General features: G+C 57.4%; 90 protein-coding genes, 3 tRNA genes and 1 pseudogene (1 of these 94 cut by a window edge). 33 read left to right on the top strand and 61 right to left on the bottom strand.

Features of this window, described 5'->3' with window-relative positions; translation table 11 throughout:
* Positions 1-295: 295 nt before the first annotated feature.
* The 31 genes and pseudogenes from FKM52_RS04440 to FKM52_RS04290 all read right to left on the bottom strand — a co-directional run bounded on the left by FKM52_RS04440 (position 296) and on the right by FKM52_RS04290 (position 35,399).
* Positions 296-1,312 carry a hypothetical protein gene (locus FKM52_RS04440; RefSeq protein WP_141174979.1) on the bottom strand — a complete coding sequence of 339 codons (1,017 nt, stop codon included), beginning with the start codon at positions 1,310-1,312 and terminating at the stop codon, positions 296-298.
* Between the two features lie 169 nt (positions 1,313-1,481).
* Positions 1,482-1,955 carry a hypothetical protein gene (locus FKM52_RS04435; protein ID WP_141174978.1) on the bottom strand — a complete coding sequence of 158 codons (474 nt, stop codon included), beginning with the start codon at positions 1,953-1,955 and terminating at the stop codon, positions 1,482-1,484.
* A 423-nt stretch (positions 1,956-2,378) separates the two neighbouring features.
* Positions 2,379-3,800, bottom strand: coding sequence for a serine/threonine protein kinase (locus FKM52_RS04430; RefSeq protein ID WP_141174977.1), 1,422 nt, complete (start codon positions 3,798-3,800; stop codon positions 2,379-2,381).
* A gap of 27 nt (positions 3,801-3,827) precedes the next feature.
* Positions 3,828-6,443 carry a type VI secretion system ATPase TssH gene (gene tssH / locus FKM52_RS04425; protein WP_141174976.1) on the bottom strand — a complete coding sequence of 872 codons (2,616 nt, stop codon included), beginning with the start codon at positions 6,441-6,443 and terminating at the stop codon, positions 3,828-3,830.
* 454 nt (positions 6,444-6,897) lie between these two features.
* Entirely contained in the window at positions 6,898-7,932 is a 1,035-nt protein-coding gene (tssG, locus tag FKM52_RS04420; protein WP_141174975.1) for a type VI secretion system baseplate subunit TssG, read from the bottom strand.
* The gene (gene tssF, locus FKM52_RS04415; RefSeq protein ID WP_141174974.1) at positions 7,929-9,806 is read right to left on the bottom strand and encodes a type VI secretion system baseplate subunit TssF; all 1,878 of its coding nucleotides are present in this window, start codon (positions 9,804-9,806) and stop codon (positions 7,929-7,931) included. Before tssF ends, tssG begins: the two co-directional genes overlap by 4 nt.
* A 2-nt stretch (positions 9,807-9,808) precedes the next feature.
* Positions 9,809-10,387 (bottom strand): type VI secretion system baseplate subunit TssE, encoded by a 579-nt coding sequence (gene tssE / locus FKM52_RS04410; protein WP_141174973.1) that lies wholly within the window; start codon positions 10,385-10,387, stop codon positions 9,809-9,811.
* Positions 10,380-11,210, bottom strand: a complete 831-nt coding sequence (locus FKM52_RS04405; protein ID WP_141174972.1) for a type VI secretion system accessory protein TagJ — start codon at positions 11,208-11,210, stop codon at positions 10,380-10,382. The genes tssE and FKM52_RS04405 overlap by 8 nt, the downstream gene beginning before the upstream one ends.
* A gap of 19 nt (positions 11,211-11,229) precedes the next feature.
* Complete coding sequence (locus FKM52_RS04400) at positions 11,230-12,171, bottom strand: hypothetical protein (RefSeq protein ID WP_141174971.1); 942 nt, start codon at positions 12,169-12,171, stop codon at positions 11,230-11,232.
* Positions 12,172-12,191: 20 nt separating this feature from the next.
* Positions 12,192-12,986, bottom strand: a complete 795-nt coding sequence (locus tag FKM52_RS04395) for a PP2C family protein-serine/threonine phosphatase (protein WP_141175209.1) — start codon at positions 12,984-12,986, stop codon at positions 12,192-12,194.
* A complete protein-coding gene (gene tagH / locus FKM52_RS04390) occupies positions 12,986-15,265 on the bottom strand; it encodes a type VI secretion system-associated FHA domain protein TagH (protein ID WP_246085494.1) in 2,280 nt (759 codons plus the stop codon). Before tagH ends, FKM52_RS04395 begins: the two co-directional genes overlap by 1 nt.
* Positions 15,266-15,496: 231 nt before the next feature.
* Positions 15,497-15,784, bottom strand: a complete 288-nt coding sequence (locus tag FKM52_RS04385) for a hypothetical protein (protein WP_141174970.1) — start codon at positions 15,782-15,784, stop codon at positions 15,497-15,499.
* Between the two features lie 148 nt (positions 15,785-15,932).
* Positions 15,933-16,703: a lysozyme inhibitor LprI family protein gene (locus FKM52_RS04380; RefSeq protein ID WP_141174969.1), complete on the bottom strand. Its 771-nt coding sequence runs from the start codon at positions 16,701-16,703 to the stop codon at positions 15,933-15,935.
* Positions 16,704-16,867: 164 nt separating this feature from the next.
* Complete coding sequence (locus tag FKM52_RS04375) at positions 16,868-17,905, bottom strand: IS630 family transposase (protein WP_141174968.1); 1,038 nt, start codon at positions 17,903-17,905, stop codon at positions 16,868-16,870.
* 123 nt (positions 17,906-18,028) lie between these two features.
* On the bottom strand, positions 18,029-18,691 hold the full coding sequence (locus FKM52_RS04370) for a hypothetical protein (RefSeq protein WP_141174967.1): 663 nt from the start codon (positions 18,689-18,691) through the stop codon (positions 18,029-18,031).
* A gap of 11 nt (positions 18,692-18,702) precedes the next feature.
* Entirely contained in the window at positions 18,703-19,146 is a 444-nt protein-coding gene (locus FKM52_RS04365; protein WP_141174966.1) for a DUF5675 family protein, read from the bottom strand.
* 382 nt (positions 19,147-19,528) lie between these two features.
* Positions 19,529-19,822 (bottom strand): T6SS effector amidase Tae4 family protein, encoded by a 294-nt coding sequence (locus tag FKM52_RS04360; RefSeq protein ID WP_484212029.1) that lies wholly within the window; start codon positions 19,820-19,822, stop codon positions 19,529-19,531.
* A gap of 177 nt (positions 19,823-19,999) precedes the next feature.
* Positions 20,000-20,482 (bottom strand): Hcp family type VI secretion system effector, encoded by a 483-nt coding sequence (locus tag FKM52_RS04355; protein ID WP_141174964.1) that lies wholly within the window; start codon positions 20,480-20,482, stop codon positions 20,000-20,002.
* Between the two features lie 681 nt (positions 20,483-21,163).
* Positions 21,164-21,559: a lysozyme inhibitor LprI family protein gene (locus tag FKM52_RS04350; protein ID WP_141174963.1), complete on the bottom strand. Its 396-nt coding sequence runs from the start codon at positions 21,557-21,559 to the stop codon at positions 21,164-21,166.
* Between the two features lie 151 nt (positions 21,560-21,710).
* Positions 21,711-23,228, bottom strand: coding sequence for a type VI secretion system contractile sheath large subunit (gene tssC / locus FKM52_RS04345; protein WP_141174962.1), 1,518 nt, complete (start codon positions 23,226-23,228; stop codon positions 21,711-21,713).
* A 2-nt stretch (positions 23,229-23,230) separates the two neighbouring features.
* Positions 23,231-23,758, bottom strand: a complete 528-nt coding sequence (gene tssB, locus FKM52_RS04340) for a type VI secretion system contractile sheath small subunit (RefSeq protein WP_141174961.1) — start codon at positions 23,756-23,758, stop codon at positions 23,231-23,233.
* An 81-nt stretch (positions 23,759-23,839) separates the two neighbouring features.
* Positions 23,840-24,865: pseudogene (gene tssA / locus FKM52_RS04335) on the bottom strand (type VI secretion system protein TssA).
* A 17-nt stretch (positions 24,866-24,882) separates the two neighbouring features.
* Complete coding sequence (tagF, locus tag FKM52_RS04330) at positions 24,883-25,593, bottom strand: type VI secretion system-associated protein TagF (RefSeq protein WP_141174960.1); 711 nt, start codon at positions 25,591-25,593, stop codon at positions 24,883-24,885.
* A 17-nt stretch (positions 25,594-25,610) separates the two neighbouring features.
* Positions 25,611-29,249: a type VI secretion system membrane subunit TssM gene (gene tssM / locus FKM52_RS04325; RefSeq protein WP_141174959.1), complete on the bottom strand. Its 3,639-nt coding sequence runs from the start codon at positions 29,247-29,249 to the stop codon at positions 25,611-25,613.
* 3 nt (positions 29,250-29,252) lie between these two features.
* Complete coding sequence (locus FKM52_RS04320; RefSeq protein ID WP_141174958.1) at positions 29,253-30,491, bottom strand: DotU family type VI secretion system protein; 1,239 nt, start codon at positions 30,489-30,491, stop codon at positions 29,253-29,255.
* Between the two features lie 23 nt (positions 30,492-30,514).
* Complete coding sequence (gene tssK / locus FKM52_RS04315; RefSeq protein WP_141174957.1) at positions 30,515-31,858, bottom strand: type VI secretion system baseplate subunit TssK; 1,344 nt, start codon at positions 31,856-31,858, stop codon at positions 30,515-30,517.
* A gap of 12 nt (positions 31,859-31,870) precedes the next feature.
* The gene (tssJ, locus tag FKM52_RS04310) at positions 31,871-32,395 is read right to left on the bottom strand and encodes a type VI secretion system lipoprotein TssJ (protein WP_377092459.1); all 525 of its coding nucleotides are present in this window, start codon (positions 32,393-32,395) and stop codon (positions 31,871-31,873) included.
* 26 nt (positions 32,396-32,421) lie between these two features.
* The gene (locus FKM52_RS04305; RefSeq protein ID WP_181407893.1) at positions 32,422-32,931 is read right to left on the bottom strand and encodes an SH3 domain-containing protein; all 510 of its coding nucleotides are present in this window, start codon (positions 32,929-32,931) and stop codon (positions 32,422-32,424) included.
* Positions 32,932-33,849: 918 nt separating this feature from the next.
* Positions 33,850-34,530 carry a pyrimidine 5'-nucleotidase gene (yjjG, locus tag FKM52_RS04300; protein ID WP_141174954.1) on the bottom strand — a complete coding sequence of 227 codons (681 nt, stop codon included), beginning with the start codon at positions 34,528-34,530 and terminating at the stop codon, positions 33,850-33,852.
* A gap of 46 nt (positions 34,531-34,576) precedes the next feature.
* Positions 34,577-35,017 carry a ribosomal protein S18-alanine N-acetyltransferase gene (rimI, locus tag FKM52_RS04295; RefSeq protein ID WP_141174953.1) on the bottom strand — a complete coding sequence of 147 codons (441 nt, stop codon included), beginning with the start codon at positions 35,015-35,017 and terminating at the stop codon, positions 34,577-34,579.
* Positions 34,977-35,399, bottom strand: coding sequence for a DNA polymerase III subunit psi (locus FKM52_RS04290; protein ID WP_141174952.1), 423 nt, complete (start codon positions 35,397-35,399; stop codon positions 34,977-34,979). Before FKM52_RS04290 ends, rimI begins: the two co-directional genes overlap by 41 nt.
* Before the next feature lie 187 nt (positions 35,400-35,586).
* On the opposite strand from FKM52_RS04290, the gene rsmC reads away from it, so the two are divergent.
* From rsmC to FKM52_RS04270, 4 genes are all read left to right on the top strand, one after another.
* The gene (gene rsmC / locus FKM52_RS04285; RefSeq protein WP_141174951.1) at positions 35,587-36,618 is read left to right on the top strand and encodes a 16S rRNA (guanine(1207)-N(2))-methyltransferase RsmC; all 1,032 of its coding nucleotides are present in this window, start codon (positions 35,587-35,589) and stop codon (positions 36,616-36,618) included.
* A 152-nt stretch (positions 36,619-36,770) separates the two neighbouring features.
* Positions 36,771-36,857: transfer RNA gene (locus tag FKM52_RS04280), tRNA-Leu, on the top strand.
* A 34-nt stretch (positions 36,858-36,891) separates the two neighbouring features.
* Positions 36,892-36,978: transfer RNA gene (locus tag FKM52_RS04275), tRNA-Leu, on the top strand.
* Between the two features lie 26 nt (positions 36,979-37,004).
* Positions 37,005-37,091, top strand: a tRNA-Leu gene (locus FKM52_RS04270).
* A gap of 150 nt (positions 37,092-37,241) precedes the next feature.
* Here the strand turns inward: FKM52_RS04270 and FKM52_RS04265 are convergent.
* Positions 37,242-37,526, bottom strand: a complete 285-nt coding sequence (locus FKM52_RS04265; protein ID WP_141174950.1) for a DUF1435 family protein — start codon at positions 37,524-37,526, stop codon at positions 37,242-37,244.
* A 229-nt stretch (positions 37,527-37,755) separates the two neighbouring features.
* Between FKM52_RS04265 and FKM52_RS04260 the strand changes: the two genes are divergently transcribed.
* The 5 genes from FKM52_RS04260 (at position 37,756) to FKM52_RS04240 (ending at position 42,581) form a co-directional block, all read left to right on the top strand.
* The gene (locus tag FKM52_RS04260) at positions 37,756-38,856 is read left to right on the top strand and encodes a GGDEF domain-containing protein (RefSeq protein ID WP_141174949.1); all 1,101 of its coding nucleotides are present in this window, start codon (positions 37,756-37,758) and stop codon (positions 38,854-38,856) included.
* Between the two features lie 365 nt (positions 38,857-39,221).
* The gene (gene fhuF, locus FKM52_RS04255) at positions 39,222-40,016 is read left to right on the top strand and encodes a siderophore-iron reductase FhuF (RefSeq protein WP_141174948.1); all 795 of its coding nucleotides are present in this window, start codon (positions 39,222-39,224) and stop codon (positions 40,014-40,016) included.
* 101 nt (positions 40,017-40,117) lie between these two features.
* Positions 40,118-40,576 (top strand): YbaK/EbsC family protein, encoded by a 459-nt coding sequence (locus FKM52_RS04250; RefSeq protein WP_141174947.1) that lies wholly within the window; start codon positions 40,118-40,120, stop codon positions 40,574-40,576.
* A gap of 110 nt (positions 40,577-40,686) precedes the next feature.
* Entirely contained in the window at positions 40,687-41,112 is a 426-nt protein-coding gene (locus FKM52_RS04245; protein ID WP_141174946.1) for a DUF2946 family protein, read from the top strand.
* Between the two features lie 62 nt (positions 41,113-41,174).
* A complete protein-coding gene (locus FKM52_RS04240) occupies positions 41,175-42,581 on the top strand; it encodes a PepSY-associated TM helix domain-containing protein (protein WP_141174945.1) in 1,407 nt (468 codons plus the stop codon).
* A 367-nt stretch (positions 42,582-42,948) separates the two neighbouring features.
* Here FKM52_RS04240 and FKM52_RS04235 read toward each other — a convergent pair whose 3' ends face one another.
* Entirely contained in the window at positions 42,949-44,493 is a 1,545-nt protein-coding gene (locus tag FKM52_RS04235; protein ID WP_141174944.1) for a methyl-accepting chemotaxis protein, read from the bottom strand.
* A 133-nt stretch (positions 44,494-44,626) separates the two neighbouring features.
* Positions 44,627-45,559, bottom strand: coding sequence for a LysR family transcriptional regulator (locus FKM52_RS04230; protein WP_141174943.1), 933 nt, complete (start codon positions 45,557-45,559; stop codon positions 44,627-44,629).
* A gap of 115 nt (positions 45,560-45,674) precedes the next feature.
* Here FKM52_RS04230 and FKM52_RS04225 point away from each other — a divergent pair, with 115 nt between their 5' ends.
* The 4 genes from FKM52_RS04225 to FKM52_RS04210 all read left to right on the top strand — a co-directional run bounded on the left by FKM52_RS04225 (position 45,675) and on the right by FKM52_RS04210 (position 52,894).
* Positions 45,675-46,064 (top strand): tautomerase family protein, encoded by a 390-nt coding sequence (locus FKM52_RS04225; RefSeq protein WP_141174942.1) that lies wholly within the window; start codon positions 45,675-45,677, stop codon positions 46,062-46,064.
* A 157-nt stretch (positions 46,065-46,221) separates the two neighbouring features.
* A complete protein-coding gene (locus FKM52_RS04220; protein WP_244316873.1) occupies positions 46,222-48,000 on the top strand; it encodes a glycerol-3-phosphate dehydrogenase/oxidase in 1,779 nt (592 codons plus the stop codon).
* A 268-nt stretch (positions 48,001-48,268) separates the two neighbouring features.
* Positions 48,269-50,563 (top strand): phosphatidylglycerol--membrane-oligosaccharide glycerophosphotransferase, encoded by a 2,295-nt coding sequence (opgB, locus tag FKM52_RS04215; protein ID WP_141174941.1) that lies wholly within the window; start codon positions 48,269-48,271, stop codon positions 50,561-50,563.
* A 519-nt stretch (positions 50,564-51,082) separates the two neighbouring features.
* Positions 51,083-52,894, top strand: coding sequence for an FAD-binding protein (locus FKM52_RS04210; protein ID WP_141174940.1), 1,812 nt, complete (start codon positions 51,083-51,085; stop codon positions 52,892-52,894).
* A 265-nt stretch (positions 52,895-53,159) separates the two neighbouring features.
* On the opposite strand, the gene FKM52_RS21890 is transcribed toward FKM52_RS04210, so the two are convergent.
* Positions 53,160-53,657 carry an RcnB family protein gene (locus FKM52_RS21890; protein WP_244316874.1) on the bottom strand — a complete coding sequence of 166 codons (498 nt, stop codon included), beginning with the start codon at positions 53,655-53,657 and terminating at the stop codon, positions 53,160-53,162.
* A 252-nt stretch (positions 53,658-53,909) separates the two neighbouring features.
* Between FKM52_RS21890 and FKM52_RS04200 the strand changes: the two genes are divergently transcribed.
* Positions 53,910-54,344 carry a DcrB-related protein gene (locus tag FKM52_RS04200; RefSeq protein ID WP_141174939.1) on the top strand — a complete coding sequence of 145 codons (435 nt, stop codon included), beginning with the start codon at positions 53,910-53,912 and terminating at the stop codon, positions 54,342-54,344.
* Positions 54,345-54,441: 97 nt separating this feature from the next.
* On the opposite strand, the gene FKM52_RS04195 is transcribed toward FKM52_RS04200, so the two are convergent.
* From FKM52_RS04195 to ascF, 14 genes are all read right to left on the bottom strand, one after another.
* A complete protein-coding gene (locus tag FKM52_RS04195; protein ID WP_141174938.1) occupies positions 54,442-55,209 on the bottom strand; it encodes a class I SAM-dependent methyltransferase in 768 nt (255 codons plus the stop codon).
* 103 nt (positions 55,210-55,312) lie between these two features.
* The gene (locus FKM52_RS04190) at positions 55,313-56,323 is read right to left on the bottom strand and encodes an SIS domain-containing protein (protein ID WP_141174937.1); all 1,011 of its coding nucleotides are present in this window, start codon (positions 56,321-56,323) and stop codon (positions 55,313-55,315) included.
* Positions 56,324-56,341: 18 nt separating this feature from the next.
* Positions 56,342-57,403 (bottom strand): SIS domain-containing protein, encoded by a 1,062-nt coding sequence (locus tag FKM52_RS04185; protein ID WP_141174936.1) that lies wholly within the window; start codon positions 57,401-57,403, stop codon positions 56,342-56,344.
* 10 nt (positions 57,404-57,413) lie between these two features.
* The gene (locus FKM52_RS04180) at positions 57,414-58,241 is read right to left on the bottom strand and encodes a PTS system mannose/fructose/sorbose family transporter subunit IID (protein WP_141175206.1); all 828 of its coding nucleotides are present in this window, start codon (positions 58,239-58,241) and stop codon (positions 57,414-57,416) included.
* On the bottom strand, positions 58,231-59,007 hold the full coding sequence (locus tag FKM52_RS04175; protein ID WP_141174935.1) for a PTS mannose/fructose/sorbose/N-acetylgalactosamine transporter subunit IIC: 777 nt from the start codon (positions 59,005-59,007) through the stop codon (positions 58,231-58,233). The genes FKM52_RS04180 and FKM52_RS04175 overlap by 11 nt, the downstream gene beginning before the upstream one ends.
* A gap of 15 nt (positions 59,008-59,022) precedes the next feature.
* On the bottom strand, positions 59,023-59,493 hold the full coding sequence (locus tag FKM52_RS04170; protein WP_141174934.1) for a PTS sugar transporter subunit IIB: 471 nt from the start codon (positions 59,491-59,493) through the stop codon (positions 59,023-59,025).
* Between the two features lie 15 nt (positions 59,494-59,508).
* Positions 59,509-59,931, bottom strand: coding sequence for a PTS sugar transporter subunit IIA (locus FKM52_RS04165; RefSeq protein WP_141174933.1), 423 nt, complete (start codon positions 59,929-59,931; stop codon positions 59,509-59,511).
* A 90-nt stretch (positions 59,932-60,021) separates the two neighbouring features.
* Complete coding sequence (locus FKM52_RS04160; protein WP_141174932.1) at positions 60,022-62,787, bottom strand: sigma-54-dependent transcriptional regulator; 2,766 nt, start codon at positions 62,785-62,787, stop codon at positions 60,022-60,024.
* A gap of 74 nt (positions 62,788-62,861) precedes the next feature.
* Entirely contained in the window at positions 62,862-63,314 is a 453-nt protein-coding gene (locus FKM52_RS04155) for a hypothetical protein (protein WP_141174931.1), read from the bottom strand.
* Positions 63,314-64,021 carry a hypothetical protein gene (locus FKM52_RS04150; RefSeq protein ID WP_141174930.1) on the bottom strand — a complete coding sequence of 236 codons (708 nt, stop codon included), beginning with the start codon at positions 64,019-64,021 and terminating at the stop codon, positions 63,314-63,316. Before FKM52_RS04150 ends, FKM52_RS04155 begins: the two co-directional genes overlap by 1 nt.
* Before the next feature lie 415 nt (positions 64,022-64,436).
* Positions 64,437-65,105, bottom strand: coding sequence for a hypothetical protein (locus tag FKM52_RS04145; protein ID WP_141174929.1), 669 nt, complete (start codon positions 65,103-65,105; stop codon positions 64,437-64,439).
* A gap of 189 nt (positions 65,106-65,294) precedes the next feature.
* On the bottom strand, positions 65,295-68,402 hold the full coding sequence (locus FKM52_RS04140; protein WP_141174928.1) for an autotransporter outer membrane beta-barrel domain-containing protein: 3,108 nt from the start codon (positions 68,400-68,402) through the stop codon (positions 65,295-65,297).
* A 455-nt stretch (positions 68,403-68,857) separates the two neighbouring features.
* Entirely contained in the window at positions 68,858-70,285 is a 1,428-nt protein-coding gene (locus FKM52_RS04135) for a 6-phospho-beta-glucosidase (RefSeq protein ID WP_141174927.1), read from the bottom strand.
* Positions 70,286-70,297: 12 nt separating this feature from the next.
* Entirely contained in the window at positions 70,298-71,749 is a 1,452-nt protein-coding gene (gene ascF / locus FKM52_RS04130) for a PTS cellobiose/arbutin/salicin transporter subunit IIBC (protein ID WP_141174926.1), read from the bottom strand.
* A 1,824-nt stretch (positions 71,750-73,573) separates the two neighbouring features.
* Here ascF and FKM52_RS04125 point away from each other — a divergent pair.
* Positions 73,574-74,593, top strand: coding sequence for a LacI family DNA-binding transcriptional regulator (locus FKM52_RS04125; RefSeq protein ID WP_141174925.1), 1,020 nt, complete (start codon positions 73,574-73,576; stop codon positions 74,591-74,593).
* Between the two features lie 135 nt (positions 74,594-74,728).
* Entirely contained in the window at positions 74,729-75,301 is a 573-nt protein-coding gene (locus FKM52_RS04120; RefSeq protein ID WP_141174924.1) for a sterol desaturase family protein, read from the top strand.
* Here the strand turns inward: FKM52_RS04120 and crtB are convergent.
* The 9 genes from crtB to ygfT all read right to left on the bottom strand — a co-directional run bounded on the left by crtB (position 75,210) and on the right by ygfT (position 85,478).
* On the bottom strand, positions 75,210-76,166 hold the full coding sequence (crtB, locus tag FKM52_RS04115; RefSeq protein ID WP_141174923.1) for a 15-cis-phytoene synthase CrtB: 957 nt from the start codon (positions 76,164-76,166) through the stop codon (positions 75,210-75,212). The genes FKM52_RS04120 and crtB overlap by 92 nt on opposite strands.
* Positions 76,163-77,644 (bottom strand): phytoene desaturase, encoded by a 1,482-nt coding sequence (locus FKM52_RS04110; RefSeq protein ID WP_141174922.1) that lies wholly within the window; start codon positions 77,642-77,644, stop codon positions 76,163-76,165. The genes crtB and FKM52_RS04110 overlap by 4 nt, the downstream gene beginning before the upstream one ends.
* Positions 77,637-78,815: a lycopene beta-cyclase CrtY gene (gene crtY, locus FKM52_RS04105; RefSeq protein WP_141175205.1), complete on the bottom strand. Its 1,179-nt coding sequence runs from the start codon at positions 78,813-78,815 to the stop codon at positions 77,637-77,639. Before crtY ends, FKM52_RS04110 begins: the two co-directional genes overlap by 8 nt.
* The gene (locus FKM52_RS04100) at positions 78,815-80,083 is read right to left on the bottom strand and encodes a glycosyltransferase (RefSeq protein WP_141174921.1); all 1,269 of its coding nucleotides are present in this window, start codon (positions 80,081-80,083) and stop codon (positions 78,815-78,817) included. Before FKM52_RS04100 ends, crtY begins: the two co-directional genes overlap by 1 nt.
* Positions 80,080-81,117, bottom strand: a complete 1,038-nt coding sequence (gene fni / locus FKM52_RS04095; RefSeq protein ID WP_141174920.1) for a type 2 isopentenyl-diphosphate Delta-isomerase — start codon at positions 81,115-81,117, stop codon at positions 80,080-80,082. The genes FKM52_RS04100 and fni overlap by 4 nt, the downstream gene beginning before the upstream one ends.
* A complete protein-coding gene (locus FKM52_RS04090) occupies positions 81,118-82,065 on the bottom strand; it encodes a polyprenyl synthetase family protein (protein WP_141175204.1) in 948 nt (315 codons plus the stop codon).
* A gap of 236 nt (positions 82,066-82,301) precedes the next feature.
* Positions 82,302-82,853, bottom strand: a complete 552-nt coding sequence (locus FKM52_RS04085) for a YtfJ family protein (protein WP_141174919.1) — start codon at positions 82,851-82,853, stop codon at positions 82,302-82,304.
* Positions 82,854-83,013: 160 nt separating this feature from the next.
* On the bottom strand, positions 83,014-83,514 hold the full coding sequence (locus FKM52_RS04080; protein WP_141174918.1) for a 4Fe-4S dicluster domain-containing protein: 501 nt from the start codon (positions 83,512-83,514) through the stop codon (positions 83,014-83,016).
* The gene (gene ygfT / locus FKM52_RS04075) at positions 83,511-85,478 is read right to left on the bottom strand and encodes a formate-dependent uric acid utilization protein YgfT (protein WP_141174917.1); all 1,968 of its coding nucleotides are present in this window, start codon (positions 85,476-85,478) and stop codon (positions 83,511-83,513) included. Before ygfT ends, FKM52_RS04080 begins: the two co-directional genes overlap by 4 nt.
* A 420-nt stretch (positions 85,479-85,898) precedes the next feature.
* On the opposite strand from ygfT, the gene FKM52_RS04070 reads away from it, so the two are divergent.
* Genes FKM52_RS04070 through FKM52_RS04060 form a run of 3 tightly spaced genes read left to right on the top strand, consistent with a single transcriptional unit; the run spans position 85,899 to position 90,208 of the window.
* Positions 85,899-89,120, top strand: coding sequence for a molybdopterin cofactor-binding domain-containing protein (locus tag FKM52_RS04070; RefSeq protein ID WP_141174916.1), 3,222 nt, complete (start codon positions 85,899-85,901; stop codon positions 89,118-89,120).
* A gap of 13 nt (positions 89,121-89,133) precedes the next feature.
* A complete protein-coding gene (locus FKM52_RS04065; RefSeq protein ID WP_141174915.1) occupies positions 89,134-89,595 on the top strand; it encodes a (2Fe-2S)-binding protein in 462 nt (153 codons plus the stop codon).
* Between the two features lie 22 nt (positions 89,596-89,617).
* Positions 89,618-90,208, top strand: coding sequence for an NTP transferase domain-containing protein (locus tag FKM52_RS04060; RefSeq protein ID WP_141174914.1), 591 nt, complete (start codon positions 89,618-89,620; stop codon positions 90,206-90,208).
* On the opposite strand, the gene FKM52_RS04055 is transcribed toward FKM52_RS04060, so the two are convergent.
* Positions 90,186-92,036 (bottom strand): sigma 54-interacting transcriptional regulator, encoded by a 1,851-nt coding sequence (locus FKM52_RS04055; RefSeq protein WP_342777789.1) that lies wholly within the window; start codon positions 92,034-92,036, stop codon positions 90,186-90,188. The two genes, FKM52_RS04060 and FKM52_RS04055, sit on opposite strands and share 23 nt — an antisense overlap.
* A 224-nt stretch (positions 92,037-92,260) precedes the next feature.
* On the opposite strand from FKM52_RS04055, the gene ygeW reads away from it, so the two are divergent.
* The 5 genes from ygeW (at position 92,261) to arcC (ending at position 98,332) form a co-directional block, all read left to right on the top strand.
* A complete protein-coding gene (gene ygeW / locus FKM52_RS04050; protein WP_141174913.1) occupies positions 92,261-93,451 on the top strand; it encodes a knotted carbamoyltransferase YgeW in 1,191 nt (396 codons plus the stop codon).
* 76 nt (positions 93,452-93,527) lie between these two features.
* Positions 93,528-94,727 (top strand): diaminopropionate ammonia-lyase, encoded by a 1,200-nt coding sequence (gene dpaL, locus FKM52_RS04045; protein WP_141174912.1) that lies wholly within the window; start codon positions 93,528-93,530, stop codon positions 94,725-94,727.
* Positions 94,728-94,744: 17 nt separating this feature from the next.
* Positions 94,745-95,962 carry a YgeY family selenium metabolism-linked hydrolase gene (locus FKM52_RS04040; RefSeq protein ID WP_141174911.1) on the top strand — a complete coding sequence of 406 codons (1,218 nt, stop codon included), beginning with the start codon at positions 94,745-94,747 and terminating at the stop codon, positions 95,960-95,962.
* Positions 95,963-96,005: 43 nt separating this feature from the next.
* Positions 96,006-97,406, top strand: coding sequence for a dihydropyrimidinase (hydA, locus tag FKM52_RS04035; protein WP_141174910.1), 1,401 nt, complete (start codon positions 96,006-96,008; stop codon positions 97,404-97,406).
* A complete protein-coding gene (arcC, locus tag FKM52_RS04030) occupies positions 97,403-98,332 on the top strand; it encodes a carbamate kinase (RefSeq protein ID WP_141174909.1) in 930 nt (309 codons plus the stop codon). The genes hydA and arcC overlap by 4 nt, the downstream gene beginning before the upstream one ends.
* A gap of 7 nt (positions 98,333-98,339) precedes the next feature.
* On the opposite strand, the gene FKM52_RS04025 is transcribed toward arcC, so the two are convergent.
* Positions 98,340-99,173, bottom strand: coding sequence for an XdhC family protein (locus tag FKM52_RS04025; RefSeq protein ID WP_141174908.1), 834 nt, complete (start codon positions 99,171-99,173; stop codon positions 98,340-98,342).
* A gap of 319 nt (positions 99,174-99,492) precedes the next feature.
* On the opposite strand from FKM52_RS04025, the gene ygfK reads away from it, so the two are divergent.
* The 5 genes from ygfK to fdhF all read left to right on the top strand — a co-directional run bounded on the left by ygfK (position 99,493) and on the right by fdhF (position 108,161).
* Positions 99,493-102,597 (top strand): putative selenate reductase subunit YgfK, encoded by a 3,105-nt coding sequence (gene ygfK, locus FKM52_RS04020; protein WP_141174907.1) that lies wholly within the window; start codon positions 99,493-99,495, stop codon positions 102,595-102,597.
* 2 nt (positions 102,598-102,599) lie between these two features.
* A complete protein-coding gene (ssnA, locus tag FKM52_RS04015; protein ID WP_141174906.1) occupies positions 102,600-103,925 on the top strand; it encodes a putative aminohydrolase SsnA in 1,326 nt (441 codons plus the stop codon).
* Between the two features lie 368 nt (positions 103,926-104,293).
* Positions 104,294-105,763, top strand: coding sequence for a nucleobase:cation symporter-2 family protein (locus FKM52_RS04010; RefSeq protein ID WP_141174905.1), 1,470 nt, complete (start codon positions 104,294-104,296; stop codon positions 105,761-105,763).
* A gap of 4 nt (positions 105,764-105,767) precedes the next feature.
* On the top strand, positions 105,768-105,902 hold the full coding sequence (locus tag FKM52_RS22070) for a hypothetical protein (protein ID WP_281284965.1): 135 nt from the start codon (positions 105,768-105,770) through the stop codon (positions 105,900-105,902).
* 99 nt (positions 105,903-106,001) lie between these two features.
* Positions 106,002-108,161, top strand: a complete 2,160-nt coding sequence (fdhF, locus tag FKM52_RS04005; protein WP_141174904.1) for a formate dehydrogenase subunit alpha — start codon at positions 106,002-106,004, stop codon at positions 108,159-108,161.
* A gap of 128 nt (positions 108,162-108,289) precedes the next feature.
* Here the strand turns inward: fdhF and FKM52_RS04000 are convergent, their stop codons facing one another.
* Positions 108,290-109,717: a sigma-54 interaction domain-containing protein gene (locus FKM52_RS04000; protein WP_141174903.1), complete on the bottom strand. Its 1,428-nt coding sequence runs from the start codon at positions 109,715-109,717 to the stop codon at positions 108,290-108,292.
* 212 nt (positions 109,718-109,929) lie between these two features.
* Here FKM52_RS04000 and dokD point away from each other — a divergent pair, with 212 nt between their 5' ends.
* From dokD to FKM52_RS03980, 4 genes are all read left to right on the top strand, one after another.
* Complete coding sequence (dokD, locus tag FKM52_RS03995) at positions 109,930-111,327, top strand: ornithine/lysine decarboxylase DokD (RefSeq protein ID WP_141174902.1); 1,398 nt, start codon at positions 109,930-109,932, stop codon at positions 111,325-111,327.
* 109 nt (positions 111,328-111,436) lie between these two features.
* Entirely contained in the window at positions 111,437-112,858 is a 1,422-nt protein-coding gene (locus FKM52_RS03990; protein WP_141174901.1) for an APC family permease, read from the top strand.
* Between the two features lies 1 nt (position 112,859).
* The gene (locus FKM52_RS03985; protein WP_141174900.1) at positions 112,860-113,963 is read left to right on the top strand and encodes an alanine/ornithine racemase family PLP-dependent enzyme; all 1,104 of its coding nucleotides are present in this window, start codon (positions 112,860-112,862) and stop codon (positions 113,961-113,963) included.
* Positions 113,964-114,020: 57 nt separating this feature from the next.
* Positions 114,021-115,343 carry the 5' portion of an amino acid permease gene (locus FKM52_RS03980; protein WP_141174899.1) on the top strand. Its footprint extends 66 nt past the window's final position, so the window shows 1,323 of its 1,389 coding nt (coding positions 1-1,323); the start codon lies at positions 114,021-114,023; the stop codon falls past the right edge of the window.

Below are 115,343 nucleotides of genomic sequence, written 5' to 3'. Positions count from 1 at the left end.
CGACAAAGGGGCGACACAGCCGTTAATTCACCGGGGCCTGCGACATTGCCGGGCCAGAAACCGGAACCATGCAGTTTACCTGACGCGCGCGCGGCACGAAGATAAAAGCTGCCGAAAAGCATCATGGTCTACATTGGCGCCGGCCTCGTATAACAATGTTGATAAGTCAGGTAACAGGCCGCATAGCTTACCCTAAGTACATAAAAAAAGCAGGCTGAAATCACCGCGCCCGTCCTGTTTCCTGCGCGGCAAAACGTTGCCTGAAAAAGGGTTCAGATCGCCGGGCCGGCAGATTTTATGGCTGAGCTTGCGGACGCTGCTGCAGCTGGCTCAGCACAATCTGGCTGACCACGCCATCGCTGAGACGAACAGAGAGCGTCTTCTCCGCCAGACGCCAGCTAAGCCAGCTTTCACCGCCGCGCTCACTCGCCTCGCCAGGGCCATAGCTGCGCAGCATTTCCGCCGCCGGGGCGCCGATATGGATGCCGCGCTGCGTCGTTAGCGAACCATCAAGCAGGGCGATCTGCATGATATAGCGATCGTCGGCGCTGCGCTGTAGCCGATCCCAGTTTTCATTGGCGGCCGTCAGCGTCAGCGCGTCATAGCGATGCTGAACATAACGGTAGGCGGGCGCGCCGTTTTGTCCGCTCGCTAACGCCTGACGCGCACGCTCCGGCGGCAGGCTCATCATAACGTCCTCATTCCACGGCTGCCCCAGCGTCAGCGTGACGCCAGCGACCTGAACGGTGAAATCTTCCATTGTCAGAGCGGCGACGGCTGGTTTTTCTTCCAGCGGATAAAAATCTTCAGGCTCTACGCCCGCGTCGGTTTGCAGCGCATCATCCGCCTTATGCGCCCTGAAGAAAAACAGATGCGGCGCGGTTTCCGGATCGCCGCCGCATGCGGGATGATTACGATTTTCCCGCACGTCGATCAGATACCAGGCCGGATCGTCATTATCAGCAACGATGCTCATACTCAGACATTCGCTGGGCAGCGGAGTAAGCTGGCGCTGACGAATCGCTTTCAGGATCGCGGCGATAATTTCATTCTGCCTGCTATCTTCATCTTCCGGCTGCTGCGATGACGGCAGCGCAGCATGATTTGCCGACGGCGGCGGCGCGACGCTATCTGCTAACGCGCCGTCAGCTTCTTCATGCAGGGAATGATTAACCGGCGATAAAACCGTAAATTCTTCTGCGGGCGGCGTTAAAGGCGCACGATAAATATCGGGCAGTTCAGCGGCTATCGCATAGCCGCAACCGGCCAATACCGTGATTAACAGCAGTCGGGATAAAAGTGAAAAAAACATTGCTGGGCTCGTCAAAATCTTAGCGCACCGGCGCTAAAGCTAAAGTTATCGTTGTTATGGCGGCAAACCAGCGGAGATTTAACACCGGACGGCGGGAAAGAGTCAAAGGGGATTATTGAAAGGCTGCAGTCGCTGCGCCCTTGCGATCGGCTCACGGCGCAGAAACGGACTATTTTCCGCGAATAATAACCCGGCTCAGGCAATCTGGCTTATTCGCTTTAAAACTAAAGGTAATGGTCTGTTTGTCTTTATCCGCTGGCGTGGTATAGCTGGTCATCTCATTTTCAGAACGCCCGCGCGGCACCCCGGTTAACCCAAGCTGCGGATAGTGCTGTTTAATCGTATCAAGTGAAAAGCATTCGCCGCGCCATGAAAAACTCAAAAAGGGCTTTACTCCATCTGGCGCTTTGCTTAAGCGCAGATCGAAATGTTCAGCTTTTCCGCTGTCGTGCAGGTTAAGCGTTTTCGCCTGATAAAAATTGACCTCCGGGTTCTCTTTTACCAGCGTAAACCCTAAGGAGCTTTGCGTAACGTTATTAACGGTCATCTGTTTAACCGATGCGCTGATATCGTTAATAAAGTCCCACAGCGCGGTCGTTGTCATATTCGCCTTACCGTTTGCCGCCAGCATAAAAAACATCATTCCCGCGCCAACGTATTTATTTCCCTGTAATATTCGCATCCTACCATTTCCCATAATCGTTCTCGTAATACTGGCCGAGCGTTGATGTTATTTCTCCCCTGCCGCACCCCCTTTCAATATCCGATCTTGCCTGACTCCCGCTTATATCGCCATCCTGAAAAGTATTATAAATCGTGTTTCGGGCATCGCGACGGCGGCCCGGCCTGCAATACCGATACCCGTTCCTCCAGCCATCACTGGCTGACGCCCTGTTCGCAGGTAATCCCGCCGCTGCCGGTGAGCCGCTCCTCCCCCCGCACCTGATACACCGCCAGCATCCGCGCCGTCAGCTCCTGAAAGACAGGCCCAGCGCGGCCGGGCCTTCGCAAGATACAGCGGAAATAACGTTAAATTTTTCGTTCGCAAGCGGGCCTGGCCGTTCTTTTAGCTCTGAGGATTGATCAGCCAGACCCCTTTCCGTTCGATGCTGATTTTTTGCTGGCGGATCTGTTCGCGTCCGCTGATGGTGAAATCATACTCTCCCGGCGGCAGCTGCAGCGAAGCGAAGCCGTTCGGCGCCGGCTCCAGCGCCTGCGGGCTGCCGTTCAGCGCAAGTTTTTCACCGTGGCGCAGCTTGATATAGATCTGCGCGACAGGCTCCGGCGGCGCTGGTCGCTGCGCCGCCGCCTGCCCCGTCGTCGGCGTGGCGCCGCGATCCGCGTCCTGGGCCGGCGCAACGCCCGTAGCCGGCGGCTGAGCGGCGATCTGCGTTTCGGACGGCGCATCGCCGCCGCTGCCGAGCAGTACGCCGACCACGATGCCTAACAGCACGCCAGCGGCAGCCAGCCCCGGCCACATATAGCGCTTCAGCAGCGCGACGGCCGTAGCTGTCGGCTCTTCCGGCGCCACCGTTGCCAGCATGGTGCCCGGCTTTTCGCTATTGGCGTTCAGGATATCGTTCAGTTCATCAGCCGACAGCGCCATCAGCGCGGCAAAAGCGTCGATTGACTGCGGACGATCCGCCGGATTCAGCGCCAGCGCCCGATCGATAGCGTGCAGCAGCGGCAGCGAGAAGCCATCCGGACGCAGTTCGGACAGCGGCCTGTAGTTATCCTCAATGCTGCGCACCACGCTCACCGGCGGCGGCGCGCCGACGATCAGCGTATGCAGCACCGCGCCCAGCGCATAGATATCGGTCCAGGGCCCCTGTTCGCTCTCGTTGTTGTCGCTGTACTGCTCGATCGGCGCAAAACCGGGGCGCAGCATAGTCTCCGATTCATCGGAGAGGTTGCCGATGGTCTTCCGCGCCGAGCCGAAATCAAGCAGCACCGGCACCTTATTTTCCTGAATCTGGATATTATCCAGCGAGATATCGCGGTGCAGATACCCTTCCTGATGGATGATGTTAATAGCGCCAAACAGCGGCGGCAACAGGCGACGAATCCACGCCTCATTAATCAGATCGGGGCGCGCGGCGGCAAGACGCGACAGCGTGGTGCCGCTGTAAAATACCGTTCCCATATAGGCGGTATCGTTTTGCACCCAGAAACGCAAAACGTGCAGCAGATTAGGATGGTTAAATCGCGCCAGCAGGCGCGCCTCCTGAATGAAGCTGTTGAGGCCGGCGTGAAACGTCTTGCTGAAGCGCTCGCTGCGCAGCACCAGATTCAGATCGTCGCCGCGCACCGCCAGCGACGCGGGCATAAACTCTTTAATAGCGATGGTGCGTTCCAGCTGATGATCCCAGGCGCGATAAACGATGCCAAAGCCGCCGCCGCCAATAACATCTTTAATTTCAAACTCATTAAAACGGTATCCAGGCGGCAATGCGTTGGGCACCGTCCGCTTGTTATCGTGTTCCGACATAATAGACAACTCTCTGATTACTAAAACTTACGCCTCGAACTGACACTGAAACTCACCCCGATCAAAGCTGACGTGCAGCTGGCGATAGCGCTGATCGCGGGCGCTGGCCGTGAGCAGCATCTGACTCATTTGCGGCAGCAGAGTATTAGTCAGGATGGCGTCAACCATACGTCCGCCCGATTCCACTTCGGTACAGCGCTGCACAACCTGGCTAATCACGCTGTCATCGATTTGCGAAACGATGCCGTGATTCTCTTCCAGCCGACGCTGGATGCGTTTGAGCTGCAGGCGAACAATTTCGGCCAGCATCGCATCGCTTAACGGATAGTACGGCACCACCAGCAGACGTCCGAGCAGAGCGGGCGGGAAGACCTCCAGCAGCGGCCCGCGCAGCGCGGCAGCCAGCGCGTCCGGCTCCGGCAGCAGTTCAGGATCGGCGCACATCGCGCTAATCAGCTGCGTGCCGACATTCGAGGTCAGAATAATAACGGTATTGCGGAAATCGATGCGCCGCCCCTCGCCATCCTCCATCCAGCCTTTATCAAATACCTGGAAGAAAATTTCATGCACGTCCGGGTGCGCTTTCTCAATTTCATCCAGCAGCACCACGCTGTAAGGGCGACGTCGTACCGCCTCGGTCAGCACCCCGCCCTCGCCGTAGCCGACGTAGCCTGGAGGCGCTCCTTTCAGGGTGGAAACGGTATGCGCCTCCTGGAATTCGCTCATATTAATGGTGATAACATTCTGCTCGCCGCCGTACAGCGATTCGGCCAGCGCCAGCGCGGTTTCGGTTTTACCCACGCCGGAAGGACCGCACAGCATAAAGACGCCGACCGGCTTATTCGGATCGTCGAGCCGCGCGCGTGACGTCCGCACCCGCTTCGCAATCAGATCGAGACCGTGCCGCTGGCCGATAACGCGCTCGTTTAACGTATCGGCCAGCTTCAGTACCGCATCGATCTCATTTTTCACCATGCGGCCCAGCGGAATGCCGGTCCAGTCGGAAACCACCGCCGCTACCACATTGCTGTCTACGGCGGCGAACAGCAGCGGCATATCGCCCTGCAGCTCGTGCAGCGCCTGTTGCTTCTGCGCCAGCTCCTGCTGCAGCGCCGTCGGATCGGCGCCTTCTGCGCCGGCGCAGAGCTGCGCGCGCAGATCGATAACCGCGTCTACCAGCTCACGTTCCTGCACCCAGCGCGCCTCCAGCGCCTCGCGCTCCGCCGCCAGCTGCGCCAGCTGCGTATCCAGTTGAGCAAGCCGCTCGCTATCGCCGGCGGTCAGCTTCGCCTCACGTCCGGCAATGTCGCGCTCGATTTCCAGCGCGGCGATGCGATGAAGACAATCTTCCAGCTGCGGCGGCTGCGCGCCCTGGCTGACGGCGACGCGGGCGCAGGCGGTATCCAGCAGCGCCACCGCCTTATCGGGCAGCTGGCGCGCCGGAATGTAGCGATGGGAGAGTTTCACCGCCGCGCTGACCGCCTCATCCAGCAGCAGCACGCGGTGATGGCCCTCCAGCGTGCTGACGGTGCTGCGCAGCATCAGCAGCGCTTTCTCTTCATCCGGCTCATACACCTGTACCGTCTGGAAACGGCGGGTCAGCGCCGGATCTTTCTCGATATACTTTTTATATTCCGCCCAGGTGGTGGCGCCGATAGTGCGCAGCTGGCCACGCGCCAGCGCCGGCTTCAGCAGGTTGGCGGCATCGCCGGTGCCCTGCTGGCCGCCGGCGCCGACCAGCGTATGAATTTCATCAATAAACAGTACGATGGGTATCGGGCTGGACTGCACTTCATTAATCAGCGCCTGCAAACGCGCCTCAAACTCGCCTTTCATGCCGGCGCCCGCCTGCAACATGCCGATATCAAGCAGCCAGAGCTGAACATCCTGCAACGGCGGCGGCACCTCGCCCGCAGCGATACGCAGCGCCAGCCCCTCCACCACCGCGGTTTTACCCACGCCCGCCTCGCCGGTTAACAGCGGGTTGTTCTGTCGACGGCGCATTAATATATCCACCATCTGCCGGATCTCCTCATCGCGTCCGGCAACGGGATCGATTTTGCCTGCGCGCGCGCGCGCCGTCAGATCCTGCGCATACTGCGCCAGCGTGCTCTTCTGCTGCGGCGCGGCGTTCAGATTTTCCGGCTGAGCGGCGGCCTGCTGCGCCTCTTTGCTGTTGGCGAAAATCGTTTCAAACTCTTCAACCAGCAGATCGGCGCTCAGACGGCTAAACTGCGACGAAATACTTTTCAGTACGTTAGCAAGGTTGAACGTTTTCAGGATGCCGATCAGCAGATGACCGCCGCGAATCTGCGTTACGCCAAACTTCAGCGATCCATAAACCCAGGCGCGTTCTACCGCATTATCGATATGCTCAGAGAGATCGGAAACCGCGCTGGCGCCGCGCGGCAGGCGATCGAGCGCCGCCACGATATCGCGCGTCAGCGTATTTTCATCCAGTGAATAGTGGCGGATCAGCTGCTGCAAATCGCCATCCTGATGCTGCATCAGCTGATGCAGCCAGTGAACCAGCTCCACATAGGGGTTACCGCGCAGCTTGCAAAAGGCGGTCGCGCTCTCCAGCGAAGTAAAAAGTAGGGGGTTTAGTTTGCCGAATAGTACGGCGCGGCTTATTTCCGACATAATATCCTCTGAGAAATGAGTGGTGTGAAATTCTTTAAAATATTTAGCGCTGCGTAGCGAAAGCTATTGTCATGGTTTTATTTTAATTTCCGACCGGCAGGCGAAAACAGCAGGCCGATATATAGCAGTGCGCCAGTAAAAAAATAACTTTCCGTGACGAAATATTAAAATCCCCCAGATAACGCCATAAATGACGCCGGCAGATTAATAGCGGCAAGCCAGCAATTTTACCGGCGTCATCAGCATCGCCGGCCTTTATTTATCAGGCTGTTTGTTGACAGCTATTTTATTCGTCAGACTGTTTGACGGCGGCCAGAAACCGGCAGGCCAGAAAAATATTATTTATCGATGCGGGCGAGCGATAAGCGGCCAGCGCCTTATTCCCTGCCGGTGAGGGTTAACCGCCGTCATTTTCGCTGTATGAAGCTTAACGTTATAAATATGCTTTCTTCCGTTATGCTTCAGGGTTAAATACCAGATCGCCGCGCGCCTGCGGCGTCGGCTGATAGCCAATCCAGCTGCTGTAGCCCAGGCGCGCCTGGCCGCCGAGCGTCGCGCCGCTGACCTCCTCGCCCGCCAGCAGCAAACGCGCCTCCCAGACATACTCCACGCCCAGATACTGACGTACCCAGTCGCGCAGCTCTCTGGCATGCCGCTCGCCGGGCAGAAACGCGTTGTAACGCTCCAGCGACAGCGGGCCAATCTCGATACGCAGCTTATGCTGTACGTCGCGCACAGCTATGCCCAGAAAGGTAGTTTCGCCAAGGCGCGGCATCTGACGCCCGGTCGCCAGCCGGGCGCGCTCGCGCACGTCGAGCGTCAGCCACTGCGCGACATTCTGCTCAATGCGTACCGGCACGCCGAAATAGTGCCGCAGCACCTTCTCCAGCCCCTCCGCATCGCGGCCGTGGCGGCTGAGATGTCCCGCCAGCATCAGGCGGGCATGCTCGCTCAGGCAGCCTTTGGTGCGTTGGGCGGGCTGCCCCATGCCGATCAGACAGGCGAGCCAGCTGTCAAAGCGCTGCCCGTCGGCGCGATCGAGCGAAACCGTCGGCTGCGCATCGGCCCAGGCGCGATAAAACAGCAGCGTCAGCCGGTGATGAAACAGATCGGCAAAGGCCGTCAGGCTGCTGTCCTGATAGTGATACACCCGCTCGCGCGCATACTCGGTCATGTGGATCGGCAGCGGACCGTTGGGGCCAAACAGGCCGAAGCTCAGAATCGATACATCGTGCAGCGGGCTGCCTTCACGCGCGCTAACTGCGGCAAGCGTGGAGGGCGCGAAGGCCAGCGAGGGCGTCTGCCCGATACGCAGCGGCTCGTGGCGCGGCTGCGGCGCGCGTCCCAGCGGATATTTTTCCCCGCCCTGCGCGTCAATACGCCGCAGTAGCTGAAAGAGATCGTAGCGCCAGGGCGCCCGTATCAGCCCGTCCCAAAAGCCATCCGGCAGGCGCTGTAAAATTCGCACCCGATCGTTAGCCTGACTCATATCAACGCCCTTTTACCCATGCGCGGCGGCCAGTATCCCACTTCGCCGCGCTGTTGGCTGGTCAGCGTCATTTCGCTAAAGCTGTTGATGGCAACCAGCCGCGAAAAGAGCCGCTCCAGTACGCTGCCGAACAGCCACGGGCTGCTGCCGGAAAAAGCCTGTTCGTCTACCTGCAGATCGATGCCGATGCCGCGCGCGAAGACAATCGGGCCAGGCTCCGGCACGCGGCGATGTACCGGGCGCAGCTGACAGTGTCGGATGCCGTCAATCTGTCGCGCGATAGACGCCTCCGCCAGATTAGCGTACAGCCCCAGCATCTGACGCAGCGCGGCGGCCCCTTCGCCATCGTCGCTGTCCATCAGGCTGAGGTAGTTCATCTGCAGATGGCTGATTAGGCGCCAGGTCGTCAGCCCCTCCGCCAGCGCCGGACGCGGCGGCGTCGGTCCTTTACGTATCGTCAGCCCGGAGGCGGGCACCGAATCGGGCAGCTTAAAGCCCTGACAATCCTGCTGAAGCAGCATCAGCGGCAGATCGCGGCTGGTACAAAGCACTTCCGCCGTGATGTAACGCAGCTCCTCATGCCAGGGCGAATGCAGCTCATCCACCAGCGACAGAAAAACTTCGGAGCCGATATAGCCGGTACGCGCGCCGTAGCGCTGCGCATGTTCCGACAGCGTGCGCTGCTCGCGCCGCAGGGAGAAGTAGGCGCCGTAATCGCCGCTGTCATGACTGTAGGTACTCCAGAAGGGGCGGAACACCTGCTCTTCACGCTGCCCTTCGCCTGAGCCATACAGCTTTTGCACCGAGTAGACTTCATAATCGAGCGGACGAATATTATCGACCACCAGATGATATTCATGCTGGCTTTCGCTGAGTTTCTGGCGCTCCGCCACGCGCGGAAACAGGTTGATCACCGGCGTGCAGTGCAGCGCCAGATGGCTACTGTCGACTACGCGCTCCAGCGCGCTGTCGGTTTTATCCAGCAGCAGTACGATCTCAAACTCGCGATCGCCTTCCGCCGCCAGGCGCAGCAGCGGGCGCAGCTGGCCGATGCTGATAAACTGAAAGCGCGCCGGGAAAGCGAAATACTCATGCAGCAGGCGATAGCCGTCAAAATTACGCAAATCGTTCGGCAGCAGCGCCTGCTCCGGCTCAAAACCCTCCTGCCGCAGGGCGTCGTCGCGCAGCAGCTGACGGCGCGGCGATTTGCCCACCGTCTGACAGAAGAGGCCGACGGTGTGCTGCATAATCAGCTCCAGCAGCTTAAGCGCTTCGATATCGGGGCCGCTGAGGAAAAATTCCAGCCGATCGAAATCAACGTGATCGAGCGTGGTGGCATTTTCACAGCGCAGCCGTATACGCAGCGCGCTGACCGCGCCGCGCTGGCTAAGCCCCATCTGCCCCAGCGGAATATCCGCCGGTACGCCGCCCAGCTCGACCTGAGCGATATGCAGCGGCAGCAGCGTAACCTCATGCGCCGTCGCGTAGCTGCAGACCACGCCGTTTTTCTTCAGCAGCTGGCTGTCCAGCATGGTGCCGCGCGCCACGCGAAACCCGCGATTAATATCCCCTTTGCTGCCGTCGGGATGCAGCTCGGCGATGGCCATCGACGGCGTGGGCGCCAGATAGCCAGGCGCGATCATTTCCAGTAAGCGTTGGGAAAAGCGGGGAAATTCGGCATCCATTTTCAGCTGAACGCGCGAGGTAAGAAAAGCGAAGCCTTCCATCATACGTTCAACGTACGGATCGGTAACCTCAATGCCCTGCATGCCAAGACGCCCGGCCACTTTCGGGTAGCGCTCCGCAAATTCCGCTCCCAGCTCACGCAGGTACGCCAGTTCGCGGTTGTAGTATTCGAGCAGTTTACTTTCCATGCTTAACCTACATCTTTCAGCTCAAAATAGCCGTTTTCCAGATCCACATCGGTGCGGAACAGAAACTCCAGCGGGTAAGGCACGCACCACAGCCGGCCTTTAATTTCAATCGACAGCACATTATGCAGATCGAGTGATTTGGTATCGGAGATACAGCGCACCTGCAGGCCCTGCGGCAAAATGCGCGGCTCAAAATTAACGATAGCCTCAGTCAGCTTGCTCTGTACGTCGTTCCATTCAATATCGGACATCCGCTGCCCTGCCAGCGGCGAGACGCCGAAATTCAGCACCGAGCGGCGCACTTCGGCGAACGCCTGCAGATCGTGCTGCGCCTCGTTGTTAATGGTGTTAAACAGCCACTGCAGATCGCGCAGCACGTGGCGCCGCAGCGTACTGTGCGAAATCAGCCGCTGGTTGGCGCTCTCCTGGCGCTTATCCGGTTCATGATCCGTCAGGCGATCCAGCAGCGACGGCTGCAGCTTATCGCGCGCGTTAAGGCCGCTTTGATCCTTGCGATGACGGTAGCCGCCGCGCAGCAGTTCGCCGCTGTCGCCGGGCTGGCGTTTAGCCTCGTTACGCATCGGCCATATCGCTGGCGACGAACGTCAGCGTCTCCAGGCCCAGCAGCGGGAACTCATCCTTATCGTTCAGCAAAACTTTCTGCCCCTGCCCGCTGTAGTGCCGCTGCGCCGCATCCAGCGGCTGCCATTCGGTCAGGCACGCCAGCCGCAGCGCGTCTTTCGTCCCCGCCGCAAAGGGGTAGCGCACCGGCAGCTGACAAACCTGCTCGTTGCCATCCACCAGCCGCACCAGCGTATGCCGCCATACCAGATCGGTTACGCTGACCGGCGCCTGAAAGCGCATCTCAACGATAGCGCTGAACGGCACCCAGAAGTAATGGCCGTTAACCACCATTTCGCAGATTGGGCCAAGACGGCTATCGCCATCCGCCAGCCAGGCGAAAGGCTGCGCCTGCTCCTCATCCTGCATCAGCGCGCTGCCGGGATTCAGCGCCGCCGCCTCCAGCGCGGCGTTGCGCAACGACTCAGCCTGCGCCCGTTCGCCATGAAGATCGGCCTGCAGCGCCGCAAGCAGCTGCTCCGCCCAGCCCCAGGCATCGCCCGGCATGCGCGGCTGCGCCTGACCGGCGAAAACCGCCGCGCGCTGCAGCTCGCCGCCGATAGCCTGTTCCAGCAGCGTGACGGTGGGCTGCGCCTGCGGCTTCAGCGCCAGCCAGGGCTTCAGCTGCGTCAGCGCGCGCGTCCAGTTTCCCGCCAGGCAGAGCAGCTGCACAAAGGCGGCGCGCAGATCGGCATCGCCCGGCGCCGCCTTGATTTGCGCCTCGACGTGCGCCAGCGTCTCATCCAGCGACCTTCCCGCCAGCAGTTGATTTAAAGAGTTCATCGCATTTTCTCCCGGTAAATTATCTGATGGTGCGCCAGGCGCCCGCCGCCGGATCTTTCAGCTGCGGATGCAGTTCATCCACCAGCAGCAGGGTTAACGGCGCGTCGCTGAGATAACCGATCCAGACTTTACGCACCTCGCTCAGGCGCGCCTTCAGCGCGCTTTCGTCGTTCTCCTCTTCCGGGCTGATCTGCACCGCCACCGCGCCGGTCGCCTGCCAGCTGTTAAGGCTGGAAGACCACGGCAGAATCATCCAGCTCTGCGGCGAACGCTCATCCGCCAGCACCATGCGCTCGTTATTAACGGTGATAATCTGCAGCGCATGTCTGTCGCTGTTCGCCACCAGACCAATAACCGGGAAGCCTTCAAGGAAGGTGACGGGCTGATTTTTCTCCACGCCGTGTTCAAGCCGCGTAAGCTGGCTTTGTCCGCTCAGCCAGCCATCGGCGTTGCAGGTTAATTGCTCGGTTTCCGGAATAAACAGCGCGGCGGTACGATCCTCCTCGCGCCACCAGGTACGGAAATAGCAGCCGTCCAGCAGACTAAACTGCAGCCAGGGCGTGCTATCCGCCAGCGGCGACAGCTCTTCGGGGCGAATTACCGGCGTTTCCGCCGTTACTCTGACGCGCCAGCCTCTGGCCTTTTCCGCGGTGCCTGTCGCCAGCTTTCTGCCCAGCGCGTCTTCCGTGTGCCAGTTCAGCCTTTGCAGCCGGCTGCAGTCGCGCATCATCAGCGCGCCGACCTTCGGCAGAAAATCATTCAGCACGGTCGGCGACTTATCGCCTTTTAATACGATGCGCAGCGGCACCTGACGCGCGCACCAGTACTGCGTGCTTTGTCCTTTAACGTTATCGATCCACACATCAAGTTTTTTGCTACGGGAAGAGGCGATGTTGTAGTTTTGCGCCCAGGCGCCGAAGGCCAGCAGCAGTGTTAACACGCCGGTTAACCAGTATTTCATAACGTTCCTTTGTCTAATTATTAATCACGCAGGGGAATAAACTGCGCCGCTTCAGAAAGGGAGTGCAACAGCGTGGTGTCCTGCGGCGAGCCGATCCAAACGGCCAGGGCGCTGTAGTTGTCCTGATCTCCCCCCTGCTGTTCCTCATTGTTTTTTATTGCCTGGTGCATCAACGTCAGCCACTCTTCCGGCGTTTTCACCATATGCAGCGACTGCTGCATCTGCTGCGGCGAAACGCCGTGCCAGAAGCCGTCGGTACAGAGCAAAAACGCGTCGCCATCCTCAAGCGGCACGATATCGCTGTAGCTGGCGTCGCGTTCCTCATCGCCCATACCCAGCGCAAAATAGAGCAAATTGCTGTTGATGCCTTCGGTTTGATGTCCGGCATCCTTCATCTGCTGAAGCAGACTGTGATCGGTGGTGACGTAATAGAGATAGCCGCGCCGGAACAGGTAGAGGCGGCTGTCGCCGGCGTGCGCCCAGCAGGCCAGCTGATAGTCGCGATCGATAAACAGGCTGACCAGCGTGGTGCCCATACGGCTGTAATCGCGATCTTTTTTCTGCCGCTGACGAATTGCCCGGTTGGCGTTGTTGATATACAGCCGAACCTGCTGCGCATCGAGATGCTCCGCGCCGTCAAACTGCTCAATAATGGTGTTGCGCGCCAGCTCCGCGGCCAGATCGCCGCCGGGAAAACCGGCGACGCCGTCGCAGACCACAAAACAGGCGGAGCGATCGCCCACGATATCGCCGGTCTGATCCTGATTGCTCTCGCGGGTTCCCTGATTCGACATTGAGGCAAGGGTGATATTCATCATTCGTCCGTGGAGGTCTGTGAGTCTTTGTACTGGTTAACTTCCATGTCGTAAGCGTGCAAAAAGGCTTCGCCAAACAGCGTGTGGAAGTCATCTTCAATTTCGCCAGCCGTTTCGTTATAGCGACGGGTAAAGTATTCCCACAGCGCCGCCTTACGACTGCTGCGCAGCGCCAGGCGCGAGGTGACGCCTTCCTGCCGCGCTTCCTCTTCCAGCTGCTGCGGATTAAAGGATTGCAGCATCGCGGCGATAATGGCGCGAATGCCGGCGATCATTCCCAGCTGGTGCGCCTGTAAATCAACCAGCGCATCGCGCACCGCCTGCTTCGGCGGCATAAAGCCCGGCATTCGGCTGCCGAACATCTGCATCAGCACGGTTTTTCCCGACGGCAGCAGCTTGAACGGGTTATTCGCGTCATCGAGAATAACGGTCATATCCGCTTTAACGCCGCGCTTGAGGATCGATCGCGACGACAGCAGCGCCACCGTTCCCTGCGAGAACATGCCGAGCATCTCTCCCAGCTGCTGCATATTTTCCCCATCGAAATGCGGCGTAGGCTGCATATCATTCAGTCCCATACCGTCCAGCAGCGCCTGCAGCAGCTCGCCCTGCAACCTTTCGCCGCTGGCGGAGGCGGGCTGCGGCTGTTTACTGGAGGTAGAAACCGGATCGATGCGCAAGCGCCCTTTCGGCGGCGGCGCCGCGCTGCGCTGTACCGCCTGCGGCGTCGGCAGCGTAATGCCGCTGTAGTCCGGGGCTTCAGACGCTGGCGGCGGGGATGGCTCAAACAACGGCGCAGTATCAGGCTCTGACGGCGGCGCGGCAGATGGCGCACCCGGCGGCGATTGACGCAGCGCGCCGGCGGCTCTGGCAGGCGGCTCGTCAAGGAACAGCGGCGAACCGCTGATATCGCTCAGATTGCTGAACAGATCCGTTTCGGCAACCGAAGCGCCCGACGCGACGCCCGGCGTTTCCTCCGGCGGCGGCATGGCGCCCGACGTCTCCTCAGGCGGCGGCATATAGATAACGGACGGCGCCGCACTCATTTCCGGGGAGTCGTGCGGCGCATCGTCATCCGGATGCGACAGCGGCACCGCCCCGCTCATCATCAGGCCGAGCGGATCGTCGCCGTTGATCTGCGCCGATGCGGCTGCGCCGTCGCCAAACAGCGCCAGCGGATCGCTATCGTCCGGTTTAGCCTCCGGCTGCGACATTTTTTCAGCCGGGGACTGCATTAAAGTGCTGGGCGTGCTGTCGTTAAAAATGCTGTCCGATTGAAACAGTTCATCTTTTTCGAACAGCGAATCGGGCGTCTGGTTACGTCGATCGAGGCTGAGAGATTCAACGGCGCCAAACTGCGCCAGCGGATTTTCCGGGTTGCGGTTTTCCGCCTGCGGCGCAGTCAGCGGGTGCGCATCGCCCAGCGCCGCCGTTGCCGCCGACGAACTGGCGGAGATGCTGTCGGAAATAGAAAACTCTTTTGCCAGGCTATCCCAGATTTCGCTGGGCACGGCCGCCGTGTCGCCTGCTGGTATCGCTGACGAAACGGGTTCCGGCTGAGGCATAATCGGCGCCGCGCCAGCCGCAGGGGCGATAATTTCGTCCGTCAGGCCGGCTAGCGGATCGCTAACCGACGCTGCCGAATGAGCTAAAGGTTCGGCGGCCTGCGCCGTCGGACGAACTGCCGATGCGCCCGGCTGCGCCGGCACAGGGCGAGCCAGAGGATCGGCGGCCTGCTCCATCGGACGAACCGCCGATGCGCCCGGCTGTGGCTGCGCCGGGCGAGCCAGAGGATCGGCGACCTGCTCCATCGGACGAACCGCCGATGCGCCCGGCTGCGCCTGCGCCGGGCGAGCCAGAGGATCGACGGCCTGCTCCATCGGACGAACAGCCGATGCGGCCGGCTGCGGCGGCACAGAGCGAGCCAGAGGATCGGCGGCCTGCGCGGCCGGCTGCTGCGCGCTGGCAGGATCGCTAACCTGGAGGCGATATTCATCAATCCCCAAAATATCGCCATCCTGTAATTCAACCACCCGGCCACGCTCCAACGGAATATCATTCAGCTCAACGCGCGTCACGTTGCCACGGTTGGTAATCCGACATTCGCCATCGGCGCTAACGTGCACAATCGCCTGCAGACGAGATATCGTGCGATCGTTATCAGGCAGCACCAGATTGTTATCTACTCCACGGCCAATAGTGCCGCCCGGCGGTGAAAAATCACAGCTGCTTTGCGGCGGCTGATGCCCCGGTTTAATCGTTATAATCGTAAAGCGCATATCAGTTTCCTGCGTTTGAGATATTGGCGTTCAAACCGCGCGGGTCTTAATAAAACCAGCGGGGTTTGAATAGCATTATGGAAAGCATGGTGTTGATGTTAGAAATAGAGCGTCATTAGTCAGGCAACTATAAATATATTTTTTTAATTTATAATCTGCAAAAATAACCACCCTCAGGTGAATTCATTTTTACTGCCCATTTTAATGGGTGATTACTTATAATCATTCCTGCTAAAATAAGGCATAAACCATTATAACTAAGAGAGCCAGCAAAAAATAAATAACTCGCCATTTACAGCTCTTATCAAAGATAAATAGTATTATCTGGGATAACATCAACATTAAAAACAGCAAGTAATTAATAATATTGCTGTTTTTGGAGTTATCTATAACTGAGCCATAAACCATAAAAGAATCTATCTCGCTTATCCATGTGTATTTATCTACAGATAACAAAGAAAGCGCTACCAGACCAATGGCATAGAAAAGCAACAAAAATATCCTATAACCTCCTTTCATCTTAATCCCCTGAGATTCCAAATTATTTCGGGAGCTAAATACAGATAATTACAGACGTTATATGGCTTTTAGTTATTTAATTAAATTTCACTTTCTGGCATAAAATCTTGACAGGTAGCTCAATCTAAAAATATAAATCCGTCACCTGCTAATTAGCTTGTGCCATTAAATTACTGACGCGAGCAACCATCTTCTCTTCAATACAGCGTCGATCATTTTTGCATTGATTTTTCTCAGCAAGCCACTCACGCTGTTCTTTGTTAAGAGCTGATAATGATTCAGTAACGTCAACACCGATATTTTTTATCTGGAATTCCACTATCTCATAGGCAGCAGCAACACTACGATCCCAGGCAGCTAAACCAGAGGATTTACAGATAGTTTTTGCAGTAATGTTTTCTGCATCCTGGCAGTTGAAAGAAGGCTCTACGGGTATACCAGGCAATAGCTTTTGTAATTTCAGCAATGAATTATCATCCCAGTTGGTAAGCATTGTATGTTTATCCAGCATTACCAGCCAATTGCCTGTCTTTTCTCCTGAAGGATCAACGATACCGCTGGAGCAGTTAATCAAAAAAGGTATAACACTACTGTTTCCCTGCTCCTCTAATAAATAATCTTTTGCTAAATTTGCTCGTTCTTCATCGCCGGTAGTCAAAGCCAGCAGTTTATTGAGCGAGGTTTTAGGCTGCGGGATTAATACCGGGCGCTCGCAGCCAGGATCGCTTAGGTATTTACCCGCGATTTTTTCATGCGTAAAGGTTAGCGTTCGCCCAATCAGCATGGGATCTTCGGCTGAAACAGATGATCGACTTGTACGTTGAGTATCAATGTGTACGCTTTGAACCTGCCATTCACCGACAAAATTATCAATGTATATTTCCGCTGCTTGTATTGAGGCAGCATAAATAAACGACATTAAAACTAAACATTTAGTATTAAAACAACTTAGCTTACTCGGCATAAATAGTCTTTTTGGTAAAAAAACAAATCATAGTAATCTGTTAAGTATTTTTTGATTTTCTCTGAATTTTAGAGCGACTGGTCAAAATGCGTGTAATACGATCTAAATAACTTCGCATATTACCGCTCTACTTTAGCCAGACCATAGTGATTGCCGGGGAACGGAGAGGCAACTCTCATAAACTGATTTACCTGTTCCAGTAACTGCCACATATATCGGCACTGATAATTTCGCGTTACGGTTTCATGTAACGATAACCACAACCGCTCTATCGGATTTAACCATGGTGGATAGACTGGCAGGAACAGCAACCGGAACTTCGTGTTCTTTTCCAGCCAGCGTCCCACTTTGCGGCTTTTATGAATGATGTAGTTATCAAGTATCAGCGTGATGGTTTTTGCTCGTCGGTATGTACGCCGTAATGTTTCTAACAGACTGATAAATAAATCAGAACTTTTACTGCTGCCAATCACATAGGGGGGTTTCCCTGTGCCTGAATGTAGTGCACCTGCCAGATAATGCTTTTGGTTCTGCCCCGGCGTGGCGATACGTTTTTGTTGTCCTCTGGACATCCAGTCCGCTCCAACTTTTGGATTCAGGTCGATATCGACTTCATCCTTATAAAATACAGGATGTTCTGCCTGTTCCCGGAGCAGTGCCTGCCTGAGGGCAAGACGTTTTTCCTCATAGTGTGGGTCTTTAATTTTCAGCGTTGGTGCGGCTCTGCGCCAGACAATCCCCGCCTGTTTCAGATATCGGTGTAACGTGGAACTATGCAGAGTCACGTTAAAAAGCCGGTTGACGATGAGCGTCAGCAGTTCCGTACTCCAGTGGGAGCGCAGCCAGCCAAAATCCTGCGGAGAACGTCGTACCAGAAGAGGCAGAATGTTCAGGATATCTCCGACCGGCCATCGTGCGGCACGTCCGGGTCTGAGACTTTTGAGTCTTTCAACGCCATATAAAGTAAACCAGTTTATCCATCTGCCGATGGATGAGCGTGCGGCACAGAGCATTTTAGCAACATCAGTGACGGTCATTCCCTGATGTAACATCAGCATAGCAGTCAGTCTGCGGGCATGGTTTTTATCATGCGTTTTATGGATAGTTTTCTGCATCCGGCGTCGTTCGGTACGGGATGTTGGTGCTATGATCGGCATCGCTCAGTCGCTCAGTCGCTCAGTCGCTCAGTCCGGCTGGTGATTTGTGATGTTTGACGATTTTTCAGATCGCACAATCCGGACTGAGTTCCCTTCCGATGATCTACTATTTTGCGAAGTTATTTAGTTAACGGGTTGCAGGTTATCCAACTCAATATAGCCTTTCGGGTATCCCAAAGGCGGCACTTTACTCTCATCATAAACTGCGACCAGCACCCAGTCAGCATTGATTTTTTGTATCTGGGCCAGCGATTTATTACTGGGAACCAATACAGTCTTTTTTGCGTTCTTATTAGGGGCGTTTTTAAGATAAACTCCTTTAACACGAGGCTTTAACGTGTATGTAATTAGGTAGGGGTATGACTGGCAGCCTGCCAGCTCCTCTAACTTATCAATACTGATATCCTTTGCACTGTTATTGCGCTTAGAAAAAGACATCATTGTACCATCGTAAAAGCGCATATCGCACTCCTCGCGCTCCTTCAAATCTTTTACCGTAATAACGCCGTGATACTCCACATGCCCTTGCTGACTGGTTAAGAAATCAGGGTAATCCTGTTCCAGTAACTTAATGACCAGCTTATTGTCAGCGACGTTGATTATTTTTACATCAGCACCAGCGTTCTCCAACTGAAAGAATCTGTATTTAAGTTGTGGCTCATTTACATCTTCATTCCATACGGGGAGCCAATATGCCTGCAATACCCCATCAAAACTACTTTTTTGTGCCAGTGTCGGCATACTGCTTAATAATATAAAAAAATATAAAGCAAGCTTCCTAAACATACTCCTCCCCCTTATTTACAGTCTGAATAACAGGATTTGATGTTAATACTGAAGTTATCAATCCCCTCTTTGAGGATATACTCTTTTAGCTCTTTTAGTTTCTGAACGCTGCCCCCAACAAAATCAATTCCCTTTGAGGAACCAATCAGCAGGCAACCATCCGTATTGCGGGGATAGTTCCCATTATGAATTAATATATAGCGGGATTGGGGAACGGTAGCATTAAAAACCTGTGGCACGGGATTATATGGCTTTACTGTAGGAATATTACTATTATGCCATTTAATATAGTAGCTACCTTCCGGTATTCTTTTCCTTTTCCCTGATTCCATCGTATCCGGCCCGGGTCTTTCTAAAAAATAACCTTTTATTTTACTACCTGACACTTCATAAGTGCTTATTGTGGATTCAGCCGTCTGCCATATCCTGGTAAGCGTAATTACATGTTTTGCCATAATAGAAAATCCTCGTTACTATGTTATTTTCCTTTAAAAAATATATAGGTCAATATGCGTTTTTTATCCTCTTTCCTGTCAGGTAATAACGCATCGCTTTTTTTGAAGCATTGTGTTCAACATCGCTGGCGTTACCGAAGATACGACAAAGCAGCGAAAATTTCCAATAACACATCTTCTGTAACTGAGAAAAGCCAACCTAACTGTAATCTGAAATATACTCTTCAAGTTCTAAATAGCTGCGCCGAATACCGCTACACCTGTCATTTATGAACATCGAACAAGCACTTTAGAGCATAACGTGACAAGCCTGATGTAGCGCCGCATGGCAGAGAAAATGTCCCGCGCTTTTGTCTCACAAGGGATAGCCGAAAGTGGAGCACTATTTCGCACAGCTATTTAGATCACTCCAATCATTTGTTGAAAAAATCATTATTCCATTAATCCCCTTAAAATCTTCAACCCTGGGATTTTTCACCACCTTATCAGGCTCTCCATACATGCTGTGCATATATTTTAGTAAATCTTTTACACGATATATATACCAGTTTTTATCTTTCCCTGAAACAGTAGCCCAAGATCCTCCAGAAATCTTCGCTCCTGTATAATTAAGAACATAACTCATTCTAATTGCACAAGCGCTGGTAAAACTATGCTTAGGGTCTGTTACACCGATATCGATATTAACACCTACATTCCCACCGATTTTTTCACCTACCTTAGCAACGTTTATATTGATTTCACTAAAACGTTGCCATGCTGTAAGAAGTTTGGCCTACTCATTACTGAACTCCTTTATAATTTACTGCATAAGCATAATAGGTTGCCCGCTCGATAAGAGCGGGCAACAATATTACATTTCTTTATTCTCTTTAATATTCCAGCCTGCACTGCTTTCAGCACCTTTACCACCGGAGGCAGTTTGTTCCCAATACTGCTGTTTCACACGAGAAGCCTGGAACGTGTAATTAACACCGACCGTATCACCGTTATCTGCACCGGTATACTCGATATTTGTAACCAATACATCTTCAAGTGTAATACGCGCGTATTCTACCTGTTGACCACCAGCTTTACATACTGATACTTCAACTTTAGTAAGATGTTTTCCGCTAGAACAATGCCTTAAAATTGCAGTGGTTGATTTATCAATTAGAGCAGTAACTTGTAAATCCTTAAAGTTCACTTTCCCTGCACCGCCGCCGCCGCCGACAGCCATATTACCTGGCTGAGCAGCGCCCCAGGAAAAAGAATTGATATCTGTCCATCCTTTATGGTTAGAATCTTGAGATTCACCATTAACGCCATCAACTTTCATGAACATATCAATAGCCATAAAACTTCACTCCTTTTGCAAAGTATTTATTTAGTTAATATATAAACATGGCAATTAAAAATGCATTTTTAAAAATACATTCGCATTTGCCTGGTTTCCGCACAGAAATAAAACCCCATGCAAAATCTTTAATTAAATAATTTAGTTTTGTGTGTATAACATGCAATGAATCTATATTTTATAATTATTGATCATTTTCAAATATGCTTAGGGTAATACATAAAAAAACAATACTATACTTTTAACTGAAATCTCTTTAATAAATAAGGTCAAAATATATACTTTATTTGCCTCATGTAACTATAGTAACTCAATGAAAATAAATTTTATGGACTCAGTATTTATAATCGTCATTATTATTTTATTACATGCAATTTTTAATTTTTCTTTAGATATATACTCTGTTTTTAGCTATGGTGAATTTGGTCCCAATGAATTCTTTACATAGTTAATGTAACTATTATTTATAGTAACAATTATCCTAATGGTTAAATTTTCATGCAGGAAGATAAATTTAAAAATCAGTTCTACATTATCTTCTGTTTCATGTTCAATACAGGCAAAAGCGATTAAAATTCAGATAATTGCTCTCCATATAAATTTAGAAATAAAAAATTAAAACAACATGGATTATTTTATAATTCGCACATGAACTATTGGAACAGGTAAATATCAATCCAATTATTGATAAGGCATATTATTTAACTGATAAATTCTCTCTTTATTTAATTTCTCTACGCAGCCCTTATTGATTTCCTTATAAGCAACTGATTGTACATCCGCGAGAAATGCCTCTGTTTTACATTGTCTATCCCGATACTTTAACCATGCTGTTTGAGAATCGTGAAGTAATAACAAATGTTCTGCCAGCAAATCTTTATCTACCTCCAAAGAAACGGTAATTCTTTCCCTTGCCTGTTCATAGGCCTGATGTAGCTCTGTCTCAGCAACCTTTGCCGCCTGAATTTTGCAGCTTACGTCAGCATTGTTTCCCCCGGTCTGGCATTGATTAGCACTGAAAGCGCTTAAAGAAACCAATAAAAGAGAGCTAAATAGCATGGTTAATATTTTCTTCATGTTATTTATCTAATTTAATAGGGTATTATTCATTAACCGACTGATAAAAAGCCGGATTACAGAAAACAGTCTGGTGACGTTATTTTCAGGTTTATATGAAAACCTGCAAATCACAAATTTTAGCGCCGGGCGTTGCCGCCCGGCCTTTTAGTTACGCATCGTTGGTTTTTAGTGAAGGCAGTTTAGAAACCAGGCGCAGCGAAACGGTTAGCCCTTCCAGCTGATAATGCGGGCGCAGGAAGAATTTCGCAGCGTAGTAGCCAGGATTATCCTCGATTTCCGTGACCATCACTTCCGCCGAAGCCAGCGGCTTACGCGCTTTGCTTTCCTGTGAAGAGTTGGCCGGATCGCCATCCACATAATTCATTACCCAGTCGTTCAGCCAGCGCTCCATATCTTCGCGTTCGCGGAAAGAACCAATTTTATCGCGTACGATGCACTTCAGATAATGGGCGAAGCGGCAACAGGCAAACAGATACGGCAGACGAGCGGCAAGGCGCGCATTGGCGGTAGCATCAGCGTCGTGATACTCAGCCGGTTTCTGCAATGACTGCGCGCCGATAAAGGCGGCAAAGTCTGAGTTTTTGCGGTGCACCAGCGGCATAAAGCCATTTTTCGCCAGCTCGGCTTCGCGCCGATCGCTGATGGCGATTTCCGTCGGGCACTTCATATCCACGCCGCCGTCGTCGCTGGGAAAGGTGTGACACGGCAGGTTTTCCACCGCGCCGCCCGATTCCACGCCGCGAATAGAGGTACACCAGCCGAACTCTTTAAACGAGCGGTTGATATTGGCCGCCATCGCGTAAGCGGCGTTGGTCCAGGTGTAGTTGCTGTGGTTCGCGCCCTCGGTTTCCTCTTCAAAATCGAAGCTGTCCACCGGATTGGTGCGAATGCCATACGGCAGACGCGACAGGAAGCGCGGCATAACCAGCCCCAGATAGCGCGCATCTTCCGATTCGCGCAGGCTGCGCCAGGCGGCATATTCAGTGTTCTGGAAAATCTTGGTCAGATCGCGCGGATTCGCCAGCTCCTGCCAGGTTTCCATTTGCATCACGCTCGGCGCAGAGCCGGTAATAAACGGGCAGTGCGCCGCCGCGCCAATGCGCGCCATCTCGCCCAGCAGCTCCACATCCGGCGGGCTGTGATCAAAATAGTAATCGCCCACCAGGCAGCCAAACGGCTCGCCGCCGAACTGACCGTACTCTTCTTCATAGATTTTTTTGAAGATCGGGCTTTGATCCCAGCCGACGCCCTTATAGCGTTTCAGCGTGCGTCCCAGCTCCTGCTTGGAGATGCTCATAAAGCGGATTTTCAGCATCTCATCGGTTTCGGTGTTATTTACCAGATAGCTCAGCCCGCGCCACGCGCCTTCCAGCTTCTGAAAATCATCATGGTGAATAATCTGATTAACCTGGCGCGATAGTTTTTCATCTATCTCCGCGATCAGCGCCTGAATAGTGCGGTACGCGTCGTTAGAAACGGTGACGCTGTTTTCCAGCGCCTGCTGCGCCAGCGTTTTTACCGCGCTTTCTACCGCAGCGCGCGCCTGATCGCTTTTCGGACGAAACTCTTTATTCAGCAGCGCGCTAAACTCATCCTGACTCCAGGTTTGCTGCTGCGGCTGTTGCTGCTGCTGCTGCTGCTGTCGTTGCTGTGATGATTTGCTCATAATTATTCCTCATCACCTTTTGCTGCATCATCCTTCTTCGCCAGATGTCCCAGCGACTTCAGCAGCGTCGGATCCTGCAAAATTTTTGCGATCAGCTCTTCCGCCCCGTTTTTCCCATCCATATAGGTCAGCAGGTTGGAAAGCTGGGTGCGCGCTTCCAGCATTTTATTTAACGGCTCAACCTTACGCGCAACCGCGTCCGGCGAAAAATCTTCCATGCTTTCAAAGGTCAGATCGATATTCAGCCGCCCTTCACCGGTCAGAGTGTTGTCTGTCTGAAAAGCGACGCGCGGCTTCAGCGCCTTCATACGCTCATCAAAGTTATCGATATCAATTTCAAGGAATTTGCGTTCATCAACGCCCGGCTGCGGATCAACCGGTTTACCCACCAGATCGGCCATCACGCCCATAATGAACGGCAGCTGGATCTTGCGCTCTGCGCCGTAAATCTCCACGTCGTACTCAATCTGTACGCGCGGAGCGCGGTTGCGGGCGATAAATTTCTGCCCGCTGGATTTTGCTAATGCCATGATGCTCTCCATCGGATTTGCGCGGTAAAAAGTTAGCAGCAGGCGCGCTTGCCAGGCTGCCGTAGAGGAGCGGCGGCCTGCTTACTCGCGGCGGCCAAACAAATTTTCCAGCTGCTGCACGCCGTCGGGCGCCAGGTCGCGGATCATTTCCATAAAATCGAGTTCGATCACCCGTTGAAGGCGTTCAATCATCAGCGGGGCCGGATGGCTCGGCTCCTAGCGGGAAAAATAGTGCTTCACTTTTTCCAGCATCAGCTGCGCCTCGGATCGCGAGTTAATTTCACAGCTGCGCCAGTCGGTAGTCGTCTGCCGCGGCGGCGCGGCCGGCGCGCTCGCTTTCGCCTCAGCCGGCGCTGACGCCTCGCCGCCGGATACGGTCGCCAGCAGCGCGCCCAAATCTGTGGTCTGGCACGCCTGCGCCACCAGATCGATGGTTCTCTGCAGCTGCCCCATCTCCGGCACGCCGCTTTCGCCAAGGTGCTCCGTCAGGGTTTCGCGAATAGTTTGCAAACGCTCACTTATCTGTAATACCGCTTCGATGCCAGGCTGATCGCCACGAGCCAGCTCATCGCTCAGCCTGGGGCGCCCGCCGGGATAATCGGCAACTTCAACTTTGCTGCCGTCCAGCAGCGAACAGGCGTCGCGCAGGGAAATTTGATCGACCGCGCTACGTAAAAGCGGGGCCTGGCGCAGCGCCGAGGTCAGCGCCGATTTATCGCCCAGCGCCGCCAGCGCGTTGATGCGGTAGAAGGGATCGCGTTCGCCATACTCTTCCAGCAGCGGCCAAAGCGGCTCCCAGTAAAGCAGCAGCGCCTGCTCGATCAGCTTTAGCCCGCTGGCATAGCCCGGCAGCCCTTTCATCTGCGTCCAGGCGTGAGTAAGCGCTAACATCACGCGCAAATCCTTGGTGCGCGACAGCAGATCGGTCGCCAGCCGCTCGACTTTGTTCCAGTCGGCCGGCTCGGCGGGAATGATGGTTTCGCCGAACTGCTGCTCCGCTTTACCTTCGCATGCCTGCAGCATCGCCATGTAATCGGCGTCATATTCCAGATTTTCCCCGCACGGCTTATCGCTGCTTACCGGGGCCAATAGCGCATCGATATCCATTGCGTCCTCAATATCGGTTAATCAAACATAGGCGGATAGAGTCCGTGCCGGCCCGGCCTGGCGCCGCCGGCGGGATCGAACAACAGCGAAAACAGCTGACTGGTGAAGTTGCCGCTGTGCAGATGGGTATAAAGCGGATAGCCATCAGCCTGGTTGGTCCACCAGAAGCTGGTATAGCGCTGCGGATCGAAACGCTCCGCCACCAGCGGCCAGTTCAGATTGGTGATGTTGTCGCCATAGCCGATAACTTCCAGAATATCGGATCGCTGCTGTATGGCCGGCTCCGGCGGGGCCGGAATCGCCAGCAGCGCGCCATCAAGATCGGCGGCGGAATAGCCGCCGTGCACCGCCAGCAATAGCGTGCGTCCCAGCTGCTGATACCAGTCGCCCGCCTGCGCCAAACGTCCGTTTGTCCATTCGGCCGGCGTGAAACTGTACAGCGCGCACACCGGATATTGCCGCCCTACGCTGTCGCGCGCCGGCAGCAGGCAGCCCATCTGCACCAGCTGGCTGCCCAGCATCGGCGGCACGACAAAATTCCATACCGGCGCCTTAGCGAAACGCTGCGCCTCGTCAGAGCGCTGCTCTTCATTTTTCTGCCAGTTCATCAACCCCACCTGAAACCAGTGGGTCCACTGACGGGACAGCGCTTCAGGAAAACGGCGCTGTAAAAAGTCACCGGCGCTGGGCAATTTCCCATACCAGCCGATCGCAGGTGAGTGGCTCATGATCTATTTCCTTGCGTTCATGGACAGGAGAAGCCGGGAAGCTGAAACGGATTGCGTATGCTGTTCGGCGTAAACTCCAGCGTGACAAGATGTCCATCGACGTTAAACGTCGCCTGGCGGCTCAGGCTGTTGCTGCCCGCGGAAAGCGCGGCGCGGTCGAAAAAGCGGTTAAGCGCCCAGGCGCCGTTGGTTACCAGCGTGGAGGTGGTGCCATCCACCAGCCCCAGCTGCATTCGCACCTGGCGCGTACTGCCGCTGCCGGGCCAGCTCATTAGCTGCACCGCCTGCGGGCCGTGACTGTAGCGCAGCAGCTGCCCGTCCACGTCCAGCGTCAGATTGAGAATATCGTTGTCCATGCGCACGGTGCGGATGGTGACGCGAAATGATGGCGTGTTCGCGCCGTTGGCGAAAAAGGCGTCGCGGATGCTCTGCGCCTGCTGGAAAGGCCGCAGCAGCGCCTCGCCGCCGGGCAGGCTCTTGCCGTCGATACCGGGCATAAAGCGCCAGCTGGAGCGGGTAGTATCCACTTTCATCGCCAGGTTATCGCGAAAGAAAGAGTCCATCAGGCCGGTGCCCGGCGCAAACATGCGCGCCAGATCGTCCGGCGTCACTTCACTTCGTCCACGGCGGGAGAGCGGATAGCGCCCGGCGATCGCCTGGCGGCAAAAGGTGCCGACTTCCACGTTGATGCGCTTGCGGACATTTTCCATATCGCGTCGCTGGGCATCGCTGCTGGCGCCTACCGCCATATGGGTGAACATATTTTGCAGCGAGCCGGGCAGCCGTCCGGCGCTGGCCTGCAAACGGCTAATCGCCTCGCCGGAAGGCGGCGGCATTCCACTGTTGGCGGCGTCCTGTACCGCCGTCAGATAGCGATACAGCTCATCAAGCTGCTTAATAAAGTCATCAAAGGCGATGGTTTTGCCGCCCTGCTCCAGCGGCTGCGCCAGCTCGATTACCGACGCATAGTGCTCGGTTACGCGCTGTTCCGGCGTCTGCTCCGCGCGCGCGGCGGCATGCGTTGGCCGCTGCGAGCGGAACAGCGCCTCCAGCGTGCGGGTAGCGTTGCTGACCTGATCGCTCGCTGACGGCTTATCGTTTTCCGACGGCAGCGGCTCCAGCATCAGGTAGCGGCTGAGGTTAATCACCAGCTTGCGCAGCGGCGAGCTGCTGCTGGAGAGCAGGCGGGCGCTGTTGATGCGCTGTGACAGATCGGCGCTGCTGCTGAGTTCAATATCGCTTAGCAGCGCATCCCACTGGCGCATAAAATCGTTCATATAAAGCTGGCGTACCGCCTTGTCCGTTTGCGGTTTGTCCTCATCAACCGGGGCGCTGCCCAGCACCCAGATATCATCTTTATGCAGCGCGGCGGCTACCTTGTTGATGTTTTTGTCGAAGTGCTCCCAGTAGCCTGCCGGCGTATAAAGCCCCGGAATGCCTTCGCCGATCGGCTTACCGCTTTTGCGAGTAAACACTAACTCACTCTGAGGGCCGCCCATATCGGCAAGCGAAACCGGTTTCAGGCGCTCGTCCTGTAGCAGCAGGCGTCTGAGGCGGCCATAAACCCGCCCGGAAAGCGGCATTTTATTGATCAGCGCCTGCTCGCGCTTTACCAGCGCGTCATCTTTGGCATAGGGCGAAGCCTGGATCTGCGTTTCCAGCAGCTGCGCCAGATGTCGTTCCAGCTGGCTAAGCTGGGAATGAGTAATGTTCTGCGGCAGGTTGCGCCGCACGTTAAGCATCACCCAGGCGTGCAGGAATTTGCCGTCATAATGCTGCGGCTGGTAGAGCATCTGGTAAGCCTTCAGCGCCTCATAGCTGTAATCCGCATCGCTGCCGTTATCGTGGCGCAGCCAGTTGGTAATCAGCTGCGCCACCTGCGGCAGCAGCAGCTGCTTCAGCGACTTTTGATACAGCGACTGGGTCGCGTCGCTGACCTCTACGCCGCGATAAAGCCCCATCCGGCGCGTCATCGGCGGGTCGTTCAGGTCAAAATCGCTGCTTTCCGGCAGTTTGAGCACGCTGTTCAGGAACGGCAGCAGCGTGAAGAGATCGCCTTCGCCGCGCGACTGCAGCTGTTTACTCTGCGCCACCACCTCCGGCACCCTGGCCTGTACTTCGCGCAGGTAGCTTTTGTTGTTGCCGTAGCTGGTAAACCACAGCAGGGACACGCACACCAGCAGCGCCAGCAGCAGCGCATAGCCCGACCAGATCACCGCGCGGTTGCGCAGCTCCCACCAGCGGTTGCTGCCGGCCAGCCCCGCTTCCTGGAATATCACGTTGGTCAGCACTTCGCGCAGGAAGAAGCTCTGGCCCTTCGCTGCCGGAATCGGCGCTTCTTTATCAACGCTGTTCCAGGCGCCGCTGGTGCCCGGCTCCGCTTCGTTGCGCTGCGCGCCGTTTCGCGGCAGATGCAGCGCGCGGCTCAGTTCGCCCATCACGCGATCGAAGGGCAAACCTTCCTGGGTGCCGCTGGTGAAGTAGATGCCGCGCGGCGAGAACTGCGTTTCAAAATTAGAGCGGGCGAAAACGGTGCTGAGATATTCCGTCAACAGCGGACGCAGCGCGGCGAACTCCTGCGGAAACAGGTAGCTTTCCGCGCGCGCCTGCGCATCGCTTTCCATAATCAGAGTATCCGCCAGGCCGGCGTCCAGACGCTGTTGCAGCAGCGCATACTCCTGGGTAAACGCGCCGATCAGGTCGAAATCGGCCAGCTTCGCCTGCTCCCACGGGAAGGTGAAACCCCAAATCTGATCGCGCTGCGCCTTATCCAGCCGCGAAAACCACGGGCGAAAACCTTTCAGCAGATCCGCTTTGGTAACCAGCACATAGACCGGGAAACGGATGCCGAGCTGCTCATGCAGCTCCATCAGGCGCTGGCGCAGGTTAATCGCCTGCTGCTGCGCCTCCTGCGGCGTTTGCGTTAACAGATCGGAGATACTGATGGTCGCCATTACGCCGTTAATCGGCTGACGACCGCGATACTTGCGCAGCAGATCGACAAACTTTTGCCATTCGCTGGCGTCGTGCGCCTGCTGGCTCTCCTGGGTAGTGTAACGGCCGGCGGTATCCAGCAGCACCGCCTCATTGGTAAACCACCAGTCGCAGTTGCGCGTGCCGCCGATACCGCGCAGCGCGGTTTTGCCAAAGCGATCCGCCAGCGGAAACTGCAGGCCGGAATTAGCCAGCGCGGTAGTTTTGCCCGCGCCCGGCGCGCCGATAATCACATACCACGGCAGCTGATAGAGATACTGGCGGCTGAAGCGCTGCGCCCAGAAGGGGGTGCGGCCTCCGGCGCGATTGAAGTGCGCCTTACGCAGCAGCTGCGACGCCTCATCAAAGCGTTCAGCCAGCACCTGCTCTTCATCGGGCAGCCGCTTGCGATCGCTCTCCCCTGCCTGTTCTGCGTTGCTCAGGCTGCCCATCAATTTACGGTTGATCCAGGCGTTGTACAGCCGCGGCAGCAGATTGCTCAGGCCCCACACCAGATAGATGACGATAATACTAATCAGGCGGTTGCGCTCCGACTCCAGCGGGCGCGAATCGCCGATAGCGATCAGCGGGCCAATCGTCCAGATAATAAAGCAGATGGCAGAGATGCCAACGAAGCCCCACATCAACCGGCTGGTGATAAAAGAAATCAGTAATTTCAGCATCGGTCAGTTCCCTTGCGGCAATCCATTCAGCTCCGCGCGCGTATTGGCTGGCGAAACTAACAGTGTGATCTCCACCCGACGATTGCGGGCGCGGTTCTCCGGCGTAGTGTTCGGCGCCAGCGGGTTGGTTTCGCCGCGCCCTTCCGCCTTGACGCGCTCCGGCTGCGACAGATGTTTTTGCAGCATCATGCGCACCGACTGCGCGCGCGCCAGCGACAGCTCATAGTTAGAGGCGAAGCGGGCGCTGCGGATCGGTACGTTATCGCTGTAGCCGATCACCAGAATTTTGCCGCTGACGTTATCCATCGCCTGCGCGATACGATCGATCACCGGTTCATAAGGCTCGCGCACGGCGGTAGAGGCGGAAGCGAACAGCCCGTCGCCCTTCAGCGTCACCACGCTTCGATCCGCCTCGTCGCGCACCGCCACCAGCCCTTCGGCGATTTCCGGCTGCAGAAAGGCGCGCAGGTTCAGCACCGCGGGCGCGCGCGGCGCCGGATTACGAATTTTCACTTCCGGCAGCGGCGTTTGATAAACCGAGGCGAGCACCGGGCTGGTGTAATCGCCCAGCCGCCAGTTGAGCAGGATATAAAGCAGACAGGCGAGAAAACCGGCCAGCGCGGCGCAGGCCCAGAGCGGCACCATCGGGCGCCACATCTTGCGCGTCACCGGCTGATCGACCGGATGAGGCGACAGGGGCGGCGGATAGCCGCCGCGCACGCCGCGGATCATCTGCAGCAGGCGCTGGCGGATGGTTTCCAGCTGCGAGCGCCCGTTGTCCATGACCCGATAGCGCCCCTCAAAGCCCAGCAGCAGGCAGTAGTTGATCAGCTCCAGCAGAAAGATATGCTCACGCGGGTTTTGCGACAGCTTCGCCAGCAGCTGAAAAAACTTCTCGCCGCCCCAGGTTTCATTATGAAAAGTAACCAGCAGGCCGTTGCCGGGCCAGACGCCGCGGCTTCCCCAGGGCGTCAGCGCCGCCGCCTCGTCCAGCGCGGTACAGAGACAGTAGCGGGCGCCGACGATAACCTCATACGCCAGGCCGGCGCGCTGGCTGTTTTTTTCAAAATGCCGCACCTCATCGATCAGGCGCTGGCGCAGCGCCGCGGGATCGTCGTGCGATACGGAGTGGCGAATCTGCGGTATCGCATTCAGCAAAGGGTTAGCGGCGGCGACCAGCGGATTATTGCTGCTGGCGCCGGAAAAGACGGCATCGCTGCCGGTGGCATGTCGTTCCTGCATGGTGAGCGCTCATTCCTAACGTTTCAGACGGAGTGGCTACGAATAGCCCAGAATTCCATATCCAGACCGGGAAACTCACCGGCCAGATGAAGCGCAAACGCGCCTGACCTTTCCATCTCTTTCCATAACTCCCCGCCCTTCTCCAGCTCGAAATAGTTGTAGCCGGCGTGCCAGGGGATCTGCGGCGGCGCGGTAGGCATGGCGCGCAGCACCATGCCCGGCAGCTGCAGCTGCACCAGATCGCGGATTTTCGTCACCGGCGCGACTTTCATCTGCGCCGGGAAGTGCGTTTGCAGCGCCTCGCCCGGCACGTTGGCGCGTACCGCCAGCACAAAGCCGAACTCGCGCACCATCGATGCTTCAGGCACGGTAGCCACATTCAGCCCGTGCGAGCGCTCCGTCAGCGGCAGCTGAATCGCGCTCTCTTCCATTACCAGCGACAGCCCCTGGCGCAGCATCAGCATCAGCTTACTGAAGCCAGGCGCGATATCATCGTGGTCGTAGCGCGGCAGCGCCGCGTCAGGCGTACGCTGCGGCGTCCAGGTGAAAAGCTCGGTGGCGAACGCCAGCCAGTCGCTGAACAGCCGTTCGGGATGCAGCAGCGGCATATTCTTCAGGTGCGCAACCCGGCCGAGGTGGTGATTGATTAACGCCAGCAGCATGAAATCGACCATTTCAGCGGTATTGAAGCGTCCCGGCTGCTGCAAACGCTGGGCGATCTGCTGGCTGCGCTGCGCCAGCAGCCCGTGAATATCGTTCAGATAGTCAAACAGCTGGGGATGATTGATGGCGTTAAGCATCGGCGGAATATAGCTGCCGTCGAGCCGCAGCTGTTTGTCGCTGCGTTTTTCTATCACGCGCGCCACGCCGACCGCGGTCCATTCGGCGGTCAGCTCGCTCTCCAGCATCAGCCGCAGGCGCATTTTGCCGAACTGCACCACCGCTGGCCCGACAGAGACGGCGTTGCAATCATCCACCTCCCGCTCAAAGCTGAGATAGCGCGCCAGCGAATCCGCCGCTTCGCTAAAGATCACCTCTTCACGTCCGCCGCGCCGCGCCGGCAGCGCCAGCACGACTTTGACATTGCTCTGGTTATCGGCGATTTCCAGCGGCGCGGGCGCCTGGCGCGCATCATGAAAGGCGAAGTGGGTGCCGTCCGGCAGCAGGCCGCTGGCGCTGCTAAGGGCGATTTTGCCCTGGCGCAGCATCGCCTCGTCGAACTCCAGATCGGTAAACCCCCACAGCCAGCTGCGCTGGGCGAAGCCCCAGTCGCGCAGGATGCTTTGCAGGTAGCTTTCCGCCTGCTGAAAGTGATGGGGGCGCAGGAACATGCCTTCGCTCCAGACCACCTTTTCTGCTTTGTTCATAATGGCTTTCCGTTATTCAGGCAGTAATTCTTGTTTGCCTGCGACGCGCACGCCGTATTGGTCAGCGACGATGCGGGCCTGCAGGGTATCTGATTTTTTCTGCCAGCCTTCGACAGGAGAGGCGTCGCCCGGCGACGGCAGCGCTAAAGAGAGCCGCCACTTTTTACCGTTCAGCGCCTGATATTCGGCCATAACGCCGATATAGCGCGCTTCAGGCATCAGCTGCCCGCTAAGCGTTTTTTTCAGCTGGCCGGGCATCAGGAAGAACTGCTCGCTATTAAGCAGATTGCTGCCGAGCACGGCGGCGGCGTTGTTCTGCAGCGAATAAAAATCGGCTGACATAAAATCAGCATCTGATTTCAGCACCAGCACCCTGAGTTTCAGCGGCGCGGAGTCATTAACCGGCGGCAGCGCCTGCACGAACAGGGCGTAACGGGAGGGATCGCCGCCGAAAAAAAAGCTGCAGCCGGCCAGTAAGGTAAGCGCGGCGAAGCAGAGCGCCGGTTTAGCCAGGCGCGAGAAGAAGGTTGTTTTCATCATGGCTTACCATTACCGACGCGCGGTTAGTCAATAATCCAGGTGCCGCTGCTGCTGTTCTGGCACGCCCTGCTGTTGCCATCAACCGCAATGCAGTTATTTTTCTTTGCCGGCGCGGGGTTGCGCGCGCGCGTGCGTGCGCGGCGCTGATCCGCCTTTATAGTTTTTTCATACAGCGCGCTTTTTACTACCGCGCGCAGCGGCACATAGCCCAGCAGCTGCTCCTTATCCTGTTCCGCCACGGCAAGCCAGTTATTCTCTACCGCGCCCAGCACCTTATAGCTCTGAGCATTCTCCAGGTAGCGCACCAGATTGCCGCCGAAATCAGGACGGCTCATTACCGAGGCGTTATACAGCGCGCGATATTCCTCGTTGATGGGCGTAAAGGTTTTTGGCGGCGTGATGGCGTAACGATGGGTCAGCTTCACGCCATCAACCGTGCTGGTAACGATCGTATCGTCAGTGAGAGGCGGCGTCGTTTTACAGCCCGTAACGCTCAGTGCCAAAAGCAGAGTTAATGCTATTTGAATTTTCACCATGATCCTCATGAACTTGTCTCTATTAATTAACAAAACCCGACTGGATAAACCTGTAAAAAAGGACGTAAGGGTGCCGTAAGCCGGCGGACGCTGAAAAATAACAGCCAATGCCAACAGGGCCATTTTAAAAAATGGTAAAAGACAAATTAGCTACGATAACCAAATTAGAACTGACAAATATTTCTGTCTGATATGAAGGGGGGCTTAGCTTAGCAAAAAGTTACTTTGCTCAACATATTTCAAGGAAGGGCCAGCAAAGACGCCGTATTCGTCATCCTGACCGTGAGGTTCAATGAATATTCCTCAACCATTAATTAACATCCTTGATGGTATTTACGGCATTCACTGGTGAAAAACGTTAACGTAATTTGTTAGCGAGCATGATGAAGATATGCCCGCCGCCCCAGAAGATTGTTGGTAAAGAAAAAATAAATTATCTTATAATTCAGTTATTATTTAATTTTTACTTAATGCAATAGCTACCGCACGAGATTGTCCGTTGCATCCCGTATTTCATCTTTTTCGCTATTGATGTTTCTGTTTCGCGCAAGTTTACATAGTCTTTGCGAGAATTCAACGGGGTGTGTGAGACGCGAATTACATTAGTAATTCTTAATTTAGACATCCGTCACAAAATACGAATGTTCTTAATATTTTCGCAGGGAATAATCCTATAAAACATCAGAAAAGTTTCACTTATTTACCGTTTTGCTGGATTTATGACGCGATAAAATAAAATTTAACGGTGAATTTTTTTTTATCGTTGGATCTGAAAGAAACTAACTGAGATGGAAAGAGCTGCCGCCAAAATGGCTTTTTAGCAGCGAGTACCACTATAAAAGCCAGAGATAATAAAAAAGCGGCCAGATGGCCGCCTTATTAGTAGATAATCCCAAATTATGCCGATTTTAAAACTTAAGAAATAAGAATGAATTGCAGTTCACACAGCGAACTCACCTGCCAGTCCGCTACGATTGCGGCCGGCCTCTGCCGTCCATCGGCATTGAGCCAGCAGGTTTTCAGCCCGGCATTGATGCCGCCCAGGATATCTGAATCGGGATTGTCGCCCACCATCAAAACGCGCTCGCGCGGCGGGTTGCCCATTTTTTCCAGCGCATAGTCGAAAATCGCCGGATGGGGTTTGGCATAGCCGACCTGCTCCGAGATCACCAGCAGATCGAAATAGTCACGAAAGCCGGTGCGCTGCAAACGCACCTGCTGCAACGCCGTAAAACCGTTGGTAATAATGCCCATCTTAACCTTGCCTTGCAGCGCGTTCAGCAGGTTTACCGCCCCTTCCAGCGGTACGCAAACTTCGCCCATCGCGGAAAGGAAGCCGCTGTTCAGCTCGCCGGGCGTTACCTGAAGCTTTTCCGCCCAGCCGGTAAAGCGCTGATGCTGCAGCTGCAACGCGGTAATCGCGCCGTTCTGATAGTCTACCCACAGCGGCTTATTAATCGCCTGGTACTCATCATAATCGTCGTTGCTGAACTCAACGTTATAATCTTTAAACAGCCGCTGTAGTCCGGCAAACGCATCAAAGTGAAACAGCGTGTCGTCAGCGTCAAAAAGGATCCAGTCCCAGTTTTGTAGCATAGCCCTCTCCTGTTACGGCACATCAGGTCGCTCCCGACGCCAGCCTCTACAGGCTGAGCGCCATAATCAGAGCATCTTCCCTGCCGTGAGGTGCCGGGTAATAATTGCGGCGCACCGATACTTCGTTAAAGCCGGTCTGTTCATAGAGCGCGATCGCCGCCCGGTTAGAAGCGCGTACCTCCAGCCACAGGGTAAAAATATCGCGCTGCTGGAGCTGCTCAATCAGATGGTGCAGCAGAGCTTTGCCCAGGCCGCGACGCTGGCACGCGGGATCGACGGCGATATTAAACAGCGTCGCCTCATCCAGTACCCATTGGGTAATGGCAAACGCTGCCATGCGGCCATCGGCATCCAGACGGTAGTTAAGGTAGCGTTCGCCCTGATTACTGGCGAAAGTCGCCTCCGTCCACGGGTAAGCGTGGCTGCGCCGCTCAATGGCGAGCGCTTCAGGAAGATCGTTCGGCGTGAGTAAAGAAATCGACATCATATTCACAAATTTGCTGCCAGAGCGCGCGTTTCGCCCCGGCGTCATAATAGAGCGCCTCAAGCGGCGGCGTGGAAAGGTGCGGACCCGGCAGCGCTACCGGCGCATCGGTGCCAAGACGCCAGCTGGCGCAGGCGCGATCCTCAGGCAGCATGGCGAGCTGTTCCGGCGTTACGCTCAGCGTCTGCTGCGGCGTAATCGCCAGCGCGCGCAGCACGTCGCTGACCAGCGGGTCCCCAGGGCCGGGGGGAATATCCGCCACAATAAGCAGGCGGGTATCCGGCGGCAGCGTAATGGCAATCTCGCCCTTTAACGCGCGCGGACGCCGCAGCTTATATTGCGTAATGCCCATTTGCTGTAGTAGCCAGTCACGTCTGGATGACATAGAAATTCCCGTTACGCTCTGCCGCGCTGTAACTTAAATAATGCGGGCCGCAGAAAGCGCCGCCGATGCAGGCCTCAATGTTAACATTTCTGCAACCTTAACAATGACGCGCATATGCTAGCAAACTCATCGAACAAGCGCTAACAAACCACTATACTCTGCGCTCTGATTTCTGAGGAGCTATCTGATGTCTGCTTTTACCCCGGCGAGTGAAGTGATCCTGCGCCACAGTGATGAATGGCAAACGCGCCGCGTGCTGTTTGCCGGTGATTTGCAGGATGACCTGCCTGCCCAGCTGGAAACCGGTCTGAGCCGCGTTCACACACAATATTATCATCACTGGCAATCATTAAGCCGCAGCATGGGCGACCGCGCGCAGTTTGGCCTGATCGCCACGCCGGAAACGGTAGCAGAGTGCGATACCCTGATCTATTACTGGCCGAAGAGCAAGCCGGAGGCGCAGTTTCAGCTGCAAAACCTGCTGTCGCTGCTGCCGGTCGGCAGCGATATTTTCGTGATCGGCGAAAACCGTAGCGGCGTGCGCAGCGCCGAAGGAATGCTGGAAGAATGGGCGAAGCTGGACAAAATTGACAGCGCGCGCCGCTGCGGCCTCTATCACGGGCGACTGACGCAGCAGCCCGCCTTTGACGCCGACGCCTTCTGGGATGAATACACCATCGAAGACTGCACCATCAAAACGCTGCCGGGCGTGTTCAGCCGCGACGGGCTGGATAGCGGCAGCGCCCTGCTGCTTTCCACCTTTACGCCGCATACCAAAGGTAAAGTGCTGGATATCGGCTGCGGCGCGGGCGTGCTGGCCACGCTGCTGGCCCGCCATTCGCCGAAGGTGCGCCTGTGGCTTGCTGACGTCGACGCCGCCGCGCTGGCCGCCAGCAAAGCGACGCTGGCCGCAAACCAGCTGGAAGGCGAAGTGTTCGCCAGCAACGTCTATTCCGACGTGAGCGGGCGCTACGATATGATCATTTCCAACCCACCGTTCCATGAAGGAATGCAGACCAGCCTTGAAGCGGCGCGCACGTTGATCCGCGGCGCGGCCCAGCATCTTAACAACGGCGGCGAGCTGCGGCTGGTGGCAAACGCCTTCCTGCCCTACGCTCAGGCGCTGGATGAAACTTTCGGCGAGCATGAAGTGCTGGCGCAAACCGGACGTTTTAAAGTTTACCGCGCCGTATGGGGACGCGCCGCCCGCGCCCGCTAAGCCCGACAGCGGCGTTCAATGCGTGATTTTCCGGGGGATATGCTGTTTTTTACAGCAAACGCGACAGAGTGAAGAAATATCTGTTGACGTCCCCGGTAAAAATCTCCAAAATCCGCCTCCGTGGTTACAGTGCTGCAGAGCATTGTTGGAACGCGAAGGTGGCGGAATTGGTAGACGCGCTAGCTTCAGGTGTTAGTGTCTTAACGGACGTGAGGGTTCAAGTCCCTCTCTTCGCACCAAAGACCACGAAAATTCATATCGCACAGCATCTGCGCGAAGGTGGCGGAATTGGTAGACGCGCTAGCTTCAGGTGTTAGTGTCTTTACGGACGTGAGGGTTCAAGTCCCTCTCTTCGCACCAGTGTGGTGATATGAAGACAATGTTACGCGAAGGTGGCGGAATTGGTAGACGCGCTAGCTTCAGGTGTTAGTGTCTTAACGGACGTGAGGGTTCAAGTCCCTCTCTTCGCACCAATATTGTCGCCCTGTTCCCTTCTCTCCTGTACTCTCCACTAAGTTCATTTCGCACGCCTTACGGCACATCGTTTTGCTTTACAGCCTTGTAAACCCTTTGCGTTAACCGCTGCGCGTCAGCTCTCATCGTCAGGCATTAGCCAGGCTGGCTCACAGCCCGCCGCTGTTCACCGAGATCGCCGCTATAGCGCCTGCCAGCGCAATACAGGAAGGCAGCAGCAGATAGCGACGCAGACGATGATGAAACAGCATTACCGCAGTTGAGAGCAGCGCCGCAACCAGCAGCCAACGCCACTGGCTGAAAGAGAGATTGACGGAGGCCACTACCGGCATCAGCGCGCCAGGCAGAATAATGCCCCATGCGCCCTGCAGCCGTTTTCCCATCGCCCAGCTCACGCCCCATAGCCCGCAGGCCGCCATAATCGCCATCAACATCACAGCCTTCCGTTAAATGATAATGATTACCAATATCATATGATAATTTTTATCATTTTGCACCCATTTGTGTTGAAACTTTGTACACAAAGATGACAGACCAGTTATAAAGTGATAGATTGCCAGGATTATTCTTAATTAATAATAACTGCTCAAAATCATTGCCAGCGTAATCTTTTACGCTGACAGTGGCGCTTTGATTTTTCAGGGCCGTTTCGGGTGCATAAAAATGAAATTACAAACCTATGAAGCTTTGCTTCACAGCAAATATCGCCTGTCGTTGATTCTGTTTCTTTTTTTAAACCTCGCGACGGCGCTTTTTTTTATGTTGCCGATAAATAAAGGAGAAAATCTTTCATTTTCTCTGCCGGCCACCCTTATCGTGGCATTAAGTATATTGCTGTTAGCTTTTTTCCTGGCGCAGCCTGATACTAAAAAGCCGTTATTATCCCTGACGTCATTTATTATGGGCCTGCTATGGGCATGGCTGATTGTGCATAAGAGCGCGCTGGTGTTCTATTTTGACGGCGGCTTTTTGCTGGTCAGCCTGATGACCATCTTTTTTATCAGCGCTATCTCGCTGAACGAACACCTGCTGGCCTTTTGCCTGCATATCGCGCCGCCTTCGCTGGCGGTACTGACGCTCGATCGCGGCCAGCATTCGCTGACGCTGCTGTTTACCATTGCGCTGCCGCTGATCGGCTTCACGCTGCAAAGCCTGATGCAACGCCGCAGCGATCGCTTTACGCGTCGATTGCTGTTTCAGCTGTATGAAGAAAAGCAGAGCTGGAGCGATCTGAGCATGCTCGATCCGCTCACCGGCCTGTATAACCGACGCGGCCTGCAAAGCCGGCTGGAAAGCCTGCCGGATCACCATGCCGGCAGCCATTTTATGGTGCTGCTGGATATCGATAACTTCAAAGCCTATAACGATAACTACGGCCATGCGATGGGCGATCAGGCGCTGGCGCGGGTCTCCGCAGCGATACGCGATGCGGTACGCTCGCGCGACGTCGTCACCCGCTACGGCGGCGAAGAGTTTCTGGTGCTGCTGACCAACGTTAACGCGGCTATTGCTCTGCGGCTGGCCGAACGGATACGCCAGCATGTGCTGGACCTGGAAATCGCCCATCGCTTTAATCATCGGGTTTCCACACACGTCACCATCAGTGCGGGAATTGCGCCAATAATTGAACGGGACGCCGCACAGGCGATCGCCAATGCCGATCGGGCATTATATGTGGCAAAAAACCGCGGCAGAAATACCATTCTTTGCTGGGATGAAATTTACGATAAACAACCTTTCTCTCGCCCCGACGAAGCGATTTAAAAAGTTAATAATTTATTTAATATGGTAATCAGGCGCGATTATTTATTTACCCTAAGGCAAATTAGCTTTATTACACCGTTCCGCTTGCTGCGCAATAAATAACGGCGGCAGCGAATAAACACGCAGCAAAATAAAAACCGCCGCTGAACATGGTAAATGGTCGGCCTCCCGCTTTGTTAACGGGCCGCGCTGGCCGAAAGAAAAAGCTTAATCCTGAAAATTTAGCGGGTTATTTGATTTTACGTGCCGCTATCGTATCGCTTTTGCACGCCGGCTTGCCAGCGCCTGGCTTCCTGGATACAATCAAGAACGATTATCATTTGTCTTCTTATCTACATTCGGTAGCGTTCACAACAGGAAGCCCTATGGCCATTGCGACACGTCAGGCTTATCAATCTGGTTCGTCCCCGGTTATTTTTATGCAGCGCGACAGCTCGCTTAGCAGCGCGTTGCATACCCTGTTCCGTGAGCATCGCGCCTGGTTTCTTGATTTTCTTACGCTGGACGAAGCCGCGCCCGCCGACACGCTGACCCAGCCGCAATGGTCGCAGAGCGCGCACTTTACGCGCCTGCTGGCAAGCTACGGCGATGAGATCTACCGTAACCATGCGGATATGACGCGTGAAGATAAGCCGCTGCAATCGCTATGGGCGCAGTGGTACTTCGGCCTGATCGTGCCGCCGCTGATGCTGGCGCTGGTGATGGAGACGCGCGCGATCGACTGTTCGCTACAGCATTTCCACCTGCAGTTCCATGAGAGCGGACGTCCGGCGAAATTCTGGATCGAGGTGCGGGAAGATGAAGAGGCCCGTTACCTGAATGCGCATCAGCGTATCGATCGTCTGATTCAGCGCCACCTGATCCCGGCGGTAGAGGGCATCGCCCAGCACGGCGGGATTAACGCTAAGCTGATCTGGAATAACAACGGTTACCTGATGCACTGGTTCCTGGGCGAAATGAAAAGCTGGGTGGATGAAGCTACCCTGCTGGCGCTGGAACACGCGCTGTTCTTCTCGCGTCATTTGCTGGACGGCAGCGATAACCCGCTCTACCGCACCGTAATTCCGCGCGATGGCGGAATGCAGCGCCGCAGCTGCTGTCAGCGCTATCGCCTGCCTGCGGTGGAGCGCTGCGGCGACTGTACCCTGAAGCCGGTCTGAGCGTTTTCCTTCCTTCACGGCGGCGTTTTACCGCCGTCTGACATTTACAGATTCCGCCGGTTGTGGCAGCTTTGTCAGCTTCGTTTACTGTGGAGAGCAGCATGAGCCTGGAGTCTGTACGGCAGTTTTTTGCCGAGCGCGCCCCTGAAATCGCCATTATCGAGCTGGACAAGAGCACGGCCACCGTTGAGCTTGCCGCCAAAGCGCATGGCGTTGTACCGGGACAAATAGCCAAAACCCTGTCGCTGAAGGTTAAAGAGCAGGTCATCCTGATCGTGACCGGCGGCGATCTGCGCCTCGACAATCGCAAATTAAAAGAGACGCTGGGCGCAAAGGCGCGCATGTTGACTACCGATGAGGTACTGAACTGGACCGGGCATCCTCCCGGCGGCGTTTGCCCGTTTGGCCTTGAGCATCCGCTGCCGGTATATTGCGATATCTCCCTGAAGCGCTTTAGCGAGGTGCTGCCGGCGGCGGGCGCTATCCATAGCGCGGTACGCATTTCGCCAGAGCAAATGGCGGCGCTTACCGATGCGCAGTGGGTTGACGTCTGCCAGTAAAAAGCGAAGGCACGCAGCAGCAGATAACCCCCCGGCCTTAATGTAAAAAAATTATTTCTATTTCTGTGCATCGCGTACAATTGCGCAGTTATTTTTTTACAGGGCTTTCCGTGTCGCTGATTCATTTCGCTGTCGCCCGCCGCCGCCTGCCCGCCGGGCTGGCGCTGCTGGCGCTGCTGCTGCTGTTTATCGCCCCGGTGATTTCTAAATCGCTGATGATGCAGCGTGGCGCTATGTCGACGATGATGCATGATGCCGCGTCAGCGCCGGCCGCTCATCACCACGGCGCTATATCAGCGATGGCGGAAACCGCCGCAGCTCCGCAAAGCCTCTTTCCACATCATCCTGTATCGCTGATGGATGACAGCGCCTGCGGCTACTGCGCCCTGCTGATTCACCTGCCGCTGGATTCCTGCAGGCCGTCTGCGCTCTGGGCGCTGTTACGGGCCGCAATTCCCTCCGCTCCGCTCCGGCTACAGCCGTTTATCGCCAGCTGGATCCCCATTTGGTTCCGTCCGCGCGGGCCGCCGGTCTAACGCGCTTCCGCTCGTTGATCCCTGCCATTTTTTAATGCCCGTTCACGGGTAAAGGAACCATTATGTCGGAAAAAATCGTGCCGTCGGCACCGGCACAGGCTGAAAAAGCGCAGAGCGCGCAGGCATTCCTGCAGCTGATGCGCCGTTTACATTTCACCGTTGGTCTGTTTATCGGCCCCTTTATTTTTATCGCCGCGCTGACCGGCACGCTCTATGTGATAACGCCGCAGCTGGAAAATTACCTCTACGCCGGGGCGCTGACCAGCGGCGCCGGCGGCCCGCCCCATCCGCTTTCAGCGCAGGTTGATGCCGCGCTGAACTACGCGGGCAGGGAGAAGCAGATCATCGCGGTGCGTCCTGCGCCTGCGCCGGGCGATACCACGCGGGTGATGCTGCGTTTTGCGGGCAGCGCGCCCTCGGAAAGCCGGGCGGTTTTCATCGATCCGGTAACGCTGGCGGTGCGCGGCGACCTGACGGTATACGGCACCAGCGGTATTCTGCCGCTGCGCACCACGCTTGATTATCTGCATCGCAGCCTGCTGTCAGGCGAGATTGGCCGCAACTACAGCGAACTGGCTGCCAGCTGGCTGTGGGTCGCGGCGCTGGGCGGCCTGCTGCTGTGGGCGGCGCAGCGCACGCCGCGCCAGGCAAAAACCGATCGCGCTTCGCCTACCCGACGTTTGTTGAAGATGCGTGCGCTGCACGGCACCCTGGGCGTTGTGCTGCTAATCGGCCTGCTGTTTTTCTCGACCACCGGCCTGACCTGGTCACGCTGGGCGGGCGACAACATCAACGCGCTGCGCGCGCACTACGGCTGGCTGACGCCCGCGCTGAATACCCGGCTTGACGCCGGCGCCGCGCCGGTGGTGATGGATCAACATGCCGAACATCATGGGGAGATGACGCCCCATGCGCCGGGCGCGCCGCCGAGTGCCGCACAGTTTGACGGCGTGCTCGCCGCCGCGCGCGCCAGCGGCATTGATGCCGCCAGGCTGGAAATCCGCCCCGCAGCGCAAACCGATCGCGCCTGGATCGTCAGTGAAATCGATCGGCGCTGGCCGACGCAGGCAGATAGCGTGGCGGTGAATCCGCACACTTTTCGCGTTACGGATAAAGTGGAGTTTGCTCAGTTCGGACTGCTGGCGAAGCTGACGCGCTGGGGCATCGACGCGCATATGGGCATTCTGTTTGGCCTGGCAAACCAGCTGGTGCTGGCGCTGTTCGGCATTGCGCTGTGCGTACTGATCGCGCTGGGCTATCGCCTCTGGTGGCTGCGCCGTCCGCCACAGCCGCGCCATCATCCGGCGGATACGCTGATTTGGGCCTGGCGGCGTATCAGTCTCAGCCTGCGCTTTCTGCTTGCCGTAACGGCGGTGGCGCTGGCCTTTAGCCTGCCGCTGATGGGCATCAGCCTGGCGTTTTTTTTGTTTCTGGATGCCTGGCGCTGGCAACAGGCGCGGCGGGCGTAAAGCTGCGTTCAATTCAGCAACGCTGGCGCCGTCGCGCTTCGGGTTATCGTTAAGCAGAGACCATAGCAGCGCACCCTGTGACCGTTGTACCGCGGCGTCACAATAAGCCGCCGCGCCTGTCGCTGCTATGGTTTTGCGGCTATGCCGGTTCGGAAGAGTCGTTTCGCCATGTGCGCCAGCGCGTCGCAGGCGGCCCATCAGCTGATTGAGCTAAGCGAGCGCGGCGCCGCATGGCATTATGAAGAAGCTGACGGCGCGTGAACCGCGCCGTCAGGGCCGGCTGGGGCAAAAACACGCCAGCCGCCGCTACTGAAGTACGGTGGTTTATCACCGCCCGTTTCTGTAAGCAAACCTTCGAAGCGGAGGCTTAACGAAACACCTCCAGCGCATCCACCAGCAGGCGCGCCTGGTTTTTCATCCGCGTGGATGCCTGCGCGCCCTCCTCAACCAGCGAGGCGTTTTGGTGCGTGATGCGATCCAAATCTTCTACCGCCTTGCCAACTTCGTTCAGGCCCGCCTCCTGTTCGCGCGTGGCGGTGCTGATCTGCTGTAGCATCTCCGTCACGTTCTGCACCTTCTCTACGATATCGCTAATCGTCTGCCCCGCCTGATGCACCTGACCGGCGCCCGACTCCACCTTCAGCACGCTGGCCTCAATCAGCTGACGAATATCGCTGGCGGCGCTGGCGCTACGCTTCGCCAGATTACGCACCTCGCCCGCCACTACCGCAAACCCTTTGCCCTGATCGCCGGCGCGGGCGGCTTCAACCGCCGCATTCAGCGCCAGAATATTGGTCTGGAAAGCGATACTGTCGATTAGCCCGGTAATAGAGGCGATCTGCTTCGAACTTTCAGCAATATCATCCATGGTGCCGACAACCTGCTGCATCACCTCGCCGCCGCGCGCCGCCGCGTTGCTGGCGGTAATCGACCATTCGTTAGCCTGTTCGGTGCTTTGCGCGTTAACGTTAACGGCGGCAGTCATCTGATGCATCGCCGCCGCCGTTTGCTGCACGCTGGCCGCCGTCTGCTCGGTGTGGTCGGAAATTTTTTCATTGCCCATCGCCAGCTCGTCGCTGGCCTGATGCACGTTCATAACCTGATCGCGCACGTCCTGCACCAGCCAGCGGAACATCAGCCCAAGCTGGTTAACCGCCCGCAGCGTCATGCCCACTTCATCTACCCGATCGAGGTGCTCAGCCTTATGGGAAGCGCCGCTCGCCACGTCCAGCGCCTGCTTGTACACCTTTTCCATCGGGCGAGAAATCTGTTGTTCCAGCCAGCCGCAGGTAAGCAGCGCCACCAGCAGCGAAAGGCCGCCGAATATAGCCAGCGGCATTCCCTGCATTCCTGCCGTCAGCGCGCTGGCGCCGATCCCCAGCCAGCAAAAGCTGACGTCGCTGCGAATACGCCAGCGCAGCGGCATCGTTTTTGACCAGGAGAGCGGTCTGAGCCAGCCGCTACGCAACAGCAACCCCTGATGCAGCCGCCAGCCGCGCAGCGTACCCTCGCGCATCTGCTGATATAGCGTTTGCGCCGCGGCGATTTCCTCATCCTCCGGCTTGATGCGTACCGACATATAGCTGGTAATCTTGCCGTTGCGGATCATCGGCATTACGTTCGCCCGAACCCAGTAATGATCGCCATTTTTACGCCGATTTTTTACCAGCCCGGTCCAGGGCCGCCCCATTTTTAACGTCGCCCATAAATCAGCGAAGGCGGCTTTCGGCATATCGGGATGGCGCACAAGGTTATGCGGCTGCCCGCTTAATTCAGCGCGATCGTAGCCGCTGACTTCAACAAAGTCCTGGTTTGCGTAGGTGATATAGCTGTTTTCATCGGTGGTGCTCATCAGCGTGCTATCTTCATCAAACTGATAAGCCTGTTGGGTGACGTACTGCTGGTTGCTCATTAGACGGCCCTGTCCTTTATTATTGAAAATTCGTTACTTTTGCACGAGCTTATTAAGGCTAATCGGCAGCGGCGTTGTAAAACTTTAATAAAATCATCAATAATTTGCTTAAAATGTGAGCCAGACGATATTTTTAAGGCGCCCTATTTTTCAGTTGAAAATGCTGTCGCAGCCAGCGGCTGAGTTCCGTTACCGCCCGCGGCACGCGCGCGGCCCACGGGCGCACGATCCAGATATGGTCGGCGAAAGCGCCGTTAATGCGCCACTGCGGCAGCAGCTGACGCAGCCTTCCCTCCTCCAGCGCCTGGCGCGCGCTGAAATCGGGCAGCATCGCAATACCCAGGCCATCCAGCGCCGCGTCGCGAATTGATTCGCTGTTGTTGGTAGCGAATGGGCCGCTGACGTTGACCACAATCTCCTGCTGCGGCTGCGCCGCATCGCTAAAGCGCCAGCGCGGCGGTTCGGTGCCGCGCGGATAGTAAAGGCAGTCGTGGCGGCTCAGCTCGCTGGGATGCTGCGGTTCGCCGTGCGCCGCCAGCCAGCCGGGCGATGCCACCAGCAGCGTCCGGGTATCGCACAGCAGCTGAGCGACGTGAGTTTCCGGCAGCGTCCGGCTGTGGCGAATCGCCAGATCGAACCCCTCGCTGGCCAGCGAGATCAGGCGATCGGTCACTTCCAGCTGAATACGCACCTGCGGGTGGAGACGCAAAAACTCGCGGATATGCGGCTGTAGCTGCTGGCGCGCAAAAGCGACCGGCGCCGTTATCCGTATCAACCCGCGCAGCGGCCCGCTGCTGTCGCGCACGGCGTAGAAGCTCTGCTCGATTTCGGCAAAGGGCGCGCGCAGCGCCTGCACCAGTTTCTCTCCCGCCTCGGTCAGCCGCACGCTGCGCGTGGTGCGCTGCACCAGCGGCACCCCGGCCAGCGTCTCCAGCTGTTTAATTTTCTGACTCATCGCGGCTTTGCTGACTTCGAGGCGCTCCGCCGCGCGCGTAAAATTACCCTGCTCCGCCAGCACCGTTAGCCAGTGCAGGTGCAGCCATAACGCATTCGTTTTTGCTTTCATGGTGATTGTTCAAAATAGTAAACAATGCGTTTAACTATAACGCTTTTTCCGGCGGCGTTAAGCGTCCAGGATAGCAGGCAGACACTGTTGTCCACCGATCGCCAGGGAGAAAACTATGCCGTTACTGCAATTCGATCTGATTGAAGGCCGCCCGGAACATGAGATCAAAGCGCTGCTTGATGCGGCGCACCGCGCGGTGCTGAAAGCGTTTAACGTACCGCAGCGCGATCGCTATCAGATCGTTCACGAAAATAAAAAATACCAGATGATTTTCGAAGATACCGGGCTGGGCCTGACGCGCAGCGATCGCCTGGTGCTGGTGCGTGTCTATACCAGCCCGCGCAGCAGCGAACAGAAACAATATTTTATGGCCGAGCTGGCGCGCGAGCTGGAGAGCAGCTGCGGTATCGGCGGCAGCGATCTGATGATCAGCTTTATTAACAATCAACAGGGCGACTGGAGCTTCGCTAACGGCTCGGCGCAGTACCTGACCGGCGAGCTGTAACGGCAACCAAAGGCAGCGGATAATATCGATCCGGCTCACAGATACGTATTTTAGGCGGCACATTCTTTGCCCTCTCCTCCGGCGGCGAAAATAATTGCAGGAGCAATCAGTTAACGCCAGGCCAGCCCGCCTCCTGCGGCTGGCGGAGGAGAAAACCATGCGAAAACAGGAAGTGGTGGTAAAACGCAGCCGCGAAGAGAAGCTTGCCGTGCTGCGTCAGCGACATCATCTGCCGGTCCTGATCGTCGGCGGCGGCATTAACGGCATCAGCACCTTCCGCGAGCTGGCGCTACAGGGCGTGCCCGTGGTGTTGATTGAGAAGGATGACTGGTGCCAGGCGGCCAGCGGCGCGCTGTCGCGCATGATTCACGGCGGCCTGCGCTATCTGGAAACCGGCGAGTTCGATCTGGTAAAGGAGTCGGTGCAGGAGCGCGATCGACTGCTGAAAAACGCTCCGCACTACGTTGCGCCATTGCGCACCACGGTGCCGGTCGATAGCTGGGGCGGCGGCCTGGTCAACGCCAGCAAACGTTTTCTGCGCCTGAGCGAAAAACCCGCCAGACGCGGCGCGCTGTTGTTAAAAACCGGCCTGTCGCTCTACGATCTCTACACTCGCCAGCACGGCAGCATGCCGCGCCATCGCCTGCACAACCGCGCCGAAACGCGCGCGCGCTGGCCCAGCTTCGCCGACTGGGTGAAATACAGCGCCACCTACTACGATGCCTGGATTAAAGCGCCGGAGCGGCTGGGCGTCGAGCTGGTTCTGGATGCGGAGAACAGCAGCGCCAACGCGCTGGCGCTTAACTACCTCAGCCTGGAGGAGAGCGACGGCGAGCGGGTAACGCTGCGCGATCGCCTCACCGGCGAAAAATTTACCTTTGAGCCGCATATTGTGGTTAACGCCGCCGGCGCCTGGATCGATCGGATCAATCATCAGCTGCTGCCCACGGAGCCGCCCAAACTGATCGGCGGCACTAAAGGATCGCATCTGATCGTTGACAGCCCGGCGCTGCTGGCCGAGCTGCGCGATGAGATGGTTTATTACGAAAATCAGGACGGGCGCGTCTGCATTATGTTTCCCTGGTACGGCAAGGTGCTGGTGGGTTCCACCGATATCCGCGTGGATAACCCGGACGATATCGCCTGCTCGCCGGAAGAGCAGCGCTATATTCTTGAATCGCTGCGCTTTGTTTTCCCCCATATCGAGGTGCGCGACGACGATGTGCTTTACACCTTCGCCGGCGTGCGCCCGCTGCCCGCCAGCGATACGCAGCTCAGCGGGCGCATCACGCGCAACCACTCGCTGGTCTATCTCCCGCCGGACGCCACGCGCGATTTTTCGGTACTGAATCTGGTCGGCGGCAAGTGGACCACCTTCCGCCGCTTCGGCGAGCAGGCGGCGGATCGGGTATTGAAACTGCTGGGCGAACAGCGCCAGCGATCGACGGAAGAGATGGCGATCGGCGGCGGGCGCAATTTCCCCTGCCGCGAACGCCGCGCCAGCTGGATCCAGGAACTACATGGGAAATACCGGGTGCCGGAAAGCCGCATCGATCGGCTGATCGATCGTTACGGCACGCGCGCCGTTGCGCTGCTGCGCCTGATCGCCGAACAGGATGAGCAGCCGTTGCAGCATCACGCCGGCTACAGCGATACCGAGCTGCGCTGGCTGATCCGGCAGGAGCAGGTAGTGATGCTGGAAGATCTGCTGCTGCGGCGCACCGCGCTGGGCATCAGCGGCGAGCTTACCCCGCCGCTGATGGCGGAAATCGCTCATCTGATGGCGCAGGAAATGGGCTGGAGCGTCGCCGCGCGCCAGCAGCAGCTGGAGCTGACCCTCGCGCGCCTGGCGCGTCTGCACGGCGTCTCCGGCCTGCGTTTAGCCTCCCCCTCCCCTTATCCATCCGCCGGAGAATTGCATGTTGGTCAGCGATAAAGTACGGCTGAAGCCTCTGTTCAGGCAGAGGAAAATGCCTTGATGCCGCCCGCTATCGGATGTTTAAAAAGCTGGAGCTGGCGATGGGCGATCTCTGGCGCCAGGGCGCGATGAAAGTCTGAATTTACCCGGCGTACGCCACAGTTGTGAGATGGCATGTTGCAGCAATGTGACAGTCAGGATAGATTGAAAAAATTCCGTACTCTCCCTGTGATAAAAGCGATTCTGGCGCGCCCGCCGCGGCCGGCTTTCGCGTGAGGAATTTCCGTTGTCCGAATGGTTTTCAGTCATCCTGTTTGCCGCGTCGATCGTGATTTACGCCTGCAAGGCCGGACGTAATCGCTTCTGGTATCTGGCGCTGCTGCTGGTGCTCGGTCTGTTTATCGTACTTAACGCCGCGCTCTACGCCAGCAACTATTTTACCGGCGAGGGGATTAACGACGCGGTCATCTATACGCTGACCAACAGCCTGACCGGCGCCGGCGTCAGCAAATATGTGCTGCCCGGCATCGGGCTGCTGCTGGCGCTGTTTCTGGTGTTCTGCCTGCTGTCATGGCTGCTGCTGCGGCGCGGCAATCGTCCGCATCATATCGGCTACAGTCTGCTGGCGCTGGCTTTGGCGATTGCGTCGATCAAGACCGCTCCCGCCTGGCAACAGGTAAGCGATCTGGTGCTGGCGCCCGCGCCGGCAGAGGGCGGCGATTTTGCCCGCTGGTATCACGTGCCGCAAAAGCAGATCGCCTATCCCCGGCTAAACCTGGTTTATATCTATGGCGAAAGTCTGGAACGAACCTATTTCGATGAGCAGGCGTTTGCAGGCCTGGCGCCGGAGCTGGGCCGCCTGAAGCGGCAGCAGGCGCTCGATTTCTCGCAGACCGAACAGCTGCCCGGCACCGAATACACCATCGCCGGCATGGTCGCCTCGCAGTGCGGTATTCCGCTGTTCGCCCCTTTTGAAGGCAACGCCTCCGCCTCGCTGGCCAGCTTCTTTCCGCAAAATATCTGTCTGGGCGACGTGCTGAAAAATTCCGGCTACCAGACCTGGTTTATCCAGGGCGCCGATCTGCGCTTCGCCGGTAAAGACACCTTCCTCCGCTCGCACGGCATCGATCGCCTGTACGGCCTGCAGGAACTGCAACAGCGGGTAGCCGATGTCAGCTACCGCAATAACTGGGGCTTCTATGACGATACGGTGATGGACGAGGTGTGGCAGCAGTTTGAGCAGCTGTCGCAGCAAAAACAGCCCTTCGCCCTGTTTACCCTGACGGTGGATACGCATCATCCGGACGGTTTTATCTCACGCAGCTGCGATCGAAAGAGCTACCGCTATGAGGGCAAAGCCAACCAGTCGTTTAGCGCCGTCGCCTGTAGCCAGCAGCATATCGCGCGCCTGATCGAGCGTATCCTTGCCTCGCCGTGGGCGAAAAATACCCTGATTGTGGTGTCGTCCGATCATCTGGCGATGAACAACAGCGCGTGGAAATACCTTAACGCCCACCAGCGCGATAACCTGTTTATGATTATTCGCGGCGATCGGCCTCAGCCGCAGCTGCTGACTATGAAGCGCAGCTCGCTGGACAACGGCGCTACGGTGCTGGATCTGCTCGGCGGCGATAAGGCGCTCGGTCTGGGGCGCAGCTCGTTGTCGGATCGTTCGCTGTCGGAGCAGTTCGATATGAAGAAAAAAGTGCTGACGTGGAAGCCGGACGTGATCCAGCTGTGGGGATTTCCAAAGCATATCGATAGCTTTAGCGTTGACGCTGCGAAAAACAGCATCAGCTTTTCCGGCGCGCATTTCAGCCTGCCGCTGCTGCTCAGAATCGGCAAGGATAAGGTAGAGCCGCTGCCGGAAGGCGAGTACGCCGCGCCGCTGCGCTTTCAGCTGGCCGATTTCGCCGCCGACGATAAGTTTATTTGGGTTGACCGCTGCTTTAAAATGGCGCGCCTGTGGCAGCCGGCGCTGACGCTTTCTACCGATCTCTGTGTCGCGCAGGGCCAGCTGGGGGCGCAGCCGCAGGTGCAGCATATCGATAAACCGCTCTGGCAGGGCGAAGCGCGTATTGCCCGACAGCCGCTGGATAAGGCCCGCTATCAGCATAATGTCGCCATGCTGAAAATCGCCGACAACGATATTCGCTACCAGGCGGAGAGCTTCAGGTTCGATTTGCCGGGCGCGCCGCTGGCGGTAAAGCAGTTTAGCGGCATCTCCCGCCCGGAAGCCTGGGGACGCTGGTCAAACGCCAACCTGGCGCCGCAGGTCGCCATCGACTATGTCCAACCGCTGCCGCCGCGTTTCGATCTGGTGATCCGTGCGAAAGCTTTCGGCCCTAACGCGCAGCGCCCGATACCGGTGCGCGTCGGGGGCCAGCAGCAGACCATGACGCTCGGCCATCAGCTCACCACCGTGACGCTGCATTTCACTAATCCGCAAGGCGATAGCCAGCTGGTCATTACGCCGCCGCAGCCGCAGCTGTCCAACCAGGGCAATATTATCGGCCAGGATCCGCGCAAGCTGGGCATCGGCCTGGTGGACATTAAGGTGGTGGCGACAACCGAACAATAGAGAGCGTTTTTACCGCTCAGTCGCTTCCCGCGCAGGCGATGGCTGTTTTTGCCATCGCCTGCGCTTTTCCGTTTCTGATAGTGATAACAAAACCGCAGCCGAAGCTTTTTCGCTGGCCCCTCGTTTTCATGTTAACGCCTCGTTTTATCCCGGCATAATAATCGACTGCCGTATGTTTTCATTTAAAGAATGATATTTATTTAGCAAAAATTATTATGTCACAGCCTAAAATGACAGACGCCTGAAAAAGATTAAAAATAAATGCGCTAAAATAAATGCGTTTTTTTTCCGTCCATTCAGTAACTGGACACGCTGTTTTTAAATAAAAACCCCGTCCTTAACCTTAAAATGCGCTTTAACCAGATGCATGCAGCAATACGCAACGGCAGCCGGAAATATTAAAAAAACAACCCCAAACGCGCTTACGTTGTTATTAAAACTTATTATTTAATCAACAGATAATGGCGCCTGCCTGAGCATTTATATCCGGGCTGGATCACAATTTAGCCGTTAACCCCTGTGTTAGTTTTATTTTCGCCGCAGCACGGCAGAGAGCTTAAATATTTAAATAAACCTGAAGGAGATATTCCCGTGAGCATTTACGTAACGCCAGAAAGCAATAATTATCCAGGACTGGACAGAGGCTTCAACCAGCGATTTAAACTCGACAACGATTTATCCCCATCCCAGGGTGAAGGCGTTTATCTTGTATCAAATGCCAGCGACATTGTGGAAACGCTGCAAAATTTGTATAAATTATCAGCACAACCCGGCGAAATAAAAGTTATTTCCGGCGGCCACTGTTATGAAAATTTCACCTTTCAAAGCGCGACAGATACTGATTCAGGAACCAGAACGCGCTTTGTTATTGATCTGAGCAATATGCGGGGTATTAGCGAAGAAGTCAAAGAGGATAAAGAATATATCGTCGTTGAGCCGGGCGCTTCCAACTGGCTTATCCAGCAGACCCTGCATGCGAAATATGGCGCGGCCCTGCCGGGCGGCTCCTGCTATTCCGTATGCGCCGGCGGACATATCGCAGGCGGCGGCTATGGTTTATTATCACGCCTGCATGGGTTAGTTGTCGATTATCTGGCTGGCGTTGAGATGGTAATACCCGATGCCACTGAGGGCAAATATAAGATCAGAACCTTTACGCCAGGCAACGATGAAGATCGGCTGAACTGGGCCAGCCGCGGCGGCGGCTCCGGTCATTTCGGCATTATCACTAAATATTATTTTGAAAAAGCGCGCGTCCCCGCCGCGCCTGAACATGCGCTGTTTATCAGTTTCCCGGTGGCCTGGGAACAGTTCAGCACCAGCTCTCCGGAAACTGATGCTGCTAATTTCGCAGCCTTTCTGCAAGCCTATTATGATGCCTGCACTCAACTACCTGAACAGGCCTTTACCCTGGGAAAATTCACCTTCCGGCAGAATAGCAGCGACTTTATGGCTATCAGTATGCAGGTAGTATATGGCGAGCATTCCGGGCACGACAGCGCCACCCTCGGAGGCCAGGATGTCCCAGCCTACACCAGAGATGAAGCGATCAAGGCGATTTATGATTTTATTGACTATATGAAAGACTGGATCCCTGAGGCGAAAGAGAGCAAACATCTTCAGCAGCCTTATTATCTGCCCGGCCATCCGGTCTCGGCATCGGTTCTGCTGAATCATTTATACGATCTTCCCTGGATTGATATGACGCAGATGCTGAATGGCTCTGGCGAAAACCAGTGCGGTAAATACAAAAGCAGCTGCATGATAGAAAACTTTACTCAGCCTGAAGGGGAGGAGATTTATTATTTTCTTACCGGCACGCAGAAGGATAATGAAGTGCCCGATACTCTGGATAAAGCGCAAACGCTGATTCAGATTGACAGTTACGGCAAACAGATCAACGCCATGGACAATCCGGAACTATTCCACACTGCCGTCGCCGCCCGTAACTCGACGCTTAAACTTCAATATCAAACCTACTGGAAGAATTATGAAAACCGGGACGAGGAGCAGCGCAAAGCGGTTGAAAAAGCTATCGTCGCCTGGTTTAACAAGGGCTATAACTTCATCCATAATAAGGGCACCAATAACGCCAGCGGCTTCCCCGTCTGGGGCGATAAATATCAGGGATGCTATTTTAACTATCCCGATCGGCAGCTGGGCGTTAATCCGGGCTATACGTCCGATCCGGGCGAACTGTATGGCGACTTCCTGCAGCTCTACTTCGGCGAGCGCGTGCGCGACGAACTGCTGGCGATTAAAACCAGCATCGATCCCACAAACAGATTCGCCTTCTCACAGGCGGTATTGAATCTCACGCGCGCATCCTGACCGTTACTGAACGGCTTAAACAACGCCGGCCCGTTGTTAACCGCGGGCCGGCGTCAATTTTATTAACCGAATGCCGGGCATATCCCTGCCCCGCTTTCAGCAGCTGTCAGCGCAGCGACACGCTGCTGGCGCACGCCGGCCAGGCACGAATCGCCGCCGCCGGGGACGCCATAACGCCAGCCAGCGCGGTCGACGCCGGAAACAATAACGGCCAGACGCCGGCAAGGCGCTGGCCGCTGAAACCTGACGGCGAATGCGCCCGCGGCTAGCGGAAGAAGATTTCGCCCGATTTGATCTGCATGATTTTCCCTTCCCCATCGGTAATCAGCACGTAGTTGCCGCCCATATAGGTCCAGTGGCTGCCAATTTCCGGCGCCGGCAGATGACGCTTCTGCCATTCAACGATTTCATAAGGTTTGCTGCGATACTTCTCCGGCACCAGATCGCCGACGCTGTAACGCTGCGCATCGCTAAAGAATTCGTTCACATCATAATTTTTGCTTTCAGCCGGCGGCTCAGCAGGCGCGTTTTGCGCCTGCTCTCCGCTTTGCATATCAGGCTGAAGCGGATCCTGAGTCTGCGCGGCTTCCGGCGCAGGCTGAACCTGATCCGGAGTCGACTCCGCCTGATCCGGCGTTTGCGGCGCCGCCTGCAGCGCGCTTTCCTCCGGGACGTTCGGCTTATCCTCCGCCTGAGCCACGCTGGCCAAAGTCAGCACGCTGATTAAGGCGCCTGAAAATAGAATCCTGGTTGTGTTACGCATAGTTTCTCCTGATAACCCTGCTCTGCCGTTACTAACGCTTCTTGTAGTGACAACAAATTAACCCTGGTTACGCCAACAGTCGCAACTTTTATTGTGAACTTTGTTGTCACGCGCGCAGGTGGAAAAAAAATAGTTGCCTGATAAGCCGTCAGCCGCGCGGCTTTATTCCTGGATGATCGCCCACTCTGCGTGTGGTCATTAGCGCCAACCTGTGCGAATATATTGTTTTTACAAGCAAAAGGAACTGCGATTATGTCAAATACCACGTCTCGTTGTCTGTTTACCGAAGGTAGCCTTACTCTGCCTGAAGGCTATATCGATCAAACGGTGAACGTCTTCCGCCCAATGAATGGCGCTAAAACGGCGTACTCTATCGCGCGCGATCGCTTACCGCCGGGCGTTACGCTCGCTGACCATATTAATAATCAGCTGGCGATGCTGGAAAAGCATATGCCGGGCAACCAGATTACTGAACGCAGCAGCGTCTGGCTTGGCGATCGTCTGGTTGAAGGCGAGCGGATTGTTATCGAGATGCAGCGTGAAGGGCAGCAGCTTACTCAGCACCAGGCGATCTTTTTGCTGGGCGCGACGCTGGTGGTCTTTACCCAGACCAAGAACGGCCCGATGGCGGAAGAAGATCACGCGCAGTTCAATGCGCTGCTTGCCAGCTTTAAACCGGCGGCGTGACCGCTAACCGCCCGCGTTAGCAGGCCGTTAGCGCGGCAGCAGACGCCCACGGCGGGCGGAAAATCAATCGAGTGGACGCACGGCGCGTCCGCTTTTTTTATGCCTTGCGTGAACAGCAGGCGATATAGTTCATATAGCGACGCTGGGCGCGGAAATAGCGGAACATGCCGAGAAAACGCTGCCGGTTCTCGCGGTTTTTCAGGCCGTTAAAGGCAATTCTGAGCGCTCGCGCCACGCCTTCATCCTTAATCATGCCGCGCGGCGACATCAGCGACATCGGACCATTGTGCGTCTGTACCTGAGTAAAGCCGACCTGATAAAACAGCGCCTGCCAGTTCTCCTGCGACATCGGGCTGACGTTAGATTTCACTATCTGTTGCAGCCGCGCATCCGCATTAACTTCAAGCTGGCCCTGAGTCAGCATAATATCGTGCGTCAGCAAACAGCCGCCGGGCTTCAGCACGCGATAATATTCCTGTACCAGCCGCCGTTTGGCCTTATCGGCATACATGGTAAGCATGGCTTCGTTAATCACCACGTCAAAGCTGTTATCGGGGAAAGGCAGATGGTGGGCATTCGCTTCGCTGATATGAATGCGATCGGACAGGCCAGCGGCGGCAACGTTCTCCTGCGCCTTGCCGAGCGCCTGCTTATCCATATCCACAGCGTAAACCTGGCAGCCGAAGCGGGAAACCAGTTCAATCGAGGTGGTGCCCATATTGCAGGCGATCTCCAGCACCTTGCTCTGCGGGTTTAACCCGGCCTGGGCGAGCAGCCACTCTGTCGCTTCCGCGCCGCCCGGACGCAGCCGGGTTTTCCCCAGGCTGGCCAGAAAAGTATGTCCCGCTTTTTTACTGTCAGACATGGTTACCTCGCTACCCAATAAAAGTTGCATTTATTATGCAACTTTTATTGCACGAAGTTAAGCCGCAGGCCGCCCCTTCCGGCAACAGAAGGGGCGGGCGGCATTAATAGTCAAACTGACGGTAGTAGCGACGGATATCCAGACTGTGGCCGGTATATTTTTCAAAATGCGCCGCCAGCCGATCCACCAGCAGCGTAGAGGCAACGCAGGGAGCCATAATCCAGCGGAACTGGTCATCAATGCCGTTCAGGCGATAGTCGCGCGGATCGATCACCACCACCCGATCGCTGATCTTACGGGCAAAAGCCTCAACGCGATCGTCCAGCGCGCGGCATTTCCCCTCTCCTTTTACCAGGAACAGCGGCACCTCTTTCTCCAGCAGTTCCAGCGTGCCGTGGAAAAACTCCGCCGAGCTGACCGCTTTGGTGCGCTTCCACTGCATCTCTTCCAGGATGCACATGGAGAACAGATAGACTTCGCCCCACATTTCCGCGCCGCCGATCCACATCATATAGTCGCTGTCATGATACTGACGGGCGATCTCATCGGCGCGATGGTTAAAGTCGCGCTTGGCCTGCAGCAGATTCTCCGGCAGCTGTTCCAGCTGGCTGGCGAAGCGATGGTAGTCAGCAAACTCGCCGTTCAGCGCCACCAGACGGAAGAACAGCCAGTAGAGCAGCATGTATTCAAACTCAACGCCGTTTTTATGACGCATTGGAATATGCCAGCTGGCCGCCGCCGCCAGCGGCGAATCGGCGTTTTTAGTAATCGCCACCACGCGAATACCCTGCGCTTTACACCATTCGGCAATCGCCACCGACTCTTTGGTATCGCCCGATTTCGACAGGGTGATCACTACCGAATCTTTGGTTAATTTTTTGTTGCCTTTGGTAATTAACTCCGCCGCCTGCTCGGCATAAACCGGCAGCGCGGTGCACTCTTTGGCGAACTCATTGATCGCCATCATCGGCGCCAGCGAACCGCCCACCGAGGCGAAAAACAGGTTGCTGTAGCCCGCCTGATGAATCTCTTCTGCTACCTGTTCTGCAATTTTGCGCGCAGCAACGATCTCACGAGTACTGGTCAGGTACTCGTCCTGATTAAATCCCAACATATTTTTTCTCCTGAGAGGTTAAATTTTGCTTTGTAATACTTTGTCGAAGTCGTCGAATATGCGTACGCCCAGATCGATGCCCTTCATGGCGGCGACGCGAAACGCCAGTATCTGGACCGGTACAATCAGCAGCAGCGGCGCCAGCAGCGGATCGAGGGGGAAATCGAGCGCCAGCGTCTGATCGTCGCCGTCGCCTGCGGCGCTGAAGGTTAGCGCCGCTTTAACGTGCGGGCGCATATATTCGCGCAGCGCGCCGCTGCGGGCGTCGGGCGCATCTTCAATAAACAGCAGCAGATACCCGGCGTTCGCTTCCAGATAGGGACCGTGCATATAGGCTTCCAGCTCAAAGCCGCTGGAGGGGCAGCGCACCGTCTCGGTGAATTTGGTTTCGAACTCTTTCGCCACGCCCACCAGCCCGCCGTAGCCGATAGCGACATAGCGCGGCGCGCTGCTCAGCAACGCCTGATGGCGCGTGATAAAGGCGTCGGTGCGGCGCATCACCTCCGGCAGCCGCTGCGTCAGCGCACGCAGCGAATTCAGGGTATTATCGCGTTCGGCGGCGGAGATTCCGCCCTGCGCTTCTCCTGCCATCAGCGCGATCAGCAGCAGATTAAGCACCGTGGCGCTGAAGCCGAGCGTAACGAAGCCGACCGGCTCGATGCCGCAGTTAATATCCAGCAGCGCATCCGCCTCCTGCGCCAGCGGGCTGTCGCCGTTGGAAGTCATACAGTACGCCGCCCGCCCCGCCGCCTGCGCCTTGCGCTGCGCCTGAAGCGTGGAGTGGCTTTTGCCGCTCTGCGACAGCGCGATAACCCAGTCGGTCGCCTCATCGAAGCGTTCATAGTGGGTAAAAGGATAAGGCTCTTTAATCTCCACCTGAATCTGCGCCCATGCGCTGAAGGCGTAGGCGGCGCACTGGGCGGCGTTCATTGACGATCCGGTCGCCAGGATCAGCAGGCGGCGTACCGGCCCCTGCGCCAGCCGCTCGCGTACCGGCGCCAGCTTCTGCGGATACTCATCCAGAATGCGCGCCAGAATTTCCGGCTCGCGTGCGATACAGTCCATCATGGTTACTGACATGCTTATCTCCTCAGAACAGACCAACCCATGACCCCAGGATGCCGACTACCGCCATCCCGCCAATAATCGCCAGCGGCTGCGCCTTTTTTCCCAACAGCCAGTAGACGATGCCGAAGCTCAGCAGCGGCAGCAGACAGGGCATAATGTCGTTGATGATCGACTGCACCTCGGTCTTCGCCTCGCCCGCGCCGAAGGTGATGGGGATGGTGATATCAATCATCGAGGCGGTCATCGCCCCCACCACCATCAGGCCGATAATCGAAGCGCCGTAGGTAACGCTCTCCATCATGCCGCTCTGCTGAATACGCTGTAGCACGCCGGTGCCGAGCACGTAGCCCCAGCGGGTAAACAGCCAGCGCACCAGGATGTGCGGAATATTGAAAATCAGCACAAACAGAATCGGCCCAAGGATATTGCCCTTCAGCGCCAGGCTGGTGCCGATGCCGGTGGCGATCAGGCGCAGCGTGCCCCAGAAAAAGGAGTCGCCCAGCCCGGCCAGCGGCCCCATCAGCGATGCCTTCACGTTATCGATCGAGGCGCTGTCGATGCCGCCGTCGCGGCGGTTTTTCTCCTCCATCGCGACGGTAATGCCGAGGATCAGCGTGACGATATGCGGCGTAGTGTTAAAGAAAACCAGGTGCCGTTTCAGCGCGCTGACCAGATCTTCCTGACGCGTATAGAGCTTTTTCAGTATCGGCATCAGCGCGTAGACAAAGGCCAGGTTCATCTGCCGTTCGTAGTTCCAGGAGAACTCCATCTGGAACGAGCGCCAGAACACGCGGCGCAGATCGCGCGGAGTGATGGTCGGCTCCGCCGGGGTTTTATCCTCAGAAATCATCTTCGTCATTCTCCACTCCCTGCGCCGCTGAGGCGCGTTGTACCGGCTGCTGCGTCATATTGACCATTACCACCGCGACGATCGCGCCAAGAATCGCGATGCCGGTAACCGGAATTTTCAGGTAGGCCATCAGTACAAAGCCGAGGAAAAAGTAAGGCGCCACTTTCTTGTTGATCAGCAGCCGCGCCAGCATGGCGAAGCCGAGCGCCGGGATCATGCCGGTCGCTACGCTCAGGCCGTGCTTAATAAACTCAGGAATGGCGTCGAGCAGGCTTTTCACCGCGCCGCTGCCCACCATAAAGGAGACAGCGACGATGGTGGCAAGCATCAGCGACAGGCCGAACCCGGCCAGCAGGTGCATACGCTCAATGCCGCCGGTGTTGCCCTGCTCAGCATAGCGATCCGCCTTATGGCTGAGGGTGGGAATAAGCAGCCCCAGCCAGACGTTTTTCAGCACCAGCGTCAGCGTGGCGATCGGCAGGCCCAGCAGCAGCGCCGTTTCGGTGCCGGCGCCGGAGGTGATGGCGAAGGCGACGCCGAGAATGCCGCCGGTAACCACGTCGGGCGGGATAGACGCGCCCACCGAGAAGGAGCCGATAAACGCCAGCTCCAGCGTCGCGCCCATAATCACCCCGGTTTCCACGTCGCCCAGCACCAGGCCGGTCAGCAGGCCGGTAACAATCGGCCGGGAGAGCAGCGAGGTGCCAAGCGCATATTCAGACTGGGCGATAAACGCCACCAGCCCCAGCAAAAGTGCCTCTGTCATGGTGACTCCCCTGCGCTACAGCGCCTCGGTAAACAGCTGTTTGCGATCGCCGGGCACCTGACGGATCTCCACCTCGGTGCCCGCCTGCGTCAGCTCCTGCAGCTGCGCAATCTCTTCCGGCAGCACGTTAATCGCCTTCGAGATATTACGGCTGCCTTCGCGCGCCTTGATGCCGCCTAGGTTGATGCTCTCAATCTGCGGCACCGCCTTCGCCAGACGCCAGGCGTCGTTAACCGACTCCACCACAATCAGCAGCTTATATTTATCGGTCACGCCGCTTTTAATCGCTTCAATGGCGTCGTCGATATTTTTAATCACCAGCTTTACCGCCGGCGGCTTGGCAAGCTTGATGGTGGTTTTGCGCAGTTCATCATTGGGCACGCTGTCATTGGCGATCAGAATGCAGTCGGCGCCAATATATTGCGTCCAGGAAAAGGCGACCTGGCCATGCAGCAGTCGATGATCGACCCGTAAGAGCTTTATCATGGTTATCCTCCTCGCTCAGAAATCTTTATCGGCGCAGCGGGCGCCGCTTATGGTTTGATTGCAGTACTGCATCCCTTCTCTGGCGTTGCTGAGCGCCTCCTGAATCAGCTGAACCGCGGGTTCATCCGGCGGCGCGATCAGCATTTCAATCACCAGCGGCAGGTTTAAACCGGCCAGCAGATGAAAATCGGGGCGATAGAGATAGCGAATAAATTCGTTATTGACGCTGCCGGCGAAAATATCGGTGATGACGATCAGCTCATCCTGCGGCGTAAAGCTTTCCATCAGGCGATCGACCTGACGGGTTAAATCTTCGTTTTCATCCACGTAGGCGCACAGCGTATGCAGCTGCGGCTGAGCGCCCAGTATTAACTCTACGGACTGGCGAATACCGGCGGCGAAGGTGCCGTGGCTGGCGAAAATGTAGTGACGTTTCATCCTGACCTCATCAAGCGATTCCACACAGGGATCAGAGCAACCGGCGTGCCATAAATAGTGGCGCGCCGATAACGAGGCGGGAGAATTGAACTAAAACTCTTGATCTGACGGGATAAATTCCGTTTCACGATGCAGGATATCGTGGATATAGCAGAGCTCGGCGTCGGGGATTTTGACACTATAGCTGGCTTCAATGACACTAAACGCCTCGCGCAGCGGATTTAGCTGACGCCGCGGACGCTCCGGGCCGGCGTAGCGCTGGATCGCCGTCTGGCGGATCAGGCGCTCAATCAGGCAGCTGATATGAATGTAGAGCGCCACCTTGCGATCGTTAGTCAGCTGCAGCCCGGCCAGATGCTCATAGCGCAGCAGGAACTGCTCGACCTGGTTAATCACCTTGCCGGTATCAAGGATGGTTACCGACTCAATCACCCGCCGCAGAGAAAAATTCTTCACGATCAGGTTGTTGATCTCTTCCACCTGCTCACTGCTCGTCAGCCCGCCGAACAGCCGGTTTAGCGTCGCGCTGCCCTGCCCGGAAATCAACGACTCCAGCGAAATCCACGGCACCGGCAGCTGGGGATCGAGGGTGCCTACCACCGCCAGCACCTCATAGCGCGCCAGCAGCGCGGCGCGCTTCGGCTCATCCGTCAGGCTGTCGTAATCGCAGGCTACCATCTCAATCGCCAGCGCTTCCGGGATGCTCGCCTTCAGCAGCGCGCTCAGATTACTGGCGGCGCCGAGGCCGGTGGCGCACAGGGTGATAAGCGCCCGCGGCTTGTTCTGCTGCGGCCAGATCAGCTGATGCTCAATCGGCAGATCGGCGGCCACCTCGCTGACGATGGTTTCCGGGTAGTCGCCGCGCAGAATACGCTCGCCAACGTAAAGCGCCATGCGCGTTGAAACGTTATTGATAATCGCTACCGGCGTGCTGATATGACGATTAAAGTGCCGATGGATGGCGTTCAGCGATCCCATATCCACCAGAATCACCAGCCCGGTCGCCAGCGCATTGCGATCGATATAGTCCATTACCTCGCTGGCGATCGCCTCCGGCGTGACGTCGAGCGGCATATCGAAGGATTCAAACAGATTGCTTTTCAGCAGCCGGTTCGCCACGTTGGCGATGCTGCTGGCGGTGGCGTAACCGTGGGCGAGGATCACCGCCCGCGTGACCTGCGTCTGGCTCAGCGCGCCGGTTTTTTGCAGCCAGAGAATCAGCAGCAGCGCGTCGATGCGCTGCGGTTGCAGATCGAGCTTATGGGTGACCGAGGAGAGCACTTCGTGACAGAAGCGGCAGAGTAGCGGATAGCGCTGTTCCAGGCTGTGGGATAGCTGGCGAATCAGTTCGACATTAAGGCGCGCGGGCGTTTCGCTGGCGCGGTGCAGCAGGTAATGGCTCAGCGCGTAGATGCAGTTGCCGTTGAACTGAAGGTTGAAGCGTTTCTCCAGTCGGTAAAACTCTTCGCGTACCTGGCTGCTGGTGAGCAACAGCATGGAGGATTCCGCGCTATCGCGGTTATCAAAGATCAGACGATCGAACAGCAGTTCTATTTCGCTGCCCATGCGCTTCTCCATCTCCTCCCAGGCCATCAGGCCGCCGCGCCAGCGGGTGAACAGCGCCAGTACGCTAAGCTGCGTATCCTGAATCAGCAGGCGGGTGCCATCCTGCTGACGCAGCAGCCAGGCGGGCGAAGCGGCGGCGTCAACCACTACCGGCTCGATCGATTTTTGCGGCTCGCCAAGCGCCGGCAGCTGGGCCATTACCGCTTCCGGCAGATCGTGAATAGTCACCTCAATGTTTTTTTGCCCGCGCTGCCGCGCCCAGGCGGAGGCGACGCTGTATTTCACCGCGTTTTTCATTTCGCCGACGTTGCCGCGCCAGATATAGCGCCCCAGCGCCTCCGTCAGGCGCGGGCTTAACCGCAGGCTGCCGCCGACCCGCTGCGCCTCGCGCCAGAAGAACTGCATCATCAGCGCCTGTTTCTCCTGTCGGCTGCGGCTTTCCAGATCGGGCAGCGTGATTTGTATCGGAATACGGCGGATAAAGGTGGTTAGAAAGGTGCTGTGAATCTCTTCGGTAGTGGCGAAGATCAGCCGCGCCTGCACCCGCTGCGCCTGCGCCGTTTCGCCCAGCCGGTAAATCTCTTTGCGATCCAGCCAGGTAAACAGCTTTTCCTGCCCTTCGGCGCTGAGGCGATGTACCTCATCAAGAAACAGAATGCCGCCCTGCGCCGCCTCAAAGGCGCCCGCCTTATCGCTTACCGCGCCGGTAAACGCGCCTTTAACATAGCCGAACAGGTTCGCGGTCAGCAGTTCGGGATTGCTGGCGTACTGCGCGCAGTTAAAGTTGATAAAGGGCGCGTCCGGCTCGATAACCTGCTGCGCAATGGCGTATTCATGCAGCAGCTGCGCCATATAGCTTTTGCCGGTGCCGCTTTCGCCGGTAATCAACAGCGGCAGCCCGCCGTCGGGATAAAACAGCGCGGTTTTTAGCTGTTCGATCGGTTTTTTCAGGCTGCCGTCATGCCCAATCAGCAGGGCGAAGTGATCGGCGGCCTGCTCCGCTTCAACCTCTTCCGCCAGCAGCTCCGCCACGCTGTTATATTCGCTGCGCGATAGCGGAAAAAACTGCTGCTCAAAGCCGTGCTTATGTAAAAAGCAGACCGGACGCGTATTAATTTTTACCAACGCGCCTTCGGCCACCAGCTGATTGAGATAGTGGCTGGCGGTGTTGCGCTGCATAGCAAAACGCTGCGCCAGCCAGCCTGCGGTAAAGACTTCGCTAATGTGGTGCGGATCGAAAAAGTCGGTCTGATTAAGCAGGAAATGGAGTAAGTTATCTTTGCGCGTCATAGTTTTCCCCGGTTTACATCACCAGGCTATGATGCCGTGAAGTCACCGGCGGCAAACGCCGGCCCGCAGGGGAATTACTGTTTTGTGGCACGACGCACAGATTGCGGGGCACCTGTGTCATAGATGATCAGGCTGACGCTGTTTTCGCTGTTAATGTAAACCTGCGCGGAACGTTCGCCATCCGGCGAATACCAGATTTTGCCGCCTTCTGTTTCTGTTGCCGGATAGTAGCCCAGAGAAATCAGATACTGTTCCAGCTTTGCGCCATCCCTTGTGCCGTAGAAGGTGATGCGGGATAATCCCGCCGCGTTGCCATCTTGTGCTTTGACACTAATTTCATAGCGATGAGTGAGCCGTGGTGCCTGTTTAATTTCATCCGAAGTAAATAAATGATATTTAAACCACTCTTTTTCAGTGTAGCTGATATCCAGCGTAACCAGCATGATAAAGGTAAAAAACAAGGCCGCCATTAATAGCAGAAGCAAACCACCCACCGCACATCCGATATTTTTATATTTGTTATCCATTATTCAAACTCAGATTTTGGTTTAGTTAAAATGTTAGCATGAGCGCCATTATTTGTAATTACCTTAACAATATTTTTATGATAATCAGCAAATGGTTTGATAGACAACATAAATTTTGGTAATTTTCCATAAAAAGGTTTAGGATATTTATTTTTTGTTGGGTCAGGAAAAATTAGAGGTTTGAAGAGTTTATTTTTATAATTACCAACTGGTCCATAATAATCCCAGCGCTTTAGCGCCTCTTTCCGACTTATCAGCTTTAGAAAAGGGAAGTAATTCATTGGTCGTACTGCACGATAGAAACCCAGCAAATCAGAAACTAAATCTTCAGCGCTAAATCCACTGTCCGTAAACCAAATAAATGGCAGTGATGCCTGCATCCTTTCAAAGTTGACAGCAGTAGACATCATCATCGCAAGAGCAATACTAAAGCGCTGATCTAATGGCCTGCCTTTTTTAATTTGCCAACGAGCATGCATACCTACGCCAAAAATATTTTTTGAATATTTATACATTGTTTGTGAATAAGATATTGTATAGATCTCATTACTGCTACGTTCTCCCTGCTCCATGGCATAAATTAATTTTTTTATATCTTCCCCTTGAGCATGGCCTAAATCTATCCATCCCAGAATCTCCGAATAAACCAGTCCTGTCCTGGCATAGAAAACCTCGCTTGCATCAATAATATCTTTACGTTTGCTCACTAACCTTCCTTACAAAACATTTTTCAATTAATACCTTATAAAGCATTTATATAATAAAACACCACTGACTTTAATAAAAAACAGATAACATCACCTTCACCATAAATAAAAAACAAATCCATTTAAAATATTCAATTAAAATTGGCAGTTCGATTTATTTACTATTACTTATACGAGTTAAAAGATTTAATAAATTAAAATGTTAATTTAAGGAATCAATTTTAGCTAAAAAATGCTCGCTGCCGCCGATAATTATTTATCAGTTAACCGCTATTATCTCACCTGATTAACGCTAAAAAAGATAAACAAACGGAGCCGTTTTCGGCCCCGTTATTGGCAGTCAACGGCGCGATAAGCCATTCCCTGCCTAAGCCTCAGGCTGCCGCACGAATAATATGCGGATAGCCGAAGCCTTTTACTGTGGCGTTAGTTTAATCGCCGAGGCGTTCATAATCCCTGCGCCGCGTTTGCCCTGCGCATGAATCAGATCCCACGCTTTTACCGTGCCGTTATCGTTAAGCGTAATTAACAAGGTATAGACCGGGCCGGACTGAGTACCGATAAAACCGCCAACAATCGGAATCATGCGGCTGGCATCGTCGGTAATATCCTGCCACAGATAAAGCATGATTTTTTCGCCTTCGTCACTGAAGGTGTAGCTAACTGGCTGACCAAAGCGCGAAATCATACTGCTTTCAGTGGTCACGCCGGGCTTAATCACCGCGCCCAGGCTCTCTTTCGTCGCATCCTTCAGGAAATTATTATTAAGCGTCAGCGGATAACGGGTGAAGATATGCCTGATGACTACCTGCTTATCAACCAGCACGTTAAGCCGTGATATATTGGCAGCATGGAGAGGATTATCAGACCAGGTTCTTTTCCAGCCGACATTCACTTTTCCCGTTGCGGTCGGCGACCTATTTTCCGGCTGGCCGTAGCGCTGTAGCAGTTCATCGAGAGTTGTTTTGCCATCGACAACGCTATTCTGCGTTTCAGTCACGCTGCGGGCGCTAAGCGCCGGGGTTCTCACACATCCAGTCAGCACCAGCGTCGCAGCCAGCAGCAACCATCCTCTTTTCATCATTTTGTTTCGTCCTTTTAGCCATCAGAAAAATTTCAGGCGGATGCCTGCTATCGGGCATTCCTGACCTGAAAAGTTATCCCTGCTTCTATCGGCCATCAGAAGTGAAACTTTATTGCGATAACATACCAGCCCCATCATAAAAAAGCGGGGCCATTTTCGGCCCCGCCCGGAGTGCTGATTTATTAAACGTCAGAAATTCCAGCTGAAGCCCGCGTTAACGCTGTTGTCCTGATAGTTATCGGAGATCAGGCCGCTGTAGCCCAGCGACAGACGGGAATCAGCGTTCAGCGCCATCTCCGCGCTGGCCTTAATCACTGCGCCATCACGCGAAGCGACAACGCTGTTCACCACAAACGGCGTATTGCTGCCGTTGAATTTCAGCCCCATGCCGCGATCCAAATCGCCATACTGATGCTGCCAGCCCAGCTCGCCGCGCAGCGCCACCGATGTCGTCAGGTTAATATCCCACTGAAAATCGGAGCGCAGGCCAAGCGTAGAGAGCGTGGCGTCAGTATGCTGCTTGTCGCCGTGCAGCGCCGCCGCCCCGCCCTGTTCGGCGATACGGTTGTTCTGGAAGTTAACGTATGAAAGGTTAGCAAACGGCTCAAGATTAACGGCGCCGACAGGAATAGCGTAACCCACCTCAGCGAAGAACTGTTCGGTACGCGCGTTATACTGCGCGCTGGCCCGATCGGACTGGCTGCCGTAGCGAATGGAACGCGCGGTATCGAAGCGATGCCAGGTGTAACCCGCGCCCGCCCGCAGCGCCAGCGCACCGTACTCTTTGCCGCCGTACACCGCCAGATGATAGTTATCGCTGTCGGCATCAGCGCCGTAACCGCCATCCAGCGAGGTGCGGGTATAGCCGGTCGCCACGCCCATGCGCCAGTCATCCGCCCAGGCGGAATCCAGCCCCAGCAGCACGCCCCAGGTAGAGGCCTGATAGCCGGTAGCGCTGGCATCGCCGGAGGCGTGATCCCACGCGCCCAGCATCTTCGCCCAGGCACCGCCCTCGTCGGCTTTAATATCGCCTGCGGCAGCCAGCCCTTCAGCCTGACGCAGGCGATCGTTCAGCGTATCGCGCAGATAGCGGCTGTCATTGACCTGTGCCGAGGCGATATCGGCATGTACCTGACCGGAAAGCTGGCGAAACGCCTGGCGTGCTTCGCCCACTGACCCGCTAAGCAGCAGGCTCTCATACAGCGGATTGCCCGCGCCCAGCGCGTTCGCCGCCGCGGCAACCGCTCGCTGGTTGTCGGTAGCCGCTACGCTGGTAAAGCTCACATCATTACGTCCAACCGCCAGCGAAACCTGGTTGCCCTGATAGCCCAGCGAAGTGCCGAGAAAAGCGTAGCTGGGCAGCGAACTGGCGAACTGGCCGCTGATGCCGTTAGTCGCCGACAAAATGGTGTACTGCCGTCCCGCCAGGCTCTGTACTTCGCTGCGGCTAAGCAGGTTATCGCCGTTTTCCAGCGATACCGCCACTTCGCCGCCGTTGATATGGATAGCGCCGCCGCTGGCGATACGATCGCTACGCCCATCCGGCGCCACCTCCACCGCATAGCGCGAACCCGCTTCAAAATTAACGTCGCCGTCAACGTTCAGGGTGCCGATAGAGTTGCCGGGCGCCACGGTGCCGCCGCGCGCGACGGTTAAAGCGCCTACGCGGCCCGATCCGCCCAGCGCGCCCTGTTGCTGTACCCGCACCGCTGACGTCAGCGAACCGTTAATCGCCAGCAGACCATTGTTTACCAGCGTCGGGCCGCTGTAGGTGTTGTTGCCGGTAAGCAGCAGCGCGCCCGCGCCCTCTTTCGTCAAGCCGCCATGACCGGAGATATCGTTCGACCAGATATCGAAGGCGCACTGTACCCCTTCGCACCGGTGCGCATAGCGTTGGTCGGGGTCCACCATCGCGCCGATGCCGGGAATATTGGCGACAAACTGCGTCGATCCATAGGCGCTGCCGTCAGGATCCGGCACGCGAAACGCTTCAGGAATATCCTCCACGGTGTAGAACATGCCCGGCCCGTGAATCGCTTTACCTAAATCGATCATGCCCCAGCCATACAGCGCATCGATGCCCGCATCGCCCATATCAACCGTGGTGGTTTTCAGCACCTGCGCAACCTGGGCGCCGGTCATATAGGGAAAACGCTCCATCAGCACCGCGATGCTGCCTGCAACATGCGGAGCCGCCATTGAAGTACCGCTGTATTTGGCGTAGCCGGTCGTCAAATCATCGGCGCTGGCGCCTTCAATAACCGAACTATAAACGCGCGATCCCGGCGCCGACACGCAGAAGCTGGCGGTGTAGCCGCAGCGCGAGGAGAAGGTGCTGATGGTATAGCCTTCCTCTTCCTGTTGCAGGCTGGCGACGGTAAGCCAGTTCGGTGCGATATCCGGCACAAAGTAAGCCAGCCCGCCCATCGCATCCGGGTTATTGAGGTTGTAATCATTACCGGCGGCAAAGATGGTAACGATGCCGCTGCGCGCCGCATCGATCGCCCCCTGGTAGGCGCCGCCCGGCACGGTACCAAGGATCTGTTTGATCTGATCGAACTGCTTCTGCGCATCGTTGACGGTGAAGTTCGGATAGGCGGGATCGCGCCCGCCCTGCGAGAATTTATCAGTAATGCCGATGCCCCAGCTGTTGTTGATAATGCGTACGCCGCTTTCGCGCAGCGCATCCCAGCCCGCCTTATACACCGCGCCGTCGTTGCCGAGAACAATGCCATCCTCCGGGCCGGGATCGCCGTTTTCCGCGCTGACGATCTGCGCGCCCCAGGCCACGCCGTGCATTTCACCACCGTCGCGGCTGCCGGCGGCGATACCGCCAACGTGCGTACCGTGGGTGCCCAGTTCGCCGCCGGAATCAAGGCTGGGGGTGCCGTCATATTTAAAGGCGTCGCCCGCTTTCACCGGAATATAGGGATCGGTATAGGCGCGCACGCCCTCGGTCACCAGGTTGATCACTTTATTCGCGCCGACAAATTCCGGGTGCTGCGCATAAACCGGCTGATCGAAAATTCCCAGCCTGATACCTTTGCCGCTGTAGCCGGCGGCATACGCCTCATCAGCATGAATCGCGCCCAGCCCCCATTCGGCGTTGAATTCACTGCTGCGCCAGCTGGCCGCATCGCCCGCCACGCCCTGCTCAATGTAGTTACCGGCGATCGCCGGGCCAACTGCGCCCAGATAAACCGCTGCTGCCAGCGCGCTATAGCGCACCTGCCGCCCCTTTATCTCAGAGCGCAATATGCGCTGAGCGACAGCCAACCTTCTGCTTTTCTTTAACATTACAGATACCGTCCCTTATTGGTTGCAGATGTTTTATTTTTGAGATGCTTCAATGTGCAATAAAAATGAAACGCCGCCCGAAACGCATCGACGTGAATATCAGATAAAGCAGAAAACTTTTATTTCCGCCAGTAACATTGAGAAATGTATGGATGTAAAAGAGTGACTTTCATCATATTGTTTTCATATATTTATATTCTTTAAAAACAGCCTGAATCAAAAATAAAGACGCAAGTGATATTTAATATCAGCTAACCAGGAAGATTCTCAAAAAAACAAAAATGTGCGGTCAACAGACAATGATTTAGTCAGGTTATTTATTAAATAAATATAGTTTCTTTGCGCGAGGAAGGAATAAACAGACAACAGCCGTTAAACGGCGCGGCAGGCCAGCAGGGGCCAGATATAAAGGAGCGATTCGCATCGAAAAACGGGCCAGCCCTGGCCCTTGTCAATTAATTCAGATCGGCGCCGTTACTGGCGATGACTTTTTTATACCACCAGAACGATTTTTTACGGCTGCGCGCCAGCGTGCCTTTTCCCCGATCGTCGCGATCGACATAAATAAAGCCGTAGCGTTTACTCATTTCTCCCGTCGAAGCAGAAACCAGGTCGATACAGCCCCAGCTGGTATAACCGATAACGGGCACACCATCATCAATGGCTTCCGCCAGCGCACGAATATGTTCGCGCAAATAGCTGATGCGATAATCATCGTCAATATTGCCGCTGGCGTCCGGCTCATCTTTTGCGCCCAGTCCGTTTTCCACCAGAAATAACGGTTTCTGGTAGCGGTCATACATCATATTCATAGTGATACGCAGCCCTAAGGGATCGATGCCCCAGCCCCATTCGCTGGCTTTAATCCAGGGGTTTTTCAGCGATTTGACCACGTTGGCGGCGCTGGTGTTGTCGTTGTTCATTTCCGCCGAGGCGCAGCGCGAGGCGTAGTAGCTGAAGGAGACAAAATCGACGGTTTCTTTCAGAATGTCGTCGTCGCCGGGCAGCGTTTCGATAGTGATGCCCTGCTCGCGGAACATACGGCGGGTCCAGGCGGGATAAGCACCGCGCGCCTGCACGTCGATAAAAAAGAGGTTTTCCCGATCTTTTTCCAGCGCCGCCCAGACATCTTCCGGCTTGCAGGAGTAAGGATAGAAGTTACCGCCCGCCAGCATACAGCCCACCTGATTTTGCGGGTTGATCTCATGGGCGATTTTGGTTGCCAGCGCGCTGGCGATCAGCTCATGATGCGCCGCCTGATATTTAATCTGCTGCGGGTTTTCATGCTGCTCAAATACCAGCCCTGCACCGGAAAACGGGCTGTGCAACAGGATGTTGATCTCATTGAAGGTGAGCCAGTATTTCACCAGGCCGTCAAAGGCTTCAAAGCAGGTGCGCGCGTAGCGGGTAAAGAAGTCGATGGTTTTACGGCTGCGCCAGGAACCATATTCTTTGACCAGGTGCATCGGCATATCAAAATGGCAGAGGGTAACCAGCGGTTCAATATGATGTTTTTTGCACTCTGAGAACAGGTCGCGATAAAACGCAATGCCCGCTTCGTTTGGCGTCAGCTCGTCGCCCTGCGGGTAGATGCGGCTCCAGGCGATCGAGGTACGAAACACCGTGAAGCCCATTTCCGCCATCAGCGCGATATCTTCTTTGTAACGATGATAAAAGTCGATCGCCTCATGCGAGGGATAGAACTCATCCTCGCGCCAGCTAAAGCGCTTTTGCTGCCCCAGCTTGACCGCCAGCCGATCTTTGCCATGCGGGATCATATCTACTGTCGCCGGGCCTTTTCCGCCCTCGCGCCAGGCGCCTTCGGCCTGATTCGCCGCCAGCGCGCCGCCCCATAAGAATCCAGCGGGAAATTTGGTTGTCATAGGTATCCTTTGTTAGTGCGTTTTAACGGCCGGAGAAGCAGCGGGCCAGTCGGCAGGCGTAGCCGCCTTTTGCGGCGTCTCTACCGGGATGTCCTCAAAACCCAAAATTAAGGTGGTGATAAAGGAGATAACGATTGCCAGCGCCATTACCGCAAAGACCCAGACAATGCTCATTGGGTTGGCGGGATCGAAGAACTGGACGCTGGTGAACAGCCCCGGCGCCGCCATCGAATGGCTCGCCAGCCCGGCCAGTCCGGCTACCGCGCCGCAGATGAAGCCGCTAATCAGGCTGGCGATAAGCGGGCGCCTGAGCCGCACCGCCACGCCATACAGCGCCGGCTCGGAGATACCGGCCACAATAGCGGAGGCGGCGGCAGCCAGCGCGGTCTGGCGCAGTTCCGGGTTTTTGGTGCGCCAGGCAACCGCCAGCGACGATCCGCCCAGCGAGAGGTTGGCGCCGATTTCCGATGGCATGACCATGCCCTCTTTGCCGGTTTCGGCGATGGTCTGGATGATGGCAGGAGTGAAGACGCGGTGCATGCCGGTCATTACCAGCAGCGGCCAGAGCGCGCCCATGATAGCGACCGAGAGCCAGCCGAGATAGTGGTGAATGGTGTAGACCACCGCCGAGATACCGCTGCCGATCCAGATACCGATCGGGCCGATCAGCATGATCGCGATCGGTGCGGAGATCAGAACGATCAGCATCGGCTTGAGGAAGTTTTTGGTGACTGCCGGGGTGATTTTATCCACCCAGTTTTCGATCCACGAGAGGATCCAGGTCATGCAGAGCGCCGGAATGACGGTGTAGGTATATTTTACCGCCGTGACGGGCAGCCCGAAGAATTCAACCGGCTGTCCCTGCGCCGCTTTCGCCATCAGTTCGATAAAGCCAGGGTGAACCAGCACGCCAGCGATGGCAATCGCCAGCGACATGTTGGTTTTGAATTTTATCGCGGCGGAGGCAGCCACCATGATCGGCAGGAAGAAGAACGCGCCGTCGCCGATGAAGTTGAGGATCGCCAGCGTAGAGGATTCTTTAGCGAACAGGCCGGTCATGCTGAGGATCATTGCCAGCAGTTTTACCATCGATCCGCCGATAATCGCCGGGATCAGCGGCGACATGGTGCCGATCAGCGCATCAAGGATACCTGCGCCGATGCGTTTTAGCGTGAGTTTGCCTTTTGGCGCTTCGGGGCGGGTTTGCGCGCTGACGGGCAGCAGTTTAATGAGTTCGGCATAGGCCTGCGAGACGGTGTTGCCAATGATGACCTGGCACTGCCCTTCACTTTGCACCACGCCCATTACGCCGGGAATCGCTTTGAGTTCGGCGCTGTTTACGGCGCGGCTGTCGTTGAGTACAAAGCGCAGGCGCGTCATGCAGTGGGTGACTGCTGCCACGTTGTCGCCGCCGCCTATGGCTGCAAGGATTGCTCGCGAGATTGCCGCATGATTTTTTGCCATGTCTGTGAGACCTCTCGTTATGACGCACCGTAGCCGCAGGGTGGACGGCGTTGTTATGGTTTTTAGTTGTGGCGAGAGAGCGCTGGTTTTCGTGCTGCTATTTCTCGTCCGCAACAATATAGGTAACCGGTTTCACATGAGCCTGATGATTACAGATAAATAGATCAAGTGTTATTTTTTTGCTGATAAAAATTTGTGATAACGATCGCGGGCAGGATCAAATAAGCTTGTTGTCTGTGGCTGATTGAATGTTGAACAGGGAGGCGGCGGCCGGCCAGGACGTGCCGCTCGCCAGGTAACGCTGGTCAAGGCGCCGGTGGCCGCCTAAGACGTGCCGGTCACAAGGGGGACGGACCTTACGGCGGAACGGCATGAATCCATCCTGGAGCCTCCGCCCGCGCCTTCCCTGGCGCGGGAGGTCCGCCTGCAGGTCCGTCCCCCTTGTTCCCCGAAGATCGCGCTGCCGATACCTGACCAGAAACCAGCGCAACGCCTGGCCGGTAATGATGTGACTTTCTGGCCGGCAGAGTTGCTGCCGCTTACTTCTCATATTGAAGCTGTAAAGCCAAACCGCTACCGCCGTCAGTCGCTGAATCTGCTTCAGCGCCATACCCGCCGCTGGTCGCACAGTGCCGAACCAGCGGCGGCAGATAAGCACCGGAATCCATGAGGCGGCGGGCGGGCCGTGGAGTAAAGCCTCCGCGTCAGGGATGACGCGGCGGAGTCTCCAGGGATGGATTGACGACGTCTTTACGGAACGGCCCGCCCACCGCCAGCTGCTACTGAACCTGCTTCAGCGCCATACCCGCCGCTGGTCGCACAGTGCCGAACCAGCGGCGCCAGATAAGCACCGGAATCCATGAGGCGGCGGGCGGGCCGTGGAGTAAAGCCTCCGCGTCAGGGATGACGCGGCGGAGTCTCCAGGGATGGATTGACGACGTCTTTACGGAACGGCCCGCCCACCGCCAGCTGCTACTGAACCTGCTTCAGCGCCATACCCGCCGCTGGTCGCACAGTGCCGAACCAGCGGCGCCAGATAAGCACCGGAATCCATGAGGCGGCGGGCGGGCCGTGGAGTAAAGCCTCCGCGTCAGGGATGACGCGGCGGAGTCTCCAGGGATGGATTGACGACGTCTTTACGGAACGGCCCGCCCACCGCCAGCTGCTACTGAACCTGCTTCAGCGCCATACCCGCCGCTGGTCGCACAGTGCCGAACCAGCGGCGCCAGATAAGCACCGGAATCCATGAGGCGGCGGGCGGGCCGTGGAGTAAAGCCTCCGCGTCAGGGATGACGCGGCGGAGTCTCCAGGGATGGATTGACGACGTCTTTACGGAACGGCCCGCCCACCGCCAGCTGCTACTGAACCTGCTTCAGCGCCATGTCCTCCGCTGGCCGCACAGTGCCAAACCAGCGGCGCCAGATAAGCACCGGAATCCATGAGGCGGCGGGCGGGCCGTGGAGTAAAGCCTCCGCGTCAGGGATGACGCGGCGGAGTCTCCAGGGATGGATTGACGACGTCTTTACGGAACGGCCCGCCCACCGCCAGCTGCTACCGAACCTGCTTCAGCGCCATACCCGCCGCTGGCTAACTTTGATCGTTGTCGGAAGCAGTACCGATTACCAGATAACTGGCGCGGGAGGTCCGCCTGCAGGTTACGACCCTCTCGTTCCCCGAAGAGCGCGCTGCCGATACCTGACCAGAAACCGGCGCCTTTGCTGACGAGCCAGCTAAAGGCGCGACTCCAGCCAACAACATAAACCGCAACCCTGAAGCAAAAACTGTTTAGAATGAACGGTAAGGGAACACAGCCGGGGAAACATCATGTCAACCATGCAGGACGTTGCGAAAAAAGCGGGCGTATCGAAAGCCACCGTCTCGCGCGTACTATCAGGCAAAGGCTACGTCAGTGAAGCGACTCGCCAACAGGTCTTCGCGGCTATCGAAGCGGCAGGCTATCGCCCCAACCTGCTGGCGCGCAACCTCGCTACCAACAAATCCCAGTGCATCGGCATGGTTGTCACCAACACCCTCTACAGCGGCAGCTACTTCAGTGAAATCCTCTCCCAGGCGGCGAAAAAAGTAGAAGAAAGCGGACGCCAGCTCATCCTCGTGGATGGGAAACACAGCGCCCAACAGGAACGTGAAGCGATCGAATTCCTTCTCGATCTGCGCTGCGACGCCATCATCCTCTATCCGCGCTTCCTCAGCATCAGTGAAATGGATGAAATCATCGAACAGACGCGCCAGCCCATCGTGGTCGTCAATCGCCGGCTACGTAAACACCCCAGCCACGCTGTCTTCTGCGATCACCAGCAGTCAGCCTGCAACGCAACCCTGGCGCTTATTGAACGCGGACACCGCCACATCGCCTTTATCACCGGAGCGCTAGATTCCCCTACCGCTCAGGAACGCCTTAACGGTTACAAACAAGCGATCAGCCGGGCCGACATTCCTGTTGAACCGCAGCGTATTATTGAAGGCAAATGGACGCCCGCCTGCGGCGTCAGGGCGATCGCCTCGCTGCTGGAACGGCGCGTTACCTTTAGCGCGGTCATCGCCAGCAACGACGACATGGCGATCGGCGCGCTTAAACAGCTCGCCCGCGCCGGAATCCACGTGCCGCAGCAGGTCTCGCTGCTGGGCTTTGACGATCATCCCATCGCCCCCTTTCTGCTCCCTGCGCTCTCCAGCGTCAAAGATCCGGTCACGGAAATGATCCACGAAGTGATTAACCGCATCATCTCGATGCTGGACGGAGGCGACATGCTGCCGCAAAAAACGTTGGTTTCCGGGCTGGTGCTGCGCGAATCGGTAGCCGACGCCCCCGGTACAACACGCTAATCACACGCCTTCGCCTCCGGCCCCGCTGCGGCAGCCTGGCGACTCTGTTGCTATACTCAGCATCTGACCATTAAGTGGCGTGACGCGCTGCCGGACGCTGGATGCGTAACCCATCCGGAAAAACAAGGAGTAACGATGCTTGTGCTGTGGAATACCCTGATTGTGCTGGCGACCGTGGCGATAATGGAAGTGGTAGCAACGCTGGCGCATAAACACATCATGCACGGATGGGGCTGGGGCTGGCACCTTTCACACCATGAACCGCGCACCGGCTGGTTCGAAGTTAACGACCTCTACGCCCTGCTCTTTGCCATGATGGCGATCGCGCTGATCGCCATCGGCACCGCCGGCGTCTGGCCGCTACAGTGGATCGGCGCAGGCATGACGCTCTATGGCGCGCTCTACTTTATGGTGCATGACGGCCTGGTGCATCAGCGCTGGCCGTTTCGCTATATTCCCCGGCGCGGCTATCTGCGCAGGCTCTATATGGCGCATCGCCTGCATCATGCGGTACGCGGCAAAGCGGACTGCGTCTCCTTCGGTTTTCTCTATGCGCCGCCGCTGGAAAAATTACAGGCGACGCTGCGCGCATATAACCAGCGCAGAGCGCGAAACACTAAGACGGAAACCCCTCATGACCTGGCGTCCGATGCGGACGCTGCCAGAGATCGGGCGCGCGCGGCGGCATCGAGGCGAGGCGAGAATTAAGCGCCAGCCCCGCACCCTTGATTAACAGAATAAACTTCTGCGCGCGGCTGGTGCCCTGGCGCTTATCCCAGGCTTGTGGTCCGGCGGCGCTAACTTTGATCCCTATCTCCCGATATACGCCATGCGCCGTGGCGATAGCCCAGGCGCTGCGCAACGGTAATCCGGCCAGCCCAAGCTGCGCCGAAGCATAATAAGGCTCAGCGGCGGCCACCAGCCGCGCCGCCAGCCGCGCCAGCTTCTCACGACAGGCGGGATCGGTCAGCTGCTGCGCCGTCATCCCCTCTTCCGCCAGCCACTGCGCCGGTAAATAGCAGCGTCCTGCTTCAGCATCCTCGACAATATCGCGGGCGATATTGGTCAGCTGAAACGCCAGCCCCAGATCGCAGGCGCGATCCAACACCGCCTCATTGCGCACGCCCATTACGCGCGCCATCATCAACCCCACCACGCCCGCCACGTGATAACAGTAGCGCAGCGTATCGGCAAACGTCTCATAATGCGTTGCGCGCACGTCCATCGCAAAACCTTCCAGGTGATCGAACGCCTGCTGCGGTGGAATAGCATGACGGGTCGCCACCTCCTGAAAGGCGGCGAAAGCGGGCTCCTGCATCTCCGCTCCGGCGAAAGCGCGCTGCGTCTCGGTTTTCAACATCGTCAGCCGCTGCGCTGCGCTGCCGCTCAGCGCCGCCGCCGCGCGAAACCCCAGCGCCTGTCCATCGATAACATCGTCACAGTAGCGGCACCAGGCATAAAGCATCAGCGCGCTGCGCCGGGTGCGGGCGTCAAACAGCTTTGCGGCGGCAGCGAAACTCTTTGAGCCTGCCGCCATCGTCTCGGTCGCGTGATCCATCAGGTTACGGTTCATCGGCTTAAGGTCTCCAGCATCAGCCCCGCTGTCGCCTTGGCCGAACCAATTACGCCAGGAATGCCGGCGCCCGGATGAGTGCCCGCGCCGACCAGGTAAAGGTTAGGAATCTGGCTGTCGCGATTATGCGGACGTAACCAGGCGCTCTGGCGCAGAATCGGCTCGATGGAAAACGCCGAGCCGTGATGAGCGCTGAGCCGATCGCGAAAATCAAACGGCGTAAACATCCGCTGCGTCACCAGCTGGCTGCGCAGGCCGGGCATATAGTGCTGTTCCAGATAGGCGAAAATACGGTCGCGCAGGCGCGGCCCTTCCACCGTCCAGTCGAGGTCGGCGGTGCCGAGATGCGGCACCGGCGCCAGCACGTAATAGCTGCCGCAGCCGGGCGGCGCCAGCGACGGATCGGTTACGCAGGGCGCATGCAGGTAGAGGGAAAAATCCTCCGACAGCGTATCGCGGTTAAAGATATCCTCAATCAACGCCTTATAGCGCGGGCCAAAGCAGACGGTGTGATGCGCCAGCTGGCTGTGATGATGATTCAGGCCAAAGTAGATGACGAACAGCGAATTGCTCATCCGCTTACGCTTCAGCGATTTAGCGCGCGCCGCGCCGGCAGGATGATGTCCCAGCAGCTTCTCGTAGGTATGCACCACGTCGGCGTTGGAAGCGACCGCCGCCGTTTCGATCAGCCGCCCGTCCGCCAGCCGCACGGCGCGGATTTGCGCGCCTTCCGTCTCCAGCCGATCAACCTGCGCATTCAGCTCCAGCGTGCCGCCGAGATCCTGAAACAGCCGCACCAGCCCCTGCACCAGCGCGCCGGTACCGCCGCGAGCGAACCAGACGCCCCACTCGCGCTCCAGCGCATGAATCAACGTATAGATGGAAGAAGTGGCGAAGGGATTGCCGCCCACCAGCAGCGAATGAAACGAGAACGCTTCGCGCAGGCGCTCATCCTCGATAAATTTCGCCACCATACTGTAAACGCTGCGCCACGCCTGCAGCCGCGCCAGCTGCGGCCCGGCGCGCAGCATATCGCGAAAGGAGAGAAAGGGCACCGTGCCCAGCTTCAGATAGCCCTCTTTAAACACCGCCTGCGAATAGGCGAGAAAGCGCCGGTAGCCTTCGACATCGCGTGGATTAAAGCGGCGAATCTGCTCCTCCAGCCGCGCCTGGTGGTTGTCATAGTCAAATACCTGACCCGTTTCCCAGCAGAGGCGATAAAAAGGGGCGACCGGCAGCAGATCGACATAGTCGGACATACGCTTGCCCGCCAGCGTAAACAGCTCTTCGATGGCGCTGGGATCGGTGATCACCGTCGGGCCGGCGTCAAAGGTAAAGCCCCGATCCTGATAAACATAGGCGCGCCCGCCCGGCTTATCACGCTGCTCCAGCAGCAAAGTAGGAATGCCCGCCGCCTGCAGGCGGATCGCTAAAGCCAGGCCGCCGAAACCGGCGCCGATTACTACGGTTTTATTCATCACTGAACGCTCGCAGCCGCGAAGTCTGTTTCATTACGGCTCTGAAGGCTGCGCCAACCGGCACCGGCGGCTTGCCCGTCAGAATCCGCGCCTTGTCGGCCAGCGTTAGCTGACCGGCGTAAAAACGGGCGATTAACCCGTCATTTAATCGATAAAAACGCTGCATCACCCGCCAGCGCTCATCGGCGCGCCCGGCCAGAAACAACATGCGGTTAAGCAGGCGAAAAAAACGCTGGCGCCGCCACTGCCGTATAGCGTAGTCGCGAATCGCGGCGAACAGCGGCTCTGCGGAGAAATCGCGCCGATCGGCAAGCAGATCCGCCAGCGCGACCGCCTGCGGCAGCGAATAGCCGGTGGTGGAGTGAAACAGCCCGGCGCGCAGCCCGCTGCACGGCTGGCCCGCCGCCTGACGCCAGAAGGCCCGGCAGTCGCCGGTCAGCGTAATCGGCAAATTGCCCTGCTCTTCCCGCTGCAGCTGCGCCAGCTGCCAGCCCTGCGCCGCCGCATAGTCAACGATCTGCCGGCGCGCGCGCGTGATATCCAGCGTGGCGCGATCGATATAGTGCGTATCCTCAATCAGCAGCTCAACGGGCGACAGCGGCAGCGTATAAACAAAACGATAGCCCGCCGACTGATCTACCGTGGCGTCCATCAGCAGCGGACGCGTCAGGCCGTGCGGCTCGCTCAGCCGCCACTGCTGGCCGAGAAACGCCTGTAGTCCCACCTGCAGATGCGCGCCTGGGCGGTAGCCGCGCCCGTCAATTACCGCCGCGGCGCGCAGCTGCTGTCCGTCCGCCAGCGTCACCTCTGTCGGCGTCACGGCGCTGACCGCCGCGCCGCAGCGCAGGCTGTCGCCCAGCGCCTCGCCCAGCTGCCGGGCAAAATGCGCGGAGGTGATGCTCAGGTAATCGCCGTCGAGCTTGCGCGTCAGCGCCGGAAAGCGAACCTCGTAGCCCGTCCAGCGGTGCGCCACCAGCGGCGCCAGCCAGGCGTGCTGCGCGGGCGTAATATCGCCCTGATGAAATGACCAGGTGTGATTGCCGCCCGCCTGCTGTTCCGCCTCCAGCAGCAGCAGACGCAGCTGCGGCTGACGCTGGCGCAGTCGCCAGGCGATAAGCCCGTTCGCCAGCCCGCCGCCGACCAGTATCAAATCCCAGGGCTGCCCGCTCATCATGAAGCCGCCAGAACCGGACGCCGTTCGCCCAGCGCCTGTTCCACGATATCCGCCGCGCGCCTGACGCCGCCCGCCTGGCGCAGCTGCGCCTGCATCAGCAGCAGCCGCTGCCGGTAGCCGTCATCGGTAAGCAGCGCATCCAGATGAGCAGCCAGCGTGCCGCTGCCGGCGAAGCGGGAGGCGCGGCGTCCAATGCCGCGATAAACCACGCGCGCGGCGACGCCCGGCTGATCGAAAGCCAGCGGAATCGCCAGTATCGGCGTGGCGCTCTCTACCGCATCCATTACCGTATTCAGCCCGCCGTGGCTAATCACCGCCTGCGCCTGCCGCAGCAGCGCCGGCTGATCGGCGAAATCGGTGACCTCAACCGCGCCGGGCGCCGCCAGGCTGGCGGCCTGCGCAGCGTTAAGCCCGCCGCAGTGGGCAATCACCAGCTGCGCATCAAGGCGGCGGCTGGCGTGCGCAATAGCGCGGAACAGCGAATAGCGATGCCCCTGCAGGGTGCCCAGCGAAGCGAATACCAGCGGCCTCTTCTGGTTTTCAGCTTGCGGCGCAGAGGGCGTGAAAATGGCGCGCAGCGGGCCAACGGCGTGAAACTGCGGCGGCGGCTGGCGACGGGGGAAATCGAGCGCCGCCAGCGTCTGGCTGATTTGCGCCAGCGGCGACAGACACTCATGCAGCGCCCGCCGCTCGCCCAGCCCAAAGGCGCGGGCGTGGCGCGCCAGCACGCTGCCGTGGCGCCGCATCAGCCAGTCATAAATGCGCGTACTAACAAGACAGCGCCGGCGGCCGCGCGCGCCGCGGGCATAGAGAAACGGCATAACCGGCAACGGCAGATCCGGCTCGCGATTTACCGGTAGCGCGCAGGCCACCGAGACAAAGGGCAGCCCCAGCGCTTCCGCCACCAGCCCGCCCGCCGCCTCCATCTGATCGGCGATCACGCCGTCCACTCCCGCCTGCTGCAGCGCGGCGGGCAGCTCGCGACAGAGCATATCGGTAGTGTTCGCCAGATCGTCAATCAGCCGAAGCAGGCCCGGTCCGGCCGGATGCGCGGTTAAGCGCAGCGTGCGCGCCAGGCTGCCCGGCGGATGGCTGCGCGCGCCCAGCGGATAAAAAGCGATACGCGCATCGCTAAGCAGCGCGCCCGCCTCTGTCTGCTGCATAAAGGTGATACGATGGCCGCGCGCCATCAGCTGCTGCGCCAGCGCCTGCAGCGCCCGCACATGGCTGTAAAACGGCGGCGCGATAATCGCAAAGTGGCTCATACCTCATCCCTGACGCGCAGCAGCGGCGCCTGACGCAGCGCAGCCAGGCTGGCGCTGCCGGTACAGAAACAGACGATCCTTAACTGATCGATCACGATCTGAAAGTGGGCGATTACCGCCTCGCTGGAGGCGGTGGCGCTGCCGAGCACGCCCGCCGCCTGGCCTGCCAGCATCGCGCCAAGCCGCAGCGCTTTCGCCACGTCGATGCCGTCGCGCACGCCGCCAGAGGCGATCAGCGGCATCTGCGGTAAATGCTGATGCAGTGAGAGCAGCGCCTCGGCGGTGGGAATGCCCCAGTCGGCAAAAGCCATCGCCACGGCGCGCGCGCGCGGCGTGGCGGCGCGCGCGCCCTCCACCGCCGCCCAGCTGGTGCCGCCGGCTCCCGCCACATCCAGCATCGTCACGCCCGCCTCCGCCAGCTGGCGCGCCGCCGGTACGGAAATGCCGGCGCCTACCTCTTTCACCACCACCGGCACCGGCAAGGCATCCACCGTCCGGGCAATCGCCGTCAGCACGCCGCGCCAGTCGCGATCGCCGCCGCCCTGCAACGCCTCCTGCAGCGGGTTAAGGTGAATAATCAGCGCGTCCGCCTCGATCATCTCAACGGCGCGACGCGCGTAGTCAATGCCGCTGCGGCCCGCAATCTGTGCGGCGCCAAGATTGGCGAGCAGCGGAATATCGGGCGCGACCTGACGCAGCTCGCGGGTTAAGCCCCAGCTGTCGTCGCTTTCCAGCGCTACCCGCTGCGAACCGACGCCCATTGCCAGTCCCAGCGTCTGGGCCGCCTCCGCCAGATGACGGTTAATCTCTCTGGCGCGGCTGGCGCCGCCGGTCATCGAGCTGATCAGCAGCGGCGCCCGCAGCGCCTTGCCAAACAGCGCGCTGCGCAGATCGATAGCGTCCAGATCCAGCTCCGGCAGCGCGCAGTGTTCAAAACGCCACTGCTCAAAACCGGTATGCCGCGTATTCAGCGCGCTATTCAGTACGATATCCAGGTGATCGTTCTTACGCTGGGTCAGTTCCCGGTCCTTCATTCACGCTCCAGTAGAGATAGCATCCCGTGATAGCCCGTTGTCCTGGCCGAAGCGCGCCAGCTGCCTGTCAAACCAGGCATGCATAAAGCGGCGCGTGGCGGCGCCCTGATGGCAGGCGCTGGCGAGATGTTCGTCGGCGCTGCGCAGATGGGTGCGCAGCCGCTGCTGTACCTCCTCGGCGCCCAGCAGGGCGACCAGCGTCGATTTACCCTGATCTTTATTAATATCTTTACCAGTGCCGCTCAGGCCGTCGGCCAAATCGTCCAGCAGCTGGAACGCCTGTCCCAGATCCTGCGCGAAGCAGCGCAGCCGCTGTCGCGCCTGCGGCGAGGCGTCGGCGACGATCGCCGCCATTTGCAGCGTGGCGTCAAACAGGCGGCTGGTTTTCAGTTCATTAGCCAGGACTATCGCTTCAGGAGTGCGCGCCTGGCCGCCCTCGTTAAGATCGAGAAACTGGCCCTGCACCAGTCCCTGCAGCCCTACCGCGCCAGAAAGCTCCGCCACCGCCTGGGTTTTACAGGCGTGCGGCAGCGACTGCGCCTCCGCCACCACGCCGAAGGCGCGGCTCAGCAGCGCCACGGCGGCAAGAATAGCGACGTTTTCGCCATACTGACGGTGAATAGTGGGACGCCCGCGCCGCAGCAGCGCGTTATCCATACAGGGAATATCATCAAGCATCAGCGAGGCGGCGTGCACCATCTCCACGGCGCAGGCGAGATCGATCAGGCCGGGCCGATCGGCGCGGCAGCCGAGATCGCGCGCCGTCAGCACCAGCAGCAGCGGGCGCACGCGCTTGCCTGCCGCCAGCGTGCCTTCGCGCATGGCGCTGTAAACCAGATCCTGCTGCTCGCCCGGCGGCAGCAGCTGCTCCAGACGAATTTGCAGCGCTTCGCGCAGCGCCCGCAGCTCATCTTCATGGTTGACGCCGCGATCGGCGTTAGCATTGATCATTACTGCCCCTGGTTCCTCGTCGTGGCTGTAGATACAGCAGCGCATGCTGACGGCGATGGGAAAGCCGCAATGACTGTATTACGTTGATAGCAGAGCAGAACTTTTGCTGACTGAACAACGGCTTGTCCGCACGCCTTTCTGTCCTGTGCTATTTGCAAAGCGTAGCGCAATATTCAGAAATTTCCTTTTGCGCCGCCGCCGCGACACCATTATTTACATGGATTTAACATATCTCACGGCGCCAGCTGGCGCAGCAGCAGCATCACCCGCTGCACTTCCGCTGGCGTTAGCGCGCCATCTTTCGCAAAACAGACCCTGCCTGTCCGATCGAGCACTACCACGGCGGACCCGCCCGCCGCCAGCCGCCAGGCACGGCTGACGACTCCGCGTTCATCAACCACAAAGCGTGCCGCAGGGCTTTGCCGCTTGCTCTGTTCCAGGCTGCGGCGCACGAACAGCGCGCTGCCGGGAATGGCGTCGTCGGTATTAACAATGGTGGTGAGATGCAGCTTATCGGTAGGAAAAGCGGCCTGATGAATAGCGTCGATAAGCGGAGCGTTGAGAGATTTCGCCGACAGGCGGCCCGCCATATGCAATACCACGCCGGGCGTCCCGCTGAGCCGCGCGCTGTTCCAGCTGCGCCAGACCGGCTCGCCCTGATGCAGCAACAGCTCGCCGCGTTCGGCGACGCCAACCGGCGCCACGCGCTCTCCGGTAACAAAGTTATGGGCCGGGGCAAAAAAGGGCAGTCCGCCCAGCAGCAGCAGCGCCGTACGCAGCGTCATGATTCTCTCCATCGTCAGCAAACCGCAGGCCGCCGCAGCGCGGACCGCCTGTCACGCAGTGAGAATCAGTATAAGCCGTAGCGTCAGCTTTGCTTTTTCGTAAGGCGAACAACGAGGCCGCGACAGGCGGCCCGCTGCGAACGCGTGGAAGAGGAAGGGATTAACGCTTGCCTGCCGGACGCTGAAACGCGGTGCTTTCCCGCCGCTGCGTTTTCAGCTCATCCAGCTTGACCGGCAGGGTCTTTTTAAGCGCAAAGGTGGGACACACCTCAACGCAGGCCGGCCCGGCCTCGCGGCTGGCGCAAAGATCGCATTTGATAATGGAAAAACCCGCCGTTGCCGGCGGCGACTCGATGCTTATCACGCCGAACGGACAGGCCACCATACAGCTGAGACAGCCGATGCAGCGCGAAGCATCCGCCTCGACGGAGCGCTTGCCGCGCGTCAGCGCCGCCGTCGGGCAGACGGAAACGCAGGGTGCGTTATCGCACTGGTGGCACATTACCGGCACGCTGACCTCGCTGAGCTTGTTAACCACCAGCCGCGGGTAAAAGTTGCCGTGATCCAGCGTCGCCTGCGACGAATGCGCCAGCGAACAGGCGATTTCACAGGTACGGCAGCCGATGCACATATTGGCGTCGGCAAGGATAAATTCGTTCATAGCGCCTCCGCTTGCGCCTTATTAACCTGCCTGCGCGCTGTTGCAAACCGGGTCAACATATCGCGCGCCGCCTGACGTCCGGCCGCCATCGCCGTGACCACCAGATCCGCGCCGTGTACCGCATCGCCGCCGGCGAAAACTTTGTCGTGGCTGGTCTGGGTCGTCAGCCGTCCGCTGCCGCCGGTTTTGATCAGGCCCCAGTCGTCGAAATCAACGCCGTGACCGCTCAGCCACGGCATCGCGTGCGGCTGGAAGCCGAAGGCCATGATTAATACATCGGCAGCCAGTTCAAACTCAGAACCGGCAATCGGCTGCGGGCGTCGACGTCCATCTTTGCCCGGCTCGCCGAGGCGGGTACGGATCAGCCCAATAGCGCTGACCTCGCCCGCTTTGTTCAGGGCGATATACTGCGGCTGGACGTTAAACAGGAATTCCACGCCCTCTTCACGCGCGTTGGTTACCTCTTTTTTCGAGCCGGGCATGCTCGCCTCATCGCGACGATAGGCGCAGGTGACGTTGGCCGCTTCACGGCGAATCGCGGTACGCACGCAGTCCATCGCGGTATCGCCGCCGCCGAGCACCACCACCTGTTTGCCTTTTACGTCGATCCACGGATACTCCGGCACATCCTCCAGCCCCATCACGCGGCGGGTGCTGGCGATCAGGAACGGCAGCGCCTGAGTCGCGCCCGGCGCGGTTTCATGCTCCAGGCCCGCCTTCATCAGGCTGTAGGTGCCGACGCCGAGGAATACCGCATCGTATTCATTAATCAGCTCGCTGAAAGACTTATCTTTGCCGATTTCGCAGTTAAGGTGGAAATTGATGCCCATATGGCTGAAGACTTCGCGACGCTGGCTCATTAGCTGTTTGTCCAGCTTAAACGGCGGTATGCCGAAGGTGAGCAGGCCGCCGATTTCCGGGTGGCGATCGAACACATCCACCTTCACCCCGGCGCGCGCCAGGATATCGGCGCAGCCCAGCCCGGCAGGCCCGGCGCCGATTATCGCCACCCGCTCCGGACGCGGTTCAACCGCACCAACTTCCGGGCGCCAGCCCATCTGGAAGGCGGTATCGGTGATATAGCGCTCCAGGTTGCCGATAGTGACCGAGCCGCTGCGATCTTTCAGCGTACAGTTGCCTTCGCACAGCCGATCCTGCGGGCAAACCCGGCCGCAGATCTCCGGCAGGGTACTGGTCTGATGGCACAGCTCCGCCGCCTCGATGATTTTGCCCTGCTCCACCAGCTCGATAAAGTCGGGGATGGCGTTGTGCAGCGGGCAGCGCCAGTTACACCAGGCCTTGCTGGCGCAATAGAGGCAGCGCGAGCTTTCCATATGCGCCTGCTGCTCGTCCAGCCCCTGGTAGATTTCGTCAAAGTTGGTTTTACGCTGTTCCGCCGGCAGCTTGACGGCGCCTTTGCGCACCGGCTTGTCCAGCAGGCGCGCGCTGCGCTGGCCGCTGACGTTGACGCTGTAGTTGCCGGTGGCGGTCGCCTGCTGGCGCTCGCGACGCAGTGAGATAAGCGTTTCTTCATCCATCAGGCGCAGCGCCTGAGTGGGGCAGTTCGCCACGCAGGCATTCTCTCCTGATGGATGATGCTCACAGAGATCGCATTTTTGCGCCAGCATGGTACTGCCGTCGGCGACCGGCACCATATCGATCGCGCCGAACGGGCAGGCGACGACGCAGTTTTTACAGCCAATACAGAGATGTTGTTCCAGACGGACCTGATTATCGGCAAAGCTCAGCGCCGCAACCGGGCAGCTGGCGACGCAGGGGGCGTCGTTGCAGTGGCGGCAGGTAGTGGCAATGCTCTCATTGCCGCGAAATATGACTCGAATGCGTGGGATAAATTCGCTGTGGCTGGCGGGCCAGCTATCGTCGTTATGCGCTACGGCGCAGGCCACTTCACAAGCGTGGCAACCAATGCATTCCCGCATATCGGCTACAATAAAATTATTCATTTAGCTTCCTTTATATCTTCACGTCATTGCGAACAGCGATCAAAAAAGGCCATCGCTGAAAGAGGTATGTTCTGGTTATCTTGTGTCTCTGCTATTAATGCAGCAAACATACACATTTTTCATAATTGGCAACTGAGCGTGCTAATTTGTGAGGAATTTCAAATTTCCCGCCATCCATGCCCCGCCAACCCCTCAATTTCTTCTCATCCCATTTTCTCACTTTGATAAAAGTGCGTCATAGTGAAAATCATTTTTCTGCTTTATTTTTCAGCATATTTCTGCATTTTAACCGCGCTTTTTGTCATTCCTCACACTCTATTTCATCAATATGGTGTTTTTTATTTCCTGGCATACCGCTTGCTTGGAGAAAGGTATTTCGTGTGAGCCACTCCGAACTCCATTTCTAGGGAGAGCAAGTCAATGGGAACCACCATAGTAGGCAGTGAAGTGCCGCGCAGCGACGGCCTGGCGAAAGTTAAAGGCCTGGCGATTTATGGCGACGATCTGAAGCTGAAAAATATGCTTTACGGCGTTTGCCGTTACTCCGATATTGCTGCTGGATACATAAAAGATATCGATCTTTCCGAAGCCGAAAAAGTCCCCGGCGTCGTGCGTATCGCTACCTGGGAAGATATTCCCGGCGAGAAACGCATCGGCGTCGTGCTGCCCGATTATCCACCGATTATCGATCGGGAAATCGCCTTTAGCGGCGATGTAATCGCCGTCGTGGCGGCAGAAACCTATGAGGCAGCCTGTATTGCCGCAGAGAAAATAAAGGTCACCTACGAGCCCTGTAAGCCGATTACGTCCCCGGCAGAAGCGCTGCGTCCCGGCGCCCGTCTTATTCATCAGGACAGAAAAGATAACGTTATCGTCCACCATCACACCATAAAGGGCGATATCGAAGCCGGATTTGCCAACTGTACGCATATTTTTGAACGCGAATATGAGGTGGGCTTTCAGGAGCACGGCTATATCGAGCCGGAATCCATTACCACCTGCTACGACGCCAACGAACAGATTATTACCGTTTACGGTTCTATTCAGAACGCGCACCGCGTGCGCGGCTTCGTCGCGCGCTATCTTGGCCTGCCGCAGTCAAAAGTAAACGTTAAACGCTCAATCCTCGGCGGCTCCTTCGGGGGGAAAGATGACATCATCGATCACCTCGCCTGCCGTGCGGCGCTGATGACCTGGCTGACCTCGCGGCCAGTGAAATTCACCTATAACCGCGAACAGTCGATGCGCGAAAGCTACAAGCGCCACCCTTATACCATGAAGTACAAAATCGGTCTGGATGACGACGCCCGCATTCAGGCGATTAAAATTGATATCCTGGCCGACGGCGGCAGCTATGCCGGACAGACCGCCTTCGTCACCTGGCGTAGTTCGGTGCAGGCGGCCGGCCCCTACAATATTCCCAACGTGCGCATCGACGTTACCGGGGTCTACACCAACAACAACTACACCTCCGCCTATCGCGGCTTCGGCGCGCCGCAGGTTATTTTCGCCAACGAAGGCCTGATGGATGAGGTGGCGGAAGCGCTGGGCCTGTCGCCGGTCGAGCTGCGCGTGCGCAATATTCTGCGCCAGAACGATATCAGCATCGCCGGGCAGCCGATGACCGACCATACCGTCTCCGCCGAAGAGGTGCTGTTTAAAGCGATCGGTAAGGCGGAATTTATCGCCAAACGCGAACACTATGCGAAGCTGAACGCCGCCGGCGGACCGGTGAAACACGGTATCGGTTTCGCCATCAGCCATCGCGGCTGCTCGCTGGGCGCTGAAGGCCTCGACGCCTCCTCGGCGCTGATCCAGATCAACGCCGACGGCAGCGTAAACATTTCTACCTCGGTTTCTGAGAATGGCCAGGGCCTGCAAACCACGATGTCGCTTATCGCCGCCGAGGCATTTGGCATCGGTCTGGATCAGGTCAGCTTCACCGAACCGGCCACCGCGATGATCGCCGACGGCGGTTCTACCGTCGCTTCGCGCGGTACGCTGATGGGCGGCCAGGCGATTCTGAGCGCGGCTAACGTGCTGAAACAGCGCATCACCGAAGCCCTGACCGAACAGCTGGATATCAACGATCCGGAAGAGCTGATTTGGGAAAACGGCAAGGTGTTCAATCGCCGCCATCCCTATAACCGCATTACCTTTGAGCAGGCGGTTACCATCACTAAAGCCACCGGCGCTAACCTTTCCGCCTACGGCTGGCACGTCGCCCCGGATATTCACTGGGATGAAGAAAAAGGCACCGGCAGCCCCTATTTCACCTGGGTTTACGGCTGCCAGATCGCCGATATCACCGTCGATACCCGTACCGGTAAAATTCAGGTAAATCACGTTACGGCGGTGCATGACGTCGGCAAAGTGATTAACAAAGTGGGCTTTGAAGGCCAGGTCTGCGGCGGCATCGCGCAGGGGATGATCGGTTACGGCATGCTGGAAGAGTTCAATATTGAGCAGGGCGAAGTAAAATCTGAGAACTTCGATACCTACCTGATGCCGACCATTAAAGATATGCCGTCGCTCGATATCGTGGCGGTAGAAAACCACGATAAGGCCGGGCCGTTCGGCGCCAAAGTACTGGGCGAGCCGGTGCTGGAGCTTGGCGCTGCGGCGCTGAATAACGCCCTCAGCTTCGCTATCGGCCGCCGTAACTACGCGATTCCGATGACGCTGGAACAGGTAAAACTGGGCTATGCGCTGAAAAAACCGGAGCGCCAGAGTGAAGCCATGCTGGAATCCGGCGAGAAAAAACAGGTGCTGCGCCTGAATACGCTTCAGGTTCAGCGCGCCACCTCGCTGAATGAAGCGCTCGCCATGCTGGCGGACGGCAGCACGCGTCCCATCGCAGGCGGCACCGACGTACTGGTGCAGGCGCGTCTGGCCAGCGCCCCGCTGCCGCTGGTGGATATCTCCAGCGTGCCGGAGCTGAAGGTCATCGAACTGACGCAGGAAGGCGGCTTGCGCATCGGCGCCGGCGTCTGCTTCAGCGATCTTACGGCGCAGAGCACGGTGCAGGAGATGTATCCGCTGCTGGTCACCGCCTGTAATACCATCGGCTCTTTGCAGCTGCGCAACCGCGCCACCATCGGCGGTAATATCGTTAACGCCGCGCCCTGCGCCGACTCGGTGCCGCCGCTGGTGATTTACGACGCCGAAGTGGAAATTCAGCATCACAACGCGCCCAGCCAGCGTATGCCGCTGAGCAAATTCATTACCGGCGGCTACCGCACGGCGCTGAATCCGGGCGATCTGCTGACCGCGATTATTCTGCCGCCGCCTTACCGCAACAGCCGCCTGCAGCAGCGCTATCTGCAGCTGGGACGGCGCAACGCGCTGAATATAACCCGCCAGAGCTTTACCGGTCAGTTTGTGCTCGACGAGGCCGGCTCGCTGATTTACTGCCGGCTGGTGGATGGCGCGCTGTTCAGCAAGCCGCAGCGTCTGACGCCGCTGGAAAACGCGCTGATCGGGCGTCGGCTGGATGAGGCGCTGATTAAAGAGGCTGAGAATATCCTCCAACAAATGCTGGATGAGGCCATCGGCAAACGCTGGTCCGCGGCTTACAAAGTCCCGGTAGGCGTAGAGATGCTTACGCAGATGCTGCAGGAAGCCATGGCCGAAAACCACTAACGGGAGACCCATAATGAATCGTATCGAACTAAAAGTGAATGGCATCCGTGTTCAGCGTGAAGTGGCGGATAATCTCCGCCTTATCGACCTGCTGCGTGAGGATCTTGAGCTGACCGGCACCAAAGAGGGGTGCTCCGTAGGCGAGTGCGGCGCCTGTACCATTATTATGAACGGCAAGGCGGTTTGCTCCTGTCTGCTGCTGGCCGCGCAGTGCGACGGCGCGGAGATCGTCACGGTGGAAGCGCTGCAGCACGATAAAGTGGGGCAGAAGCTGCAAAACGCCTTTGTGCGTCACGGCGGCGTGCAGTGCGGCTTCTGCACTCCCGGCGTATTGATGAGCGCTAAGGCGCTGCTGGATCACCATCCGCAGCCCAGTGACGATCAGATCAAGGAAGCGCTGGAAGGTAACCTGTGCCGCTGTACCGGCTACATTCCGATTATCAAGTCGATTAAAGCGGTGCTGGAAAGCGCCTGATAAAATGCCCCAGGAGAATATTATGAAGCAGTGTTTGATGTTGGCGGCGGGGCTTTCTTCACGCATGGGTCAATGGAAAATGCTGCTTCCCTGGGGCGAAGGCACGGTGCTGGATAGCGCGCTGCGCAATGCCCTCGGTTTCTGCGATCGGGTAATCCTGGTTACGGGCCATCGCGGCGAAGAGCTTCATGCGCGCTACGCCGACGATGCCCGTATTCTGTTATGTCATAACGACAATTATGCCAGCGGCATGTTTTCCTCGGTGCGCTGCGGCGCAGGCGAACTGGCGCCTGGCCCTTTCTTTATGGTGCCGGGCGATATGCCGATGATCCCCGCGCCGGTCTATGCCGCGCTGTGGCAACAGCGCAGCGATGAGTGCTGTCTGGTGCCGGAATATGAAGGCGGATTCGGCCATCCGGTGCTGCTGCCCGCCGATATGCGCCGCGCGATTCTGGCGGCGGCCGATGATGATAACCTCAAGCGTCTGATACAGGCCAAAGGGCGGCGCCCGGTAGCGGTGCCGACCGCATCGATCCACTGGGATCTCGATACGCCGGCGCAGTATCAGGCGCTCTCTTTGCGGCTTAACTCTAGCCCAGACCATACTTCTTGATTTTGCGATAGAGCGTCGCCACGCCGATGCCCAGCTCGTCGGCAATCTGCTTCTTATTACGGGTGCGCATCAGCGCCTCTTCAATCAGCGTTTTCTCCACCGTTCTGAGATTCGCCACGTTCTCCGAATCGTTGCCCGCCGGCGTCGACGGCTCCGCGACGGCGCTGCAGGCGACTACCGGAGCGGCGGCCACCTCGCGCGGCTGCCAGATGGAATGATAAATCGGCGGCAGCAGCGAGCTGTCGATCACCGCGCCGTCAGGCACCACGTTGATCAGGTATTCCACCAGGTTGCTCAATTCACGCACGTTGCCCGGCCAGCGCCAGGCGGAGAGCAGACGCAGCACTTCGGAGCTGATGCTGGAAGGTTGATGACCGATACGCTGCGCATGGCTGATTAAAAAATGGTTCAGCAGCAGTTCAACGTCGCCTTCGCGCTCGCGCAGCGGCGGTAAACAGAGCGGGATAACATTCAGGCGATAGTAGAGATCTTCGCGGAATTCGCCGCGCTCGACTTTCTCCTGCAGATTTTGGTGGGTAGCGGAAACGATGCGGATATCTACCGGGATCGCCTGGCTGGCGCCGATCGGCATTACCTCGCGGCTCTCCAGCGCGCGCAGCAAACGCGCCTGAAGGGCCAGCGGCATATCGCCGATTTCATCCAGGAACAGCGTGCCGCTGTTCGCCAGCTGTATCAGCCCTTTTTTGCCGCCCGGCGCCGCGCCGGTAAAGGCGCCTTTGGCATAGCCGAACAGTTCGCTCTCCAGCAGGTTCTCCGGGATCGCCGCGCAGTTGATCGCCACAAAAGGTTTATCGTGGCGCTTGCTCAACCGGTGGATGGCGCGCGCCACCACCTCTTTACCGGTGCCGCTTTCACCAAGAATCATCACGCTGGAGGGACTGGAGGCGATACGCCCGATTAACGATTTTAGCTTGCGCATCGCCGCCGATTCGCCCAGCAGATCCTTAATTATCGGCAGATTGTCATAGGGCAGCGCCGCATCGGCAGGCTGATGATGACAGGTAGAGAGCAGCAGCATCGATTCACTGCCGCGATCGTACCAGCGTCCGCGCAGCTGCCAGCATGTTTCATCCAGACAGAAGGTAAATAGCTGCTCATCATTTTCCGTTGAGCAAGGAGTAATTAACGCTGAATTAAGCGACATATCTCCGCTTATATTAAGCTGTGAGCGCGCGCTGGCGTTGATATAGGTTATTTTGAAATGCTCGTCAAATATAATAACGCCCTGATTGATATTATTAACGAGAAAAAGTAAAAAAGGATCGCGTTGGTTATCTTTACGTTGAAAACTTAATATATTAGCTACCAGTAAAGTAGAAATGTGACGGATATATTCAATAAAAACGCTGGTATGTTCACGCAGATGTTGTAACTGCTCGCTGGTAACCGCCACCAGACTGATAACGCCGAGACAGTACTGCTGATGAATAATCGGCACGCCGACAAAGCCCCGCTCCTGGCAGCTTTCCCGCTGGGTACAGGCTGAGCAGAGCATATTTTTGCGCGAATCAAACACCACGACTTCCCGTTGTTTTTCAAGCACCTCTTCCAGCAGCAGCGTGTTGCTGTTCGGCACTTCCCCCAGCCGCTTGCCGTAAAGGCCGGTGCCGGCGATGCGGCGGAATTGATTATCAACAACCTCAACTTCCAGATGCAGCACGTTCGACAGCAGGCTGACAAAATGCTGAACGGTTTTCTGGATGAGCATTAACGTGGAGACAGAACTGTAAGTGGGAGGTAAAGCGGTTAACCGACCGGAATATTCCATTTTCTCTCTCATTTTGATAACAGCGCTATTTTTTCTCATTTTGAACCCCTCCTTGTTTTCACACAGGGAGCGGGTTCCCTATCTGATAAGTGAGATTACTCTGCTACGGCAATAAAAAAATATGACAGGGGCCACATAATTCAGCCTGACAGCAAGACTGGCACAAAACTTGTTTATTCCTGAACAGCACGCTCTTCCATTCACGGAAAAAGCGCATTCCGTCAGCCGGACTCCACTGTTAGTGTTCGAAAGGGATATGAATAATGAAAGAAATAAACCATCTGCTTGATATCATCCGTAATAAAAAATCCGCCCTGCATCAAAAAGACTTTTTACTCACCTGGGAACAGAGCCGCGACGAGCTGGAACAGGTGCTCTATCTGGCCGAAGCGCTGAAACAGATGCGCGCCGGCAATATCGATACGCGCATATTCAATAACGGCCTGGGCATCTCGCTGTTCCGCGACAACTCTACCCGTACCCGTTTCTCCTACGCTTCAGCGCTCGACCTGCTGGGCCTGACCCAACAGGATCTGGACGAAGGCAAATCACAAATCGCTCACGGCGAAACCGTGCGTGAAACCGCTAACATGATCTCCTTCTGCGCCGAAGCGATCGGTATCCGCGACGATATGTATCTTGGCGCGGGCAACGCCTATATGCGCGAAGTCGGCGAAGCGCTGGACGAAGGTTATAAAGAAGGCGTGCTGCCGCAGCGCCCGGCAATCGTCAACCTGCAGTGCGATATCGACCACCCGACCCAGGCAATGGCGGATCTGGCCTGGCTGAAAGAACATTTCGGCTCGCTGGAAAACCTGAAAGGCAAAAAAATCGCCATGACCTGGGCCTATTCCCCCAGCTACGGCAAACCGCTCTCCGTACCGCAGGGCATCATCGGCCTGATGACCCGCTTCGGTATGGATGTCACCCTCGCCCATCCTGAAGGCTACAACCTGCTGCCGGAAGTGCTGGACGTGGCGAAAAACAACGCCTCAGCCTCCGGCGGCTCTTTCCGTCAGGTGGCTTCGATGGAAGAAGCGTTCCAGGGCGCGGATATCGTTTATCCGAAATCCTGGGCGCCGTGGCAGATCATGCAGCAGCGTACCGAACTGCTGCGCCAGAACGATCACGCCGGCCTGAAATCGCTGGAGCAGACCTGCCTGGCGGAAAACGCCCGTCACAAAAACTGGCACTGCACCGAAGAGATGATGGCCCGCACCAAAAACGGCAGCGCGCTTTACATGCACTGCCTGCCTGCCGATATCACCGGCGTCTCCTGCCAGCATGGCGAAGTCGAAGCCAGCGTCTTCGAACGCTATCGCATTCCTACCTATAAAGAAGCGAGCTGGAAACCCTGGATTATCGCCGCGATGATTCTGGCGCGTAAGTTCGAAAATCCGGCAGAGATCCTGGCAGGACGCGTTAAGGCCGCTGTTCCGCGCATTTACAAATAATCTGACGCGCCGCCGCAGCCCGCCGGGCCGTTCGTATCCGGCGCGGCTGCCATCGTTCTTCCCTAAGGAGATATGTATGTCTCAGTTTGAACTTAGTATGCAGATTGCCGATAACGCCAATCTGCATCCGCAGCGCGACGCGGTGTTTAATACCGATGCGGCCCGTCAGGCGCGTCGTTTCCATCGCACGCTCGCCGGCTATCAGCCGACGCCGATGTATGCGCTGGATGATTTTGCCCGCCAGCTCGGTATTCACAAGGTGCTGGTGAAGGATGAATCGCAGCGCTTTGAGCTTAACGCTTTCAAAATGCTGGGCGGCACCTGGGCGATGGCGCAGCTGCTGTGCAAAATCTGGAAAATGGATATCAATACCTTTTCCTTCGACGATTTCCGCAAACAGAACCGTGAACAGCTGACTTTCGCCACCACCACCGACGGCAACCACGGCCGCGGCGTCGCCTGGGCGGCGAAGGCGCTGGGCCAGAAAGCGGTGATCTATATGCCGAAAGGCTCCGCCGCCGCGCGCGTTAAGCACATCACCGATCTCGGCGCCGAATGTATCGTCACCGAAATGAACTATGACGACACCGTACGCCTCACCTTACAGCACGCCCAGCAGAACGGCTGGCATATGGTGCAGGACACCGCCTGGGAAGGCTACGAAGAGGTGCCGACCTGGATTATGCACGGCTACTCCACGCTGGCTGACGAAGCCGCCGAACAGATCGCCGATATGGGCTGCGGCGCGCCGACGCACGTTATTTTGCAGGCAGGCGTGGGCGCCATGGCGGGCGGCGTGCTCGGCTATCTGGTGGATCGCTACGGTCCGGGCGCGCTGCACGCAATTGTTGTTGAGCCCGATCGCGCCGACTGTATGTACCGCTCCGGCGTGAAAGGCAGCCTGGTTAACGTCGGCGGCGAAATGAACACCATTATGGCCGGTCTGGCCTGCGGCGAACCTAACCCGCTGGGCTGGCCGCTGCTGCGCGACAACGTTAACCAGTTTATCTCCTGCGAAGACCGCGTGGCCGCGCTGGGTATGCGCGTCCTGGGCAACCCTGCCGGTAACGACGCGCGCGTGGTTTCCGGTGAATCCGGCGCCGTCGGCATGGGCGTACTGGCAGCAATCCTTCATCACCCTCAGCGCCAGGCGCTGATGGACAAACTCAAGCTCACGCCGCAGTCACGCGTGTTGATCATCAGTACCGAAGGCGATACCGATCCGCAGCACTATCGTGAAGTGGTATGGGAAGGCAAAGACGGAATTTCACATTAATTAACGAGGAAAACACCATGGCTAAAACGATTCCCTACAGCGAAATATTGAAACAGGCCCAGCGTTATCAGCCTGAAATGGTCCGTTTCCTGCGCGATATGATCGCTATCCCCAGTGAAAGCTGCGACGAAAAAGGCGTGATTCACCGCATCAAAGAAGAAATGGAAAAAGTGGGTTTTGATAAGGTGGAGATCGATCCGATGGGCAACGTGCTGGGCTACGTTGGCCACGGCCCGCGCCTGCTGGCGATGGACGCCCATATCGATACCGTCGGCGTCGGCAATATGAATAACTGGAAATTCGATCCTTATAAAGGGATGGAAGATGACGAAGTGATCGGCGGCCGCGGCGCCTCTGACCAGGAAGGCGGCATGGCCTCAATGGTGTACGCCGGCAAGATCATTAAAGATCTTGGTCTGGAAGATGAATATACGCTGCTGGTTACCGGTACGGTACAGGAAGAAGACTGCGACGGCCTCTGCTGGCAGTACATCATCGAACAGTCCAACATCCGTCCGGAATTCGTGGTCAGTACCGAACCGACCGACTGCCGCATCTATCGCGGCCATCGCGGCCGTATGGAAATCCGCGTAGAAGTTGAAGGGGTGAGCTGCCACGGCTCCGCGCCGGAACGCGGCGACAACGCCATCTTTAAAATGGCGCCGATCCTGACCGAACTGCAGGAGCTGGCCGGCCGCCTCGGCGACGATCCCTTCCTCGGCAAAGGTACGCTGACGGTTTCTGAAATCTTCTTTACCTCTCCCAGCCGCTGCGCCGTTGCCGACAGCTGCGCGGTATCCATCGACCGCCGTCTGACCTGGGGCGAAACCTGGGAAGGCGCGCTGGAAGAGATCCGCGCCCTGCCGGCAGTGAAAAACGCCAAAGCGAAAGTATCGCTCTATCAATACGATCGTCCGTCATGGACCGGCCTGACCTATCCGACCGAGTGCTACTTCCCCACCTGGAAAGTGGAAGAAGATCACTTTACGGTGAAATCGCTCAGCGCCGCCTATCAGGGGCTGTTCAATAAAGATCCGGTAGTCGACAAATGGACCTTCTCAACCAACGGGGTTTCCATTATGGGACGCCACGGCATTCCGGTTATCGGCTTCGGCCCTGGTAAAGAACCTGAAGCCCACGCGCCGAATGAAAAAACCTGGAAATCTCACCTGGTCACCTGCGCTGCGATGTACGCCGCCATTCCTCTGGCCTGGCTGCAACAGACACAGAAATAAGTTGTGCTAAAAGGGGCGCCGCCCGGCGCCCCAGGAGTTGTTTATGTCTACGCTGATTAAAGGCGGCACGCTGGTAGATGAGGAGCGTGAATATCGCTGCGATCTGCTGATAGAGCGGGAGAAAATCGTCAGGATTGAAGCCGATATTTCCCCCTCCGTCGCCGACCAGGTGATCGATGCTGCTAACCTGCTGGTGATGCCCGGCGGCATCGACGTCCACACCCACTTTAATATCAACGTCGGTATTGCCAAAAGCTGCGACGATTTTTATACCGGAACCCGCGCCGCGGCCTGCGGCGGCACCACCACTATCGTTGACCATATGGGCTTCGGGCCGGAAGGCTGTAGCCTGCATCACCAGCTGGAGCAATATCATCACGACGCGCGCGATCAGGCGGTCATCGATTACAGCTTTCACGGCGTGGTCCAGCATGTGGATGAGGCGATACTTGATGAACTGGCGTCGATGGTGCACGACGAGGGCATCAGCAGCTTTAAGTTTTATCTGACCTACAAATACCACCTTAACGACGGCGATACGCTGCGCCTGCTGAAACGCCTGAAAGAAGTCGGCGCGCTGGCGACGGTACATCCCGAAAATGATGCGGTGATCGCCGCTAACCGCAGCCGCTTTATCCGCGAAGGCAAAGGCGCGCCGATCTGGCACGCGCTCAGCCGCCCGGCGGAATGCGAAGCCGAAGCCATCGCGCGCAGCATTAACCTGGCCTGGCTGGCGGGCGACGCGCCGCTCTATATCGTTCATCTCTCCAACGGTCTGGGTATGGATTACATCAAGCTGGCGAAAGAGCGCCGGCAGTCGGTATGGATGGAAACCTGCCCGCAGTATCTGCTGTTGGATATTAATCACTATCATCGTCCCGACGCGCTGAAATTTGTGCTCAGCCCGCCGCTGCGTCCGCACAGCGATCTCGATCGCCTGTGGACCGGCATCAGCGACGGCAGCATCGATACGGTCGCTACCGATCACTGTACTTTCCGCTATGCGCTGCGTCAGGAGATGGCCGCCAACGATTTCACCCGCTGTCCCAACGGCCTGCCGGGCGTTGAGAACCGCATGGCGCTGCTGTTTTCTGAGGGCGTAATGAAGGGGCGCATCAGCCCTTCCCGCTTTGTGGCGCTCACCAGCGCCAACCCGGCGCGACTGTTCGGCATGTGGCCGCAAAAGGGGAGCTTAATTCCCGGCAGCGACGCCGATCTGGTGCTGTTCGATCCACAGTGCAACAAAACCATCCACCATGCCGATCTGCATGACAACGGGGATTATTCGCCCTGGGAAGATTTCGACTGTCAGGGCTGGCCGGTGATGACTATCTCAAGAGGCGAGATCGTCTGGCGTGACGGGCAATTCTGCGGCAAAGCCGGTCACGGACGCTTTCTGCGCCGTAAACCCTTTATTCAAGGTAATCAGGGAGTCAGGAAATGAGCAAAAGAATCGTTCTGGCGCTGGGCGGCAACGCGCTGGGCAAAGGACTGGAAAAACAGATGCAGGCGGTACGCACTACCGCCCAGGCCATTGCCGATCTGATCGAGGCGGGCCACGAGCTGGTGATTACGCACGGCAACGGGCCGCAGGTGGGGATGATCCATCAGGCGTTTGAAGCCGCCGCGCACAGCTCCGAGCAATACTCGGTGCTGCCGATGTCGGTCTGCGTGGCGCTGAGCCAGGGCTATATCGGCTACGATTTACAAAACGTACTGCGCGAAACGCTGCTGAAGCGCGGCATCAAAAAAAATGTCGTGTCGCTGATTACCCAGGTGCGCGTTGATGAGCAGGATCCGGCGTTTAAAATGCCCGATAAGCCGATCGGATCTTTCCTCAGCGAAGAGGTGGCGCGCAAGCTGATTCAGCAAAACGTGGTGGTTAAAGAGGATTCGGGCCGCGGCTGGCGCCGGGTTATCGCCTCGCCGGAACCAAAAGAAATTATTGAGATCGAGGCGGTGAAATCGCTGCTCGACGCCGGACAGGTGCCGGTGACGGTCGGCGGCGGCGGCATCCCGGTGGTGGCCGAAGGCGATCATCTGAAAGGCGTCAGCGCGGTGATCGATAAAGATCGCGCCAGCGCGGTGCTGGCCCGCGATATCGATGCCGATATGCTGGTGATCCTGACGGCGGTGGAAAAAGTAGCGGTCAACTTCAATACGCCGCAGCAGAAATGGCTGGATCGTATGACGCCGGAAGAGGCCCGCCGCTATATTGCCGAGGGGCAGTTCGCGCCAGGCTCAATGCTGCCGAAAGTGGAAGCGGCGCTGGCCTTTGCCGAATCCCGCCCCGGCAGGCAGGCGCTGATTACCCTGCTGGAACGCGCCGGCGACGGCATCAACGGACGCACCGGCACGATTATCGGCTAGCGTTTTCTCAGGCGAGGCTCCGCACCGGCGGAGTCTCGCCGTCACGTTTGATAATAATATTTTGCGGCGCCGTCTCGCCGGTTCGCGCCAGCATAATCAGCTCGCCAATAATACTTACCGCGATTTCCGTCGGCGTTTCCGCGCCAATCTTCAGCCCCAGCGGGGAGTGCAGCCGGGCAACCTGCTCTTCATTCAGCCCATGTTCCTGACGCAGCCAGTGACGCAGATGGTGCGCCTTGCGCTTGCTCGCCAGCAGCCCCAGATAGCGCAGCGGCAGATTAATCGTCTGGCTGAGCGCTTCGCGGTCTTCATGATTGGTGGCGATCACCACATAGCTGTGCTTATCCAGCCCAAGATGCGGCACGATCGCCTGATAGTTTTCGCCCTGTACGCGGCGGCAGACGGCAGGCAGATCGGGATGCTCCAGATTAGCGGGCCAGGTATCCGCCACCGTTACCACGAAATCAAGCGCTACCGCCATCTTCGCCACTTCCCGGTTGACGTGTCCGCCGCCCAGCAGAAACAGCTGCGGGCGACGCGGCCAGACCGCAATATGCACGGTGACCGCGCCGCCGCAGTCCGATCCCACCGCATTTTCGCCCTGGCGCGCCAGCCGCGCCTCAAACAGTCGGGAAGCGCTCTGGTCGATAGCTTCGCGGGCCGCTTCGATCGCCAGCCTCTCCACCATACCTCCGCCAATCGTTCCTTCGATCTCACCCTGTTCGGTAACCACCATCGCCGCGCTGTGACGCGGCGCCGAACCCCGACTATCGATAATTTGCAGCATGGCAAAAGCAATATTTTGCGCTTCCAGACGTGCGAGCGTAGTGAATAAGGACATAACGCGTTCCCCTTAATATGGAATTCCTGCCTTTTCACAAGCAACTCTTATGCCGTTTCGCTGTTGCCGCGCCCACGGCAATCGTCGCGTAGAGATTTTCTCATTTTTTTCATTTTGATAATCGGTGAATCACCCTGACACGCTATTTGCGCGCCGCCGCCGCCGGGATGCGAAACAGATCACCTTTCACGCGCTAAAGTCGCCGCGTTACGGGGAGTGGCCTGGAAGTTGCTTTATCTCCGCTGCGGTTTTTCCGCCAGCGGCTGAGATGACGGTTAAACCACCCTACCATGATAATAATTTCAGCAAGGAGCAATGTATGTCTGACATCATGCGTCCCGTCCCCTTTCGTGAGCTTTTAACGCGCATCTGCGCCGAGTATGAGGAAGATCGGGCCATTTTCGGTATCCCGGAAAGTGAGTTCTATGTCCGTCATCCTGAACGACAAATTACCCTGTTCGGTGAAACCTGCGATACTGCGCTGGGACCTGCCGCAGGGCCGCATACCCAGCTGGCTCCCAATATTATCGTCGCCTGGCTGACCGGCGGCAGCTTTATCGAACTGAAAACCGTTCAGATCCTCGACAGGCTGGAGCTGGAAAAACCCTGTATCGACGCCAGCGACGAGGCCTTCAACACCGAATGGTCAACGGAACTGACGCTGGATAAAGCCTGGGATGAATACCTGAAAGCGTGGATGGCGCTCTGGCTGCTGGAAACGATCCTTTCGCCGCGCGGCGCGGGTCAGGGCCGCTCGTTTATTTTCAATATGAGCGTGGGCTATGACCTGAAAGGCATTACCCAGCCGCCGATGCAGAAATTTATCGATGAAACCATCGACGCCGGTAAAACGGAGAAATTCAACCGCTACCGCGACGAGCTGGCGCAGTTTATCCGTCAGGGCGACTGGCAGCTGCTGAAAAAAGCGGACGGCGCGCTGCTGGAAGCGCTGCCCGGTAAAATTTCCCCGCAGATGGTGCGCAGCGTGACGCTCTCCACCATGCACGGCTGTCCGCCGAATGAGATCGAATCGATCTGCCGTTACATGCTGACGGAAAAAAACCTGCACACCTATGTGAAGCTCAACCCAACGCTGCTGGGCTATGAAAAAGCGCGCGAGATCCTCGATAACAACGGCTTTGACTATATCCTGCTGGATGAAGCCTCCTTCGATCACGATCTGAAGCTGGATCAGGCGCTGGCGATGCTGGAACGTCTGATCGCGCTGGGCGCGGAAAGAGAGCTTTCGTTCGGCGTTAAGCTGACCAACACCCTCGGCACCCGCAACCATAAACATCGCCTGCCCGGCGAAGAGATGTATATGTCCGGGCGCGCCCTGTTCCCGCTGTCCATTAACGTGGCGGCGCTGCTTTCACGTCATTTCAACGGCCACCTGCCGATCTCCTACTCCGGCGGCGCCAGCCAGTTTAATATCGCCGATATCTTCGCCACCGGCATCCAGCCGATCACCATGGCGACCGACCTGCTGAAGCCGGGCGGCTATCTGCGCCTCGCCGAATGCGCCCGCATTCTTGACGGCCGCACCGACTGGGAGTGGCGGCGGAAAACTATCGACGTCGGCAAACTGAATACGCTGGCCGACCATGCGCTGAAGGCCGAATGGGCGCAGAAAGAGTGGAAAGGAAAAGAAGAGATCGATGCGGGCGGTCCTCTGCCGCTGACCGACTGCTACGTGGCGCCCTGCGTAACCGCCTGCGCCATCAAGCAGGATATTCCGGAATATCTGCGTCTGGCGGGCGCCGGCTGCTACGCCGACGCGCTGGCGCTGATTTATCAGCGTAACGCCCTGCCTTCGATTACCGGTCATATCTGCGATCATCAGTGCCAGTACAACTGTACGCGTATGGACTACGACAATGCGCTGAACATTCGCAAAGTGAAAGAGATCGTGCGCGAAAAAGGCTGGGAGAGCTATCGCAAGCGCTGGCATAAGCCGGCCGGCTCCGGCGATCGCCATCCGGTCGCGGTTATCGGCGCAGGTCCGGCCGGGCTGGCCGCCGGCTACTTCCTGGCGCGCGCCGGCCATCGCGTAACGCTGTTTGAGCGCGCGCCGAACGCCGGCGGCGTGGTGAGCAATATTATTCCCCGCTTCCGTATTCCGGCGGAGCTGGTGCAGCAGGATATCGATTTTATCGCCGATCACGGGGTGAAATTCGTTTATGACTGCCCGACTAACCTTACCGTCGACGCGCTGAAGCGTCAGGGCTTCCACTACGTCTGCATCGGTATCGGCGCCGGAAAAACCAATACGCTGCGGCTGCCGGGTGAAAATCCCAACGTGCTGCGCTCGTTTGATTTCCTCGATACCTTCAACCAGGGCAAAACCACCCTGCGCGGCGAAATCGCCGTGGTGGGCGCGGGCAACACCGCGATGGACTGCGCGCGCGCCGCGCTGCGCATTAACGGCGTTACGGGCGTAACCATTGTTTACCGCCGCGAACGCGCCGATATGCCCGCCTGGCCGGAGGAAATTTCCGCCGCGGAAGCGGAAGGCGTACGCTTTATGACGCTGGCTAATCCGGAACGCTTTGAAACAAACGGCGACATGCTGATCAGGGTAATGAAGCCCGGCGAGCCTGGCGCAGACGGACGTCGTCGTCCGGTGGAAACGGATGAAACCCGCACGGTGCATTTCGACGCGGTGATTACCGCTACCGGCGAACAGCCTGACGGCGATAAGCTGCGCGCGATGGGCGTGCCCGTCGGCGAGGATGGCTGGCCGGTGGTCGATCCGCAAACGCTGGAAACGCCGCTGGAAAACGTCTTCCTGATCGGCGACGTGCAGAGCGGCCCCTCCTCTATCGTGGCGGCTATCGGCGGCGCGCGCAAAGCGACCGACGCCATCCTCGCCAGGGAGAATATCGCCAGCGGCGAAACGCCCGCCTATTACCTCAATACCCATCCGCTGGATATCTATGCCCGTAAAGGCGCCATCGCCGTACGGCAGATTACCAGCGAAGCGGCCGACGCCTTTGCGCGCCAGGAAGCGGAACGCTGCCTCTCCTGTAACTATGTGTGCAGCAAATGCGTTGACGTCTGCCCCAACCGCGCCAACGTGGCGATCGCCGTGCCGGGCTATCGCAGCCGCCATCAGATCCTGCATCTCGATGCGCTGTGCAACGAATGCGGCAACTGCGCCCAGTTCTGTCCGTGGCAGGGTAAACCTTACAAAGACAAGATCACCGTTTTCAGCCTGCCGCAGGACTTTGAAAACAGCACCAACCCTGGCTTCTTGCTCGATGAAAATCGGGTTCATATCCGCCATCAGGGCAAGGTCTGGCATTTGCAGCTGGATGAACAGCAGCAGATCGTCGATCTGCCTGAGTCGCTGAGCGATATGGCCACCATCATTAACTACACTCGCCGCCAGCATGGTTATCTGCTGGGCGTCGTGGAGGAATAGCCATGCTGATACTGCAAGACTGTACCCTGGTCGAACTTTACCCCTCTCGCGTCGAGCGGGGCGTGGATATCGTGATTGACGGCGATAAAATCGTCGCCGTTGGTCAGAGCCTGGCGGGCGAATATCCGGGCGCGCAGATTAAGCCGATGAACGGCAAGCTGGCGATGCCGGGCCTGGTCTGCTCGCATAACCACTTTTACTCCGGGCTGTCGCGCGGGGTGATGGCGCCGATTCCGCCCTGCCCCGATTTTATCTCCACGCTGAAAAACCTCTGGTGGCGGCTCGATCGCGCGCTGGATGAAGAGTCGCTTTATTACAGCGGCGTGATCTGCGCGCTGGAAGCGATCAAAGGCGGCTGTACGGCGGTAATCGATCACCACGCGTCGCCCGCCTTTATTGCCGGTTCGCTGGCGGTGCTGCGCCAGGCCTTCCTCGATGCCGGCCTGCGCGGCATGACCTGCTTCGAAACCACCGATCGCAACGGCGGCCTTGAGGAGCTGAAGGCCGGGGTAGAGGAAAATATCGCCTTCGCCCGGCTGATCGACAAAGAGAAGCAGGCCGATCCGCAAAGCTATCTGGTTGAGGCGCATATCGGCGCCCATGCGCCGTTCACCGTCTCCGACGCCGGGCTGGAGCTGCTGCGCGACGCCATCAGAGAGACCGGACGCGGCCTGCATATCCACGTGGCGGAAGATCGCTACGACGTGGCGCACAGCCATGATAAATACGGCCTCGACCCGCTGCTGCGGCTGGAAAAATTCGGCCTGCTGAACGAGAAGACGCTGATCGCTCACGGCCTGTGGCTCAGCGAGCAGGAGATAGAGTGCCTTAACAGCCACAACGCCTTCCTGGTGCACAACGCCCGCTCCAATATGAACAACCATGTCGGCTATAATCCGCATCTGCCGCAGGTAAAATGGGCGGCGCTGGGCACCGACGGCATCGGCTCCGATATGTTCGAAGAGCTGAAGTTCGCCTGGTTTAAACATCGCGACGCCGGCGGCCCGCTCGGCACCGATCGTTTCCTGCAAATGCTGAATAACGGCAACGAACTGCTGACGCGCAATTTCGGTCAGTCTTTCGGACGGCTGGCGCCCGGCTATACCGCCGATATTACCGTGCTGGATTACGCCGAGCCGACGCCGCTTTGCGCCGACAATCTCGCCGGCCACATGGCCTTCGGCATGAGCAGCGCGGTGGTGGATACGGTGATTGTCGCCGGACGCCGGGTCTATGAAGACCGCGCCTTCGCGCAGCCGATCGCGCCGCTGTATGACAAGGCGCGCGTCGCCGCGAAGAAAATGTGGCAGCGCATGGCCGCGCTCTGAGCCGCACTCTTTACTCATCCCCAATCCTACCGATACCAGAGGCGACTCTGGTATTTTTTTGCCTGTAATTCCCGGATTGAGCCGCGCTCTCTCAAAGTGAGAAAATAGTGCTTTGCTGATAAGCAACTAAATGAGAGCCGACTGCGCCCCGCGCGCCTTTCCTTTTCGCCCCGCTGGATAACCCGTGACCCGTCTCACAGATATGTTGCTGCGCCGCCGCTTTCTTACGCGCCTGGCACGGCTTACGCATAAAAAGAGCGCGCCACAGGCGCTTCATGCTGATGAAGATTGTCAGCCTCAGGGAGGCTTACGCCTTCGAATCGTAGCTCCATGAGGAACGCTGGGAGCCGTAAAGGAGAGATCGCCCCATGAAAGAATCTGCTGTTACCCCTTCACAATCGTTAACCCCGCCTGCGCCAGTTGATGAGATCCTGCCCGTTACGCAGATGTTCATTTATGGCCTGCAGCACGTGCTGGTGATGTATGCGGGCGCCGTCGCCGTGCCGTTGGTGGTCGGCTCCGCTGTCGGTCTGCCTGCGGAACAGATCATTCTGTTAATCAGCGCCGATCTGTTTATCTGTGGTTTCTCGACTATCGCCCAGTCGCTGGGCATTGGACGCTGGATCGGCTGTCGCCTGCCGCTGATTCAGGGCTGTACCTTTGCCGCGCTGGTGCCGATGGTGCTGATTGGCAAAGAGTATGGTCTCGGCGGGATATCGGGCGCGGTGATCGTCGCTGGGATATTCACCCTGATTTGCGCCCCGTGGATCAGCCGCCTGGTGCGTTTCTTTCCCAAGGTGGTCATGGGATCGATCGTCACGCTTATCGGTCTTTCCATTATGCCGGTCGCCGGCAGCTGGATCGGCGGCGGCAACAGCGAGCTGAGCGATTTCGGCAACCTGCTCTCGCTGCTGCTGGCGGCGGTCACCCTGTTTATCATCCTTAATATTTATACCTTCGCTTCCGGGTTGATTAAAAATACCGCGGTTCTGCTTGGGCTGATTGCCGGCTCGCTGATCTGGAGTTTTTTCCGCCCGCTCGATTTCCAGCTGGTGCACGCCACGCCCTGGTTTAATCTGCCGCAGCCGATGCGCTTCGCCACTCCGGAGTTTCATCTGCTGCCGGTGGCGCTGCTTTCGATGGTGATGGTGGTGGTGATGGTGGAAACCATGTCCTCGATGATGGCGACCGGCGATATCGCCGGGAAAAAAGTCGATCCCACCATGCTGCGCAACGGGCTGAACGCCTGCGGTCTGGCAACCACTATTTGCGGCCTGTTTAATCTGTTCCCCTACGCCGCCTTTGCGCAGAACGTCGGCCTGATCGGCATGACCGGCGTACGCAGCCGCTTTGTGGTGGCGGTTTCCGGCATCATTCTGATCCTGATGGGGCTGTTCAGTAAGATGGCCGCGCTGGTAGTGGTGATTCCTAAACCTATCCTTGGCGGCGCAGGCGTAGTAATGTTTGGCATGGTGGCGGTTTCCGGCATTCGTACGCTGGGCCACGTGAACTATCGTAACAATAACAACAGTATGGTAGTCGCCCTGACGCTGGGGCTGGGCCTGATGCCGGTACTGGTGCCGGGGCTGTTCGCCCAGTTCCCGCCGATGATGCAGCTCTTTTTACACAGCGGCATTACCATAGGTACGGTGATTGCGATTCTGGCCAACCTGACGCTGAACGGCGCGAAAAGCGTGAAGCCCGCCTGCACCACCTGCGAGCAGCCGGGACCAGATCCGCTGCCGTCCAATACCGCCGCGCGCGAAGTCGCGGTCAGAACGGTGCGGATGTGGCTGCTGCTGCGTAAGGTGCAAAAACAGCAGATACAGGAGGAGTAAGCGTATGTATCCCCGTCTGTTGCGTTGGCTCTGCCGCCTGTTAGCGCCGATCGCCATCCTGCTGGTTTTCGCCACGCTTTCAGAGGCGATGCGGCTGGGTATCGAGAGCCGCTTTCAATACCTGTTGCTGTTGATGTAAGCAAGACGCCGACCGATGCCGTACCGCAGGATAGCTGACGCATCGGCCGTTTAACCACAGTACCTGACACCTTTCCACACGTCAGGGGGAGTGAACATAATGAAAAAAGTAATGACCGTCTGTCCCTATTGCGCCTCAGGCTGCAAGCTGAGGCTGCTGGTTGAAGATAACCGCGTCGTCGGCGCGGAGCCCGCAGCAGGAAAAAATAATCAGGGAACGCTCTGCCTGAAAGGCTACTACGGCTGGGACTTTTTGAACGATACCCAGCTGCTGACGCCGCGCCTGACCACGCCGATGATTCGCCGCCAGCGCGACGGCCAGCTGGAGCCGGTAAGCTGGGAGCACGCGCTGGATTACGTGGCGCAACGGCTGAGCGCCATCAAAGAGAAGTATGGCTCCGACGCCATTATGACCACCGGCTCCTCGCGCGGCACGGGTAATGAAACCAACTATGTGATGCAAAAATTCGCCCGCGCGGTGCTGGGAACGAACAACGTCGATTGTTGCGCACGCGTTTGACACGGCCCTTCGGTTGCAGGTCTGCACCAGTCGGTCGGTAATGGCGCGATGAGTAACTCCATTACGGAAATGGAAGACACAGATTTACTGTTTATTTTTGGCTACAACCCGGCGGATTCCCATCCGATCGTCGCCAATCGCATACTGCGGGCGAAACAGAAAGGCGCGAAGATCATCGTCTGCGATCCGCGGCGTATTGAAACCGCGCGCGTCGCCGATATGCATATCCAGCTGAAAAACGGTTCGAATATCGCGTTGCTTAACGCCATCGGCCACGTGATTATTGAGGAGAAACTGCATAACACCAGTTTTATCAACTCACGAACCGAAGGCTTTGCAGCGTACCGTGACATCGTGGCGAACTACACGCCGGAATCGGTCAGCGACATTACCGGAGTCAGCGCCGCGGATATCCGCCGCGCCGCGCGCCTGTACGCCGGCGCCCGCACCGCCACCATCCTGTGGGGCATGGGCGTCACGCAGTTCTATCAGGGCGTGGAGACGGTGCGCTCTCTCACCAGCCTAGCGCTGCTGACCGGGCACCTGGGTAAATATGCCACCGGCGTCAACCCGGTACGCGGGCAGAATAACGTGCAGGGCGCCTGTGATATGGGGGCGTTGCCGGATACCTTCCCCGGCTACCAGACGGTGACCGATGCGAAGCACCGGAAAAAATTCGCCAAAGCATGGGGCGTGCCTTCGCTGCCGGAAAAACCGGGCTATCGCATCAGCGAGCTGCCCCATCGGGTAGCGCACGGCGAGGTGCGGGCGGCCTGGATTATGGGTGAAGATCCGCTGCAGACCGATGCGGAACTCTCTGCGGTGCGCCAGGCGTTTACCGATATGGAGCTGGTGATCGTGCAGGACATCTTTATGACCAAAACCGCGGCGGCGGCGGACGTGATTCTGCCCTCCACCTCGTGGGGCGAGCATGAAGGCGTCTATACCGCAGCGGACCGCGGCTTCCAGCGCTTCTTTAAGGCAGTGGAGCCAAAGTGGGATCTGAAGACCGACTGGCAGATTATCGGAGAAGTCGCCACCCGCATGGGCTATCCGATGCACTACGACAACACCCAGCAGATCTGGGACGAGCTGCGCGGCCTCTGCCCGATTTTCAAAGGCGCCACCTACGAGAAAATGGGCGAGCTGGGCTACGTGCAGTGGCCATGCCGCGACGAGTCGCCGGAGGATACCGGCACGCAGTGGCTGTACGGGGAGAAATTCGACCGCCCCAACGGGCTGGGCGCCTTCTTCACCTGCGACTGGCAGCCGCCGCAGGATCGCCTCAGCGAGGAGTATCCGCTGGTGCTCTCCACGGTGCGCGAGGTAGGCCACTACAGCGGCCGCTCCATGACCGGCAACTGTAGCGCGCTGACCACGCTGGCCGATGAGCCAGGCTACGTGCAGATCAACAGCCAGGATGCGCAACAGCTCGGCATCGGCAACCAGCAGCTGGTGTGGATCAGATCGCGCGCGGGCCGGGTTATCGCGCGCGCGCTGGTAAACGATCGCCCGAACAAAGGGGCGATCTATATGACCTACCAGTGGTGGATCGGCGCCTGTAATGAGCTGGTCAGCGAGAATCTCAGCCCGATCACGCGCACGCCGGAGTTCAAGTATTGCGCAGTGCGTCTTGAGCCGATAGCGGACCAGGCGGCAGCGGAGCGTTACGTAGCGGAGGAATACCACAAGTTGAAAACGCACCTGCGTGACAGCGCGCTGGTAGAGAGCGTGAAGTAATAAAGCCCCGCCGTAGCGGCTGCGTTACGGCGGGCTCGTTTTACCTCTGGTTTACGGCGGCGTTTATCGCCGCGCTCCCCGTTAACGGCGGCGGGATCCCCCTGCCGCCAGATCGCTGTTAGCCCTGCTCAGCCATGTTTTACGCCAAAGCGAATGCCATATTTGCGCACTTTGTACTGCAGCGTGGTGCGTGAGATATTCAGGCTGCGCGCGGCGGCGGCGATATTGCCCTGATAGCTATCCAGCGCCGCCTCAATCAGGCTTTTTTCATACTGCGCCACGCGCGCTTCCAGCGAGCCTTTCGCTTCGTAAATAGCCGAGGCGGGCGGGCCGCCTGCCGCCGGCTCGTCGGCGCGCAGATCGAACCCGCTGTCCTCCTCGAAAACGATGGTTTTCAGCGGGCCATCCTCCTCCTGCATCACCATGCTGCGCACGATAGCGTTCTCCAGCATCCTGACGTTGCCGGGCCAGGGATGATTGACCAGCGCCAGCCGGGCCTTTTCGCTCAGGCCGTAGATCTCCTGCGGCACATCGTTGCGGTATTTATCGATAAAGTAGTTCGCCAGCAGCGGAATATCCTGCGGGCGCTTGCTGAGCGGCGGCAGCGTCAGCATTCCCACGCTCAGGCGGTAGAAGAGATCGGCGCGCAGCCGCCCTTTCTGGATCAGTTCAAACGGCGCCTCGTTCATGGCCGCCACGATACGCACGTCGGAGCGCTGCTGCTGCTGGCCGCCCAGCTTCCAGAAGGTTTTATCCTGCAGAAAACGCAGCAGCTTGCTCTGCATCTCCATCGGCATGGCGTTCAACTCATCAAGAAACAGCGTGCCGCCGTTCGCCAGCTCCAGATAGCCCTGGCTGTTCTCCGCGCCGGTAAAGGCGCCGCGCACGCTGCCGAACAGGGTGCTTTCAATCAGCGTCGGCGGCAGCGCGCCGCAGTTCAGGGCGATAAAGGGCTTATCGGCGCGCGGGCTGTACTGATGGATCAGCCGTGAGAACAGCTCTTTACCGGTGCCGGTTTCGCCGACGATGGTAACCGGAATGGCGCTGGCCGCCATGCGCTTGCCCTTTTCGATATTGCTGAGCATCTCCGGGTTTTCAGTAACGATGGCGTGATGCTTCTCATGGCGATCGGCATACAGCAGGCTGTTCAGCTCAACCACCTGCTGCTGCAGGCGCCGCACGCCGGACATATCCCTGCCGATTTCGATCACCCCCACCATCTCGCCCCGGCTGCTGTAGAGCGGCGCCGTTGAGTGCTGATAATCAACCGCCTGTCCGCGCGCGTTGTAATAAATTTGATAGTGGCCAATAAACTCTTCGCCGTTTTTCAGCGAAGAGAGCATGGTGCTCTGCGACTCTTTCATGGTGGGATAGACATCCAGCAGATGTTTCCCCATCGCCCGCTCGATGGTATAGCCATCAAGATCGGCGCTCTCCTGGTTGTAATAAACGTATTCGCCGCGTTCATTAATCACCGCCAGCGGCTGATGAATCAGATCGAAAAAGCGCGAAAACATCTTCAGCGCGGCGGCCAGTTCCCGGTTGGTGGATGCCATAACATCATCCTGCGTTTTGCCTGTTGAAACGCCATTATATCGGTGACGAATTTTCGTCATTATGATGAATAGCAAACTAACTGGCAAAAATTATTGCGGCGTAAAATTTTCAACTTATTGATTTTTAATAACTAAATACCTGGTACGTTTGTTGCCATATATCCTCTGAAAACCAATGAATGCTTACAACAAACTTATATGCAGAGGGTGTTATGTCTGATTCCATTCTTCAAAATTATAACCAGTTGCGTACCCGGACGATTACCAACGATCGTCGCTTCCAGCAGCGTGACGGCCGTCTCTGTTTCGAAGGCGTCGATCTCGATGCGCTGGCGCGCCGCTACCCGACGCCGTTCTATGTCTTCTCTGAAGCGGAAATCGTCCGCAATATTCAGGAGATCCAGCAGGCATTCGCCGCCCATAAAAACACCAAAACCTTTTTTGCCTCTAAAACCTGCTCCGTAATGAGCGTGTTGCAGGCGATTCGCGACGCCGGCATCTGCGCCGAAGCCAACTCTCAGTATGAAGTGCGTAAATGCCTGGAGATCGGCTTCCGCGGCGATCAGATCGTGTTCAACGGCGTGGTAAAAAAACCGGCCGATCTGGAATACGCCATCGCTAACGATCTCTACCTGATCAACGTCGACAGCCTGTACGAGCTGGATCATATCGATCGCATCTCCCGCAAGCTGAAAAAAACCGCCAACGTCTGCGTGCGCGTTGAGCCGAACGTGCCTTCTGCAACCCACGCGGAACTGGTAACCGCTTTCCACGCCAAATCTGGTCTGGATCTGGAGCAGGCGGAAGAGACCTGCCGTCGCATTCTGGAAATGCCTTACGTACACCTGCGCGGCCTGCATATGCACGTGGGCGATCAGGTGCCGGAATCAGAACCTTTCGCCAAAGCGACCAAAGTGCTGGTGGACGAATCCCGTCGCCTGGAAGAGGTGCTGGGCATTAAGTTCGATCTCATCAACGTCGGCGGCGGTATTCCGGTGCCTTATAAATATGACGAAGAGAACGGCGATCCGCTGCAGGACAATATGTATGCCGGTATTACCGCCCAGGATTTCGCTGATGCGGTGATTGCTGAAGTACACAAATGGCGTACCGATATTGAGATCTGCATCGAGCCGGGCCGTAAGGTGACCGGTTCCGCCGCGGTGCTGCTGACCGAAGTCTCCTGTGAAAAACGCAAAACCAACTACGACCTGGACGGCAACGTCGAGTGCCACGTGGAGTGGAAATTCGTTGATGCCGGCTACAGCGTGCTCTCCGACAGCCAGCATTTCGACTGGTTCTTCTATGTCTACAACGCCTCGCGCATTACCGAACAGCATGACGCCTGGATCAAACTGGCCGGCCCGCTGTGCGACGGCGGCGACTATTTCCACGTCGGCGTAAAAGGCGAAGAGTTCCTGATGCCGCAGACTACCCAGGTCGGCGATATCGTCGCCTTCCTTGATGCCGGCGCCTACACCATCGAAAGCCAGACCGTGTATAACAACCGCCCGCGCACCGCGGTGGTAATGATTGATAAAGACGGCAAAGACCGCCTGATCCGTCGCGAAGATACCTATCAGGATATGGTCGGCTACGACATCTATTAAGTATCCGTTTCTGCGGCCTTCACCGGCGCGGCGGACTATCACGCCGCCCGGTTTTTCTGGCCGTTTAAGGTGGGCAGCGATGCCCCGGCATAGTTAACAGGAGATAGCCATGAGTAGTAATAATTCTGGCTTACTGGGCATTAAAGACATTGTATTTATGAATGTCATTGCCATTCTGAGTTTGCGACAGATCCCCAACGTCGCGCCCTATGGCGCATCCGCCATGCTGCTGTGGCTTATTGCGGCCTTCTGCCTGTTTTTCCCGCTGGCGATGGTCTGCGGCGAGCTTTCTACCGGCTGGCCCAAAGACGGCGGCATTTTTGTCTGGATTAAAGAGGCGTTCGGCAAGCGTATCGCCTGGATCGTGGTGGTCTGCTTTCTTTTTTCCTGCGTGCTGTTCTTTCCGCTGATGCTGCAGTTCGGCTTTACCGCGCTGGGCTATATGTTCGGCGGCGGGCTGGCGGAAAATAAAGCCTTTATCGGCATTGGCTCGGCGGTGATTTTCTGGCTGCTGACGCTGATGAATATCCGCGGCATGGAGTGGACCAAAATTATCAACAGCGTCAGCGCCTGGTGCGGGGTATTTATTCCTTCCGCCATTCTGATTCTGCTGGCGATCGTCTGGCTGGCTACCGGTCATAAAATGCAGACCGACTACAGCACGGCGCAGAACTGGATCCCGGATCTCAGCCACTGGGATACCATCGTTTTCCTCTCCAGCATGATGTTCGCCTTTGCCGGCCTGGAAGTGGCGCCGATGATCGCCGGACGCACCCGCAATCCGCAGCGTGATTTTCCGCGCGCGATGGCGGTTTCCGCCGCGGTTATCGTCGGGATTTATATGATCGGCAGCTGGGCGCTGAATACCCTGCTGCCCGCCGGCGAAACCGATATTGTCGCCGGGGTGATGCAGGCGATGCAGGCCGCTGCCGCAACCATGCATATGCCGTGGCTGATTCCGGTGATGGCGATCTGCATGTTCTTTGGCGCGCTGGGGCAAATTAACTCCTGGCTGGTTGGCCCGATCTATATGCTGCAGGAAGCGTCACGCGAAGATAATCTGCTGGGCGAGCGCATCGGACGACTGCATCCCACCTGGAAAACGCCCGCTTTCGCGCTGACCGTGCAGGCGATTATCGTTACCGTACTCTGCTTCTCTACCTTTATTTCGCCCAGCGTGGCCGCCGCCTACTGGATGCTGACCGCGCTGACTACCGTTACCTACTTCATCCCTTATCTGGTGATGTTCCCGGCCTTCTGGCGCCTGCGTAAAACGCAGCCCGATACGCCACGCAGCTTCAAAATCCCCGGCGCCATTCTGCCTGCGGTGCTGCCGGCGCTGGGCTTCCTGTCTATCGCCTTCGCCGTCGCGCTGCTGTTTATTCCGCCTTCCCAGATCGATATGGGCGGCTACTTCCAGTACGCCGGCAAAATTATCGGCGGCGCGCTGCTGGCGATTATCGTAGCCGAATGGATTTATCACCGGGCGCAGAAACGCAATGCCCGCCTGGGCGTTGAGGGAGGAAAATAAGATGTATATGCCGGTTCTGGAAATTGATTTACGCAGGCTGGAAGAGAACGCCCGTACCGAGAAGGCGCTGCTGGCAAGCAGCGGCATCGAGGTGATGGCGGTGAATAAGGTATTCGACGGCTGTGTTGAAACCGCGCAGGCGGTTTTCGACGGCGGCATTCAGGTAATCGCCGAATCACGCACCTATAACCTGAAAAAGATTCGTCATATCGGCTGCACTACCTGCCTGCTGCGCAGCCCCTGCCTGAGCGAAATCGAAGAGGTGGTGCGCTACGCCGATATCAGCCTGAACAGCGATGCCACGGTGCTGCGCGCTCTGTCGCAGGAGGCGCAGAAACAGGGGAAAACGCATCAGGTGCTGCTGATGGTGGATATGGGCGATCTGCGCGAGGGCATCTGGTTTAGCGACTACGCGACTATCCTCGCCGCCATTAACCTGATTAAATCGCTGCCCGGCCTCGATCTTTATGGCCTCGGCACTAACTTCAACTGCTACGGCACCGTGCTGCCGACGGTGAAAAACGGCGACGATTTTCTCGCGCTGGCGGCACGGCTGGAAGCGGACAGCGGCGTAGCCATCCGCCGTCTTTCCGCCGGCAACTGCACCAGCTATCACCTGCTGGATAAGGGCATCTGGCCGCAGGGGCTGAACCATCTGCGTATCGGCGGGCTACACGAGTTCGGCATCGAGTATGTGGAGATGAAGTACCTGGACGAGTTTCATCATTCACAGAAACCGGTCGATAAAGCCTGCTCCGATATGTACATCCTGGAAGCGGAAATTATCGAGCTGAACAGCAAACCAACGGTGCCGGTCGGCGAGCTGGGCGTCGATGCGTTCCTGCAAAGCAAAACCTTTGTCGATAACGGCGTGCGCAGACGCGCGCTGCTGGCCTTCGGGCGTCAGGACGTGCCTTCCGATAACTGCGTGCCCTGCGATGACGCCATCCAGATCCTGGGACAGACCAGCGATCACACGCTGGTGGATATCGAAGCGTGCCGGCAGCCGCTGAAGGTGGGCGACAAGATACGCTTTGAGCTTGACTATACCGGCCTGCTGATGGCCTGTCAGACCAAAGGTATCGCCATGCGTTTTAAACGTTAAGCCTCTCGCCGCGGGGCAGCGCTTCGCGGCGATATCATTACCTGAAGGGACCTGCTTATGAGCACCCTGCTGGCGCCGCCGGAGCACACCGGCGGCCTGCAACGCAATCTGAAGAAACGCCATCTGCTGATGATGTCGCTGGGCGGGACCATCGGCACCGGGTTATTTATCGGCATTGCCGAACCGCTGTATCGCGTCGGCCCCGTCGGCACGCTGCTCGCCTATCTGTTTGCCGGCTCGGTGATGCTGGCGACCATGATGTGCCTGGGCGAGCTTTCATGCGCGTTTCCCCATTCGGGATCGTTTCAACACTATGCGCTGAAGCTGCTGCCGCACCCGCTCTGGAGCTACACTATCGGCTGGCTCTACTGGCTGAGCTGGGTATTTTCGCTGGCGGCCGACCTGACCGCCGCCGGTTTTATCGCCCATCACGCTTTCCCCTCCCTGCCCGTTCATATACTGTCGCTGATAATTCTCGCCACGCTGACCCTGATTAATCTCGCCTCGGCCAAAAGCTTTGGCGAGTGCGAATACTGGCTGTCGGCGATTAAGGTTTTCGCTATCGTGCTGTTTATCGGCGCAGGCGGCATGATGATCTATTCGCTGATGCAGCATACCGGCTGGCAGCCGACGCTAAACAGCGAGAGCGCCTGGCTTCCGGCGGACCGCTGGCAAATTCTCATCTGCATGACCATCGTAATTTACTCTTTTCAGGGGGTGGAGCTGGTAGGCAACGCCGCCGGCGAGACCGCCTCGCCGCAGACCATTTTGCCAAAGGTGATCCTCGGCATCGGCCTGCGGATTATTCTTTTTTACGGCCTGGCGATCGGCGTGCTGGCGCTGGTTTATCCTTTGCATCAGGCGCCGAATGGACAAAGCCCTTTCGTCTGGGTTTTTTCCCACGTCGGCCTGCCGGGCGCCGATGTGCTGATGACGCTGGTGATTTTCTCCGCGGCGGTTTCGGCGGCCAATTCAGCGATTTACGCCAGCTCGCGCCTGCTGTGGTCAATGGCGGGCGATCGCTTCGCTCCGGCGTCGTTTAACAACGTCAGCGCCAACGGCGTGCCGGTACGCGCCATTTTGCTGACGGCGGCGCTGGCGCTGGTGTCGATGCTCTCCCGCTATATTCCGGCGCAGCGCTTTTACCTCTATTTAATCGCCAGCACCGGCCAGGTCGGCTGCCTGGCCTGGATCACCATCGGCTGGTGTCAGTATCGTTTTCGCCAGGCGGTTAACCGCGGTCGCTATCCACGCAGCCTGCTGCGCTACACTTCGCCGCTGTTTCCCTGGACGGCGTGGCTGGTGATTATCGCCAATACGGCGATCGTTATCGGCACCTGGTTCAGCGAGCGCGGCGCGCTGATGCTGCTGATCGAAACG

Origin of the sequence: Mixta tenebrionis, from assembly GCF_006517625.1 — a bacterium.
Taxonomy (GTDB): domain Bacteria; phylum Pseudomonadota; class Gammaproteobacteria; order Enterobacterales; family Enterobacteriaceae; genus Mixta; species Mixta tenebrionis.
The sequence above is the reverse complement of the archived record's forward strand: the minus strand, read 5'-3'. Positions and strand labels throughout refer to the sequence as shown.

What these genes read in the sequence shown, in the direction of transcription:
- ascF (WP_141174926.1), bottom strand. Translation starts at nt 71,749, where the DNA reads ATGGCAAAAAATCATGCGGCAATCTCGCGAGCAATCCTTGCAGCCATA.
- FKM52_RS04070 (WP_141174916.1), top strand. Translation starts at nt 85,899, where the DNA reads ATGGGAACCACCATAGTAGGCAGTGAAGTGCCGCGCAGCGACGGCCTG.
- FKM52_RS04120 (WP_141174924.1), top strand. Translation starts at nt 74,729, where the DNA reads ATGCTTGTGCTGTGGAATACCCTGATTGTGCTGGCGACCGTGGCGATA.
- tssM (WP_141174959.1), bottom strand. Translation starts at nt 29,249, where the DNA reads ATGCTGAAATTACTGATTTCTTTTATCACCAGCCGGTTGATGTGGGGC.
- FKM52_RS04180 (WP_141175206.1), bottom strand. Translation starts at nt 58,241, where the DNA reads ATGATTTCTGAGGATAAAACCCCGGCGGAGCCGACCATCACTCCGCGC.
- tagF (WP_141174960.1), bottom strand. Translation starts at nt 25,593, where the DNA reads ATGAGCCACTCACCTGCGATCGGCTGGTATGGGAAATTGCCCAGCGCC.
- FKM52_RS04430 (WP_141174977.1), bottom strand. Translation starts at nt 3,800, where the DNA reads ATGTCGGAACACGATAACAAGCGGACGGTGCCCAACGCATTGCCGCCT.
- FKM52_RS22070 (WP_281284965.1), top strand. Translation starts at nt 105,768, where the DNA reads ATGTATCCCCGTCTGTTGCGTTGGCTCTGCCGCCTGTTAGCGCCGATC.
- fhuF (WP_141174948.1), top strand. Translation starts at nt 39,222, where the DNA reads ATGGCCATTGCGACACGTCAGGCTTATCAATCTGGTTCGTCCCCGGTT.
- tagH (WP_246085494.1), bottom strand. Translation starts at nt 15,265, where the DNA reads ATGCGCTTTACGATTATAACGATTAAACCGGGGCATCAGCCGCCGCAA.
- FKM52_RS04125 (WP_141174925.1), top strand. Translation starts at nt 73,574, where the DNA reads ATGTCAACCATGCAGGACGTTGCGAAAAAAGCGGGCGTATCGAAAGCC.
- FKM52_RS21890 (WP_244316874.1), bottom strand. Translation starts at nt 53,657, where the DNA reads ATGCGTAACACAACCAGGATTCTATTTTCAGGCGCCTTAATCAGCGTG.
- FKM52_RS04355 (WP_141174964.1), bottom strand. Translation starts at nt 20,482, where the DNA reads ATGGCTATTGATATGTTCATGAAAGTTGATGGCGTTAATGGTGAATCT.
- FKM52_RS04170 (WP_141174934.1), bottom strand. Translation starts at nt 59,493, where the DNA reads ATGATAAAGCTCTTACGGGTCGATCATCGACTGCTGCATGGCCAGGTC.
- FKM52_RS04040 (WP_141174911.1), top strand. Translation starts at nt 94,745, where the DNA reads ATGGCTAAAACGATTCCCTACAGCGAAATATTGAAACAGGCCCAGCGT.
- dpaL (WP_141174912.1), top strand. Translation starts at nt 93,528, where the DNA reads ATGTCTCAGTTTGAACTTAGTATGCAGATTGCCGATAACGCCAATCTG.
- FKM52_RS04395 (WP_141175209.1), bottom strand. Translation starts at nt 12,986, where the DNA reads ATGAATATCACCCTTGCCTCAATGTCGAATCAGGGAACCCGCGAGAGC.
- tssE (WP_141174973.1), bottom strand. Translation starts at nt 10,387, where the DNA reads ATGCGTAACGAGGCTAAACGCCAGCCCGGCGACAGCGGCGAACTGCTG.
- FKM52_RS04055 (WP_342777789.1), bottom strand. Translation starts at nt 92,036, where the DNA reads ATGAGAAAAAATAGCGCTGTTATCAAAATGAGAGAGAAAATGGAATAT.
- crtY (WP_141175205.1), bottom strand. Translation starts at nt 78,815, where the DNA reads ATGAGCGGGCAGCCCTGGGATTTGATACTGGTCGGCGGCGGGCTGGCG.
- tssJ (WP_377092459.1), bottom strand. Translation starts at nt 32,395, where the DNA reads ATGAAAACAACCTTCTTCTCGCGCCTGGCTAAACCGGCGCTCTGCTTC.
- FKM52_RS04160 (WP_141174932.1), bottom strand. Translation starts at nt 62,787, where the DNA reads ATGACGCGCAAAGATAACTTACTCCATTTCCTGCTTAATCAGACCGAC.
- ygfK (WP_141174907.1), top strand. Translation starts at nt 99,493, where the DNA reads ATGTCTGACATCATGCGTCCCGTCCCCTTTCGTGAGCTTTTAACGCGC.
- FKM52_RS04435 (WP_141174978.1), bottom strand. Translation starts at nt 1,955, where the DNA reads ATGATGTTTTTTATGCTGGCGGCAAACGGTAAGGCGAATATGACAACG.
- FKM52_RS04320 (WP_141174958.1), bottom strand. Translation starts at nt 30,491, where the DNA reads ATGCAGGAACGACATGCCACCGGCAGCGATGCCGTCTTTTCCGGCGCC.
- rsmC (WP_141174951.1), top strand. Translation starts at nt 35,587, where the DNA reads ATGTCTGCTTTTACCCCGGCGAGTGAAGTGATCCTGCGCCACAGTGAT.
- FKM52_RS04165 (WP_141174933.1), bottom strand. Translation starts at nt 59,931, where the DNA reads ATGAAACGTCACTACATTTTCGCCAGCCACGGCACCTTCGCCGCCGGT.
- FKM52_RS04350 (WP_141174963.1), bottom strand. Translation starts at nt 21,559, where the DNA reads ATGAAGAAAATATTAACCATGCTATTTAGCTCTCTTTTATTGGTTTCT.
- FKM52_RS04060 (WP_141174914.1), top strand. Translation starts at nt 89,618, where the DNA reads ATGAAGCAGTGTTTGATGTTGGCGGCGGGGCTTTCTTCACGCATGGGT.
- FKM52_RS04195 (WP_141174938.1), bottom strand. Translation starts at nt 55,209, where the DNA reads ATGTCTGACAGTAAAAAAGCGGGACATACTTTTCTGGCCAGCCTGGGG.
- FKM52_RS04100 (WP_141174921.1), bottom strand. Translation starts at nt 80,083, where the DNA reads ATGAGCCACTTTGCGATTATCGCGCCGCCGTTTTACAGCCATGTGCGG.
- FKM52_RS04230 (WP_141174943.1), bottom strand. Translation starts at nt 45,559, where the DNA reads ATGAAAGCAAAAACGAATGCGTTATGGCTGCACCTGCACTGGCTAACG.
- FKM52_RS04080 (WP_141174918.1), bottom strand. Translation starts at nt 83,514, where the DNA reads ATGAACGAATTTATCCTTGCCGACGCCAATATGTGCATCGGCTGCCGT.
- tssG (WP_141174975.1), bottom strand. Translation starts at nt 7,932, where the DNA reads ATGAGTCAGGCTAACGATCGGGTGCGAATTTTACAGCGCCTGCCGGAT.
- tssK (WP_141174957.1), bottom strand. Translation starts at nt 31,858, where the DNA reads ATGAACAAAGCAGAAAAGGTGGTCTGGAGCGAAGGCATGTTCCTGCGC.
- FKM52_RS04085 (WP_141174919.1), bottom strand. Translation starts at nt 82,853, where the DNA reads ATGACGCTGCGTACGGCGCTGCTGCTGCTGGGCGGACTGCCCTTTTTT.
- FKM52_RS04225 (WP_141174942.1), top strand. Translation starts at nt 45,675, where the DNA reads ATGCCGTTACTGCAATTCGATCTGATTGAAGGCCGCCCGGAACATGAG.
- FKM52_RS04405 (WP_141174972.1), bottom strand. Translation starts at nt 11,210, where the DNA reads ATGAACTCTTTAAATCAACTGCTGGCGGGAAGGTCGCTGGATGAGACG.
- FKM52_RS04235 (WP_141174944.1), bottom strand. Translation starts at nt 44,493, where the DNA reads ATGAGCAACCAGCAGTACGTCACCCAACAGGCTTATCAGTTTGATGAA.
- FKM52_RS04220 (WP_244316873.1), top strand. Translation starts at nt 46,222, where the DNA reads ATGCGAAAACAGGAAGTGGTGGTAAAACGCAGCCGCGAAGAGAAGCTT.
- FKM52_RS04065 (WP_141174915.1), top strand. Translation starts at nt 89,134, where the DNA reads ATGAATCGTATCGAACTAAAAGTGAATGGCATCCGTGTTCAGCGTGAA.
- rimI (WP_141174953.1), bottom strand. Translation starts at nt 35,017, where the DNA reads ATGATGTCGATTTCTTTACTCACGCCGAACGATCTTCCTGAAGCGCTC.
- FKM52_RS04290 (WP_141174952.1), bottom strand. Translation starts at nt 35,399, where the DNA reads ATGTCATCCAGACGTGACTGGCTACTACAGCAAATGGGCATTACGCAA.
- FKM52_RS04140 (WP_141174928.1), bottom strand. Translation starts at nt 68,402, where the DNA reads ATGTTAAAGAAAAGCAGAAGGTTGGCTGTCGCTCAGCGCATATTGCGC.
- FKM52_RS04380 (WP_141174969.1), bottom strand. Translation starts at nt 16,703, where the DNA reads ATGTCGTTTATTTATGCTGCCTCAATACAAGCAGCGGAAATATACATT.
- FKM52_RS04185 (WP_141174936.1), bottom strand. Translation starts at nt 57,403, where the DNA reads ATGTCAGTAACCATGATGGACTGTATCGCACGCGAGCCGGAAATTCTG.
- FKM52_RS04135 (WP_141174927.1), bottom strand. Translation starts at nt 70,285, where the DNA reads ATGACAACCAAATTTCCCGCTGGATTCTTATGGGGCGGCGCGCTGGCG.
- FKM52_RS04365 (WP_141174966.1), bottom strand. Translation starts at nt 19,146, where the DNA reads ATGGCAAAACATGTAATTACGCTTACCAGGATATGGCAGACGGCTGAA.
- tssF (WP_141174974.1), bottom strand. Translation starts at nt 9,806, where the DNA reads ATGGAAAGTAAACTGCTCGAATACTACAACCGCGAACTGGCGTACCTG.
- FKM52_RS04375 (WP_141174968.1), bottom strand. Translation starts at nt 17,905, where the DNA reads ATGCCGATCATAGCACCAACATCCCGTACCGAACGACGCCGGATGCAG.
- ygfT (WP_141174917.1), bottom strand. Translation starts at nt 85,478, where the DNA reads ATGAATAATTTTATTGTAGCCGATATGCGGGAATGCATTGGTTGCCAC.
- FKM52_RS04260 (WP_141174949.1), top strand. Translation starts at nt 37,756, where the DNA reads ATGAAATTACAAACCTATGAAGCTTTGCTTCACAGCAAATATCGCCTG.
- FKM52_RS04240 (WP_141174945.1), top strand. Translation starts at nt 41,175, where the DNA reads ATGTCGGAAAAAATCGTGCCGTCGGCACCGGCACAGGCTGAAAAAGCG.
- FKM52_RS04110 (WP_141174922.1), bottom strand. Translation starts at nt 77,644, where the DNA reads ATGAATAAAACCGTAGTAATCGGCGCCGGTTTCGGCGGCCTGGCTTTA.
- FKM52_RS04190 (WP_141174937.1), bottom strand. Translation starts at nt 56,323, where the DNA reads ATGTTGGGATTTAATCAGGACGAGTACCTGACCAGTACTCGTGAGATC.
- dokD (WP_141174902.1), top strand. Translation starts at nt 109,930, where the DNA reads ATGTCTGATTCCATTCTTCAAAATTATAACCAGTTGCGTACCCGGACG.
- arcC (WP_141174909.1), top strand. Translation starts at nt 97,403, where the DNA reads ATGAGCAAAAGAATCGTTCTGGCGCTGGGCGGCAACGCGCTGGGCAAA.
- crtB (WP_141174923.1), bottom strand. Translation starts at nt 76,166, where the DNA reads ATGAACCGTAACCTGATGGATCACGCGACCGAGACGATGGCGGCAGGC.
- FKM52_RS04145 (WP_141174929.1), bottom strand. Translation starts at nt 65,105, where the DNA reads ATGATGAAAAGAGGATGGTTGCTGCTGGCTGCGACGCTGGTGCTGACT.
- tssC (WP_141174962.1), bottom strand. Translation starts at nt 23,228, where the DNA reads ATGAGCAAATCATCACAGCAACGACAGCAGCAGCAGCAGCAGCAACAG.
- FKM52_RS04250 (WP_141174947.1), top strand. Translation starts at nt 40,118, where the DNA reads ATGAGCCTGGAGTCTGTACGGCAGTTTTTTGCCGAGCGCGCCCCTGAA.
- FKM52_RS04440 (WP_141174979.1), bottom strand. Translation starts at nt 1,312, where the DNA reads ATGTTTTTTTCACTTTTATCCCGACTGCTGTTAATCACGGTATTGGCC.
- FKM52_RS04155 (WP_141174931.1), bottom strand. Translation starts at nt 63,314, where the DNA reads ATGGATAACAAATATAAAAATATCGGATGTGCGGTGGGTGGTTTGCTT.
- FKM52_RS04265 (WP_141174950.1), bottom strand. Translation starts at nt 37,526, where the DNA reads ATGTTGATGGCGATTATGGCGGCCTGCGGGCTATGGGGCGTGAGCTGG.
- fni (WP_141174920.1), bottom strand. Translation starts at nt 81,117, where the DNA reads ATGAAGGACCGGGAACTGACCCAGCGTAAGAACGATCACCTGGATATC.
- yjjG (WP_141174954.1), bottom strand. Translation starts at nt 34,530, where the DNA reads ATGCTACAAAACTGGGACTGGATCCTTTTTGACGCTGACGACACGCTG.
- FKM52_RS03985 (WP_141174900.1), top strand. Translation starts at nt 112,860, where the DNA reads ATGTATATGCCGGTTCTGGAAATTGATTTACGCAGGCTGGAAGAGAAC.
- tssH (WP_141174976.1), bottom strand. Translation starts at nt 6,443, where the DNA reads ATGTCGGAAATAAGCCGCGCCGTACTATTCGGCAAACTAAACCCCCTA.
- FKM52_RS04200 (WP_141174939.1), top strand. Translation starts at nt 53,910, where the DNA reads ATGTCAAATACCACGTCTCGTTGTCTGTTTACCGAAGGTAGCCTTACT.
- hydA (WP_141174910.1), top strand. Translation starts at nt 96,006, where the DNA reads ATGTCTACGCTGATTAAAGGCGGCACGCTGGTAGATGAGGAGCGTGAA.
- ssnA (WP_141174906.1), top strand. Translation starts at nt 102,600, where the DNA reads ATGCTGATACTGCAAGACTGTACCCTGGTCGAACTTTACCCCTCTCGC.
- FKM52_RS04000 (WP_141174903.1), bottom strand. Translation starts at nt 109,717, where the DNA reads ATGGCATCCACCAACCGGGAACTGGCCGCCGCGCTGAAGATGTTTTCG.
- FKM52_RS04400 (WP_141174971.1), bottom strand. Translation starts at nt 12,171, where the DNA reads ATGAAATACTGGTTAACCGGCGTGTTAACACTGCTGCTGGCCTTCGGC.
- FKM52_RS04370 (WP_141174967.1), bottom strand. Translation starts at nt 18,691, where the DNA reads ATGTTTAGGAAGCTTGCTTTATATTTTTTTATATTATTAAGCAGTATG.
- FKM52_RS04175 (WP_141174935.1), bottom strand. Translation starts at nt 59,007, where the DNA reads ATGACAGAGGCACTTTTGCTGGGGCTGGTGGCGTTTATCGCCCAGTCT.
- tssB (WP_141174961.1), bottom strand. Translation starts at nt 23,758, where the DNA reads ATGGCATTAGCAAAATCCAGCGGGCAGAAATTTATCGCCCGCAACCGC.
- FKM52_RS04385 (WP_141174970.1), bottom strand. Translation starts at nt 15,784, where the DNA reads ATGAAAGGAGGTTATAGGATATTTTTGTTGCTTTTCTATGCCATTGGT.
- FKM52_RS04010 (WP_141174905.1), top strand. Translation starts at nt 104,294, where the DNA reads ATGAAAGAATCTGCTGTTACCCCTTCACAATCGTTAACCCCGCCTGCG.
- FKM52_RS04025 (WP_141174908.1), bottom strand. Translation starts at nt 99,173, where the DNA reads ATGTCCTTATTCACTACGCTCGCACGTCTGGAAGCGCAAAATATTGCT.
- FKM52_RS03990 (WP_141174901.1), top strand. Translation starts at nt 111,437, where the DNA reads ATGAGTAGTAATAATTCTGGCTTACTGGGCATTAAAGACATTGTATTT.
- ygeW (WP_141174913.1), top strand. Translation starts at nt 92,261, where the DNA reads ATGAAAGAAATAAACCATCTGCTTGATATCATCCGTAATAAAAAATCC.